Source organism: Brevibacterium luteolum (genome assembly GCF_013004595.1).
Lineage (GTDB): Bacteria > Actinomycetota > Actinomycetes > Actinomycetales > Brevibacteriaceae > Brevibacterium > Brevibacterium luteolum.
The window spans coordinates 1-114,651 of the sequence record NZ_JABEMC010000003.1 but is presented as its reverse complement, the minus strand read 5'-3'; the positions used below and the strand labels follow the sequence as shown (position 1 = coordinate 114,651).

Here is a 114,651-nt window from a genome sequence, read left to right as displayed (position 1 = left end):
CACGCCCAGGGGCAGGTCGCGTCGAACCAGAAATCGAGTGTCTCAGTGCTCATCAGAGTCCTTCCGTGTCGGTCTGCCGCAGGGCTGCGGCCGGATGTGCGATGACCGCGCCGGATGCGCCCGGCACGGCTTCCGATCATGCAACAATGAGCCTAGTCCGATCATTCCACCAGCTGATATTCCGGAGGCCCATCCGTGGCACAGCACAACCTGACCCGCGCCGAGGCGGCCGAGCGCGCAGCGCAGATCTCGGTCACGTCCTACGACGTCACACTCGTCCTCGACGGTCAGGGAGAGACGTTCCGCTCAGTCACCACGGTGCGCTTCGCTGCCGACAGCGATGATTCGACCTTCATCGACGCGGTCACCGCGAAGGTGCACAGCATCCGGCTCAACGGCGAGGAGCTGCCTGTCGACGAGCACGTCTCAGCCGCCCGCATCAGCCTGCCGGGCCTGGCCCCGGACAACGAGCTGCGCATCGACGCCGACTTCTTCTACATGAACACCGGTGAGGGTCTGCACCGGTTCGTCGATCCGGTCGACGACGAGACGTACCTGTACACGCAGTTCGAGGTGCCTGATGCCCGCCGCGTGTTCGCCGTGTTCGAGCAGCCCGATCTCAAGGCCTCGTTCTCCTTCACGATCATCGCCCCGGAGTCGTGGACGGTCGTGTCGAACTCCCCGACCCCGGTCGCCGGTGAACCGCATGAGGCGCTCGCCGAGCTCGGCATCGAATCGGGCGATATGGCGTTGTGGCAGTTTGCTCCCACTCCCCCGATCTCGTCCTACATCACTGCGATCATCGCCGGGCCGTACAAGTCCGCGCACTCCTCGCTGCTCAGCTGCGACGGCGAGGAGGTGCCGCTGGGCGTCTACGCCCGCGCATCGCTGTTCGAGCACGTCGATGCCGAGGAGATCTTCAAGCTCACCCGCGCCGGGTTCACCTTCTTCGAGGACCTCTTCGCCACCCCGTACCCGTTCGAGAAGTTCGATCAGCTCTTCGTCCCGGAGTTCAACGCCGGGGCGATGGAGAACGCCGGTGCCGTCACGATCGTCGAGGACTACGTCTTCCGTTCCCGGCCCAAGCGCAGCACCGTCGAGTCCCGCGCGGTGACGATCCTGCACGAACTGGCGCACATGTGGTTCGGCGATCTCGTCACGATGCGCTGGTGGAACGACCTGTGGCTCAACGAGTCGTTCGCCGAGTTCACCTCGACGCTGGCGACTGCCGAGGCCTCGGAGTTCTCCGATGTGTGGACGAGCTTCGCAACAGTCGAGAAGGCCTGGGCGTATCAGCAGGATCAGCTGCCGAGCACCCATCCGATCGTCGCCCCGATCGAGGACCTCTTCGACGTCGAGGTCAACTTCGACGGCATCACCTACGCCAAGGGCGCAGCCGTGCTCAAGCAGCTCGTCGCCTGGGTCGGCCGAGATGCGTTCTTCGCCGGCGTCAAGCGCTACTTCGACGCCCACGCCTGGGCGAACACGGAACTGGACGACCTGCTCACCGAACTCGAGGCCACCTCGGGCCGGGATCTGCGCACCTGGTCGCAGCTGTGGCTGGAGGAATCGGGCATCAACCTGCTGCGCCCGATCGTCGAGACCGACGAGTCCGGCCAGCTCACCCGCCTGGCGATCAGCCAGGAGGCCGTCGAGCTGCCCGGCCGCCCGGTCCCCTCACTGCGCCCGCACCGCGTGGCGATCGGCTGCTATGACATCACCGACTCCGGCCAGGTGGTGCGCACCCACATCCAGTCGATCGATCTCGACGGCCCCGTCGCCGAGGTGGAGGTCCCGGCCGGTGCCTCGTCTCGCCCGGACATCATCGTCGTCAACGACGGTGACCTCACCTATGCCAAGACCCGGTTCGATGAGGTGAGCCTGCGCAATGCGGTCGCCCACGCCTCGGGCTTCGAGGACTCGCTGACCCAGCTGCTCGTCTTCTCGACCGTGTGGGATATGGTCCGCGACGGGGAGATCCCCGCCCAGGACTACCTCGCCCTCGTCGGCGCACATGCCGGATCCATCACCCATTCGGCCGGGCTGCTCGCCCAGCTGCGGCAGGCGAAGGCCGCGATCACCCGGTTCCTGCCGCCGCACCTGCGCGCCGATGCGCGCGCCCAGTTCGCCGACGACTTGTGGACGCTGCTCAAGCGTGCCGCCCCGGGGTCGGACAGCCAGCTGCAGTTCCTCATCGGCTTCGCCGAAACCGCCGAGACCGACAGCCAGCTCGACCGTGTCGTCCAGATGCTGCAGACCGGCACTGCCCCGGTCGCAGGCGTGAGCATCGACACCGACCTGCGCTGGAGCCTCGTCATCGCACTGGCCGCCGCCGGCCGCCTCGACGAGGCCGGCATCAGTGCTGCGCTGGAAACCGACGACACCGCGATGGGCCGCAACAAGGCCCAGACGGCCAAGGCCTCCCCGCAGACCCCAGCAGCCAAGACCGCGGCGTTCCGCTCCCTGGCCGATGACCGCGAGCTGCCGAACTCGGTCGTCGCTGCGACCGCGCTGGGCTTCGCTGCCGGCCTGCAGCTGCCCGACGGGTCGCTCGTGGCTGCTGAGGAACCGGTCGGCAGCTTCGTCGCCGAGTACTTCGACCGGGTCGCCGGCTGGTGGGAGTCGCGCACCCTGGAGATCGCGCAGACGCTGACACTCAGGCTCTACCCGCCGGCCACGCCCGAGGCGGTGGCCCGGACCCGGCAGTGGCTTGAGGAGCATCCGGCTGCTCCGAAGGGCCTGCTGCGGCTCATGGCAGAGAACCTCGACAACGCCGAACGGGACCTGCGCGCCCAGCAGACCGCCGTGGAAGCGCTCAGCGCTGCCGGGGCGGAAGCGAGCAGCTGACCGGCAGCTGGATCGAACCTGAGACGCGGTGTGGCCAATGCCACACCGCGTCCTCATGCGATGCCCAGCGGAGGCGGGTCTGTTCTGACTGCCCTTTCAGATGCGGTCTCTACGATTGCACCCGTATGAGCACTTCAACGACACCTCCTGCTGAGCAGATCAAGGAAGCGGTGAACGAGACCGTGGACAAGACCGCCAACTTCGACTGGATGTGGCTGCTGGGCGCTCCCCTGCGCATCGCCTTCATCATCGTCGGCGCGGTCATCCTCAACCTCGTCGCCCGCAAGATCATCCGCAAGTTCGCCGGCAAGATCGCCGATGGCTCGAACACCGCGGAGAACCGGCGGCGCCAGAGGTCCGCTGAGACCCCGCGCATCAACGGCTCCGATGCGATCGCCAAGGCCCGCCGGGCGCAGCGCGCGCAGACAGTCGGGTCGATGCTGTCGTCGATCGCGACGATCATCATCGCCACCCTGGCGATCATGATGGTGCTGACCGAACTGGACTTCAATCTCGGCCCGCTGCTCGCCTCCGCCGGTATCGCCGGTGTGGCGATCGGCTTCGGCGCCCAGGAGCTCGTCAAGGACTACCTGTCGGGCTTCTTCCTCGTCGTCGAGGACCAGTACGGCATCGGAGACACCGTCGACCTCGGCGAGGCCGTCGGCACAGTCGAGGAGGTCGGACTGCGCACGACGAAGGTGCGCGGCATCGACGGCACCCTGTGGCATGTGCGCAACGGCGAGATCATGCGCGTGGGCAACCAGTCCCAGGGCTGGGCGCGCGCGGTGATGGACATCGCCGTGCCGTACGACTCCGACCCGAACGTGCTCAACGGCATCATCGAAGACGCTGTCGCTGAGCTGCGCGCCGACCCGGCGATGACCACCTCGATCCTCGAAGACCCCGAGATCCTCGGTGTGCAGGATCTGACCGGTGAGGCGATGACGATCCGCGCGTTCATCAAGACCAAACCCAACGAACAGTGGGCCGTCGCCCGTGCCTTCCGCGGCACCGTCAAGCGAATGATGGACGAGCAGGGCATCCGCATCCCGCTGGCCCAGCAGACCATCGTGCGCGCCCAGCCGGTCGACACCACCGCCTCGGCCTCGGACTTCGGCACGACCGGCACGCTGCCCTCCCGCCAGCAGACTGCCGGCAGCCCCGCTGACACCGGCCGCACCGCCACCGCCACGGCAGAGCGCGACGATGAGGAGCATGAGGACATCGCCGACGACCCGCTGCCGGCGCGGGCGAACCAGAAGAGCACCGCGACGAAGGATCCCTCCTACGGGATCACGCAGCAGAGTTCGCGGCGCGACCCGAGTGACTCATAGGATCGAAGCGTGACGACTCAGCGCCCAGACACCATGTTCACGATCATCGGCGGCCATGCGGCCTTCACCCAGCTCGTCGACGTCTTCTACCGGGAGGTCGCAGCCGATGAGTACCTCATCGCGATGTACCCCGAAGGCCAGGAGCTCGACGGCGCCAAGCACCGGCTGCAGACGTTCCTGGAGCAGTACTTCGGCGGGCCGACGACCTACTCGCAGGAGCGCGGCCATCCGCGGCTGCGGATGCGGCACAACCCGTACCCGGTCACCCCGAAGGCCCGGGAGCACTGGCTGCGGCACATGCGCACGGCACTCGACTCCCTGGAGCTGCCGCCGCTGCACGACACGATGGTGTGGGATTACTTCGAACGCGCCGCGACCGCGATGGTCAACCGCTTCGATGAGCCCGGGGAGGCTCCGCGCACCAGCCTGGGGCCACTGACCCCCAACAGCTGAGCTTGGACTGCCGGGACCGCCCGGCAGGAAGCTGCGACTCAGGCGGCGCGGTCGCCGCGGCTGCGGGTGAGCACATGACCGCGCGGTGAGCTCAGCCGCAGCCAGCCCGGCGCTTCGAACACACTCGTGACGCCACCGGGCTGCACGAATCCCAGCCCGAACATCGCGAAGGCCACTGCTGCCGGCAGCCGGTCCTCGAACTCGCCGGGCAGCGGCCGGCTCCACACCCGGCGGCGCAGACCGGTCACCGCGTGGATCCCAGCCACCTCCGGCGTCCCGGCTGCCACCTCGGCGATACCTGCTTCGGCGGCGGCGATGAGCTCAGCATCGGCCAGCTGGCCCACCGGCAGCCACGGCCCGCGCGGCGGGGCGATGCCGGCCCACGACACCTGGATCTCCTGCGGCGGGATCGGCATCGCCTCCTCACCGGTGCTGCGCAGCCGGGCGAAGCGGTCGCAGATCGCCGCTGTCGGCACGACGACGTCGAGGCCGTCGAGACCGGTGCCGACCAGCCGGAACATGCGCATCCCGACCGTCAGCGGCGTCGCGTCGCCGAACCCGTGCGGGAACAGGGGTGCTGCTGAGACGACGAGGACATCGCCGGTGACCGTCAGGCGCATCGCGCCCTCGGAGTCGATGCGCTGGGCGCGGGAGGCGAAGACCTCCCAGTCGGCCAGCGCCTCGGACGTGGTGAGGCGGATGTGTGCGGATGTGCGCATGCCGATCCTGCGCATCAGCGGCGGGCCCGCACCGGACGCAGCGGCACCGGGTCGGTGACGAACGGTTCGATCGCCGCCGTTTCGGCCTCGCTCAGCCGACGTGCCCGGCCTGTTGCGGCATCGACGAAGGCGATCACGGTCTCAGCCAGCGTGTAGACCTCGCTGCCGTCGGGTTCGGCGATGACGTAGCCGACCTCCATAGTCGCCGGGGTCACCCCGGAGATGACGGTGTCGACGGCGATCGGGCCGGTGCGGAAACCGATGGGGCGGCGGTATTCGATGCGGTGGGAGAAGACGAGCAGGTTCGTCTCCCCTGCCGCCTCGCCGAGCACCGGCGGGAAGGCACGGCCCTGCACCGGCTGCCCGGCGCCGGGGATGTCGGCTGGAGCGGCGGCGTCGCGGTCGGCGGTTGGGGAGCCGAAGGCGCGGACGCGGGCCTCTTCGAGCAGGCGCAGCTGGGAGACGTTGTTGACGTGCCCGTAGGCGTCCATATCACCCCAGCGCAGTTCGATGAGCACGCGGGCGAAGGGACCGGACAGCAGCGGGTTCGACAGGGATTCAGGCATGGCTCCATTCTGCCACCGGTGCCGGTGGGCAGGCACACCAGTCTGGCGGCTGGTCAGGGCGGATGGGCGTGCAGGCGCGTAGACTGCCAGCAGTTGCCATCACACAGCGAGGAGGGCACTGATGGGTGCCGAAGACAACGTAGCCCAGCTCATCGACCTGCTGCAGGTCACCCCGACCGACCCGATCCCCGGCACACGGGAGTCGGAGTTCTACCTCGGGCGCAGCCAGTACAAACCCGATGGCCGGGTGTTCGGCGGTCAGGTGCTGGCCCAATGTGTCATGGCAGCCGGGCAGACCGTTGATCCCGCCCGTCAGATCCACTCGCTGCACGGCTACTTCCTGCGCCCTGGCGATGTCAGCGAGCCGATCACCTTCGGCGTCGAGGTGCTGCGCGACGGCGGATCGTTCTCTGCCCGCCGGGTGCACGCCTATCAGCGCGATGAGCCGATCCTTTCGCTCATCTGCTCGTTCCAGGTCGAGCAGGACGGTCTGGAGCACGGAGATGAGTTCCCCTCCGATGTGCCGGCCCCGGAGGACTGCCCGGAGATCAACGAGCTGATGGCCGATGTCGACATCCCCTTCATGCGCGATTGGCTGCGCAAGCGGCCTTTCGAGGTGCGGCCGGTCGAGCCGCCGATCTACTTCGATCCCGACCCTCAGGCACGCGCCCAGGAGCGGATGTGGATCCGCGCCTCGGCGGCGTTTCCCGATGACCCGCTGCTCAATGCCGCCGCGCTGGCCTATGCCAGTGATTTCAGTCTGCTCGCCCCGGTGCTGCGTCGCCAGGGCCTGACGTGGATGACGCCGGGACTGCGGATGGCCAGTCTCGACCATGCGATGTGGTGGCACCGGCCGGTGAGGATCGGCGAGTGGATGCTGTACTCCGAGACCTCCCCGTCAGCGCGCGGGGGCCGCGGGCTGGGGCTCGGGCGGATCTTCTCGCAGTCCGGTCAGCTGCTGGCGACGGTCGCGCAGGAGGGCATGGTCCGCATCAAGTCCCAATTGTGACATGAATGCCGAAGGCCGGCTGCTCCCGATCGGAAGCAGCCGGCCTCGTGCTGTCGATGCGCGTGTGCGTCAGTCGCGGGTGAGGCGACGGTGGGTGACGCGGTGCGGGCGGGCGGCTTCTTCGCCCAGGCGCTCCACCTTGTTCTTCTCGTAGGCTTCGAAGTTTCCTTCGAACCAGTACCAGCTGGCCGGATTCTCTTCGGTGCCCTCCCACGCGAGGATGTGGGTGGCGACGCGGTCGAGGAACCAGCGGTCGTGGGAGACGACCACGGCACAGCCGGGGAATTCGAGCAGTGCGTTCTCCAGCGAACCGAGGGTTTCGACGTCGAGGTCGTTGGTCGGCTCATCGAGCAGAAGCAGATTTCCGCCCTGCTTGAGGGTCAGCGCGAGGTTCAGGCGGTTGCGCTCACCGCCGGAGAGCACGCCGGCCTTCTTCTGCTGGTCGGGTCCCTTGAAGCCGAACGCGGAGACGTAGGCACGCGAGGGCATCTCGACATTGCCGACCTGGATGAAGTCGAGTCCGTCGGAGACGACCTCCCACAGGCTCTTCTCCGGATCGATGCCGCCGCGGGACTGGTCGACGTAGGAGATTTCGACGGTGTCGCCGACCTTGAGGTCTCCCCCGTCGAGCTCTTCGAGTCCGACGATCGTCTTGAACAGCGTTGTCTTGCCGACGCCGTTGGGGCCGATGACGCCGACGATGCCGTTGCGCGGCAGCGAGAACGACAGGCCGTCGATGAGCGTACGGTCGCCGAAGCCCTTCTGCAGGTCCTTGGCTTCTATGACGATGTCGCCCAGGCGCGGGCCGGGCGGGATCTGGATCTCTTCGAAGTCGAGCTTGCGGGTCTTCTCCGCTTCAGCTGCCATCTCTTCGTAGCGAGCGAGGCGGGCCTTGGACTTCGTCTGGCGGGCCTTGGCGTTCGAGCGGACCCATTCGAGTTCGTCCTTCAGGCGCTTCTGCAGCTTGGCGTCCTTCTTGCCCTGGACCTTGAGGCGCTCCTGTTTCTTCTCCAGGTAGGTGGAGTAGTTGCCCTCGTAGGGGTACAGGTGGCCGCGGTCGACTTCGGCGATCCATTCGGCGACGTGGTCGAGGAAGTACCTATCGTGGGTGATGGCGATGACGGCGCCGGGGTAGGTCTTGAGGTGCTGTTCGAGCCACAGCACCGACTCGGCGTCGAGGTGGTTGGTCGGCTCGTCGAGCAGCAGCAGGTCGGGCTTCTCCAGCAGCAGCTTGCACAGTGCCACACGGCGGCGCTCACCGCCGGAGAGGACCTTGACGTCGGCGTCCGGCGGCGGGCAGCGCAGTGCGTCCATCGCCTGTTCGAGCTGGGAGTCGAGATCCCAGGCATCAGCTGCGTCGATGGCTTCCTGCAGCTTGCCCATCTCCTCCATCAGGGCATCGAAGTCGGCATCCGGGTTGGCCATCTCTTCGGAGATCTCGTTGTAGCGGTCCAGCTTCGCTTTGATCTCGCCGACACCTTCCTCGACATTGCCGAGGACGGTCTTGTCTTCGTTCAGCGGCGGCTCCTGGAGCAGGATGCCGACGGAGTATCCGGGGCTGAGGCGGGCTTCGCCGTTCGATGGCTGGTCGATGCCTGCCATGATCTTGAGGATGGTGGACTTACCGGCACCGTTCGGGCCGACCATGCCGATCTTCGCTCCGGGGTAGAACGACATCGACACGTCGTCGAGAATGACTTTGTCACCGTGCGCCTTGCGCGCCTTATGCATGGTGTAAATGAATTCGGCCATAGTGGTCTCAGACTATCGGTTCCCACATGGCTAGGCCATTCCTCCGCGCCTGCCCTACAGCCGGTGCGCGAGCGCATCTGGGGAGCGGGTCAGCCGCCGAGCTGCGGCGCTTCGGTGCTCTCTTCCTCTTCACCGCTGCCTTCACCGCCGCCGTCGCCGGTTCCCTCGTCGGAACCGCCGGTCTCGCTCGGCTCCTCGGTGTCCTCACCGTTCATGTCCTCACCTGGCATGTGCCCGGCGCCGTTGTCATCGGAATCCTCGTCGCGCTCATCGCCCGTGGGCGCGTCGACGCCCTCGGGCCGTTCGACGTATCCGAGCAGGCACGTGCCAGTCGATTCGGTGGGCTTGGCCAGATGGGCGGTGATATTGCCGGAGCGGATCTCACCGACGACGCAGCCGTCGTCGACCTTGACGCCAAACATCTTCGCCGGCACGTCATTTCCCAGGGGTGATGCGTCGATCGTCGCTTCGAGCTGCTCGGGCTTGTACCCGGCTTCGGTCATCGTGTCGAAGAACTCCTGGGTGCTCGGCACATCGTCACGGCCTTCAAGCGGTTTGAGTGCGGCGACGACTTCGTCCACAACAGCCGGAACCTCTTTGGTCTGCACCGGGTTCGGTTCGGCTGCCTGCTGGTTCAGCAGCGAACAGCCGCTGATGAGTGCTGCAGAACAGGCCAGCGTTCCGGCAGCGAGAAACCGTCGAAGCATTGTCGTCCTTCAGTCAGTGCCACACAACAGTCCTACTCTAACCGGACTGAGCAGACTCGTCTCACCGAAGCGACACAGATTCACCGGCATGTCGCCGGACAGGCCGTGCGCGCCGAAGTCACGCCCCGAACCTGCCCGATGACGTGCCTGTGCTCAGCTCTGCCCGGCCGGCTCCATGGCGTGATCGTCGTGGATCTCCCCTGTTGAGGTGTCAACCATGGTCTCGTCGATATCGTCGCTCGACGCTGAGGCTGCAAACGATGCCGGCGGCGGGCTGCCGAGGCTGTCGTAACCGCCGGAGCTGCCGCTTGCCGTGCTCTTGGCGCCGCTGCGGGTGTTGCGAGCCCAGTTCGCTGTGCCGAAGCGCAGATTGTGGCCAACGGCCTCAGCGATGATCTGCGGGTTCTTCCCGGACTTCGTGCCAGTCGTGTCGGTCCATTCGCGGATCCGCAGCCGGCCGGCGACGATGACGGCATCGCCCTTGTGCACCGATGAGTTCACGTGGAGGGCGAGGTCGCCGTAGCAGGAGACATCGAACCAGGAGGTGTCGATCTCCCGGTACTCCCCTTTCTCGTTGTCGTAGAACCCGAAGTTGACCGCCAGCCTGAAGGACGCCCACACGCGTCCATCGCTGAGGGTGCCGGTCTGACAGTCACCGCCTGCAGTGCCGACGAAGTAATTGACTTGTTTCATGAGCAGGTCCTTTCTCTTGCCTCTGCTGAGACCTGCCTGTCACTCTTCCCAACCTGGCCAGTGAGAGCCCAGATATGACTCAGCGCCTGTGGATGCACGTCTGGCATCCACAAGCGCCGGTCTCCAATGCTCAGCGCAGGCTGTCGTAGACCTCGCGATGCTCGCGTAGCACGCCGGTGATCGGTGCCAGATACGAGCTGGCCGCAGCCGAATGGACCGCCTGCGTCAGTCGTTCGGCAACGTCATCGGCGGCTTCCTTCGCGCCCTTGCGCCGAGCTGAGGCCGCAGCGAGGCTCGTGATGACCGAACCGGTGATGCCGATGAGCAGCAGCGCGCCGGGGATGATCCACAGCAGCGTCGACCCGGAGGTGACGTCGACACCGGTCAGCAGCAGGACGAGCTGGATGACCAGCCACAGGGCGCCGATGACAGTGGCGAGGAAGAACAGGTTCTGCAGCACACCGGCCAACGTCCACCAGCCGGGCTTACGCCGTTCGATGCGCACGGCCGTGACCGCCTCATCGAGGGTGTGGGTCAGTTCGGCAGTCGACTGCTTCTCCGCCTTGGCGACATCGGCCTGCCAGGCCATCGGCAGTGTGGACACGGCGTCGACGACGAGTTCGTGAGCGGCGAGGTTGACGCGTGCGCTCTGGGTGCGCGACGTCTCCGGCACGGCAGCGCGGATGAGATCCTCGCGGTCACCACCGTGGCGGGCGCCGAGCGGGTCGGCCTGACCGCGCTGAGCCATCGCCAGCGGCGGATATCCGGTCTTCTTGTAGGCCCGGCGCAGGTAGTCGTCTTCGACAGTCTGGGCAACCGCGTGCACGCCGGCGGCATCGACCATCGCGTCGATGAGCCGGTCCGCGCCCTGCAGCTGCTCAGGATGGTCGACCGGGGTGCCGAGCTCACCGCGGATCCGGCCGGCCATCTCCTTGAGGTCAGTCAGCAGCCGCTCGGAGGCAGCAGCCTGGGCGAGCACGGTCTCGGTCAGGATCTGGCGCAGCTCCGGCACGCCTTCGCGGGTTACAGCTGAGGCCAGGGCGACGCGGGCGTTGTCGAGCCCGTCGTGGGCGAGCAGCTGCTGCAGGTGCTCACTGCAGGCAACCCGCTCGTCTGCTGAGAGCGTGTCGACCTGGTTGAGTACGACGACCATCGACGAGGCGTGGGCTGCCAGTTCTGACAGATAGTGCGAGTGCAGGGAGAAGTCGGCGTACTTCTGCGGGTCGACGACCCAGAAGACGACATCGACGAGGTTGACGAGCCGGTCGGATTCGACGCGGTGCTCAGCTGAGGTCGAGTCATGGTCGGGCAGGTCGAGAAGCACGAGACCGTGCAGGCTCTCCTCGTCGTCTCCGTCGAGGGCGCTTTCGCGCCAGGTGCGGTTGGTCACCGGCACCTTGAGCCAGGACATGATCTCCTCGCCACCGGCGCCCCAGACGCAGGCGGTCGGCTTCGAGGTCGTCGGCCGGCGCACGCCCACCTCGGCGATCTCCAGACCGGCCACCGCGTTGAACAGGGAGGACTTCCCGGATCCGGTGGAGCCGGCAAAGGCGACGACGGTCGATTCCTCGCCGAGCTTCAGGCGCGCTTCGGCCTTGTCCAGCAGTTCGGTGGCTGCCGCGCGGGTCTCGTCGGAGATCTTGCGCGGTCCCAGGGTGAGAGCGCGGTTGATGCCCTCTGTCAGCGTCGCGATCTCGCTGCGCGTGGCATCGCTCACAGTGCTTCCTCCAATCGGTCGCCGGCGCCGCGCAGATTGCCTGCCTGGCGGGGCGGGACTTCGCTGTCATTCAGGGCCGCGTCGAACGGCGCCCGGTAGCGCTCGAGCAGTTCGGATGCGCTGTCGATGAGCCGGGTGCGCGCCATCTGCGCCAGGTCGCGGGTGGCCTGGTCGCCGAAGATCGTGTCGAGCAGCTTGCCGGCCACCAGCGCCGTGCCGCCGGCGACACCGGCCTCGGCTCCGGTCAGTCCGCCGGTGCCAGCGAACACGGCGAGCATGAGCACTGCGCCGACGCCGTTGACGCCGAAGGACAGGATGCGGGCCTTGGCGCGCTTGCTCTGCCCGACTTCGCGGACGAGTTCGTTGACGTCATCGGACCAGTGGGCGACCATCCGCCCGACATCGGCGTCGAACTCGGCTGGCACCCGCGTCATCTGCGGGTTCGCCTTCACAAGGGCATCGCCTTCGGGATTGGCCTGCCAGGCGTGGGCGGTGTTCGACACGGCGGTGACGACCTGCTCGCGGATGAGAAGCGCCACAGAGTCTTCGATCGCCTGGTTGAGCGGTTCGGCGGCGTCGCGCTTGCCGGTCACCGCAGAGGTGATGCGGTCGCGGATCCGGGCGACGGTGGGTTCGAGTCCGCGGAAGAACTGTCCGGTGCCCACGAAATCCTGCCAGCGGGCGAGCACCTCTCCGCGCAGCACCCGGCCGTCGACGAGTGATTCGGCGAGTTCCTCGCGGGCGCTGCCGAACTCACGGGTGACGGTCTCCTGCAGGCGCTGGTGGGCCGATTCCTGCTCTTCAACGTAGTCGGCCAGGGTGCGCGCGCGGGCCGGCACGGCCGCCAGCGCTCCGGTCAGCGTCTGGGCGATGACCCGGTCACGGGCCCGGGAGTTGCGACCGAGGTTCATGATCCACGACTGCACGGGGAACACTGCGGCCTCAGGGATCCGGCCATCGACGAGCACGAGCTCGGGCACGGTGAAGATCGGCGCTGAGCCCAGCCCCGCCTCGGCGAGCAGCCCAGAGAGGTGATGGCGGACTTCCCGGTTGGCCTTCGGCGGCACGCGGTCGAGCACGATCGAGACGGCGGTGCCGCGTTCGGCGGACTGCTTGAGCAGCTCCCACGGCACAGCGTCGGCGTAGCGGGAGGCGGTGGTGACGAACAGCCACAGGTCGGCGGCCGCGAGCAGCTGGCGGGCCAATGTGCGGTTCTCCTCGCGGACGGAGTCGATGTCCGGTGAGTCGAGCAGGGCCAGGCCCGGCGGCACGCTGGTGCTGGAGACGAGCCGCAGCTGCGGACGCTCCAGGTCAGTCGATTCGCCGATGACTCGCTCCAGGCTCGGCAGGATCCGGTCGGAGGCGAAGTGCTCCTGGTCATCAGGATGGTGGATGAGGACCGGCCAGCGGGTCGTCGGGCGCAGCACGCCGGTGGCGGAGATGTCAGCTTCGACGATCGAGTTCACCAGCGTGGACTTGCCAGCACCTGTCGAGCCGCCGACGACGACGAGCAGCGGGGCATCAGTTTGGCTGACCCGCGGCAGCAGGTAGTCGGTCAGCTGGTCATCGAGGCTGCGCTGCAGGCTGCGGCCGGTCTCGGCGCCGGGTGTGTGCAGCGGAAAGCGCGCATCGCGCACCCGTTTGATGAGGTCGCTGAGGGCGGGCGCGACGCCTGAGGACAGGCTGGTGTCGTTCGGTCCTTGAGTCACGTTCCTACTCTCTCGGTTTTCCCAGGCTGACACCACTCACCACGCCGCAGCTGCCGCAGTTGGCCGCCGGCCCCCGGCGGGCAGGGTGGGCGCGCAGGCGCTAAGATGTCCAGTGCCTCCATGGTCCAAAGGATCACGACGTCCGGTTTCTACCCGGAAGATGCGGGTTCGATTCCTGCTGGGGGCGCAGAGTCCGCAGGGGCCCGGCACCAGTGGTGAGCACTGGTGCCGGGCCCCTGCTGTGTCCGCTCCCGAGGCGGTGGCGCCTCACTCGGAGTCGAGGGCCTTTTCGAGGCGCTCGAGCTTGCCGGTCAGCTCACCGGTGTGCCCGGGCCGGATGTCGGCCTTGAGCACGAGTGAGACGCGCGGGCCGTAGGCGGCCACGGCGTCGGTGGCACGCTTGACGACGTCGAACACCTCATCCCACTCGCCTTCGATGGTGGTGAACATCGAGTCGGTGCGGTTGGGCAGGCCCGAGTCGCGCACGACCTTCACCGCAGCGGCGACGGCCTCGTGCATCGAACCGGTCTCGGCGTCTCCTGTCGGGGCGACGGAGAATGCGACAAGCATGTGGTCCTCCTTCAGATTTCAGCTGATCAGTTCTTCGGCACGGAGAGCACGAGGGCATCGCCCTGTCCCCCGCCACCGCACAGGGCTGCGACACCGGTGCCGCCGCCGCGGCGTTTGAGCTCAAGCGCCAGTGTGAGCGCCACGCGTGCACCGGAAGCGCCGATCGGGTGGCCGAGGGCGACGGCGCCGCCGTTGACGTTGACCTTGTCCTCGCTGATGCCCAGATCCTTGGCGCTGGCCAGGCCGACAGCGGCGAAGGCCTCGTTGATCTCGTAGAGGTCGAAGCCGTCAGCCGGGATGCCCTCGCGTTCGGCAGCGACCTTGATCGCCTGGCTGGGCTGGTGCTGCAGGGTCGAGTCGGGGCCCGCGGTCCAGGCGTGGGCGCGGATCTCGGCGAGGATCTCCAGGCCTTCGCGCTCGGCGCGCTCCTTGGACATGACGACGACAGCGCAGGCGCCGTCGGAGATCTGCGAGGCGTTGCCGGCGGTGATGGTGCCTTCCTTGCTGAAGGCCGGGCGCAGCTTGGCCATTGACTCAGCCGTCGAGTCCGGGCGCACGCCCTCATCGCGGTCGACCGTGGTCTCGCCCTTGCGCGTCTTGATCGTCACCGGGGTGACCTCGTCGTCGAAGCGACCAGCGTCCCAGGCAGCGGCTGCACGCTGGTGGGACTGGGCGGCGAAGGCGTCCTGCTGTTCGCGGCTGAACTCGCGCTCGCCCTTGTTCGCGGCCTCGGTCAGACCGCCCATGGCCTGGTCGGTGAAGGCGTCCCACAGTCCGTCGTAGTCCATGTGGTCGCGGACCTTGACGGTGCCGTACTTGTAGCCGGCACGGGACTTCTCCAGCATGTGCGGGGCGTTGGTCATCGACTCCTGGCCGCCGGCGACGACGACTTCGTACTCACCGGCGCGCACGAGCATGGCGGCCTGGGTGATGGCGTTGAGGCCGGAGAGGCACAGCTTGTTGATGGTGATGGCCGGCACCGACATCGGGATGCCGGCCTTGGCGGCGGCCTGGCGTGCCGGTCCCTGACCACAGCCGGCCTGCAGGACCTGACCCATGATGACGTACTCGACGGCCTCGGGCTTGACGCCGGCGCGGTCGAGCGCCCCGGAGATCGCCTCGGCGCCGAGATCCATTGCGCTCAGCGATCCGAGGGCTCCGCTCATGCGTCCCAACGGGGTGCGCGAACCGGCAACGATCACAGCTTCGGTCATGATTCCTCCTTCGACGGATGCGGCCGTCCTGGCAGTCCTGTGCACGGCTCCGCAGTCCACACGTAGTGATACAGATCCCAGCCTAGTCGAGGGCCCAACTGCTGAGAATTCCGGGTTGCCGGCTGTGAATTCCCTCAGTGGTGTGACCTGCACCGCTCAGATGGCGGCATCGGGCGGATGTTGGCGCGCGCGACGAGTAGAGTGGGATGGTGAGCCCCCGAAATTCCCACGCAATGAATGAAACGGAGTCGAAGACTGTGACGCCTCCCGAAGAGTTCCGGACCGCGATGCGCGGTTACGAGAAGAACGAAGTCGATGCGCGCATCGGCCAGCTGCGGACCGAGATCGAATCCCTGCGCAAGGCCCTGTCCGATGCGCGGTCTCAGGTCATCAGCGCTGACCGGGCGAAGCTGCAGATCGCCGGAGAGCTTTCCGAGGCGAAGCAGCAGCTCAAGGATGCCGCCAGCGACAAAGCAGAGGCGGCTGGCCCTCCCGGCTCCCGGATCGACCACCTGCTCAAGATCGCCGAGTCGCAGGCCCGCGAAACCCTCGCCCAGGCCACCGCCGATGCCGAGACGATCCGCAACAAGGCGCGTGCCGATGCCGCCAGCCAGCGCGCCCGCATGCACACCGAGAGCAACGACACCCTCAACAACGCCCGCTCCGAGGCCGAGGCGATCAGCTCGGCTGCCGAGCTGCGCGCCGAGGAGACGATCCAGGCTGCTGAGACCCGCGCCGAGGAGATCCAGACCGCGGCCGAGCGCGAAGCCGAGCAACTGGCCTCGACCGCCTCCACCGAAGCCGAGGAGTCGCGTGAGTCGCTCAAGCGCGAGATCGCTCAGTTGCGGGCCGACGCAGAGAAGGATGCCGCTGACATCCGGGCGAAGGCCAAGAAGGAAGCCGACGAGATCCTCGCTGCCGCCAAGGCTAAGGATGAGGAGATCCGCAAGGCTGCCGATGAGCTCGACGTGGAGCTGGCCGATAAGCGCCAGAAGGCCGAAACGGCTGAGAAGGAGCGCTTCGACACCGCTGCTGCCGAGCACAAGAAGCTGACCGAGGAAGCCCAGGCCCGGGCGAAGAAGGCCGACGACGATGCGAAGGCCGCTGCCGAGCGTGCCGAGCGCACCCGCAAGGAAGCGGTCGAGAAGGCCGACAAGATCATCGCTGATGGTCGCAAGCGCGCCCAGGATCTCATCTCCGAGGCGCGTTCGACTGCCGAGGCGACGATCGAGGAGTCGGCTGCTGAGGCCAAGCGCAACGTCTCCTCCGCTCAGGCGCAGGTCGATCTGCTGACCAAGCAGCGCCGGACGATCACCGCCCAGCTCGAGCAGCTGCGGTCGATGTTCGCAGCACCCGGCCTGTTCGACGATGTCGATTTCACCGAGGACAAGTCCGACCAGGAGGCCGCTGCCGCGCTGCCGACGGAGAAGATCGCCTCCGATGATGAGCTCGCCGAGCTCACTGCCGCTGAGGACGCCAAGGGCGATGCGTCGACCGCGTCTGCGAAGGATCAGAAGGCCTCTGATGGTGACAGCGCCTCCGCCGATGGCGATGGCGAGGACATCGAAGACGCCGAGGTCGTCGGCGAGGACGAGACGCAGGAGATGAAGACCCGTCCTGACGGTTCGTCCGGCGGATCACAGACCGGCGCCAAGAAGCCCGGTGCCAAGCCCGCTCAGGGCGGCGCGAAGGCGAATGCAGGCCAGCAGTCGAACGCCTCGAAGTCAGGCGGCCAGTCAGGTTCGACGGCTACCGGCAGCGGCAACCGCGGTTCGCTCAACCGCAAGTCGCAGAACTCGAACCGTCTGCGCTGAGCACACACCGACAACTGAAGGCGGGGGCTTCCGAATGGGAGTCCCCGCCTTTGTCTTGCGCTCAGGTGCCGAGTCGTTCAGCGCGGCGGGCGGCTGCGGAAGCAGGCCTTGTGCCAGTGGCGGCGGGCACCGACTCCGGTGTTGAAGCCGAACTCCTCTTCGGAGCGCCAGGCGACGATGTGATCAATGCGGGCCGGCAGGTCCTGCCGGCAGCCGGGGCACGTGTAGACCTTGCCGGAGCTGCTGCCGCGCACCTGCTGGACGACCCATGTGCCGTCAGGTCCCTCGGTGGCCCGGGGCACGGAATTCAGGCTCGCACCCAGCTCGCGGTGCGGCCGGGCCCACTTGTTTGCGCGGCGCGAAGACGACGAACGTGGCATGGCGTCATTGTCTCACGTACAGTAATGCCGTGCGTTTAGTGATCGCGAAGTGCAGTGTCGACTATGCCGGCCGGCTGACGGCTCACCTGCCGATGGCAGACCGGGTGCTCATGCTCAAGGCCGATGGCAGCGTCCTCGTCCATTCCGACGGCGGCTCCTACAAGCCTCTCAACTGGATGAGCCCGCCGTGCACGACGACGATCAGTGAGCCCAGCGACGAGCAGGCCGAGCACGGCATCACCGAGATCTGGACCGTCACCCACCAGAAGACCGGCGATCACCTCATCATCAGCATCGCAGAGATCCGCGATGAGATCTCAGCCGACCTCGGTGTCGATCCCGGGCTGGTCAAGGACGGCGTCGAGTCGCACCTGCAGGAGCTGCTTGCCGAGCACATCGAGACCCTTGGCTCGGGCTACTCGACCGTCCGCCGGGAGTACATGACCGCCATCGGTCCGGTCGACATCCTCGCCAAGGACGATGACGGTGCCTCCGTGGCTGTCGAGATCAAGCGCCGCGGGGAGATCGACGGTGTCGAGCAGCTCACCCGCTATCTGGAGCTCATGAATCGCGATCCGCTCCTCGCCCCGGTCACCGGCGTGTTCGCCGCCCAGGAGATCAAACCGCAGGCGCGCACGCTGGCCGAAGACCGCGGAATCCGCTGCGTGGTCCTTGATTACGATGCGCTGCGCGGGATGGATGACCCCGACTCACGGCTGTTCTGAGTCAGGCGCAGCACCGCTCCCCTGCAGCGCTGCTCTCCCCTGCCGGGGTGACGCTGACGGCGGACGCTCAGGCCAGGGAGTCGATGTCGAGGGGCTCGGGCTTGTCCACCCGCTGCACATCTGCACCCAGTGACTGGAGCTGCTCGACGAATCCCTCATAGCCGCGGTCGATGTGATCGACCTCGGAGACCTCGGTGCGGCCCTCGGCTGCCAGACCGGCGATGACGAGCGCGGCACCGGCGCGGATGTCAGAGGCCTCCACCTCGGCGCCGGAGAGCGAATCGACACCGGTGACGAGTGCATGGTTGCCGTCGATGGTGATCTCAGCGCCGAGACGTGCGAGCTCGTGGACGAAGCGCCAGCGGGCCTCGAAGAGGTTCTCGGTCAGCAGCCCGACTCCGTCGGCGATCGCGTTGAGGGCCACGGCGAAGGGCTGCAGGTCGGTCGGGAAGCCGGGGAACGGCAGGGTGGCAACGCGAATGCTGTGCGGACGCTGCGGCCCGATGACCCGAAAGCCCATGTCCTGGGCACCGTGCTCGTTGGCTGCTGCGATTCCGGCGACGAGTCCCTCTGTGTCCGCGCTGCCGGACAGGACCGACACCTCGGCGCCGGCGGCGCGCAGGTGCTCGAAGACGTGCGGCAGCAGCTGCGGGTCGATGCCGCGCACGGTGATGTCCCCACCGGTGATCGCTGCGGCAAACGCCCAGGAGCCGGCGACGATACGGTCGCCGACGACGCGGTGCTTCACCGGGTGCAGGCGATCAACGCCTTCGATTGTCAGCGTTTTGGTGCCGATGCCGGAGATCTGCGCACCCATCGCCTGGAGCATGAGGCAGATGTCGATGATCTCCGGTTCTTTGGCGGCGTTGTCGATGATCGTGGTGCCATCGGCCAGCGTGGCGGCCATGAGGAGGTTCTCGGTCGCACCCACCGACGGGAAGGGCAGGTGGATCTCGGCGCCGGTCAGCCCGTCTGGGGCCTCGGCGATGAAGTAGCCGTGGTCGAGGTGTGCGCTCGCGCCCATCGCCTCGAGCCCGGCCTGATGCATGTCGAGTCCGCGCGAGCCGATGGCGTCACCACCGGGCATCGCGACGTGGGCGGCGCGCATCCGCCCGGTCAGCGGGCCGAGCACGCAGATCGAGGCGCGCATGGCGCGCACGAGTTCGTAGTCGGCCTGGATGCCCGGCTCCTCCGGCACATCGATGTCGATGACCCCGGCCTCGGGGTCGTAGTCGATCTCGCAGCCGAGGCGGCGCAGCAGTTCGGTCATGATCGACACATCGAGGATGCGCGGCACGTTCGAGATCACCGAGCGGCCCGGGGCCAGGAGCGTGGCGGCCATGAGCTTGAGGATACTGTTCTTCGCCCCGCGCACGGTCACGTCACCGGTGAGCCGGTGCGGTCCGTTGACGGACAGGATCTCCATGGGCATGGTCCTCCTCGGGCGAATGATGCGCTGGCAGAAAAGTGTCCTGCGGAGCGCAGCCCCACAGGACATATCAGTCTAGGACGTCAAGGCCGCCTAGGTGAAACGGCCGACGGTGCGGTTGTAGCCCGGTGGCGCTGATTCGAGCCAGGAGGCCAAAGCGGCCAGCGCCTCGTAGTCGAGGGCCAGCCGGGTCTGATGGGATGAGCCGTCTGCGGTGCCGTAGGCAGCCGTGACGATGACAGCGCCGGGCATGACGGCATAGCGCTCAGCGGAATCCGGCTCTTCGCGCCGGACGATCTCCATGTCCTGCCGCGGCAGATTCATCGCCGGTGACCGGGTGAGGCTGAAGATCGGGTACCAGTCGAGCGAGCTGATCGTGAAGACCGCCACACCCAAACGCCAGCGTGGGCGAGGAGTATCCTCGCCCACGCTGATAGAACAGTCGAACGCGCCCTGAAGCTTCGTGATCGCCCGTCGTCGCACCAGGAACAGCACGACAAGGACCACGGCCAGCCCTACCAACGAGAGCAGAATGATCAGCAGGGTCGATGGGTTCACGTTGACCAGTGTATGCGATGTTTCAGACGAGCTCGGCCTGGTCGGCGACGATGTTCACCCTGTCGTTCTCGACGGACAGGAAGCCGCCGTCGGCCTGCGCCCGGACGGTCTGGTCGTCAGCCGTCACAATGCGCACCTCCCCGCCGGCCACGATCGCCAGAACGGGCTCGTGGCCGGTCAGGATGCCGATCTCACCTTCGGTCGTACGAGCGACGACGCGCTTGGCCTCACCGGACCAGATGCTCCGGTCGGCGGCCACGACGGTGACATTCAGGCTCATGAGGGATCAGTTCTCCTTCTGGAGCTTGTCGTAGTTGCGCAGCACATCGTCGATCGGGCCGACGTTGAAGAAGGCCTGCTCCGGGATGTGGTCGAAGTCGCCGTTGCAGATGCCGCGGAAGCCTTCGACAGTGTCCTGGATCGACACGGTCGAACCCTCGACACCGGTGAACTGGACAGCGGTGTAGGTATTCTGCGACAGGAACTGCTCGATGCGGCGTGCGCGGTGCACGGTGAGCTTGTCCTCTTCGGAGAGCTCGTCGACACCGAGGATCGCGATGATGTCCTGCAGCTCCTTGTTCTTCTGCAGGATCTGCTTGACCTGGGTGGCGACGTCGTAGTGATCCTGGCCCACGTACAGCGGGTCGAGGATGCGAGAGGACGAAGCCAGCGGGTCCACAGCCGGGTACAGACCGCGCGAGGCGATGTCACGGCTGAGCTCGGTGGTCGCGTCGAGGTGGGCGAAGGTCGTTGCCGGAGCCGGGTCGGTGTAGTCGTCGGCCGGAACGTAGATCGCCTGCATCGAGGTGATGGAGTGACCGCGGGTCGAGGTGATGCGCTCCTGCAGGACGCCCATCTCGTCGGCCAGGGTCGGCTGGTAGCCGACGGCCGAGGGCATGCGGCCGAGCAGGGTCGAGACCTCGGAGCCTGCCTGGGTGAAGCGGAAGATGTTGTCGATGAACAGCAGCACGTCCTGCTGCTGGACGTCGCGGAAGTACTCCGCCATCGTCAGGCCGGTCAGGGCGATGCGCAGACGGGTGCCTGGCGGCTCATCCATCTGGCCGAAGACCAGAGCGGTCTTGTCGAGCACGCCCGACTCGTCCATTTCCATGATGAGGTCGTTGCCCTCACGGGTGCGCTCACCGACACCGGCGAACACGGAGACACCGCCGTGGTCCTGGGCGACACGGGTGATCATCTCCTGGATGAGGACGGTCTTGCCGACACCGGCACCGCCGAACAGGCCGATCTTGCCGCCCTGGACGTACGGGGTCAGCAGGTCGATGACCTTGATGCCGGTCTCGAACATCTGGGTCTTGGACTCCAGCTGGTCGAAGTTCGGCGCCTCGCGGTGGATGGGCCACCGCTCGGTGATCTCGTAGGGCTCATCGATCATCGAGTCGTTGAGGACATCGCCGGTGACGTTGAAGACCTTGCCCTTGGTGACATCGCCGACGGGCACCGAGATCGGTGCACCGGTGTCGATGACCTCCTGGCCGCGAACGAGGCCGTCGGTCGGCTGCAGCGAGATGGCACGGACGATGCCGTTGCCGAGCTGGAGCTCAACTTCGAGGGTGATCTTGCGGGTGCCCTCGGAGAGGGACACCTCGGTGGTCAGAGCGTTGTAAATCGCTGGCACGGAGTCGAGCGGGAACTCGACGTCCACGACAGGGCCGATGACGCGGGAGATCCGGCCAGCGGTGCCCTGCGTCTGCGGGGTTTCCGTAACTGTGGCAGTCATGGTCTACTTTCTCTTCTGCTCTCTTCTGTGGCCGATCAGTCGTCGGCGCCGGATGCCGCGAGGGAATCCGCACCGCCGACGATCTCAGAGATTTCCTGGGTGATCTCGGCCTGGCGTGCCGTGTTGGCCAGCCGGGTGTAGGTCTTGATGAGTTCGTCCGCGTTGTCGGTCGCGGTCTTCATGGCCTGCTGACGTGCCGCCTGCTCGGAGGCAGCGGCGTTGAGCAGTGCCGCGAGGATGCGCGAGTCGATGTAGCGCGGCAGCAGTGCGTCGAGCACCTCTGCCGGGCCGGGTTCGAACTCGTACAGCGGGAAGACCTCGTCATGGGCCTTGGCCTTGTCCCGGTCGGGCAGGCCGCCGGACTGCGAAACCTGCTCGGTCTCGACAGCATCGTCGGCTTCGACGACCTCCAGCGGGATCAGGCGCCGGTACTCCGGCTCCTGGGTCACGCTGGACTTGAAGCGGGTGTAGACGAGGAAGATCTCGTCGACGCCGTCTTCTTCGAAGGCGGTGCCGAAGTCCTCGAGCAGGGCCTCGCCGATCTCGCGGGCGTGTTCGGCCTGCGGGGACTCGGAGAATCCGGTCCAGGACTTCTTCAGGTCGCGGTCGCGGAACGTGTAGTACGTCTCGGCCTTGCGGCCCACCGAGTAGAGGTGGACGTCCTTGCCGTTCTCGGTCAGCAGCCGGATGAGCTCTTCGGCCTCGCGGATGACGTTGGCCGAGTACGCACCGGCGAACCCGCGGTCCGGGCCGATCACCACGACGGCTGCGCGCCGGATCTCATCCGGCTCAGTCGTCAGGGTGTGATCGACGTTGGACTGGGTGGCGACTGCCGAGACCGCACGCGTGAGTGCGTTCGCGTACGGGCTGGCAGCCTTCACCCGGCCGATGGCCTTCTGAATCCGGGATGCCGCGATGAGCTCCATGGCCTTGAAGATCTTCCTCAAGGACTTGGTGGAGTTGATCTTCGCTTTGAAGACCCTCTGCTGGGCTCCCATCAGTACTTCCTTTCGCTAGCGATCGTCATGGGCAAAGCGCGCTCAGCGCTTCTGCTTGACGATCTGCTCCTGCTGGACCTCGTCCTCATCAGCGGAGTCGAACTCTTCGGAGCCGACATGCACGCCGCCGTCTTCGGAGGTCTGGAAGCCGTCAGAGAAGTCCTTGATGGCAGTGGTGAGCTCATCCTTAGTGTCGTCTTCGAGCTTCTGCGTCACGCGGATCGCATCGAGGACACCGGTCTTGCGCTCGAGGTAGTCGTGGAACTCCTTCTCGAAGCGCAGCACATCGTCAACCGGGACATCGTCGAGGTAGCCCTCGGAGCCGGCCCACACGGACACAGTCTGCTTCTCGAACGGCATCGGATCGAACTGGCCCTGCTTGAGCAGCTCCATCAGACGGGCACCACGGGCAAGCTGGCGCTTGGTGGCGGCGTCGAGGTCCGAGGCGAACATCGCGAAGGCCTCGAGCGAGCGGTACTGGGCCAGCGAGATCTTCAGGGTGCCGGAGACACCCTTGAGTGCCTTCGTCTGGGCGGCGCCACCCACACGGGAGACGGACACGCCGACGTCGACGGCCGGACGCTGGTTCGAGTTGAACAGGTCCGACTGCAGGAAGATCTGGCCGTCGGTGATCGAGATGACGTTGGTTGGGATGAACGCGCCGACGTCGTTGGCCTTCGTCTCGATGATCGGCAGACCGGTCATCGAACCGCCGCCGAGCTCATCGGAGAGCTTCGCGCAGCGCTCCAGCAGGCGGGAGTGGAGGTAGAAGACGTCACCCGGGTATGCCTCACGGCCCGGCGGACGGCGCAGCAGCAGCGAGATCGCACGGTAGGCCTCAGCCTGCTTCGACAGGTCGTCGAAGACGATGAGGACGTGCTTGCCCTCGTACATCCAGTGCTGACCGATGGCCGAACCGGAGTACGGAGCGAGGTACTTGAAGCCAGCCGGGTCCGAGGCGGGCGAAGCGACGATGGTCGTGTACTCCATCGCGCCGGCCTCTTCGAGCGAACGACGCACCGAGGCGATCGTCGAGCCCTTCTGACCACAGGCGACGTAGATGCAGCGGACCTGCTTCTTCGGGTCGCCGGACTCCCAGTTGGCCTTCTGGTTGATGATGGTGTCGAGCGCAAGAGCGGTCTTACCGGTCTTACGGTCACCGATGATGAGCTGGCGCTGACCGCGACCGATCGGGATCATCGCGTCGATGGCCTTCAGACCGGTCTGCAGCGGCTCGCGGACCTCCTGGCGAGCCATGACGCCGGCAGCCTGGAGCTCGAGCTCCCGGCGGGTGTCGGACTCGATGTCGCCGAGGCCGTCGATCGGCTGGCCGAGCGGGTCGACGACACGGCCGAGGAAGCCGTCGCCGACCGGGATCGAAAGGACCTCGCCGGTGCGGTAGACGGGCTGCTCTTCGGCAACGGTGGCGAACTCACCGAGGATGACGACGCCGATCTCGCGCTCGTCGAGGTTCTGGGCGAGGCCGAGGGTGCCGTCTTCGAAGCGCAGCAGCTCGTTGGCCATGGTGCCGGGGAGTCCGGACACGCTGGCGATGCCGTCGCCTGCGGTGACGACCTTTCCGACCTCAGTCTTGTCTCCGCCTTCGGGGTTGTACGACTCAACGAACTTCCCCAGGGCGTCCCGGATCTCATCCGGACGAATTGTCAGTTCCGCCATCTGGTTTCCCTGCTTCCTTAAATCTCTCTCGCAGCGACCCGGTTCTTCTCTGCAGACCGCTGTCTGAACGTGTGTATGTAGCCCGTGGCGCGGGCGGTTGATCAGCTTGCCAGGCGACGGCGAAGGTCGGACAGACGATTCGAGATCGTCGAGTTCATCACTTCGTCGCCGACCTGCACACGCACTCCACCGACGACGTCGGGGTCCACATGCACGTTGAGGACCAGCTCGCGGCCGTAGTGGGCCGACAGCGCTGCAGCCAGGCGCTCCTGCTGCTCATCGCTCATCGGCTTGGCGACCGTCACCTCGGCGACGGAGCGCGCCTGGCGGCGGGCCAGCACTTCCGAGTAGCGGTCGAGCGTCTCGGAGACGCGGGCGCCGCGCGGATGCGCAGCAGCCTGAGCTGCCAGCTTGACGGTCTCAGTCGCGGCCTTGCCGTCGAGCAGGTTGGCTGCGAGTGCGCGCTTCGTCTCGGCCGGGGCGGCGGACTCGAAGGCCCAACCCAGCTCGTGATCGGACTCGATGAGGCGGGTGAAGCGGAACAGCTCCTCCTCGACCTCGCCGAGGCGCCCCTCAGCCTGTGCCTGTGCCGCGATCGCGGTGACGCCGGCATCCTCCAGTGCGGTCACGCTGTCCTGGGGGCGAGCCCAGTGCAGCGTGGCTGCTTGCTTGGCGATGTCGAGTGCGGCCGCGTCGACCCGACCGGAGAACAGCGTGTCGAGCACGCCGTGCTTCCGCTCCTCAGCAATGGCGCCGTCTGCCATGAGGCGGCGCAGCTGAGCGCTGTCGGCCATTGCGGAGACGATCGACAGCAGCCCGTCACCGAGTTCGGTTGCGGCAGCACCGTCAGCGCTCTGGAGTCGGGAGTCGACTGCGTCCAGCACATCGTTGAGCGAGTTCCTGCTCGACTGCAGCATCACGACTCCTTAACCGACTGGGCCGGAGCGCTTGCTTCGAGATCTGCGATGAAGCGGTCGACCACCTGGGCCGAACGGGCGTCGTCGGTGAGGCTCTCACCGACGATGCGCGAGGCGAGGTCAGTGGCCAGGCCGCCGACGTCTCCGCGCAGTTCGACCATGGCCGCCTGCTTCTCGGCTTCGATCTGTGCTTTTGCCTGGGAGATGATGCGCTCGGCCTCTGCATTGGCCTGCTGCTTCATCTCGGCGATGATCTGAGCGCCGTCTTCCTGTGCTTCGGAGCGCATGCGCGCTGCCTCGGCACGGCCGTCGGCGAGCTGCTTCTGGTATTCAGCGAGCGCGGCATCGGCTTCGGCCTGAACGCGTTCGGCCTTTTCGATGCCTCCCTGAATCTTCTCAGCTCGTTCGTCGAGGACCCGGTTGAACGTCGGCAGAACAAACTTCCAGAACACCACAAGGATGATGAGGAAGATCACCGCACTCCAGACGATGTCATAGGTAGCGGGGAGGAGGGGGTTCGGTGTCCCCTCGGCCGCAAGAATCATCGGAGTCATTGAGTCAGTCCTCGATATCAAAGGAAGAAGGGCGTTGCGATGCCGATGAGAGCCAGGGCCTCGATCAGGGCGATGCCGAGGAACATGTTGCCGCGCAGAGCGTTGGCGAGCTCAGGCTGACGTGCGGTTCCCTCGATGGTCTTGCCGATGACGATGCCAAGGCCGATGCCCGGGCCGATCGCGGCGAGGCCGTAGCCGACAGTGGCGATGGAGCCGTTGACTTCAGCGAGAATATCCACTTTGGATGTTTCCTTTCGGTTGTGTACCGGGCGGTACGCGTAACGGTTTTTCGTTACAAGTCTTGCGGTCAGGTCAGGGAAGATCAGTGCTTGGAAGCGGCCTGGTCGATGTAGACCGCTGCGAGCAGCGCGAAGATGTAGGCCTGCAGGACGGAGACCAGCAGCTTGAGGGCGGTCATGAAGAATCCGCCGAAGAGGGTGAGGAATCCGAAGAATTTGAATCCCAAAGCTGCGTCGAAGAAGAAGAACCAGGTCGCCGAGAAGCACAGCACGAGCAGCAGGTGGCCGACGAGCATGTTGGCCAGCAGACGGAGGGTGAGCGTGAACGGCTGGATGACGAACTTGGTGAGGAACTCGATCGGGACGAGCAGTACGTGCATAACCGGCGGGACGTTCGGCAGCACGAGCGCATTCTTGAGATAGCCGCCGACACCGAGTGAGCGGATGCCCTCGATGTGGTACGTGAAGTAGACGATGACGGCCAACAGCAGCGGCACGCCCACCACCGAGGTGCCGGCCAGGTTGAGGAACGGGATGAGGCCGGTGAGGTTCATCGCAAGGACCATGAAGAAGATGGTGGCGATGAGCGGCAGGAACCTGCGGCCGCGCTCCTTGCCCATGGTCTGCTCGGCGATGCTGTTACGCACGAAGTCAAGGGAGAGTTCGGCCATCGACTGGCCGCGGGAGGGAACGAGCTTGGCGCGCTTGGCGGCCATGACCATGAGGATGCACAGTGCGGCGGCGGCGATGACCCGCACGAGCATGACGCGGTTGAACTCGAAAGGCGTGCCTTCGAAGAAGATCGCCGGCGGGAAGAACTCCTGCATCGTGGGCGGGTGGAACCCGCCGTCCCCTGCTGCCAGAATCACAGAATTCGCCGCGGTGAAGATAGACACGTTTCGGTTACTCTCCCAATTTCGGGCCCGGGCGGGTAAGAACCAGGCCGACCAGTCGCTCCGGCACACGAGTGTGGAGCGGCATTGTCACATCATGGAGACCGGTGAACTGGCACCTGGTCCTTGAGTACTCTACCAATCGCAGTAATAAACTCACAAATTGCTGGGCGATCCCTGCACCTGCTCCGATCCGCATGATCTCGGGCTTTCCACCGCGGCAACATGCCTGGTCACAGCCCTGGAATTGCGCGGTTTCACGCTGCGATCGGTGAGTCCGGAGGCATTTCAGCGCGCTTCGGGATCAACAGTCGGCACACGCGCACGTGTGACGGTGATCGCATCGATGAGCGAGGTGCCGAGCACAGCTGCGACGATGGTGAAGAACGCCGTCGTCCCGTCGAGCCAGGCGGCGTCCTTGATCCGCCAGATGACGATCATGAAGATGAAGGCCTTGAACAGGAAGCCCACGCCGAGCGCCCCGGCGATGACGGTGAGGTTCCAGCTGCGGCCGATGTACATGATGACCAGCGAGATGAGCAGGAAGATCGCGGCCAGTCCCCCGCCGACGAGCGCTCCGTTGAGGCCCTGCTGGCCGGCGAAGAGCATGCCGAGCAGCCCGCCGAGGATGGTGACGGTGACAACGAGGATCGCACCGCGGATGAGCAGCGCACGCCAGATGCTCTTCCACTGCCGGTCGACCTCGGTCTCGCGGCGCTCGTGCGGGGCGGGCTTCGGGTCGATCATCGGATGGCCTCCTTCGCGCGCAGGCGCGCATACAGCGGGTAGAACGTCAGGAACAGCGTGATCGCCACGCTGCCGAGGATGATGGGCACGTTGACGGCTGGGGTGGCGATGAGGAACGACACCGAGCCGAAAGCGAAGATCGCCGTCCACAGATACAGGATGAGCACGGCGCGGGCATGCGAATGCCCGAGCCGGAGCATACGGTGGTGCAGATGCTTGGCATCAGCGGAGAACGGCGACTTGCCAGCAGACATCCGCCGCAGGACTGCCAGCCCGAGGTCGAGCAGCGGCAGGAACATCACGGCCACCGGCAGGATGATCGGCAGATAGGTGGCGAGGACGCGCTGATCCGACAGCAGCGCTGGGTCGACCTGGCCGGTCACCCGGATCGTCGAAGCGGCCAGCAGCAGCCCGATGAGCATCGAGCCTGAGTCGCCCATGAAGATCCTGGCCGGATTGAAGTTGTGGGGCAGGAATCCCAGGCAGGCCCCGACGAGCAGCGAGATGATGAGCGAGGCGAGGTTGGCGTAGCTGTCGGAGCTCGTGTCGACAGCAAGGCTGTAGGAGTAGACGAAGAATGCGATGCCGCCGATCGTCACGATCCCGGCGGCCAGCCCGTCGAGACCATCGACGAAGTTGACGGCGTTGATGGTGATGAGCACGACGAGCACGGTGAGGATGATCGACATCCGCGGGGAGCCGATGATGACGGAGTTGAAGGGGATCGACAGCAGCGTCACACCGTTGAAGGCCATGAATCCGGCCGCCAGGGTCTGCCCGGCGAGCTTGGTGATCCAGTTGAGGTCCCAGATGTCGTCGACGACGCCGAGGGCGCACAGGATCGTCGCCGCCCCGACGATGCCGATGATCGCCCCGGGCTGGACGAACAGCTCCTCGAGGAACGGGGTCTGGGAGGCGAACAGCAGTCCGACGAGCAGGCCGGCGTAGATCGCCACCCCGCCTAAGCGCGGGGTGGGCACGGAGTGGACGTCGCGGGCGCGCAGCGGCGCGAAGATGAGTCCGCGTTCGGCGATGCGCCGCACCATCGGAGTGACGAGGTACGAGACGATCGCTGCGACGAGGAGGATGAAGAGGTAGGCGCGCACGCGGGATTACTCCTGCGTGGTTTCGTCAGCTGCTTCCGTGCCCGAGGCGGTGGTCTCCGGTTCCTCGGCTGCCGGGTCGGCGATGTCCACCAGATCGGGCAGCACTTCGCGCAGCTCGGCTGCGGAGATCGGGCCCTCGCGCAGGATGCGCGGCGGGGTGCGCGTGAGGTCGACGATCGTCGAGGCGCCGATCCCGGGCACCTCTCCCCCGTCGATGTAGATGTCGACGCTCTCGCCGAGCATCTCCTCGGCCTCGGCGGCGTTGCCGGCCGCCGGTGAGCCGTGGGTGTTGGCAGAGGAGACCGCGAGCGGTCCGGTCTTGCGCAGCAGTTCGAGGGCCGCCTCGTGATCGGGCATCCGCACAGCGACAGTGCCGTGGGTGTCGCCGAGGTCCCAGTCGAGCATCGCCTGGGCGCCGCAGATGATCGTCAGCGGTCCTGGCCAGAAGCGCTTGGTGAGTTCGAAGACGGAGGTGTTCGGCACCTCGGCAAGCGCCATGAGCACTTCGCGCTGGCCGACGAGCACCGGCGGCGGCATGTCGCGGCCGCGGCCCTTGGCTGCGAGCAGCTTCTCGACGCCGGTGGCGGAGAAGGCGTCGGCGGCGATGCCGTAGACGGTGTCGGTCGGCATGACGATGATCCCATCGGATTCGAGGACCCGGGCGCATTCGCTGAAGACCAGATCTCTCATCTCATCGTTGTCGATGCTGAACGTGCGCGACATTCACGGCCCTTCCAGGCGTTCGGCGGTGGTGAAACGGTCTCTGCCAGTGTAGTCGGTGTGCGTGGCGGCACCGGACAGACCAGCGGCAGCACAGGCCTGCTGGATCGCCGTGGCCTGCGTCTCATCGTGTTCGATGACGAGCAGCCCGCCGGAGCGCAGCGCCTCAGCAGCCAGCGCGATGATCTGTGCCGGTGTCTCCATCCCGTCTGCTCCCCCGCCGTAGAGGGCGATGGCCGGGTCGTAGCCGGTGACTTCGGGGATGTCGGGCTGGTTGGTCTCGGGCACGTACGGCGGGTTCGTCACGACGATGTCGAAGGGCCCGAGCCCAGGCACGACGTCGGTGACGTCACCTGAATGGAGGGTGACGGTCGAGCCGGCGGCAGCGACCGCCTCGGCGGTGGCGGCGATATTGCGCTCGGCCCACCGGCAGGCTTCGGCGGAGAGCTCGACGGCGTGGACCTCGCTTCCGGGGATCTCGGTGGCTGCGGCCAGAGCCAGTGCCCCAGTGCCGGTGCACATGTCGAGGATCCGGATGACGTGCGCCCGCCCGTTGCCGGTGTGTTCGTCGCCGGAGCGCAGGGCCGCGGCATGGGCGATGGCTGGGTCGATGAGGAGTTCGCTCTCAGGGCGCGGGATGAAGACGCCGGGCCCGAGGCGGAGGGCGAGATGGCGGAAGCCGGTGGAGCCGGTGATGTGCTGGAGGGGTTCGCGAGCGGCCCGGCGGGCCAGGCAGTCCTCGAAGTCGGTCACCTGGTCAGCGTGCACCTCAAAGCCGCGCAGCAGCTTCAGTGACAGCTCCTTATGGGTGATCCCGAGAACGTGGGCCAGCAGCAGGCGGGCGTCGGTGCCGGGGGTGTCGATGCCGGCGTCAGCCAGCCGGGCGCGGGCGGCGGCGATGAGCGCATCAGCCGGCTGCGCACCAGCCGTGTCGGCGGCCGGATTCACGCTTACTGCGCCTCCTCAAGCCGCTGGGCGCGGTCGAGTGCGCGGCAGGATTCGACGACGGCATCGAGGTCGCCGGCGAGCACCTGGTCGAGGTTGTGGGCCTTGTAGCCGGTGCGGTGGTCGGCGATCCGGTTCTCGGGGAAGTTGTAGGTGCGGATCCGCTCGGAGCGGTCGACGGTGCGCACCTGTGAGCGGCGCCGGTCGTCGGCCTCTGCGGCGGCTTCGGCGGCCTGGGCGGCCAGCAGCCGGGCGCGCAGGATGCGCAGGGCGGCGGCCTTGTTCTGCAGCTGGGACTTCTCGTTCTGGCAGCTGGCGACGATGCCGGTGGGCACGTGCGTGATGCGCACAGCCGAGTCAGTTGTGTTGACCGACTGGCCGCCGGGTCCGGATGAGCGGTAGACGTCGATGCGCAGATCGGCGTCGTTGATCCTGACCTCGTCGGGTTCGTCGACGTCGGGGAAGACGATGACTCCGGCGGCCGAGGTGTGGATGCGGCCCTGCGATTCGGTCACCGGCACGCGCTGGACGCGGTGGACGCCGCCTTCGAACTTCAGCCACCCGTAGGCGCCTTCCTCCTTGGCCTTGACGGCCAGGGTGACGTCTTTGCAGCCGCCGAGGTCTGAGGGTGTGGTGTCGATGACCTCGGTCGACCAGCCGCGCCTATCGGCCCACCGCTGGTACATCCGCAGCAAATCGGAGGCAAACAGCGCGGACTCCTCGCCGCCCTCCCCTGCTTTGATCTCAACGAGCGCATCACGGTCGTCGTCCGGGTCGCGGGGCACGAGCAGATCCCGCAGCACGCCCAGGAGCTCCGCGCGCTGCTCTTCGAGCGCGGGGATCTCCTGGGCGAAGCCGGGATCGTCGTCGGCGAGTTCGCGGCAGGCCTCCAGGTCCTCCTGGGCGGCGATGAGATCGCCCCAGCAGGACACGACCTTCTCGAGCTCGGCGTATCGGCGGGTCAGCCGGCGGGCTGTGCCCGGGTTGGCGTGCACCTCGGGATCGGCCAGCTCCTGCTCGATGCGCGCATGCTCATCACGGAGCATGTGCACCATCTGGCGCAGCGAGTCGATATCGGCTGCCGTGTCGGCGGTCTCACTCATGCAGGTGGGCCAGCCGGTCAGTTGTCGTCAGCCGCCGACTTCGGCAGCGGCGTGGTCTTCTGCACCTGGAAGAGGAACTCGGCGTTCGAGCCGGTCTCCTTCATCTTCGAGATGAGCAGCTCGAGCGCCTGCTGCTGTTCGAGGCCGGAGAGGACGCGGCGCAGCTTCCACATGACCTTGCGCTCTTCGGGGCTCATGAGGTTCTCTTCGCGGCGGGTGCCCGAGGAGTTGACGTCGACAGCCGGGAAGATGCGCTTGTCTGCCAGGTGGCGGCTCAGGCGCAGCTCCATGTTGCCGGTGCCCTTGAACTCTTCGAAGATCACTTCGTCCATCTTCGAGCCGGTCTCGACGAGAGCGGTGGCGAGGATGGTGAGCGAGCCGCCGCCTTCGATGTTGCGGGCGGCACCGAAGAACTTCTTCGGCGGGTAGAGCGCATTGGCGTCGACACCACCGGAGAGGATCCGGCCTGAGGCCGGCTGTGCGAGGTTGTAGGCACGGCCGAGGCGGGTGATGTTGTCCAGCAGCACGACGACGTCCTGGCCCATCTCGACGAGGCGCTTGGCGCGTTCGATGGCCAGTTCGGCGATCGTCGTGTGGTCGTCGGCCGGGCGGTCGAATGTCGAGGCGATGACCTCGCCCTTGACCGCGCGCTGCATGTCGGTGACTTCCTCAGGGCGTTCGTCGACGAGGACGACCATGAGGTGGACCTCGGGGTTGTTCTCGGCGATGGCGTTGGCGATCTGCTGCATGACTGTCGTCTTGCCGGCCTTGGGCGGGGCGACGATGAGGCCGCGCTGTCCCTTGCCGATCGGCGAGACGAGGTCGATGACGCGAGTGGAGATGAGCTTCGAGGTCGTCTCCAGGCGCAGGCGGTCCTGAGGGTACAGCGGGGTGAGCTTGGAGAAGTCGACGCGGCGCTTGGCGTCTTCGATGCTCAGGCCGTTGACGGAGTCGAGGCGGACGAGCGCATCGAACTTCTCGCGGCGCTTGGAGCGCTGATCGCCCTCGCGCGGCTGCTTGATCGCACCGACGACGGCGTCACCCTTGCGCAGACCGTTCTTCTTAACCATGCCAGCGGAGACGTAGACGTCGTTCTGACCGGGCAGGTAACCGGAGGTGCGCAGGAAGGCGTAGTTGTCGTGGACATCGAGGATGCCGCCGACCGGGATGAGCACGTCATCGGGACGCAGATCCTGATCGTCGCCGTCTCCGCGTCCGCGGCGCTTGCGGTCGCGGTTGCGTCCGCGGTTGCCGCGACGGTTGTTGTCGTCGCGTCCGCTGCGGTTGTCATCGCGGTTGCGGTTGTCGTCGCGACCACCGCGGTTGTCGTTGCTGCGGTTGTCGGAATTCTTGTCGCCACCGCGTCCGCGATCGTTGCGGTCGCCGCGATCCTGACGGTCGTTGCGGTTGTCGCCGCGATCGTTGCGATCCTGGCGGTCGTTGCGATCGCCGCGGTTGTCGTCGCGGTTGCGATCGCCGCGTCCGTCCTGGTCGCCGCGGTTCTGACGGTCACCGCGGTCACGGCGGCCGCCGCGACGGCGCGAGCCGCCCTCGCCGTCCTGGGACGACTCGGAGTCGCGGGACTCGCCCTGATCCTGCTGAGCGTCACCGCGCTGGTCGTCGCGCTGCTGCGCATCGGCCTGCTCGTCGTGACGGGGCTTCGCAGCCTGCTGCTGGGCGGGCTGTTCGGGCTGGGACTGGCGGGTCTGTGCCGCCTGGGCAGCAGAGTCCTGCTGCTGATCTGACTGGGGTGCGGACTGGGCCGCAGGCTGCTCCTGCGCAGCCGGAGCTGCGGCAGCGGGTGCCGAGCTGGCTGCTGCCTGGCTCGACGTCCTGCTCTCGATAGCGGCGATGAGATCCCCCTTGCGCAGGCGACGGTATCCCTTGATGTTGAGACCCGCGGCCATTTCCTGAAGCTGGGGCAAACGCAGAGCAGTGAGATTGCTTTCTGACACGAAGGTTCCTTCTCCCTCGTTCGGCTGCAGCTGCATGAACACAGAGCTGCAGCGACGGACCACACGCACGATTGCGTGCATTCACAAAATGAAGTACCTCGGACGCCAGAGACGGCGCGGTACGAAGAGCGTTCCCACCTGAGTCGCGGGGCACGATCACATGGAGGTGCCGGTGAAGCGAAGAATGCTGGGGAACGCCTCTAGCCTAGCGCGTTGACGCCCGTTGCGCTAATTTCCGCCCAGCTTGTCGCCGTCGCCGAGGCGGTTCGCCCCGGTCCCGGGTGTCTGGCTGCGTCTGCGGGCAGGTCAGGTGCGCAGCCGGCAGTCGGTCGTCATGACCTCGACGCCGGTTTCGGCGATGGCCGCCGGGACGATGCGGGCGGAGTCGCCGGTGAGCACCTCGCCCACCTGAGCGGCGAGATCGTCATCGGATCCGAGCACGAGCACGGTCGGCCCGGCACCGGAGACGACGGCGGCCAGCCCGGCGGCGCGCAGCGCATCGACGCGTTCGAGCGAGGCGGTCATTGCCGGGCGGCGGTAGTTCTGGTGCAGCCGGTCGACGGTGGCGTCGAACAGCAGCGAGGGGTCATGGCCGATGGCGTAGACGAACAGGCCGGCGATCGCGGCGTTGGCTGCGGCATCGGCGTGCGGGACGGTCTCGGGCAGCAGCGAACGCGCCACCGAGGTGTCGAGCCGCTCATCGGGGACGATGAGCACCGCTGAGATATCTTCGGCGACGGGCACGGAGACCGAGCGGGCCTGGCCGTGGCCGTCGGAGTAGGAAACGGTGACCCCGCCGAAGATCGCCGGGGCGGCGTTGTCGGGGTGGCCTTCGAAGTGCGTGGCCCAGGCGAGCTTCTCCTCGGGTGAGGGTGCCGGCAGCCCGGCGAAGGCGCTGGCCGCATCGGCGATCGCGATACCGGCGACGACGGCAGCGGCCGAGGAGCCCATCCCGCGGGAGTGGGCGATGACGTTGTCGCACTCCAGGCTGATCCGGTCAGCGGTCTCAACACCGCGGGCGGCGAGCACCTCGCGCATGACCCGCAGGATGAGGTGGTCCTGATCTGTCGGGACCACCCCGGCGCCCTCACCGGTGATGCGCACGCAGTCGCTGGGATCGACCGGCCCGTCGTGCAGGCGGGCGCGGACGGTGTCGCGGATGTCAAGCGCGATGCCGAAGCTGTCGTAGCCGGCCCCGAGGTTGGCCGAGGTGGCAGGCACGGTGACCTCGACCTCGGCGACGGCCTGCGGGGCGACCGGTGCGGTGCTCGTCATCACGCGTCCTCGAGTCCGAGCTCGCGGGCAGCCGAGACCGCATCGACCGGCACCCGGGTGGGAGTCAGATCGGAGCCGTCAGCGGTGTGCAGCGCCCACTGCGGATCCTTGAGCCCGTGTCCGGTCACGGTGCACACGATGCGCGCACCGGCCGGGATCTCACCGGCCTTAGCCTGCTGCAGGAGGCCTGCGATCGAGGCGGCGGAACCGGGTTCGACGAAGATGCCCTCGGTCGAGGACAGCAGCCGGTGGGCAGCGAGGATCTCCTCGTCGGTGACGGCCTTGATGACGCCGCCGGATTCCTCGCGCGCGGCGATCGCCTGATCCCACGAGGCGGGGTTGCCGATCCGGATGGCGGTCGCGACGGTCTCCGGGTCATCGACCGGATGGCCCTTGACGAGCGGGGCGGCGCCGGCGGCCTGGAAGCCCCACATGCGCGGGGTTGCAGTCGCCAGACCGGCGGCAGCGTATTCGCGGTAGCCCTTCCAGTAGGCGGTGATGTTGCCGGCGTTGCCGACGGGCAGCACATGGATGTCCGGGGCGTCGCCGAGAGCGTCGACGATCTCGAAAGAAGCGGTCTTCTGGCCCTCGATACGGTCGGGGTTGACCGAGTTGACGAGGTGGACCGGGTAGGCCTCTGAGAGCTTGCGGCACAGGGTCAGGCAGTCATCGAAGTTGCCGTCGACTTCGAGCAGCTCGGCACCGTGGGCGACGGCCTGGCTCATCTTGCCGACTGCGATCTTGCCGGCCGGCACGAGCACCGCACACGTCAGCCCGGCCTTCGTCGCATAGGCGGCCGCCGATGCCGAGGTGTTGCCGGTCGAGGCGCAGATGACGGCCTTGGCGCCGTAGGCGAGGGCCTTCGAGATCGCCATCGTCATGCCGCGGTCCTTGAACGACCCGGTCGGGTTCATGCCCTCGTACTTGACCCACACCTCGGCACCGGTGCGCTCGGAGAGCTTCTCGGCGTGGATGAGCGGAGTGCCGCCCTCGCCGAGGGTGACGGCGCGGGAGTCGGCGGCGATGTCGAGGAAGTCGCGGTACTCCTCGATGACGCCCTGCCACTGGTGGCGGTGGGCAGCGGTCATGGGGTCTCCTTCACGGGATGGTGGTGTGCCGGTGGGCCCGGCTCAGTGGCCTTCGATGCGCAGGACGGACTTGAGCTCGTTGACGGCGTCGAGGGCGACGGCGCGCTCGACCGTTTTGGCCAGCGCGGCATCGGTGCCCGCATGGGTGGCGATGACGAGCTTGGCGCGCTGCGGGGCGTCGTCGTCGGTGGGCTCGAGCTGGGTCTGCTGCATGAGCTCGATCGAGGTGCCCTCCTCGGCGAAGACCTGCGAGATCTGGGCGAGAACACCCGGGCGGTCGAAGACGTCGAAGGTGATCTGGTAGCGGGTGCGGATCGCGGAGATCGGCAGGACCGGCAGCCGGTTGCCGATCGAACGGCGGGCCTGGCCGGTGCCGCCGAGGACCTTGCGGCGTGCGGTCGAGACGATGTCGCCCAGGACTGCCGAGGCGGTCGGTGCGCCGCCAGCACCCTGGCCGTAGAACATCAGCGAGCCTGCGGCTTCGGCTTCAACGAAGACAGCGTTGAACGCCCCGCCGACGCTGGCCAGCGCGTGGTCCTTGGGCAGCAGTGCCGGGTAGACGCGGGCGGAGACGCCTGGGCCGGCCGGTGAGTCTTCGATGGTTTCGCAGATCGCCAGCAGCTTGATGGTGAAGCCCTGCGCGGAGGCGGTCTCGACCATGTCGGCGGTGACGCCGGTGATGCCCTCGACATGGACGTCGTCTATGCTCACGCGGGTGTGGAAGGCAAGAGAGGCTAGGATCGCGGCCTTGGCGGCTGCGTCGTGGCCGCCGATGTCGGCAGTCGGATCAGCTTCGGCGTACCCGAGTTCCTGGGCGGTGGCCAGGGCGTGGTCGAAGTCCCAGCCCTCCTTCTCCATTTGGTCGAGGATGTAGTTCGTCGTGCCGTTGACGATGCCGAGCACGCGGGTGATGCGGTCACCGGCGAGGGAGTTGACGACCGGGCGGATGATCGGGATCGCACCGGCGACAGCGGCCTCGTGCTCCAGGCGCACTTCAGCGTCTTCGGCGGCGGCGAGCAGCTCGGAGTAGTCGCTGGCCAGCAGCGCCTTGTTCGCCGTCACGACCGAGGCGCCGGAGCGCAGGGCTGTGAGGATGAGTTCGCGGGCCGGTTCGTGGCCGCCCATGAGCTCGACGACGATGTCGGCTCCTTCGATGGCGGCAGCGGTGTCGGTGGTGAGCAGCTCGGACGGGATGCCGGGGCGGTCCTTGCCGGCGTCGCGCACGGCGACAGCCGAGATCTCCAGCGGGGCGCCGATGCGGGCTTCGAGGTCGGCCGCGTTGCCGAGGATGCGGGTGGCGACTTCGGTGCCGACGACACCGCAGCCGAGCATGGCAACCTTGAGGGGTTTCATCGTGTGGTGCTCCTTCTTTCGTGGGGCGCGAGCTCGTCAGTAGACTCGGGTGCCTGGACGTCTGCGTCAGCGGCCGACGGGCTGAAGCCGGTGTCCCAGGCGAGGATGTCGGCGTGTGTTTCGGGTCGGACGACCCAGCCGAGCTGCTCACCGTCGACGGCAAGCACACCTGGGCGCGGGACGTGGTTGTAGTTCGATGACAGCGACCGGCAGTAGGCGCCGGTGTCCGGGACGGCGATAAGGTCGCCGCGGGTGACGTCATTGGGCAGGTATTCGTCGCGGACGATGATGTCGCCGCTTTCGCAGTGCTTGCCGACGACGCGCACGACTGCCGGTTCGCTGGCGGAGTCGCGGTTGGCCAGGGTGCAGGAGTAGTCGGCGTCGTAGAGGGCGGTCCGGATGTTGTCGCTCATGCCGCCGTCGACAGCGACGTAGAGCCGCTCCCCTGACCCGGTTTCGACGACCTTGGTGCTGCCGACGGTGTAGAGGGTGAAGATCGACGGCCCGGAGATCGCCCGGCCCGGCTCGAAGGACACCGCCGGCAGCGTCGAGCCGGTGGCCTCACAAGCGGAGGCGACGACGGAGGCGAGCCGGCCGGCCATCTCGGTGAAGGTCAGCGGGGTGTCCTGGGAGGTGTAGCGGATGCCGAAGCCGCCGCCGAGGTCGACCTCGGGCAGGTCGATGCCGAGTTCGGTCAGGATGCGGGCGCGCAGCTCGATGATCCGGGTGGCGGCGATGTCGAAGCCGGAGGATTCGAAGATCTGCGAGCCGATGTGGCTGTGCAGGCCGATGAACTCGAGGTCCTCGCTGGCAGCGATCCGCTGCGCGGCGTCGAAGGCGTCACCGCTGTGCAGGGACAGGCCGAACTTCTGGTCCTCGTGTGCGGTGGCGATGAAGTCATGGGTGTGGGCTTCGACGCCGACGGTGACGCGCAGCATGACCGGGGCGCGGACACCTCGGGCGCGGGCGGCAGCGGCGACCCGCGGGATCTCGTCGAAGGAGTCGAGCACGATGCGGCCGATCCCCCAGTCGAGGGCGAAGGCGATCTCCTCATCGGATTTGTTGTTGCCGTGCAGCCCGACGGTGCGCGGGTCGACGTCGGCGCGGTGGGCAACCATAAGCTCGCCGAGGGTGCAGGTGTCGATGCCCATTCCTTCGCCTGCGACCCAGTCGGCGACAGCGGTGCACAGGAAGGACTTGCCGGCGTAGTAGGCCTTCGCCTCGGTGCCGATCGCGGCGAACGCGGCGGAGAAGGCGGTGACGAAGTCAGCGGCCCGGTGCTTGAGGTCGGCGACGTCGAGGACGTACAGCGGTGAGCCGTACGTCTCGGCGAGCTCGGTGACGCGGTGACCGGCGATGGTGAGCTCGCCGCCTGGGGTCTTGTCAACGCTGCGCGACCACAGCGAGGGCATGAGCGCATTGACGTCATTGGGGTACGGCAGCCACACCGGTGGTGGGGTGGCATGCAGGATGCCGGCGATATGGGCTGGCATTACATCCGCTCCGGGGCGCTGACGCCGAGCAGGCGCAGGCCGTTGCGCAGCACGGTCGCGGTCGCGAGGTCGAGGACCAGGCGCGAGGAGTGAACCGGTTCGATGTCCTCACCGGCGCGCGGGGTGACACGGCAGCTGTCGTACCACTTGTGGAAGGTGCCGGCGAGGCTTTCGAGGTAGCGGGCCACCCGGTGGGGTTCGCGCAGCTCAGCGGCCTGGGCGACGACACGCGGGAAGTCGGCCAGGGCGGCCAACAGTGCTGCCTCGGTGGCATGCGTCAGTGTTGAGGCGTCGAAGGCCTCGGTGGTGATGCCGGCGGCCTCGGCGTTGCGGGCGACCGACTGCGAGCGGGCGTGGGCGTACTGGACGTAGTAGACCGGGTTGTCGTTGCTGGCGCTGCGCAGCACCTCGGGGTCCAGGGTCAGCGGCGAGTCGGCCGGCTGGCGGGCCAGTGAGTAGCGCACGGCATCGCGGCCGAGCCAGTTGATGATGTCGCGCAGCTCGATGATATTGCCGGCGCGCTTGGACAGCTTGGCGCCGTTGACCTTGATGAGCTGGCCGATGAGCACCTCGATGTTCTTCTCCGGGTCATCACCGGCAGCTGCTGCGATCGCCTTGAGCCGGCCGACGTAGCCGTGGTGGTCGGCGCCGAGGAGGTAGATCTTCTCGATGAAGCCGCGGTCCTTCTTATCCAGATAGTACGCGGCATCGGCGGCGAAGTAGGTGGGGTTGCCGTCGGCGCGGATGAGCACGCGGTCCTTGTCGTCGCCGAACTCGGTGGTGCGCAGCCACACGGCGCCGTCGTGGTCGTAGACGTGACCCTGTTCGCGCAGTCGGCCGACAGCCTCGGTCACGGCGTTGGAGTTGTGCAGGCTGGCTTCGGAGAACCACACGTCGAAGCTGACGTCGAAGTCGGCGAGTGTGTCGCGGATGTCGGCCATCTGCAGCTCGTAGGCACGTTCGCGCAGGCGGGCGCGCACGTCATCGGGGATGACGGCCGGTGCCGGAGCGTCGGCATCCGATTCGGGCACCTGCGCGGTCGCTTTGACCTCGGCGGCGAGCTCCGGGTCCGAGGCGGTGATCGTTTGGGCGATCTCGGTGACATATCCGCCGGGGTAGCCGCCGGCAGGCACCTCGCGGCCGAGCAGGCGGGCGACGACGGAGTCGGCGAAGACGTCCATCTGGGCGCCGGCGTCGTTGATGTAGTACTCGGCGGTGACGTTCGCGCCAGCAGCGGCGAGCACGCGGGCGATCGCATCGCCAAGGGCTGCCCAGCGGGTGTGGCCGAGGTGCAGAGGGCCGGTCGGGTTGGCGGAGACGAACTCCATGTTGATGATGTGACCGGCAAGCGTCTTGGTGCGGCCGTAGTCGTCACCGGCGGCGACGATGTCAGCAGCCAGCGCACCGGCGGCACCGGCTGCCAAGGTGATGTTGATGAATCCCGGGCCGGCCACCTCGGCGGTGTCGATGCCCTCATCGGCCGCCAGCACCTCGGCGATCTCGGTGGCGAGATCCCGCGGGTTGAGCCCGGCCTTCTTCGCCGTCTGCAGTGCCACGTTGGAAGACCAGTCGCCGTGGGCGCGGTTCTTCGGTCGCTCGACGACGAGTCGGGCGGGTGCTTCGATGGCGTAGCCGTGCTGCATGTTCAGCTGGCCGATGGCAGAGCGGATGGCTTCTTTAAGCTGTTCGGGAGTCACGTGCTTAGCGTATTACCTTGCCCGTGGCTAAGCGACTTGAGGCCCGCATATCGGTATCGATGTGAGCGGGGCGACACGTCCCGCCGGCGGCTGACCGACCTGGGACGAAGCAGGCCCGTCACCTGGATTTCCAGGTGACGGGCCTGATGTCGCGCCCGCGACAGGATTCGAACCTACGACCTTCTGCTCCGGAGGCAGACGCTCTATCCGCTGAGCTACGCGGGCTGGCAACTCGACAATACTAGCACTCATGTGCGCTGTCACGCGCACCGGTGACTGGTGAGCCGAGCCACGGTACCGCGGCGCTGTCGGGCAGCGACGCGGCGGTGGGTCAGTGCGTCACTGGCCCTTGATCTTGTCGCGGGCCGGGACGTACTCCCAGTGCCACGGCTCGTACTTCGAGGTCTTCGCCCAGGCGGGGTTCTCCCAGCCGTACTCCTTGCCGTGCTTGACGAGCCAGTTGTACTGCTCGCCCGAGGCGCTGGCGGCACCGCCGCCGAAGTCGAGGGCCACACCCCAGCCGTGCATCGAGGTGCCGGGGCGGGCGGCCAGGCCGGGCTTGCGGCCGGCGACCGAGACCTGGGACTCGAGCGTGCGGTAGGAGTCGGTGATGGCCATGTCCTTGCCGGTCTCGGCCTTGAACGCGGCGTTCATCTCAGCGAAGGCAACAGCGGCGTCTGCGCGCAGCTTGTGCTTGCCGATGCCGACGTCGCACAGGTAGTCATCGGGAACCTGGCCGTTGCTGTAGTCACCGGAGGGTGCTTCACCGGAGCAGCCGGGCAGCACGGTGCGGGTGACGGAGCGCGAGGCGGCCTCGGCGTCGCGATCCTTCTTGGCGCTCGGCACGCCGCCGGCGTAGTTCTGGGTGCCGGACTCGTTGCCGACGGAGCTGACGTTCGTCTGGACCGATTCGGCTCCGACGACGTTGGTCGCTGCGGCGTCGAGGGTGCTGCCGGCGGCGACCTGGTCCTGCGTGGAGGTGTTGCCGATGAGCAGCATCGCGGCGATAGCGCTGCCGGCGACGGAGACCGAGGCCATGGCCGAGACAGTTGCCAGGCGGCGGCGCTTGTAGGAGCGCACGAGCGAGCCATCGGATCCGCGGTAGGCCACGGCACCGGCTCCGACCTTGCGCGTGCGAGTGGCCGGTGAGGCCAGGGCGCTGTCAGCGGTGCTGGTGGTACGGTTCGGGTGGGTGCCTGGGATGCGGAAGGATGCACGTCGTGTGCGGTTCGCGTTCTCCTGCTCCCGGCGTTCGCGGCGAGTCATGGCGACCGATGGTGTCGGCTCCTGTGCCACTACTCATCTCCCAACTGTCTCTACTGCAAAATCTGTCGTGGTGCTGTCACACCTATGTGCCGCAGCCGTGTTGTCACGGCGACCGACCACATGTCACAGCACTATAACGACAATGTTACGAGTTGTCATGTCGCTCGCCGCCCGCGCATCACCCGTGCGGGCGATTCACCCGATTACAGCGCACATGCGCGTACACAGTCTCATATCAGGCGCACATACGCCGAAAATTCTTTCGTCGGCGCATCGCCACGCGTGTCGATATGTAACAGAACTGTTGTGTTGTCCCTCGTCTCAGTCACGCCCGGGCCATACGTCGGCGACTGGCGACTCCACTGTTGTTTCACTTCTGCTATTTCACTCGATTCCGGTGCAGGCGCCGCAGAATCAGTCGACCCTGCGCACCCGCGGAGCACGCTGCATGACATCGTGCACCTCGCCGACGAGTTCCTCGATGACGTCTTCGAGGAACAGGATGCCGACGGTGCGATGGTTCTCGTCGAGCACCCGGCCGACGTGGTGTCCTGCCTGCTGCATCGAATCGAGGGAGTCCTCGATCTCGTCGGCAGCGCGCAGCGTCACCAGCGAACGGAAGCGCTTATCAGGGATCTCGGAGGCATAGTCGTCCTCCGTGTCGGCGTAGAGCACATCCTTGACGTGGATGTAGCCGCCGGGCTCCCCGTCGCTGTCGAGGATGATGTAGCGCGAAAAGCCGGTGCGGGCGACCAGCTGCTCGATATGCGCAGGTGTGACATCCTCAGCCACGGTGACGACACGGTCCATCGGCACCATGACGTCCCCGATGGTCTTGTCGGAGAACTCCAGGGCGCCCTTGAGCAGCCCGGTGTCATCGCTCAGCAGTCCCTCGCGCTGGGACTCGGCGACAATCGACTGCACTTCCTCGATCGTGTAGGCGGCGTTGACGTCGTCGCGCGGTTCGACCCCCATGAGCTTGAGGATCCGGTTGGCGAAAGCGTTCATCGGGCGGATGACGAAGCCGAAGATGCGGGCCAGCACCACCAGCGGCGGGGCGAGCAGCATGGCCGCCTGCTGGGAGACGGCGAGCGCGATGTTCTTCGGGATCATCTCGCCGACGACGACGTGCAGGTACGTCACCACCGACAGCGCGATGATGAAGGCGATCAGCCCAGACAGCGCCGCGGGCACGCCGAGGAAGCTCATCGGGCCGACGAGCAGGTGGTGAATCGCCGGTTCTGCGACATTGCCCAGTAGCAGTGAGCACACAGTGATGCCCAGCTGGCAGATCGCCAGCATGAGCGAGACGTGCTCCATGGCGAACAGCGTCGTCTTCGCTGCCTTCGATCCCTCTTCGGCCTTCGGCTCGATCTGCGAGCGCTTGGCCGAGACGATGCCGAACTCCGCGGCCACGAAGAAGGCGTTGCCCAGCAGCAGGACGACGAGCCACACGAGACCCAGCCAATCGCTCATGGCTGACCTCCTGCGCTCGAGTCTCCGACCGGCCAGGAGCTCTCATCCCACTCGACGGTGGTGTAGTCCGGGCGCAGCCGCAGGCGTTCGATGCGCCGGCCGTGCAGGCGCTCGACAGTCAGGGTGGCGTCTTCGATGCGGACGGTGTCGCCGACTTCGGGGATCCGACCGAGCTCCTTGAGCACGAAGCCTGCCACCGTTTCGTAGTCGGGGTCTTCGGGGATCTCGACGCCGATGATGCCGGCGACCTCATCGGGGCGCAGCCGTCCGGGGATGATCCACGAACCGTCTCGGGCCGGCCGGACGGTCACCGAGAGCCGGTCGTGTTCGTCGACGACCTCGCCGACGAGCTCCTCGACGACGTCTTCCAAGGTCACGACACCGGCGGTGCCGCCGTATTCGTCGACGACGACGGCCATCTGGGTGCCGCGCGAGCGCAGCTCCATGAGCAGAGGATCGAGGGCAAGGGTCTCGGGGAACTCGGCGACCTCGGTCATAAGGCCTGCGGCGTAGGCATCGGCGCGGTTGGCCAGCGGTACGGCCACGGCCTGCTTGATGTGCACGACGCCTTCGATCTCGTCGCGGGACTCGCCGGTGACGGGGAACCGGGAGAATCCGGTCGAGCGGGCAAGTTCGACGATCTCAGCAGCAGTCGTCTCACGTTTGACGGTGACCATCCGTGTGCGCGGGGTCATGACGTCTTCGGCGGTGCGTTGGGAGAAGCTGAGTGTGCGCGTGAGCAGATCGGCGGTCTGCTCATTCATCGTGCCCTCCTGGGCCGAGTGCCGCACAAGCGCGGTGAGCTCATCGGCCGAGCGGCCGGCCGAGCCCTCCTCCTGCGGTTCGATGCCCATCGCCAGCAGCGCCTTATTCGCCGTGCCGTTGAGGACGGCGATGATCGGGCGGAAGGCAATGGAGAAGAAGTACTGCAGCGGGACGAAGATCTTGCCGGTCTTCAGCGGTGAAGAGATCGCCATGTTCTTCGGCACGAGCTCACCGACGACCATCGACAGCAGGGTCGATATGAGCAGCGCGATCGTCAGGGACATACTGCCGGAGGCGCCCTCGGACAACCCGAGGGCATGCAGGGGCCCGCGCAGCAGCGCACCGAGTGAGGGCTCCATGAGATAGCCGGTCAGCAGGGTCGTGATCGTGATGCCGACCTGGGCTGCAGAGAGCTGAGTTGAGAGGTGTGTGATGCCCTTGCGCAGGTACTTCGAGCCGCGATCGCCGCGCGCGACGGCTTCGTCGACGGTGTGCTTGTCAAGGGTGAGGAGAGAGAACTCGGCTGCGACGAACACGCCGGTGCCGAGGATGAGGAGCAGGGCGAGTGCGAGGAGTAGCCATTCCATCAGCGGCTGTCCCCTGCCGACAGGTGACCGTGAACGGCGCGCACGCGCCGGGTGGAGCTTCGCATCAGCAGGGCCGCGTCACGCGCGGCGGGGCTGATGCCAGGTATTCGGGGTTTATCGGGGCTGCCGGCTTCACGCCGGCTGGGACTGTCACTGGTCATGCGAGAAGTTTACCGTGCCCGAGGCGGTGGTCGCCACGCATGGTGGCCACCGCCTCGGGCACGGGGTGAGGAGATCAGATGGCGGCCGTCTCACCAGGAGTGATGGACCGGCATGCCCTCCTGGTAGCCGGCGGCGGACTGGACGCCGACCTGGGCGCGCTCGGCGAACTCCGTGAGCGTGCGCGCGCCCGCGTAGGTGCAGGAGGAGCGGACTCCGGAGGTGATCTCGTCGAGGAGGTCCTCGACGCCGGGGCGTGCCGGGTCGACGAACATCTTGCCTGAGGAGATGCCCTCTTCGAACAGGCCCTTGCGGGCGCGGTCGAAAGCCGAGTCGCTCTGCGTGCGGGCGGCGACCGCACGGGCTGAGGCCATCCCGAAGCTCTCCTTGTACTGGCGGCCGTCGGGGTCGACGAGCAGATCGCCGGGGCTCTCAAGGGTGCCGGCGAACCACGAGCCGATCATCACCTGGGAGGCACCGGCCACGAGTGCCAGGGCGACATCGCGCGGGTGCTTGACCCCGCCGTCAGCCCACGCGTGGGCGCCGAGCTCGCGGGCAGCGGCTGCACATTCGGCCACTGCGGAGAACTGCGGCCGGCCGACGGCGGTCATCATGCGGGTGGTGCACATCGCGCCCGGGCCCACACCGACCTTGACGATGGTGGCACCGGCCTCGACAAGGTCGCGGGTGCCGTCAGCGGTCACCGTGTTGCCGGCAACGATCGGCACGCCGAGCTCCAGGCCGCTGATGGTCTTGAGCACTTCGAGCATCTTCTCCTGGTGCCCGTGGGCGGTGTCGACGACGAGGACGTCGGCGCCGGCCGCGACGAGCGCCTGGGCGCGGGAGGCGACATCGCCGTTGACGCCGACGGCGGCGGCTACGCGCAGGCGGCCCTGGTCATCGAGGGCCGGGGTGTAGATCGAGCAGCGCAGAATCGACTGCGCGGTCACCGCGCCGACGAGGGTCTGCCCGTCGACGACGGGCACGAAGTCCCGCCGCTGGGAGGTGAGCTCTTCGTAGACGCCGGCGAGCACCTCGCGGGTGGGGTCGTCGAGGCGGGAGGCCTGCACCGGCTCCTCGATCGGCTCCATCACTCGGTGCACGGAGGTGAACTGGTCGACACCGGTGAGCGAGGAGCGGGAGACAGTGCCAAGCACGCGGCTGTCGTCGTCGACGACCACGGCGTGGCCGTGGGCGCGCTTGGGCAGCAGGTGCAGGGCTGAGAGCACCGTGTCGTCGACCGACACGCGCACCGGGGTCTCGTAGACGGTATGGCGCTCCTTGATCCACCCGATCGTGGCGGCGGCCACCGGCAGCGGGATGTCCTGCGGCAGGACGGCCATGCCGCCGCGCCGGGCGATCGTCTCAGCCATCCGGCGCCCGGACACCGCCGTCATATTGCTCGCGATCAAGGGGATCGTCGTGCCGGTGCCGTCCGAGGTGGAGAGATCGACTTCGAAACGCGATGCCACCGACGACCGGCGCGGGACGAGGAAGACATCGGAGTACGTCAGGTCATGTGGAGGATGTTCCGTGAGAAAACGCATAGCACCAGTGTCCCTTTCAGACGGGAGATTGTCGCGCGGAAGCGCTAATATTGTGCCAAACCGTCTAGTATCCAGATGAGGAAGAGGGCGATTCCCGCCGTGTCGGAACAGACCAGCACCCGCAGCGTCGAAGACTTCGGGTCAAACGAATGGCTTGTCGAAGAGCTGTATGAGCAGTACCAGGCGGACAAGAACTCAGTGGACAAGTCATGGTGGCCGTTTTTCGAGAAGTTCGAGAACGGCGACGGATCGGTCGGCTCCGGTTCCGGCGGTGGTTCGAAGCCCTCTGCGCAGAAGCCATCTGAGAAGAGGATCCAGAAGAGGTCCGGCGACGACGTCAGCGCCCACCAGGACACCGGCGCTGCGAAGGACGCCCCCGCCAAGGAGAAGCAGATCAGCTCCACCGAGCAGAAGGGTGTCACGCCCTCGGTGACGGAGTCGGAGACCCAGAAGGCGGAGTCGAAGTCCGCTGCGGCTGCCCGCAAGCGGTCGACCACCTCGGCAGCGAAGCCGGCGAACAACGAGACCAGCGAGGACGAGGTCGTCAAGCTGCGCGGACCGGCCAAGCTCATCGCCCAGAACATGGACGAGTCGCTGTCGGTTCCGACCGCCACCTCGGTGCGTTCGCTGCCGGCCAAGGCGCTCATCGACAACCGCATCGTCATCAACTCCCACCTCAAGCGCACCCGCGGCGGCAAGGTGTCGTTCACGCACCTCATCGGCTACGCCGTCATCCGTGCGCTCAAGGCCAACCCGAACCAGAACGTCTACTACGACATCCAGGACGACAAGCCGGTGATGGTCAAGCCCGGCCACATCAACTTCGGCCTGGCCATCGACGTGCCCAAGAAGGACGGCACCCGCTCGCTGCTGGTGCCCAACGTCAAGAAGGCCGAGACGCTGTCGTTCAAGGAGTTCGTCGACGCCTACGACGACCTCGTCGACCGTGCCCGCGAAGGCAAGCTCACCGCTGACGACTTCGCCGGCACCACCGTCTCGCTGACGAACCCCGGCGGCATCGGCACCGTGCACTCAGTCCCGCGCTTGACCAAGGGCCAGGGCTGCATCATCGGCGTCGGCGCGCTGACCTACCCGGCCGAGTACCAGGGCGCCAGCCAGGAGACCATCAACCGCCTGGCGATCTCGAAAATCCTCACCCTGACCTCGACCTATGACCACCGTGTCATCCAGGGTGCCGGCTCCGGTGAGTTCCTGCGCACCGTGCACGAGTACCTGCTCGGCAAGGACGGCTTCTACGACGACGTCTTCGCCTCGCTGCGCCTGCCCTACGAGCCGGTGCGCTGGGTGCCCGATGTCGACACCGGTGACCAGGACGACGTCAACAAGACCGCCCGCGTCATCGAACTCATCGACGCCTACCGCAACCGCGGCCACCTCATGGCCAACACCGATCCGCTCGTCTACCGGCAGCGCTCGCACCCGGATCTCGACATCAACCAGCACGGCCTGACGCTGTGGGATCTGGAGCGGATGTTCCCCACTGGCGGATTCGGCGGCAAGCCGATTATGCCGCTGCGCGACATCCTCGGGCTGCTGCGCGACTCGTACTGCCGCACCACCGGCATCGAGTACATGTACATCTCGGACCCGGCGCAGCGCCGCTGGTTCCAGGAGCGCCTGGAGGTTCCACACGAAGAGCTGACCCGCGCTGAGCAGGGCCACATCCTCGGCCGCCTCAACGCCGCTGAGGCCTTCGAGACCTTCCTGCAGACGAAGTACATCGGCCAGAAGCGCTTCTCGCTCGAAGGCGGCGAGTCAGCGATCGTGCTGCTCGACGAGGTCCTCAACCAGGCCGCTGATGTCGGCATGGACGAGGTCACCATCGGCATGGCCCACCGCGGCCGCCTCAACGTGCTGGCCAATATCGCCGGCAAGAGCTACACGCAGATCTTCCGCGAGTTCGACGGCGCCATGGCCCCGGACAGCTTCCAGGGCTCCGGCGACGTGAAGTACCACCTCGGCGCCGAAGGCTCCTTCACCTCCCCGTCGGGCAACTCGACGAAGGTGCAGGTCGCTGCCAACCCGAGCCACCTGGAGACCGTCAACCCGGTGCTCGAAGGCATCACGCGTGCTAAGCAGGACGTCATCGACCAAGGAGAGGGCGGCTTCACTGTCCTGCCGGTCCTCGTCCACGGCGATGCCGCCTTCGCCGGCCAGGGCGTCGTCGCAGAGACGCTGCACCTGTCCGAGCTGCGCGGCTACCGCACCGGCGGCACCATCCACGTTGTCATCAACAACCAGGTCGGCTTCACCACCCCGCCGGCCTCGGCCCGCTCGTCGTACTACTGCACCGACGTCGCCAAGATCATCAGCGCCCCGGTGCTGCACGTCAACGGCGATGACCCGGAGGCTGTCTACCGTGCCGCCCAGCTGGCGTTCGAGTACCGGCAGGAGTTCAACCGCGACGTCATCATCGACCTCGTGTGCTACCGCCGCCGCGGACACAACGAGGGCGACGACCCGTCGATGACCCAGCCGGTGATGTACTCGCTCATCGAGAAGAAGGGCTCGGTGCGCAAGCTCTACACCGAGTCGCTCGTCGGCCGTGGCTGCATCACCGAGGACGAGGCGAAGGAGGCGCTCAAGGACTACCAGTCCAAGCTGGAATCCGCCTTCGCCGAGACCAAGGAAGCCGAGAAGGACAGCTCCGAGAAGGACACCACCTTCACCAAGGGCTACCAGCGCCCCGACGACCTCGAGACCGACAACACCGTCAAGACGGCTGTGTCGAAGGAGATCGTCGAACGGATCGGCTCGGTCCACACCGAGGTTCCCGAGGACTTCGAGGTGCATAAGAAGCTCAAGAGCCTGCTGGAGAAGCGCGAGGAGATGTCGCGCTCCGGCGGCATCGACTGGGGCTTTGCCGAACTGCTGGCCTTCGGCTCGCTGCTCATGGAGGGTGTGCCGGTCCGGCTCGCCGGTCAGGACTCGCGCCGCGGCACCTTCACGCAGCGCCACTCGGTCATCATCGACCACCAGAACAGCAACGAATGGACGCCGCTGTCGAACCTCAGCGACGACCAGGCGAAGTTCTGGGTCTACGACTCGCTGCTGAGCGAGTACGCAGCGATGGGCTTCGAGTACGGCTACTCGGTCGAGCGCAAGGACGCCCTCGTGTGCTGGGAGGCACAGTTCGGCGACTTCGCCCAGGGTGCCCAGTCCGTCATCGACGAGTACATCTCGTCCTCAGAGCAGAAGTGGGCGCAGAACGGCGGCATCGTGCTGCTGCTCCCCCACGGCTTCGAAGGCCAGGGACCGGACCACTCATCGGCTCGCATCGAGCGCTACCTGCAGCTGTGCGCGGAGAACAACATGACGGTGGCGATGCCTTCGAACGGCGCCTCGTACTTCCACCTCCTGCGCCGCCACGCACACACGCCCAATAAGCGCCCGCTCATCGTCTTCACCCCGAAGTCGATGCTGCGCCTCAAGGCCGCCGCCACGCAGGTCGAGCAGTTCACTTCCGGCAAGTTCGAGCCGGTCATCGCCGATGACTCCGTCGATGCCAAGCAGGTCGACCGCGTCATCATGGTCTCGGGCAAGCTGTACTGGGATCTGGTGGCCAAGCGCAAGAAGGCCGGAGACGACAAGACCGCGATCGTGCGCGTCGAGCAGCTCTACCCGCTTGAGGCAGATTCCATCGCCGAGGTGCTCGAGCAGTACGGCGACGCCGAGCTCATCTGGGCGCAGGAGGAGCCGGAGAACCAGGGCGCCTGGCCGTTCATGGCGCTCAATCTCGTGCCGGTGCTCGGCCGGGACGTCCGCGTCGTCGCCCGGGCCTCCTCGGCATCGCCTGCGACCGGACTCAAGCTCGTCCACGATGCTGAGCAGGCTGAGCTCATCGAGCGCGTCTTCGAGCGCTGAAGCGTGAGCAACCCGAAGTCCACTTCGATCGTCGTGGCCGGCAGCGAACTCGTTGCCGGCCACGGCGATGGTCGTGGTCTCGGATGGGTCGGCCGTGTCGCCGTCCGCACGCATCCCGCGCTGCCGAGCGCGAACTTCTACACCCTGGCAGCGCCGGATGAGACCTCAGCCGACCTGCACGATCGCTGCATCGGAGAGGCGATGCGCCGGTTCTCCTCTGAGACCGACAACCGCCTCGTCATCGCCCCGGGCACCGCTGACATCGATGCCGGGCTCTCGACCGCCCGGTCACGGCTCAACCTCGCCAACATCCTCGATGCGGCCCTGGCTGCTGAGGTCTCGACGTTCGTCGTCGGCCCGCCGCCGGCGATCGGGGAGCTGACGAACCGGTCGATCGCCGATCTCAACGCAGGCTTCGCTGATGTCGCCCATCGCCGAGGTGTGCCCTACGTCGACACCTTCACTCCCCTGCGCGGTCATGCTGTGTGGCAGCGGGAGATCGCCTCGTCGTCAACCGGCCTGCCGAGCCAGGAGGGCTACGGGCTGCTGGCCTGGCTCGTCATCCACCGCGGCTGGTTCGACTGGCTCGGTGTGCCCGACGTGCTCGCCGGGCGCTGAGGAGTAACCGCTGACCCTATCGAAGTGTGACTCTGCCGCTTAGACTGCAAGAAGCAGGCGAATGCCATGCATTTGGAGCAGCAGAGGAGACGCTGACATGTCAGATAACGGAAGCCTCGTACTGGAAATCCACACCAAGCTCTTCCATGAGCACGACACGTCCGTGCTCGATTCCCACTTCACCGACGGTTTCGTCGAACACTCGCCATTGGTCGCCGGAGACCGGAACGGTCTGAAGGAGCTCGTTGACGAAGCGGGAGACGGGCTGAAGTACACGAACGTTCGTGTCATCGAAGACGGCGACTTGGTCGCTCTGCACGGGAAGTTCGAGGGCCTGGACGAGAACGACCTCGTCGGTTTCGATATCTACCGAGTCGAGAACGGCAAGCTCGCAGAGCACTGGGACAATCTCGTGCCAGCCGCAGCTTCGAACGAATCCGGTCATACCCAGCTTGACGGGACGACCGATGTTGACCTGAACGCAGACACCGAAGCGAACCGCGCGCTGGTCACGGAGTTCTTTACGAAGACGCTGATTGGCGGAGACTACCAGGGCTTCGAAGAGTACAGCCGTGACGGTAAGTTCACGCAGCACAGTCCTGACATCGGAGACGGCATCCCCGCTGTCATCGACTTTCTGGAGAAGCTAAGAGACTCCGGTGAAGGGCTGGTCTACGACCGCATCCATCGGACTGTAGCGCAAGGCGATTTCGTTCTGACTCACTCCGAAGGCAGCATTGCTGGCGCTCGACACTCGTATTGTGAGCTCTGGCGTGTCGAGGATGGAGCCATCGCCGAACTATGGGATGCGATCTCCGAAGTTCCCGCAGACGAAGACGCGGTTCACGACCACGGCGTATTCTGATTTCTTCTTGGTCACGTAGTCGGCCCCTGACAGAAGCTCTGTCAGGGGCCGATTTCGTAGCTCGCCAGAGTTGCCTCGCGAGTTGCCAGGTTTACGCTCCCTCGTCTCCAACCCAGTACAGACGCTTGTTGACGAACTCGTCCATACCCACAGGGCCTAGCTCTCGTCCATAGCCGGAGCGTTTCACGCCGCCGAACGGAATCCCCTCACCCTCAGCAGCGTGAGTGTTCACCTTTGACATTCCGACCTCCAGCTGCGATCCGACCTTCTCAGCCCGCTCGCGATCCTTGGAGAACACGGAGCCGCCAAGGCCAAACTGCGAATCGTTGGCAAGCTCAATCGCCTCTTCATCGCTGGAGACCTTGTAGACAACAGCAACCGGTCCGAAGAGCTCTTCATAGTAGACATCGGAACCGCGCGGGATATCGGTAACTACGGCCGGGCTGATATACGCGCCATCATCGGCTAGCTCTCCACCAACGCGAATGTTGGCACCAGCCTTCTTGACGCGGTCAAGCTGATCGGCGAGCCGCTCTGCAGCGCTGCGGGAGGACAACGGCTGATAGATCGTTTCATCCTCGGTGTCGTAATCACCGGGCTTCATCTTGGAAGCGAGTGACTCGAGCTCTGCCACGAACTCGTCGTACACATCCTCCATGACGATGAGTCGCTTGTTCGAGTCGCAAGCTTGGCCAGTGTTGTACATGCGTGTCGCCCACGCATTTGCAGCTGCGGACTTGACATCGTCCGTATCGAGGATGATGTACGGATCGGAACCACCGAGTTCGAGCACTGCCTTCTTCAGCGCCTTGCCAGCCTGCTGAGCAATGATTGCTCCGGCTCGCTCCGATCCGGTCAGGGATACGCCAGCCACTCGCGGATCGGCGATGACGGTCGAGATCTGATCGTGAGTCGCGTAGATGGTCTGGTAGACGCCCTTCGGTACGCCAGCTTCATCCATGATCGACTGGATCGCTCCAGCCGACTTAGGACAGATCTCAGCATGCTTCAGGAGGATGGTGTTACCGAGCACCAGGTTCGGCGCAGCGAACCGTGCCACCTGGTAGTAGGGGAAATTCCAGGGCATGATGCCAAGGATGGCACCGATCGGTCTGCGCTCAAGCACCGCTTTGGCACCGTCGACTTCAAGATCAAGGTCCTTAGTGAGCTTCTCTCCGTTGTCTGCGTAGTAACCAAAGATCGCTGAACAGAACTCGGCTTCTTCTATCCCTTCGGCCTTACGCTTGCCCATTTCGGTACCGATGATGTCTGCAAGCTCATCTTTCCTCTCCTCGAAGAGCGCAGCGACCTTCGAAACGATTGCTGCTCGCTCGCTCATGGGCCGCGCGGCCCAATCACTATAGGAGCTCTGTGCTGCCGACAGCGCATCCTCAATCTGCTGGTCTGTCGCAGTGCCGAAATCCTCAAGAATGTCACCAGTAGCGGGGTTCTGTACACGGTAGCTGTCACTCATCGCGCCCTCCTTGGTCTGAGATGGTGTGGTGCCTTCAGCCTAGTCTCGCCGTACCGGCACTTCTAGACTTCTCAGGGCATTCACGATCTCTGCCGACTGGTCCTGGCTGACACACGACGGAACCAGTAAGACGCCCCTCGACTTGTATCCCAATGAAACCCTCAGCGCGCTCGGCACTTTGCGAAACACCGCGCGACGAATCGAGTAGGAGCTTCCTGTCCACATTGCAGGACAGAGGGCAGCTCAAATAGTCACCGATCCGAGCAACGACCCGCCAGGCAACCCGCCTAGCAAGAACCCGCACACCCCATCCTGCAGCCTGGACTGTTTTGCCCCGCTGGCACGGGTGTGGAAAAATAGACTGGATTCAAAAGAAGGAGTGAACCGAGATGGCAAGCAAGCGCGCTCGCAAGCGTAAGGATCGCAAGAAGCGTGGGGCCAACCACGGCAAGCGTCCCAACACCTGATCTATTCAGACACTGACGAAGGCGGGGCGGAGATATGATCTCCGCCCCGCCTTTCGCATGCCGTCTCTCAGCCGAACGTGCGGCGCACGTAGGTGCGGCGCTCGACGACGATCCGCGCCCGGATCCGCTCGGCCAGCCCGGCCGGTGCCTGATCCTGGCAGCAGGAGCGGCGCACAAGCTCCTTGAGCAGCGCCTCGATGGTGTAGTCGTCCTGGCACTGTGAGCAGTTGGCCAGGTGATCCTTGATGACGTCGATCTCGTCGCGCGTCAGCTCGCCGTCGAGGTAGTTGTAGATCCGCATGAGGCTGTTCTGGCGATTCTGCTCGTCACAGCAGCCGGTGTGGCTGATGGGTTCTTCGCTCATGAGGACACCTCCTCGGTCGTCTTCTTCGCAGTCGTGTCCTTCTTCGCCGGCTTCTTCCCGGCAGCAGCCTTGTCGCCGTCCTTCTCAACGCCGAAGCCGCGCTCACGGGCGTAGTCGGACAGCATCTCGCGCAGCTGGCGCCGGCCGCGGTGCAGACGCGACATCACGGTGCCGATCGGCGTGTCCATGATCTCGGCGATCTCCTTGTACGGCAGACCTTCGACATCGGCGTAGTACACGACCATCCGGAAGTCGTCCGGCAGCTGTGACAGCGCTTCCTTGATGTCGGAATCCGGCAGGTGATCAAGGGCTTCGAGCTCAGCTGAGCGGCCGCCGGATGAGGTGTGGCTGGCCGCGCGTGCGATCTGCCAGTCCTCGATCCCCTCACCGCTGGACTCCTGCGGCTGGCGCTGCTTCTTGCGGTAGGAGTTGATGAAGGTGTTCGTCAGGATCCGGTACAGCCAGGCTTTGAGGTTCGTGCCCTTCTTGTACTGGTGGAAGGCCGCGTAGGCCTTGACATAGGTTTCCTGCACGAGGTCCTCGGCATCAGCCGGGTTGCGCGTCATGCGCAGGGCAGCCGCATACAGCTGGTTGACGTACTCGAGCGCATCGCGCTCAAACCGCGCATGCTGCTCTTCGGGCGTCTCAGTGATCTCGTCAGCCTGGGCGACATCGAGGTTCTCATCCGGCGGTGAGGACTCGGGTGCGTCTGGAGCAAGAGGTTTCGTCATCACCGTCCATAGTACGCGCTTATGCGTCTGCCCTTCTATGACTGGCATCGCATCGCCCCTTCCTGCCTGGTCGTGCCGACCGTGCACGGTTGATCGTTCATGAGCGACAACGCATCCGGCCCCTCGATCATTCCGTGCCCGAGACGGCGGCAGGGTTCCATTCGTCACGTCGCCTGAGCAGATCCCGGCACCGGTCCCGACCCTGGTGAGACGCCCATCATTCACTCTGATTTCACACCCTTCTCAACAAGCGAATTCGTGTGAGCCGGAATTGCTGATACAGTTGAACTTGTCCAAGGCGGTTCAAGCTCGATGAATTCGGGATATCCGCTTCGGCACATCCGATTTCGTCAAGGATTATGAATCGGTTTGCTGTTGTTCATCTCGGCACCTGCGATCAGCTCGCGGACGTGCCACTGACGATTCGGTTGGCTTATCTCAGTTTCCCCCATTCTCTGCGCCGCACCTTCGCCGCATTCTCATGCAGCACACCTGCGCCCGCTCGCATCTGTGATGACAGTTGAGAGTCTCTGACTCGCGGACGCCGGACACCATCATTCCCAGTTCATCTCATCGGCACGCATCCGGGCAGAACTCTGCCGTGTTGTGCAATCCACAGTTTTCCATGTCGCATCTATCGGCATGGAGCAAGAGGTCATGAATTTGGCCATATCTACACAAAAAGGAAAAACAATGGCTACAGGCAACGTCAAGTGGTTCAACGCTGAAAAGGGCTTCGGTTTCATCGAGCCCTCCGACGGCTCGGCTGACGTGTTCGCGCACTTCAGCGCCATCGAAGGCTCGGGTTACCGCAGCCTCGAGGAGAACCAGACGGTGGAGTACACCTCCGAGAGCACCCCGAAGGGCCCGCAGGCCACCTCGGTGCGCGTCCTCTGAGACTCCTGACATCAGCGGGGCGGCGGTCTGACGACCCTGCCCCGCTGATGCATTCCCGCCTCCCGCCACCGCGCTGATCGCATACTGCGGACAGCCCTCCCCTGCCTGCTGCCCTGGGCACTGACGGATCCCCGCATCCCCATCCCGAAAGAGCCTGCCGATGCCAGCCGCGCAGTGCTGCCTTCACCCCTGGCCACAAACCCGCGCCGGTCTTCACCGACGCCAAGCGCATCGACTTCTTCACCAAGCAGGTGCGCACCTCCCGCAACATCGCCGGAGGCTGGTGGGCCAGCGCGCTCATGGGCGGACCGACCTACCAGGTCGAACACCACCTCTTCCCCTCCATGCCGCGCCCGCACCTGGCCAAAGCCCGCCTCATCGTCCGCGACGCCTGCCAGCGCTTCGACGTCCCCTGCACCGAGACGAGCCTGTGGCGCTCCTACGGCATCGTCATCGCCTACCTCAACCGGGTCGGCCTGGCCGCCCGCGACCCGTTCGACTGCCCGCTCATGAGTCAGCTGCGGCGTAGCTGACCCCGGCCGGCCACATCGTCGACACAAGGCACCTTGTCTCACAATCGCCTGCCGGCACGCTCACAGTCCCAGCTGCCGGCAGCCAGCGGCTCATCTGCACGCCGGCGCATGGCATGGGCCTGATCTTCGACTATGCTTGAGCCAGGCTCGACTCATCGACGTCAATCGGAAGGAAGCCACCGTGTCCCTGGTTCGCCTCATCGCCCGTCCTATGCTCGCTTCGGCCTACATCGCCAACGGCGTCTCCCGGATCAAGCATCCGCAGGCCGCAACCGATTCAATCACCCCGGTCATCAACGCCGTGAAGAAGCAGGTCGACATCCCGATCGACGCTGAGCTCGCCGCTCGCGCCACCGGTGTCGCCCAGGTCGCCGCCGGTTCGCTGCTGGCGATCGGTAAGTTCCCGCGCTTCTCCGCCACGGTCCTCGTCGGCACCTACCTCATCGACGTCATCGGTGAGCAGCTGCTGACTCCGAAGGAGGAGCGTTCGCAGGTCTCGCTGTTGACGAAGACCTCGATGATCGGCGGCGCGCTCATCGCCAGCGTCGACACCGCCGGCAAGCCGGGCCTGGCCTGGCGCGTCCAGCACGCCGCTGAGGATCTGCGCAAGAACGTCGAGAAGACCTCCGCCAAGGCGATGGACGCCGTCAACCTCGGCTGAACTCGATGACCCAGCGCGACGTTTCGCTGTGGCCCGCCCCGCGTGCAACCGCACCGGTGCGGGCCACAGTCGCAGTACCCGGTTCCAAATCGCTCACCAACCGCTATATCGCCTTAGCCGCGGTCGCAGCCCAGCCCTCGACGATCATCAACCCGCTCATCAGCCGTGACACCGAGCTCATGCTCGCAGCGATCACCGCACTCGGCGCCGAGGTCGACGACTCGACCGACGGCCAGGTGACGATCACTCCGCTTCCGGCCACCGCCTCGGGCACGGATGCCGCTGCCACCGTCGACTGCGGGCTGGCCGGCACCGTCATGCGCTTCATCCCGCCGCTGGCCGCGGCCACCGGCCGCAGCGTGCGCATCGACGGCGACGCACAGGCCTATGTGCGGCCGATGGACACGATGATCGGCGCGCTGCGCGACCTCGGCGTCGAGATCACCGCCGGTGCGACTTCGCTGCCCTTCGACCTGCACTCCCCCGGCGGCGTGGCCGGCGGGCGGATCGAGATCGACGCCTCGGCCTCCAGCCAGTTCGTCTCCGGGCTGCTGCTGGCCGGCTGCCTGTTCGACGACGGGCTCACCCTCGTCCACACCGGCGACGCTGTCCCCTCGCGCCCGCACATCGAGATGACCCTGGAGACGATGCGTCTGGCCGGCATCGACGCCTCCGCCACCGGTGAGCACGAGTGGACGGTCGCTCCTGGCCGGCCGCGCGGGTTCACCGTCACGGTTGAGCCGGACCTGTCGAACGCCGCGACCTTCCTCGCCGCTGCGATCGTCACCGGCGGGCAGGTGTGCGTGCCGCACTGGCCTGCCGAGACGACGCAGGCCGGTGATGCCTTCCGCGGCCTGGCTGAGAGCTTCGGCGCCCAGGTCGAGTTGACTGACGCCACCCTGTGCGTCACCGGACCCGAGGCGGTGGCCCCGATCGACGTCGATCTCTCGGCTGTCGGCGAGCTCACCCCCGTCACCGCCGCTGTCGCTGCGTGTGCTGACGGTGAGAGCCGGCTGCGCGGCATCGGGCATCTGCGCGGACACGAAACCGACCGGCTGGCCGCTCTCGCCGCCGAACTCGGCAGGCTGGGTGCGAAGGTGACCGAACATGCTGATGCCCTCACGATCCACGCCCCGGCACGGTCCGGTGGGCAGTTCGAGACGTATCACGATCACCGGATGGTAATGGCCGCAGCGGTGCTCGGCCTGTGCGTCGACGGCGTCGAGGTCATCGACGCCGGCACGGTGGCCAAGACGATGCCTGACTTCACGCAGCTGTGGTCGGGCATGCTGGCAGGCGAGCGCTGAGCATGGGCAGACGGTACGACAACTTCACCGAAGACGACTACCGGCCCAGGCCCAACCGCAAAGGCTCCCGGCCGCGGACCAAGGAGCGCCCGGACTATTCGGATGCCCCGACGGCGATGGTCACGGCCGTCGACCGCGGCCGCTACCGCGTCGTCGTCCACGACGATGACGGGCAGGCGCCAGTCGACGGGCCGATCGTCACCTGCGTGCGCTCGTCGCGTCTGCGCCGCCGCTCCATCGTCCCCGGCGACCGGGTCCGGGTGGTCGGCGACACCTCGGGTGCGGATGGCACGATGGCCCGCATCGTCGAGATCCTCGACCGGCAGACGCTGCTGCGCCGCAGCGCTGATGACACCGACCCGACCGAGCGGGTGCTCGTGGCCAACGCCGACCAGCTCGTCATCGTCACCGCCGCAGCCGACCCCGAACCCTCGTGGGGGCTCATCGACCGGGCGCTCGTCGCCGCCTTCGACGCCGACATGGAACCGCTCATCGCGGTCACCAAGCTCGACCTGGCGCCGATCGATGCGATCCGCGACTACTATGCCGCTGCCGGCGTGCGGGTGGTGGCCTGCGGCTTCGACGCCACCGGCCGCCCACATATCAGCCAGCTGCTGCCGGAGCTGACCGGACGGTTGTCGGTGCTCGTCGGGCATTCCGGGGTGGGCAAGTCGACGCTCATGAACGAGATCATCCCGGCAGCCGACCGGGCGATCGGCGATGTCAACGCCGTCACCGGACGCGGCCGCCACACTTCGTCCTCGGCGCTGTGCCTGCCGCTGCCGGACGCCGGCTGGCTCATCGACACTCCCGGGGTGCGCAGCTTCGGTCTCGCCCATGTCGACATCGACAGCGTGCTCACCGCCTTCGACGAGCTCGTCGAGGCCACCGCCTACTGCCCGCGCGGATGCACACACCTCGATGACGCACCCGACTGCGCCCTCGATGCGTGGGTCGCCGAGGGCAAGGCCGGGGATGCCGGGCCGCAGCGGCTTGCCTCCCTGCGCCGGCTGCTCAGCGGGCTGCAGCAGCCGGCCTACTGAACCACTCCCCTGACGCCTGCCTTTTCCATATGCCGACCAGGCGGCAAGTGCTCTCAGCGGCACCGCTACAGTGTCACCATGGACGATCTCGAACTCGCGCTGCGCCTGGCCGATGCCGCCGATGCGATCAGCCTGCCGCGCTTCCGGACGCATGACTTCGCCGTCTCGACGAAACCGGATCTGACACCGGTCACCGATGCCGATCAAGCTGTCGAGCAGATGCTGCGCACCGAGATCGCCGAGCACCGGCCGGACGATTCGTTCTACGGGGAGGAGTTCGGCAGCCGCGGGCAGGCATCGCGGCGCTGGATCGTCGACCCGATCGACGGGACGAAGAACTTCGTGCGCGGAGTGCCCGTCTACGCCACCCTCATCGCCCTCTACGACGGCAAGACACCCCTCGTCGGCGTCGTCAGCGCCCCCGCGCTCGGGATGCGCTGGCATGCCGCCGCCGGTCACGGCGCCTACCGCACACTGGCTGCTGGTCTCGGCGGCGGCGAGCCTGAGCGCCTGCAGGTCTCGACGGTGAGCGATCTCGCCGATGCGTCTCTGTCGTACTCCTCGCTGACCGGATGGGCCTCCCACCGGGACCGCGAGAAGTTCATCGCGCTGACCGACCAGGTGTGGCGCACCCGGGCCTACGGCGACTTCTGGTCGTACATGATGGTCGCCGAAGGCACCGTCGACGTCGCCTGCGAACCGGAGCTCGAACTCTACGATATGGCCGCGCTCGTGCCGATCGTCACCGAAGCCGGCGGCTCCTTCACCGATCTCGGCGGCCAGCCTGGGCCCTTCGGCGCCAACGGCCTGGCCACCAACGGACTACTGCACACGGAGGTTCTCACCCATGTCTGATGGCACCCAGTCCGGCAGCCGCGGCGCTGCCCACCCCGACCTGTATGCGGCCCCGACGTGGCACCAGATGGCCACCGCGGCTGGGCTGGTGAATGCCGACGGGTCGATCGGCGAGACGATCTTCGGGCAGATGACCACCCTGGCCGGGCAGCACGATGCGGTCAACCTCGGGCAGGGATCACCGGGAGACCCGACGCCGGACTTCCTCATCGACGCCGCGACCGAGGCGATGCGCGCCGGAGTCAACCAGTACGCCCCAGGCCAGGGCCACCGTATGCTCATCGACGCCGTGGCCGAGCAGCGCCGCCGCTGCTACGGACAGGACGTCTCGGCTGACGAGGTGCTCATCACCATCGGCGCAACCGAGGGACTCAGCGCCGCGATCGTCGCCCTCGTCTCCCGCGGCGGCGAGGTCATCGTCTTCGAGCCCTTCTACGACTCCTACGCTGCCGCCACCGCACTGGCCGGCGGAAAGCTGCGCACCGTCGGGCTCATCGAGGACGGCGAGGGCGGCTTCACCCCTGACTGGGAGGCCTTCGAACGCACCATCGGCCCGCAGACGGCAGCGATCATCGTCAACACCCCGCACAACCCGACCGGGCTCGTGTTCACCGCTGAGATGCTCACCCGCATCTACGAGGCCGCAGTGGACAACGACGCGTGGATTCTCACCGACGAGGTCTACGAGTACCTCGTCTTCGGCGCTCGCACGCACGTGGCGCTGGCCAGCATCGTCGACGATCCCTACCGGGTGGTGTCGATCTCATCAGCTGGCAAGAGCTTCAACATCACCGGCTGGAAGATCGGCTGGACGGTCGCGGCACCTGAGGTGCGCGAAGCGATCCAGGCGGTCAAGCAGTACTTCTGCTTCACCGGCGGGGCACCCTTCCAGCCGGCGGTCGCTGCAGCCCTGAACGAACATGAGGACTTCGCCCACCGCTCAGCACAGAGTCTTGCTGCCCGTTCGGAGATCCTCGTGCCGGCATTCGAGCAGCTGCCCGGTGTGCGGGTCTCCCAGCCGCAGGGCGGTTACTTCACACTCGTCGACTTCGCCGGCACCACCGATGAGGACGCCTATGCCCTCAACGAACGGCTGACCCGCGAGTTCGGCTTCACCGGGATCCCTGGACCCTCGCTGTGCGCAGCCGGCACCCGGGCCCGTGAGACTTTCGCCCAGACGATCCGCTACTCCTTCTGCAAGAGCAAAGAGGAGACCGCTGAGGCCGCACGCCGTGTGCGGTCAGCAGCCGAGAAGCTCAGCTGATCGCCCCGGGCTGGCAGGCCCGGGCTGCGACGATTGCCTTGACCACGACCGAACCGAGGACGAGTGCGAAGGCCGGCCAGACGACGTTGGACTGGACGAGGAAGCCGAAGATGAGCGGACCGGTGGCTGCCAGGCAGTAGCCGAGCCCCTGGACGAAACCGGACAGGGCCGCGGCTGACTCGGCGCTTGAGGATCGCAGGCTGATGAGGGTCAGCGCCAGCGGGAAGGTCGAGATCCCCAGTCCCAGCAGCACCGTCCACAGCACTGGTGCGGCAGCCGGTGCCAGCCACAGCCCAAGATAGCCGGCGGCCAGGCAGGCGGAGAATCCCAGGACGGCAGCCACCGGGCTGCGCACGCGTTCGGCGAACATCGGCAGCACCAGTCCGAGGAGGAACGGGATCGCGGTGACCAGTGAGAGCATCGCCCCGCCGAAGCTCTCGGACAGACCGGCGCCGACGAACAGCATCGGCAGCCAGGTGAAGAGGATGAAGTTGTTGAATGAGGTGATGCCGGTCATGAGCATGAGCGCCCACGCCCGGCCGCTGCGGAAGAGCTCCAGGTAGCGGCCAGACGAAACCACAGCCGTGCTCGGCGTGGTTTCCGGGGTGACGCGCCGGATCCACAGCAGCAGCCAGATCGCGGCGGGGACGGCAGCGGCGAGCGACCACGCTGCTAGTGAACCCCGCCATCCCAGTCCCTGCGCCAGCGGAACCGCCAGCACCGGTGGAATGAACGTCCCGAACTGCAGGGCTGCGACGTGGATGGTCGAGAACAGACCGATCCGGGTGGGGAAGAATCCCTTCACCAGCGGTGGGATGACGACGTTGCCGATGCCCATGCCGATGAGCGCGAACGCTGAGAGCAGCAGGAAGACCACCGGTGAGCCGGTGGCGCTGCGGATCGCCAGGCCGGCAGAGATGATGATCATCGCCAGGCTGATGACGCTCACAGCACCCCAGCGGATCGTCAGGCGTGGGGTGAGGAATCCTGCGATGCCGAAGATGAGCGGAGGCAGCATGCCGATGACGGCGAGGAATGCGGCCGTGATGCCCAGCGGCTGCGCCATCGTGTCGAGCAGCGGCGAGAGCCCGGTGACTCCGGGCCGCAGGTTGAAACCGGCGGCGACGATGCCGATGACGACGAGTACGTAGGCGGCGGAGGATTTCACCACGTCATTCTTGCATCCAGCGGTCAGCGGCGTGCAATCGGCTCACCACGACCGCCGGTGCACACAGCACTCCACGTGATGTCCGTCTCCTGCCGGACGGTCGAGGCACGCCACCGCTGACCACCGCAGCCGATCACTTTCTGAGTGAGCAGAAGGCCCGCTGACCTGGCGTTTCTGCTGGTCAGCGGGCCTTTTCTCGTGGCGGGGGGAGGATTTGAACCTCCGACCTCCGGGTTATGAGCCCGGCGAGCTACCGAACTGCTCCACCCCGCGGCGCATGTTCTACTATACGGCAGTCCTGACGTGCGTCCAAATCCCTGATGGTGACCTTGTTAACACTGCCTGAATCGCCGAGGCGGCGGTCACCGCAGTGGTGACCGCCGCCTCGGGCGTGGGGCCGGCAGGTTCAGTTGCCGCCGTCGGTGGCAGCGTCACCGGGTTCGGTTTCGCTGTCAGCCGGCTTGGCCTCGTTCTCTACCTTCATCGCCTCATCGAGGGCCTCGCGCAGACGCTGCTGCGCTTCGCCGTAGGAGGCGAAGTCCCCGTCCTGCAGGGCCTTGTCCGAGTCCTCCATAGCCCGCTTGGCCTTGTCGAGGGCGTTGGCGAGAGCCTGGTCAGCAGTCTCCCCCGGCTGGGTGCCGCCAGTAGCGCCTTCCTCATCCTCCTCAGGCTCCTGACCGGCGTCACCGGCCTGGACACCGGAGTCACCGCCGAACACCTGGTCAAGGGCGGCATCGAGAGTCGGGGCGAAGCCGATCTGCTCACCGAAGGCCACAAGCACACGCTGCAGCACCGGGTAGGAGGTCTCACCGGCCGAGCGGACGTAGACCGGCTGGATGTACAGCAGACCGCCGGCCACCGGCAGGGTCAGCAGGTTGCCGTTCTGCACCTGCGACTCACCCTGGCGCAGCAGGTTGAGGCTCGACTGGATCTCAGGCTCGGTGTTGAAGTTGTTCTGCGCCTGACCCGGGCCGGGGAACGTCGTGTTGCGCGGCAGCTGCAGCAGACGCAGCCGGCCGTAGTCCTCACTCTTCGTTCCAGCCTCCTCACCGGCATCGGCGTTAGCCGCCAGGAAGCCGGTGAGGTTGTTGCGCGTCTGACCCTGCGCCTGGCGCGGGATGAACGACGAAGTCAGCGAGAACGACGGCTTCTCCTGGCCGGGCATGCGCAGCGTCAGGTAGAACGGCGGCTGCAGGAGGTTGCGCTCCTGGTTGACCGTCGGGTCCGTCGGCAGCGTCCAGAAGTCCTGGCCGGTGTAGAAGGAGTTCGCGTCGTCGACGTGGTAGCGGGTGAGCAGCTGGCGCTGCACCTTGAACAGGTCCTCGGGGTAGCGCACGTGCGCCATGAGGTCTGCGCTCATCTCATCGGTGGACTTGAACAGGCCCGGGAAGATCTTCATCCAGGTTTTGAGCACCGGATCGTCGTCTTCCCACTCGTAGAGGTCGACTTTGCCGTCATAGGCGTCGACGGTGACCTTGACCGAGTTGCGGATGTAGTTCACCTGCTGCGGCGGCAGCGCCTGCTGGCTGCCGCTGCGCTCAGTGTTCGAGTCCTGGGTGGCGTCCTGCAGCACCTGCGGGGTCGAGTACGGGTAGTGCGGGCTCGTCGTGTACGCATCGACGATCCACTTGATGCGCCCGTCGATGACCGCCGGGTAGGGGTCGCCGTCGACTTCGAGGAACGGGGCGACGCGCTTGATGCGCTCACGCGGGGTGCGCTCATACAGGATCTGGGATTCGTCGTTGACCGCATCGGAGAGCACGATCTGCTCGTCCTGGAACTTCACGGCGTAGACGAGACGGTTGAAGAAGTTGCCGACCGACGGCCCGCCCTCACCGGAGAACGTGTTGTACACCTGCGCCTCACCGTCGTCGCCATCGGCGGGATAGTCGATCTCGCGCGGGTCGGCGCCGTCAGGTGCGCCGACGATCGAGTACAGCGGTGAGCGCTCACCGAAGTAGATGCGCGGCTCGTACTCGCCGAGCTCACCAGTCGGCGGGATGTTTGCTTCGAGGAAGGACGGCTGACCGTCATTGCCCTGACGGTTGCCGTACGCGGCGACGACACCGAAACCATGGGTGTAGACGACGGCCTGGTTGAGCCAGGAGGAATCCGACTGCGAATCCGGGTTGAGCTCACGCAGCGCAATGACTGTGTCCTGCATCTCACCGTCGATGCGGTAGCGATCGACGTCGAGCTGCTCGGGGAAGCTGTAGAACGGACGCTGCTGCTGCAGCTGGCGGAACGTATCGGACACCAGGTTCGGGTCGAGCAGACGCACCGAGGCGGCGGTCTCGGCATCGGCGCGCAGCGCGCCGGGCTCACCTTCGGTGGTCGGCGAGTACGGGATCACATCGACGTCCTGGATGCCGTAGGCGTAGCGGGTGGCGTCGAGGTTGCGCTGGATGAACTCGCGCTCCAGGGACTGCTCAGAAGGCGAGACCTGGAACTGCTGCACGGCAGCCGGCAGGCCGATGACCGACACAGCACCGAGGACGAGCAGCATGATGACCGAGACGATCGAGAGCTTCCACATGCTGCGGAAGGCGTTGGCAAGGAACAGCAGCGCGACGACGAGCGCGGCCAGGGCGATGATGAGCATCGCCGGCAGCGTGATGTTGCTCGTCGTGTAGGTGGCACCGGTGACGATACCGCTGGTGTTGGTCAGCGACTCGTAGCGCAGCACGAACAGGCGGGCGGCCTGCAGCAGGATGAGCACGCCGGCGGTCACCGCGATCTGCACCTGAGCCGCGCGGGTCATGTCGAGACCGCGCTGCTCGCCGGGACGCAGTCCCCCGAAGAGGTAGTGGGCGACCAGCGAGCCGATGAAGGCCAGCAGCGCGACCATTCCGAGGTAGTCGACGAGGAGGCGGATGACCGGCAGCTGGAAGACGAAGAAGGACACGTCGTGGCCGAACTCCGGATCCTTGATCCCGAACGGGGTGGAGTGCAGGAACATCTGCACCTGCTGCCAGGAGGCCGACAGGGCGATGCCGCCAAGCACACCGACGACGAGCGAGGCGACGATGGTCACGACTGCGCGCAGCGGCTCGATGGCCTCGCGGTAGCGGTCGAGGTTCTCCTGCTGCGGTGTCGTCGGCGCATAGACCGGGCGCTTGCGGTGAGCCAGGTTCAGGCACAGCCACAGCGGTGCGGCCATGAGCAGCACACCGATGACGAACAGGATGATCTTCGTCACCCATTCGGTGGTGAACACCTGCAGGAAGCCAAGCTGATCGAACCACAGGATGTCGGTGTAGACCTGCGCGAACACGACGAACAAGCCCAGCACCACGGCCACGCCGATGAGCGTGAGGACCAGCGGCGAGACCTTCGTCGACCGCCCTTGCGGCCGACCGGGCGAACCGGGCTTACGGGGTTGACCGGCGGAAAACGTCACTCGATCCCTTTCGTCGAAGCGGTGTCATCGCGCGCCCTGCTGGGCGTCGCACTGCGGAAGGCTGTCGGTGTTTCCTGCGGCGATGTCCTCGACCGCAGCGTGGGCATCGGACAGCGTGTCGATGCGGACCACATGGAGATCTGTGGAGGCGGCGGCGTCGACCACCTCGGCGCAGTTCTTCGCCGGAGACAGGAAATACTCGGCACCCGCGTCCGAGGCAGCGCTGACCTTCTGCCGGGCCCCGCCGATCGGGGTGACGGTCCCGGCGGCATCGATGGCGCCAGTGCCGGCGATCGGCTTGCCGCCGGTGAGATTGCCCGGGGTGAGCTCGTCGATGATCGTCAGGGCGAAGATCATGCCGGCTGAGGGCCCGCCGATGTCCTTGACGTTGTAGGTGACCTCGAACGGGAAGTCGAAGCGCTGCTGCATCGAGATGCCGATCATCTTCTTGCCGTGCACCGGCTGGGGCTCCAGATCGACAGACAGCTCTCCGTCCCCGCGCTTGAGGCCCAGCTGCACGCTGCCCTCGGATTCGGTCACCGCCGAGGCGACGGCAGTCGCAGCGTCGGGATCGCCGCCGAGTCCGGTGCCGTTAATCGAGGTGATCTCGTCTCCAGGCTGGACCTGGCCGTCTGCTGGGGAGCCGGCGACCACCTCGGCGACGGTGGTGACAGAGGAGTAGTCGATGCCGAGCTCGCCGAGCGCAGCGGCGGTGGCGGTGTCCTGTGAGGAGGCCATCTGGGCGGTGTTCTGGCCGGTGACGTCCTCGCGGGTGGTCGTCAGCGGATAGTAGGACTCATTGGGCACGACGGTGTCGGTCCCCTTGATGACCGAGCGCAGTGCTTCGGAGGCGTAGACGTTGTTGCCCGGGCCGCCGGCGACGGCGACGGTGAGCATGTCGAGCTGGCCTTCGGCCTCATAGGTTTCGGTGCCGCTGATCGTGATGAGATCTTTACCGTCGACCGGTTCGAGGGTGTTGACCACTGGGCCGGGCATCTGCAGCAGGTAGGGCACGGGGATGAGCGCGCAGGCGAGGACGAGGCCGTAGGTGATGATCCCGGACAAGATCCCGCCGGAGCGGGCGCGGGGCTTGCGGGCCGGCTTCTCTGCCGGGGCCGCGGCGGCGTCAGCGCTGGTCGCGGGGGTCTGCGGCGCTCCGACGGGGGCGGGCTCAGGCGCGTGACCCGAACCGGCTCCGACGTTGTTCGTCACGTGGTTCAACCCTTTCGATACGCACCAGTGAACAGACCTGATCCAGTCTAGACGAGGCACCGGATGGGAACCACTCAGGAATCGGCTGTCCGCAGGCTGTGAGCAGGGCGGTCGGTGCGCATTTCGCCGAGGACGAAACCAACGCCTCGGGACCGGTGGTTCGGAACATTTGACCAGCTTCTCCGGTTAGCCTGACATGACTACCACCGCCCGCACCGAACCAGGGGGTCCGCATGACCGATAAGAACGACAACGAACAGCAGCCTGACGAGAACAATCCCTTCGGCAACATGTTCGGCATGTTCTTCGGACCCGGCGGCGGTGCAGGCTTCGGCGGCCCCGGCGGAGGATCCGGCGGCCAGCAGGGCTTGCCCGGCGGGTTCCCGTTCGATCCGGCGATGCTCGGCGGGATCATGCAGCAGCTGCAGGAGATGATGAGCGGTGCCGGCGCCCAGAAGGCTGCGCTCAAGGCAGCTGAGGACAAGGTGCCGACTCCCGACCCGGATGTCAGTGAGGAGACTGTCGCAGCCAGCCGGGATGCGTTCCGTGTCGCTGAGCTGTGGCTGGCGAAGGTCACCGATCAGCCGGCCGGGATCGGAGACGCGCAGACGCTGACCCGCAGGGAATGGGTGCACCAGTCGCTGCCGGGCTGGGAGAAGTTCCTCGCTCCGGTGCAGACGAATATGACGCAGGCGCTGACGAGCACGATCGCTGAGCAGGCGCCTGAGGAGCTCAAGCCGATGCTCGCCGGTGCCTCGCAGATGTTCGCTTCGATGAGCAGCTCGATGTTCGGCGTGCAGCTCGGTGAGGCGCTCGGCGGTCTCTCCGGTGAGGTGCTCACCTCGTCGGATATCGGCCTGCCGCTGGTCGCCGGTGACAAGCCGGCGCTGGTGAACGCGAACATCGTCGGAGCCGCAGCCGAGCTCGACATCGACCCGAAGGAGCTGCGCATCTACCTGGCAGTGCGTGAGCTTGCCCACCTGTGGCTGTTCAAGCGCGCCCCGTGGCTGGCTGGTCACGTCGAGACGGCGCTGGCGAAGTACGCCTCGGGCATCGAAGTCGATATGGGCCGCATCGAGGGGCTGGCCGGGCAGATCGACCCGAGCAACCTGGAGCAGGTCAGCCAGGAGGTCCGCGAGGGCCTCTTCAACCCGCAGCAGACCCCGCAGCAAGCTGAGGCGCTCGAGCAGGTGCAGAACCTGCTGTCGGTCATCGCCGGCTGGGCTGATGTCGTCACCTACTCCGCCTGCGAGGCGCTGAGCGGCCGCGATGCGATCCGCGAAGCACTGCATCGCCGGCTGGCCACCCAGAGCTCTGCCGATCGCCGGTTCGCTGAACTCGTCGGTCTCGAACTGGTGCCCACCCGGCTGCGCGATGCCGTGGCACTGTTCGGCTACCTGGAGCAGTCCGAAGGTGCTGAGGCCCGTGACCAGATCTTCACCCACCCGGATCTGCTGCCCACGGCCAAGGATCTCAATGATCCGCTCGGCTACCGGGAGCGCCGCCAGGAAGCCTGGTCGAGTGAGACCGAGATCGATGAAGCGCTCGAGAAGATCCTGAGCGAAGGCTCGGCTGAGAAGCCAGCCGCTGACGATGCTGACAGCAGTGACGACGCTGGCGATAACGGTGACAGCGGAACCGCCGGTGGCACCGATGCGGATGATGAGCGCTGATCGCACACTGAACGACTTCGCTGCCGAGCTGCGCAGCGCCGGACAGGCCCCGCAGGCCGAGTTTCTGCTCACTGCGGGGCCTGCCGCGTTGTCGAAGACTGCGGATCCGGATCACTTCACCGCCAGCTGCGTCGTCTTCGACCTCGCCGCCGATGATCGGCGGGTGCTTCTGCAGCGGCACCGCAAGACCGGCAAGTGGATGCAGTTCGGTGGTCACGTCGAGGCAGTCGATGCCTCGTTTGCTGCCGCAGCCGCACGCGAGCTGACCGAGGAGGCAGGTCTGCGCTCGTGGCGCTGGTTCTCCCCCGTGCCGGTATCGGTGACGTCGTATGCGCTCTCGGCCCAGCACGGCCGGTGTGCCCGTCACCGGGATGTGCTCTTCGCTGCAGATGTTTCCGAGCGCGAGGCTGTCAGCGTCTCGGTGGAGTCCCACGCGCTCGGCTGGTTCAGCCTCGATACGCTACCGGATCAGCTAATGCCCGACCTGACCGACCGGCTGCCGACGCTGTGGGATGCCGCTTGCCGGCTCGCAGAGCGCTGAGACACAGCCTGATCAGCTGGTGTACCGGGCGGCGCCTTCTCCGTAGCTGAATCCCGACAGGAAGATGTCGGCGTCCTTGGTGCGCTCATAGCGGTCAGCCAGCGCATGGAAGGCCGGTGAGTGGTTGGGTTCGCGCAGGTGCGCAAGTTCGTGGACGAGCACCGCGTCAAGAACCCAGGCGGGCACCTCGCGCAGGCGGTTGGAGATTCGGATCTGGCCGGTGGCCGACGTCGTCGATCCGAAGCGGGTGCGCTGATTGGACACCCAGCGCACCGAGGTCGGGGCGATCCCATCGTCGAACAGGCGCGCATTCAGCTCAGCCGCGCGGGCTTCCAAGTCCTCGTCCCCTGGCGCCGGCACGGCAGCCCTGCGCTCTAAGCGCTCGATGAGCCGGGCGATCGAGGAGATGTTGCGCTCCAGGTCGAATCGGGCAGGCACGGCCAGCTGATAGCCGACGGGAGTCTTCGTCGCCGAGATCGTTTTGCGGCGTCTGGCTGAGCGCTTGAGGGTGATGGTGCCGTCACCGATCCCTGCCCGCACATCTGAGGCGTCCACGTTCTCTCCCCTCTTCCTCACACGGCTCTGCTGCCACTGGAGACATCCTCGCATGCCGCGCGGACATCACCACGGTGGCCGGGGCTCATCGACGGCGGCACGAGGGTGACGAGCACCACCCAGACCATGACCAACTGCCACAGTCGGCAGAGAATTCCAAGCCGCAACGCCGCAGTCATGAGCGTGGGAAAAATTTCTTGAGATTTCTTTGTGTCCACACCTCACCCAGAGGGTGATTCCTCATGTCAATCGGGACTTCTCGGCGTTTTGCCACACCTGAATCCGATGCACAATGCACACCGTTATCCACACAATCGACGTCAGTTCCCCGGCGTTTTCCACACACCGTGCACAGGGGGTGCTCGGCAGTCTGTTGACGTAGGCGCGGCAGGCGACATAGTTTGAGGAGTCAGACCCTCGGAAAACCCGAGATTCGTGGGCTGGGGGAAGGTTCACGAAACTCGCGAGCGGCTGAGGGCTTCGACCGGGCGAACAGCTCTGACGGCGTGCATTCCACGCCCCATGTCACGAGTGCGTTCGCCCGGTCTCATTTCTGTCTGGGCCCGTTTCTGCACAGAGTTTTCCACAATTGGCTCATCACCCTGTCGCTCCGTGCGTGCGTGAGCCTACGATGCCGATGAACAAGGGGGTTCACGGCATGAGATATCAGCTTTACCGATCGGTACCGGTTGTCTGGCGCAGCTCACGGTGCATCCAATTCGGCGTCGACTCTCCCGTGCTCATCGACGGGCTCACCGCAGCCGACACCGAACTCATCAATGCGATCCGGATGGGCATCAGCGCCCGTGACTTCGACGCCCGTGCCGCGCATCTCGATGTCAGCCCGGCTCGTGCTGCCTCACTGCTGTCCCTCTTGACCGAAGCCGGTGTGCTCATGCCTGTCGAGCGCACCGCGTATCAGGCCAGCAGCACCACGCACGTCGATGCCTATGCCGCTCGGATCCGGGAGGAGCCCAGCTGCATCACCGGAAGGCTCACACGACCCAGCGTGCTCGTCCTCGGGCCGCTGCGACGTGGGCTGCAGGCCCTGCTCGTCGCCGCCGGGATGCGCGCTGACATCATCGACCGGGCAGAGGATGCGCTGACGGCTGCTCAACCGCTCGTCGTGCTGACCGGTGCCTGGGTCGACGACGCGGTCGGTGCGGGGTTCCTCCATGAGCACGGGATCGACCACTGCCACCTGACCGTCGGGCAGGATCAGGCCCGTCTGTCCCATGTGATCCGGGCCCAGGACACTCCCTGCACCCGCTGTGCGATCGGCTTCCGCTGCGATGACGACGCCGACTGGTTCGGCAGCTGGCAGGCGCTGTGGCAGCAGGCTCCCTCCGCGTCGCTGCTCGATCCGGTGCTGTGCGCACTGGCGTATGCGCATCAGGCTGAGCGCGTCCGCGAGCACATTCTCCATCCCGGTCGTGTCGCCTCTGATCTCGTCATCTCCCCCAGCGGCGAGGTCGTCATCGAGACACCGGAGTTCCATTCCAGCTGTTCCTGCCGGGCAACCGTCCCACAGGATCTGAGCCACGTGTGATCAGGAGCTGCTGTTGCCGCGCTGCTGGCGGACGATCTCGATGATCGCCTCACCGAACTGTTCCTGTTTGACCGGACCAATGCCCGGCACGCGGGCGAGCTCTTCCCGGTTCTGGGGTGCGACCTCGGCGACCATGTTGAGCGTTGCGTTCGTCAGCACCATGTAGGTAGGGATCTGGTTGTCCTCTGAGGCCTGTTTGCGCCAGTCCTTGAGCGCTTCGAGCAGCTGCGGGTCGATGACTCCTGGGCAGTCGCCGCAGCGCCCGATGCGGCGTTCGACGACGTTGACGAGGACCTTCTGGCACTTCTGGCAGTGCACTGTCTCTCCCCCGCGGGCCGTTCCGGCGGCCCGGCTGCGCCGCGCCTGCGGGACCTGGCGCGGCTGGTCTCCGCGCAGCTCGGCCAGGAAGCGTGATGGGCGCCGCGATCCAGCGCGGCCAGCGTGCCGGGCTTTCGACCAGCTGAGCCGCAGCTGCTTGCGTGCACGGGTGACCGCGACGTAGAGCAGGCGGCGCTCCTCGGCGATTTCGGCCGGCTCGCTGGCGTAGCTGATGGGCATGAGCCCTTCGCTTAAGCCCACGACGTGGACGCTGTCCCATTCCAGGCCCTTGGCCGCGTGCACAGAAGCCAATGTAACGCCGTTGATCGGCGGGGCGAACTGGTGCTCCTGCCGGTCGGCGAGCTCGGCGACGAACTTCTCCAAGGGCACCGGGACCTCGCTGTCGGCCTGCATCGCCTCGGCAAGGTCGACGATGGCAGCCAGCGATTCCCACTTCTCGCGCGCGGCGCCCACCCGCGATTCGCCGGCGGCAGTCCAGCCGGTGTTCTCTAGCACCTCGCGGACGACCTCGGGCAGCGGTTCCACGCCGTGGGTGCGGGTGGCGGCGGTGAGCATGACGAGGGCCTGCTTGACCTCGGGGCGGGCGAAGAACCGCTCCCCGCCGCGCAGCACGTAGGTGATGCCGCGGGCGGCGAGCGCCTCTTCGTATGCCTGGCTCTGGCCGTTGGTGCGGAACAGCACGGCGATGTCCTGGGCGGCGCGGCCGGCGGCGAGTTCTGCGGCGATGGCGTCTGCCACGGCTGCCGCTTCGGCCGGGTCGTCGCTGTATTCGAAGTACTGCACCGGGCCCATGTGCGGATGGGTGGCCTGGAGGACGAGTGCCCCGCGGCCGGTGTGGGCCAGCAGCCGGTTGGCGGTGTCGACGATGTCGGCACTCGAGCGGTAGTTGCGCACGAGTCGGACGGTCGAGGCGTTGGGCAGGTCCCGGCGCAGGCCGAGCAGGAATGAGTCGGTGGCGCCGGCGAAGGTGTAGATGGTCTGGGCGGGATCGCCGACGACGCACAGGCTCTCGCGCTTGCCCAGCCAGCGGCGCAGCAGGTCGTACTGCAGCGGGGAGACGTCTTGGAACTCGTCGACGACGAAGCTGCTGTACTGGGAGTGGACTTTCGCGGCGATGTCCTCCCGGGTGCCGAGGACGCCGTTGAGGACGAGGAGGACGTCTTCGAAGTCGATGAGCCGGCGCCGTGACTTCGTCTCCGAGTAGGCGAGCATGATCCGCTCCATGCTGGCGACGTCGATGCCGTCGGGCAGCTCGCGGCCGCCTGCGGCATGCAGGTACTCCTCGATGCCGAGCAGGGAGGCTGCGGCGTATTCGATCTCGGCTGCGACATCGCGGACGACTTCGCGTTCGGGTTCGAAGCCGAGGCTTGCCATCGTCTGCGAGAGGACGCCGGCTTTGTGCGTGAGCAGGTCTGGGAACGGCCCTTCGGCAAAGGAGGACCAGAAGAACCGCAGCTGCCGCAACGCAGCCGAGTGGAAGGTGCGGGCCTGCACACTGGGCACGCCGAGGCTGCGCAGCCGGGAGCGCATCTCACCGGCGGCCTTCGACGTGAACGTCAGAGCGAGCACCTCGGTGGGCCGGAACTGCCCGGTGTGCACCCCGTAGGCGATGCGGTGCGTCATCGCCCGCGTCTTTCCGGTGCCAGCACCGGCAAGGACGACGAGAGGGCCGTCGAAGTGCTCAGCGACCTGCCGCTGTTCGGGGTCGAGGGCAGCCAGCAGCTCGTCAGCTACCGGACCCGAGGTGCCGGGGGCTGATGGCATGCTCGTGCGGCTCTGCCCGCGGGGCTGGGTGGGTGGTGGGTTCATGCGTTGTGCATCCACGCGGAGATGAGCTGGCCTGCGATCGACACGCTGCCGGGCACCGAAACGGCGCCGGTGTCGACCTGCTCACGCAGCTCCTCGCGGGTGAACCAGCGCAGGCCTGAGATCTCGACGAGATCGGCCTGGAAGTCCAGCGTCTGGGCCTCGACGCTGAAGCCGAGCATGAGCGAGGCCGGGAACGGCCACGGCTGCGATCCCAAGTAGCGGGGATTGCGGCACGGCACGCGTGCTTCCTCCCAGACCTCGCGCAGCACGGCGTTCTCCAGGGTCTCTCCGGGTTCGACGAAGCCAGCCAGCACGGAGAAGCGGTCTTCGGGCCAGGCGGCGTTGCTGCCGAGCAGGAGGCGTTCAGTGCCATCGTCGTCGGTGTGCACGACGGCCATGATGACGGCTGGGTCGGTGCGTGGGAAGTGCTCGCTGCCGGCCTCAGGGTCCTTTCGCACCCAGCCGCCGCGCATCGGCACGGTCGGTGCGCCGTTGCGCGGAGAGTGCGTGTGCGTGCGGTGCCAGTTGCCCACTGCAACGAGCTCGCAGGCCAGTCCTGCGTCGCGGTCGCTGAGCGCTTCGGCGATCTCGCGCAGCGGCAGCCAGGTCGGTTCGGCCGCCTCGATGCCACTGGCCGGGGCGTCGAGGAAATCGACGGCGTCCCGGTCGCGCTGCGCGGCCAGTGAGGAGTCGATCGCGGCACGTCCCTCATCGGTGAGGTCGATGCCGATCCAGTGGGTTTCGGTGTCGTCGCCGCCCAGGTAGATCTGGGTGGAGTCTTCCGGCACGTCTGCTTCGGTCACTGGGACCAGGCCGCCGGAGGCGACGAGCAGGTAGCCGCGGTGGGCGAGGATCCCGTGGACGCGCGAGCGCTGCCACAGCTCGGAGAGATCGCCGTCGGAACCGCGTGCCACGTCGTTGCGGTCGACGGCGCTGCGGGCAAGGCTGGCCGGCTGGAGCATCGGGAGGGGCTTCATGCGTTCCACTGTAGCGAAGGGCAGGGACATCTATTCGTGCGGTGGCCGCGCCTGTGGAGGAGGCGAACTTCTGCCACCGGGCGGCGGCATCGGAGTGTAGATCCACCAACCTCCGGGTGAGGACAGGTAGATTGGGTGACGTGGACACCTTGGGACTCAGGCTTGCAGCAATCGCAGCCGGACAGATCGCCGGTTTCGAACCGTCGCTGTGGACGAAGCTGCCGGATTCGCGTGGCCCGCGGGTGCTGCTCAGCGCTGAGGATCGCTCGCTGGTCGTCAGCCTCATCCCCGACTCTGATGTGCCGGCCGCCCAGACCGAGGCGGTGGCCTGCGCTGTGCTGCGCAGCCTGCTGCCCGACACGCAGATCGGGTTCCCGCAGATCCTTGCCAGCGTTCAGGCCCCTGATGATCTGACCGAGGATGAGCGCACCTACGAGGTGCAGATCTCCGATCCGCTGGCCGGTACGCCTGCCACTCTTGAGGACTTCGCCGAATCGCAGCAGCTGGTCAGTTCCCTGGCCGACTTCCTCGCCGACCTGCACAACAGCGACACCGGTGCGGTCGCTGATGCTGGGCTCGTCGTCCATGATTCGGCCGAGCTGCGCGAACAGCTGCTGGCTGATCTCGATCGCGCCGCCGGCACCGGGCTTGTGCCTGCGGTGCTGCTGCAGCGCTGGGAGGACGCCCTGGAGAACGTCTCGACATGGCGATTCCTGCCCTGCCCGATCCACGCAGCGCTGGCCCCAGAGGCGATTCGCGTCGAGGATGGGCGCATCACCAGCGTCAGCGACTTCTTCCGCTTCCGGGTCGGTGACCCGGCTGCCGACTTGGCGGCGGTGTCGACGTTCGTCGAGGGATCCCACTACGAGCACTTCCTCGACCGCTACCGCCAGCAGCGTCACATCAAGGATGCCGGTCTGCAGGCGCGCGCCGAGCTGCTGGCCGAACTGGCTGTCCTCGACTGGCTGCTGCTGGCAGTCGACACCGAGGATGAGGCCGCGAAGTCCGATGCGGTCGCACTGTTGAACTCACTTGCCGAGGTGGCGACAGCTGATGCCGAACAGCCCCGGCACGCCCAGCCGTACGAGTTCACCGACCGCGGTGAGACCCGGGCAGATGATCCAGCCGCCCCCGAAGATGAGGCCCCTGCAGCTGAGCCTGCAGAGGATACCCCTGCAGACGATGAGCGCGGCGACACCTCACCTGCTCCGTCCGCGCCTGATCTGCAGCCGCGGGTCGAACCGCAGGTGCAGCGCAGCAGCGACGCCGATGCGTTCCGTCCGGCAGCTGCTCCCGCACCTTTTGACGAGGGCTCGTCAGCCGATGTGCCGACTGAGCGCATCATGGACTTCGACGAACAACCGCAGGCGTCCAAAGATCGCCCCGAGAAGTCCTGACCACCACCTCAGAGCTCAAGCCGGGCGACGAGCTCTGACTCGCTCATGATGTGCGGGACAGTGATCTCCTGGTCATCACCGAGGAAGTAGAACCCGCATTCGATCCGCTCCGCATCAGCGAATGCGGGCATCTTCTGCACGGCTATCCGATAGATCGCCAGCTGAATCGCCCGGTCTGCCAGCTCGTCGTCACTGCGCGGGGATCGGCCGGTCTTCCAGTCGATGACGTAGTAGCCGCCGTCGATGGCGAAGATCGCGTCGATCTTGCCCGGCACTGTCACCGTGTGGCCGTCAGCGCCGGTGAGAGTGAGTTCGAAGGACTGCTCCACCGCAACCGGTTCGAGTGCTGCGAAGCGTGAGCGCTCGAACCGCCGGCACAGCTCGTCGAGCTGCTCATGCAGGTATGCCGGCAGTGTCACAGTGTTCGGATCGTCGTCAAGGTCACTCAGCGCCGCCTGGCCATAGAAGTTCTCCACCCAGGCATGGAAGGCCGTGCCGAGCCCGGCGGCGTGGGATGGGCCCTGCGGCATGGGGCGCCTGAGTTCCCGGCGATAGGCCTGCGGGTCCTCTGCCAGCTGCACGAGCCCGGTGGCTGAGAGCCGGCTCGGTAGCGGGAACTCCTCTGCCTGCTTGGCCCGCTCTGCCTGCAGTGCCAGCGCCATCTGAGCGAGAGCGGCGATCTCGGCAGCTGCGCTGTCATCCTCGTCGGGGTGAGATTCAGCCAGTTGTTCGAGCTCGGGTTTCAATCGCAGGGCGGCGGCGAACATCCCGGTCAGTTCGGCTCGTCGCGCAGCTTCCGCCGCATCGGCTCGTTTCGGCCACTCGACGGAGATCGCCTCACCTTCTGGGCGTTCGGTGTCGTCGTCTCCGGGGTTGAGGACCTCGTCGGGATCAAGGTTGAGGACCTCGGCCGCCTCGTGCAGGAATGGGGAGAACTCATTCTTATTCTGCCGAGTGGTGAAGAGGCTGCCACCGAGCCACAGCTGCTGTTTCGCCCGTGTCACTGCGACATATCCGATGCGGCGTTCCTCGATGGCGTGGTGCAGGTTGAGCTGCTCTTTCAACTCGGACTTCTGGTACGCCTCAATGTCCTCTTCGGTGGCGAATCGGGAGTCGGTGAGGTCGAAGCGGGGAATGTGGTGCCGGTCTCCGCGCAGCGGGTACGGCAGCATGCCACCGGAGAGCCACGCCTTGGTGCTGCGCAGCGTGGTCGGCATGTCCCCCTCTGTCAGGTGCGGGATGGCGACAATGTCGAATCCCAGCCCTTTCGACCCGTGGACGGTCATGATGGTGATAGCACCCTCGGCCGCCGGTTCCTCGGGCATGCTCAGTGACTGCTCGGCGTCCATGATCGTCAGCCAGGTGAGGAACTCAGCGAGTGATCCCACCGGGTTCTGTGACACGAAGTCACTTGTCAGGGAGATGAAAGCATCGACGGACTTCTCATGGTTTGCCCGTGCTGCTTCCGGCAGCGATTCGATCTCTGTGTCGATGTCGAGTTCGACGATCGCAGTACGGACGAGACCGGGCACGGTGACGGCCAGGCGCCTGAGGTGGCGCAGGCTCTCCGCCAGGCGGATGAGCCGGCGGGTTGCCGTCTCACTGAGCTTGGATCTGCGCCAGTCAGCGACGACCGGGGAACCTTGGACGTTCTCGGAGCCGTCGAGGGCAGGGCTGACAGCGATGAGGTCATCAACGGCTTCGATGATCCCGACGGTGACAACGCCCGTGTCATCCGCGGTGGACACACCGGTCTCACCATCACCAGCCTCGGCACCGGCAGCACTCTGACTGGCCTCGAAGACCTGCTGGGCGCGCTCATTGCGGGACTTGGCGAACCGGTGCAGCGCGGCGATATCGGCAGCACCGAGTGCGCAGCTGCGCCCGCTGATGAGCCGCATGAGCTCAGTGCCGGCGTTCGGGTCGGCCACCGCGTGCAAAGCCGCATGAATATCGGCGACGTAGGTGTCTTCGAGCAGTCCGTCGGCACCTGCGATGTGCACCTCGAAGCCGGCACTTTCGAGCGCGTTGGCCGTTGCAGTCAGGAACGAGCGTTTACGGCACAAAACCGCGCGCTGAGGTGGGTCGGTCTTCCCGCTGGCGTACCAGGTCTCGGTGGCAGTGTGCATGAAGTCGACGAGTTCTGCCATGAGATCGGTGCCGTAGGTCTGGTCGACCTCTCCGATGGTCGAGACGACGTGTGTCTGGCCATCACCGGCACCGGGCCGAGGCCGCAGCACGTCCTTCTCGTCGTATTCGGGCAGATCCTCGGAGATCCGGTTGGCCACCGCGAGGATGCTCTTGTCGTTGCGCCAGCCGATGCTGAGCGTCCGCACGTGTGCATCGGCGACCGCTTGCTGCTCGCCTCCCTGGCCGGTTGCCGGCAGCTGGCGCTGGAACCGTTTCGGGAAGTCGCTGATGTTACGGGCGGAGGCTCCGCGCCAGGCGTAGATCGACTGCCGGGGGTCACCGACGGCCATGACGTTCTTGCCGTTGAACAGCAGCTGCAGCAGCTGGAACTGGGAGTCCGAGGTGTCCTGGTATTCGTCGAGCATGATGGCATCCCACCGGCTGCGCTCAATCGGCAGGATGCGCCCATCAGGTCGGCTCATAATGTCGTGGGCGTACTTCACCTGGTCGGAGAACTCCATGGCCGAGGTCTCCCGTTTGGCTGCTAGAAACCGTTCGGCCAGTACGGTGACTTTCCGCTTGTCCAACAGCTGTTCGAGAACAGTGTCTTTGCGCAGAGCGATGATCCGCTCGGCGAGCTCATTACGTGCCGCCAGGTTGGTGTGGCTTTTGCCTGCTCTGCCAACGCCAGCCTCGTCGGCTAGCGCCCACAGTTCGGCGATGACGCCGTCCTTCTCTTCCTTGCGTAGGGACCGTCCGCGCCGGATCTTCGTGAAGTACCACGTCAGCCCGGCTTCGCCGAGCAGGTGGTCGATGCAGGCGTCCAGGTATTCGAGCACGCTCTGCGGTGTCTGCAGGTGCTCGTTGATCTGCCCTGCCATCTCGCGGACCCGGGTGATGAGAGCCGTGCGAGGGACGTTGGCGGGGATCTCGTGCGGTTCGGCGGCGAGTACGATCTGCTCGGCCAGCCGGATCGATCCGGCCGCATCGAGGACTGAGGAGTCGGATTCGATGCCGATCGCCAGGCCGTAGTCGCTGACGAGCGAGGCGGCATAGGAGTTGTAGGTCGAGATCGTCGGCATCTCGAAATCAGCGATCCGGCCAGCACCGAGCCCGGGCCCGGTGCTAGCAGGCCGGGCGCGGCGGAAGGTGCGCACGAACGCCCAGATCCGCTCGGTCAGCTCACCGACGGCTTTGCGCGTGAATGTCAGGCCGAGGATGCGCTGCGGGTCGGCGTGGCCATTGGCGATGAGCCACAGCACGCGCAGCGCCAGCGTCTCGGTTTTACCGGAGCCGGCACCGGCGATGATGACGGTCGGTTCGAGTTCGGCTTCGATGATCTTCGCCTGCTCGTCGGTCGGCGGGTGCACTCCGACGATCTCGGCGAGTGCGGCGGCACTGTACTGCGCTTTCATGCGTGTGCCTCCTCGTTGTCGCTGTCCATCACGGCCGGGCATGAGCTGCGCACCGGGCAGAACCGGCAGGCATCCGGGGACGGGGTGGCTGGGAAGTACGCCGAGCGCATCTGCCGGGCGGTCTCGACGACCATCCGGCCGGCCCAGCTGTATCCGTCGGGGCTTTCGTCGTCAGTCTGGAGAGCGGGTTGTTCGCGGGTGGTGGGCTTCTGTTTGCGCAGAAACACCAGTTCAGCTCCAGCTGGCGTGCCGTGCACCTGACTGCCGTCGGTCAGTTCGACCGTCCCGCTCGGGTGTGCCAGAGCTGCCTGATAGGTGCCCAGCTGCGGATGCTCGGGCAGGTCCTTGTGCGGTGTCGGTTTCTTGCCGGTCTTGAAGTCGATGACATACAGGCCGCGTCCGTCGACGAGCTGCTCGATGCGGTCGATCCGGCCGCGGATCTGCCACGGTCCGCCCTGTTCGGGATCGTTCTCTACGGCGCTGACGCTGGCTTCGACTCCGACGAGGGTGCCTTCGCTGCGGCGCGCGCGCAGGTAGGTGCTGAGGTTGTCGACCATGCCGGCGATCGCGTCGTATTCGCGTTCGCGTTCCCACTCGGCGTCGAACTCGAGCTGGGCGAACTTCTCTTCGAACGCCTGCTGCATGCCCAGCAGGTCCCCGTCCGGGAATTCCTCGGCCAGCTCGTGGATGAGCGTGCCGGTCGTCTGTGCCTGTGTGGCTGCGGTGTCGCCTGCGTGCCGGGAGAGGAACCACTGCAGTGGGCAGGTCGCGAATGTCTCCATCGTCGACGGGCTGAGGGTGACGATCTCATCGGCTGCCCGGATCGGGTCCTGTGAGCTGCGCTCATACCAGCGCTGCCATGTCGCGGTGTCGGCCTCACTGATGTATGCGCGTGTGAGTGCTGCGAGCAGCTGCGCCCACTGCTGCTGGTCCTCAGCCGTTTCCGCTGTTTCGAAGCGGTGCCGGGCGTGGGCTGCGATCGAGCGGATGCTCAGCTGCTGGGTGGCAAGCTCAGCAGCAGGTTCGGCATCGGCAGCCGCGGCGGTCGACACCGCATCGGCGTGGTCTGCACCGTCTTCGGGGTCCGGGCGCAGGAGTGTGAAGAAGCCGCTGGGGCTCGACTCGCCGTCAGCGAGGGCGGTGATGAGCAGGTGGGTCTGTGCCCGGGACAGCGCGGCGAGCAGCAGCCGGGCCTCATCGCGGATGACCGCGCGTCGTCGCTGCGCGAAGCGGGCCGCGTGGGCGGTGGCGCTGTCGGTCTCCGGGGTTCCGGCTGGCAGGCGCCCGTCGAGGGCGTCGCAGAGGTCGGCGGTGTCGAAGATCGAACCGCGGATCTTCGGGTTGGGCCACTGGCCGTCGTTGACATCGGCGACGATGACGGCCGTGAAGTCGAGGTGGGCGACACCGGCCGGTGAGTCGACGACGACCATGTCGCCGTAGTGCTGGCGGGCCAGTGAGTCCTGTGCGAAGTCCTGGTCGAGGACCTTGAGCGCGAAGCTGTGCGCGGGCATCGCGTCGCGGCCGCTGTAGCGCTCGGCCAGCGTCATGAGGCGGATGACGGCGTCGAGCCGGTCATTGAGTGGGTGCGTCGGCTGGGATGCGGCGACCGGTTCCCAGCGACCGGCCGCGTCGGAGGTCTCCCACAGCTGCCACAATGCCGTGTGCGGGTCGGTGCCGCGCACCTCGTCAGCGGTGCTCAGCAGCCGGTGGACCATCGCCAGCTCCCCGGGCAGCTGCTCGGCAGGATAGGTGCGCAATGCAGTGAGCAGCGCGTTGTCGGCACTGCCGGTGAGGACGGCGAGTTCGCGTTCGAGACCGCGCACGGCCAGCGCGTCGACGCCGCCGTAGACGCCGGTGAGCAGCTCGCGGGCGACGGCTTCGACGGCGATGTCGTCATCACGGTCAAGGTCGAGCAGCCGCAGCAGCGGGGCGGTGGCTGGGTCGGCGGCCAGCGACATGCTGCTGCCGGCGACCGGGATGCCCAGGTGCTCGAGTTCCTGCCGCAGCGCCGTGGCGGTGCCTGCAGTGCGGCACAGCACCGCACAGTCCGACCAGTCCAGGCCTGCGTCATGGTGCCAGCGCCTGAGTGTCCGGGCGATTCCGCGGGTGCGTTCGGCGGCACTGGGGAACACCGTGAACTCCGCTGGTGCGCTTGCTCCCGGCTCACCGGGTTGTGCGACTGCTTCTGCCGTCCGGTCGGGAATCGGCAGATGCCCATAGGCCTGTTCGGCCGACATCGCTGAGGCGAAGCTATGCCACAGCGGTGCCAGTGCACCGGCACCGCGGCAGGCCGGGTCGAGTGGATCGAGGGTGAGCACGAGGCTGCCACCGGGCCCGGCGAGCGCCCCGCCGGTGGTCTCCTGGCGGGCGGCGTGGCGCAACAAAAGGCCGGTCGCCCCGCGGAACGCCTGGGTCGTCGTATCCGGTGAGGCGGTCAGCAGGATCCGGCAGCCTAAGGCGACCAGGCACTGCAGCACCGACAGTGCGCCGTCGGGCAGGTCCTGGGCGGCATCGACGAGGACGAAGCGCGGCACCGGCTGGCCGGGCTGTTCGCTGGCCGGGCGGCCGGGCACCGAGAAGTCCCAGTGGCTGCCGGCCCGCACCCCGCGGGTGTCCTGCTCGATGAGGATGCTCGTCGCCTCGGTGAGCACACTGGCGGTGTCGACGCCGCTGAAGCCGGGGAACGAGTTGAGCTCCAGGTACTCGCGCATCATGACAGCCAGCACCTCCCACTCCCCTCGCCCGTGGGCCGCAGCGGCTGCGAACACCTCACCGGGGTCGAGTGTGCGGGCCATGACTTCGTTGAGGGCTTCGCGCAGCTGGTCGCGGAAGCCGCGGGTGGCCCGCACCTCAGCGCTCAGGTGCTCCGTCCAGGCAGGCGCGGGAATGAGACCGGATTCGTATCCCTCGAGCATGTCGGCAAGGAAGGCGTCCTGTTCGGCCCCGGAGATGAACCGCGACTGCCGGCCCTCGGCGGCACCGCTGAGCGCGCTGACGAGCCCGAAGGCGAAGGAGTGGATGCTGCGTGCGGCAGGTGCTGAGCGGATTCCGTCGCGGCCGGGCCCGAGGCGGTCGCGCAGCAGAGTGGCGTGGTCGCGGTTGGGGGTGAGCACGAGGATGTCGTCGGCTCCGACGCCCGGTGTCGCAGCGAGCTGTTCGAACACTGTGCAGACAAGCGTCGTCTTCCCGGTTCCCGGCGCTCCGATGACTGTGATATTGCACCCAGAATGGGTGTCTCGCAGCTCACGTACGCACCGCTCGATGACGGCACCCAATTCAGACGTGGAACCGGCTCCGTCCCTGGTGGTGTGCGGCGTGTGCTCATCTCCCGTTGCGACCATGGCTTCATTGAAGCACAGCCCACTGACATCGCCGGGTTCACGCCGGAGGCGTCTTCGCCTGCCCCTGCCGCATAACTGTACGATTGATTGTTATATAAATGGGAGGGCATACTCACCAACCCGACGCCACCACTGCGGATAGGATGTGGCCATGGTTCCGACACAGCGCATGCCGCGTGAGCAGCGCCGCGAACAGCTCATCGGCGTTGCAACCGCCATGTTCGCAGACTCCGGTTACCACACGACGTCGATGGACGATGTCGCCGAGGCCGCTGGGGTGTCCAAGCCGGTCCTCTATCAGCACTTCACATCCAAGAAGGACCTGTACCTGGCCGCCATCGACGCGGCTGCGGCCACCTTCGACGCCTCCGTCCGCAGTGCGCTGCAAGCCACGGAGAACAATGAGGAGCGCGTCTACAGCACGTTCGACGCCTTCTTCACCTTCGTCAGCGAGAACCGCAACGAGTTCATCGTGCTCTTCTGCGCTGACAGCTACGAGCCCGAGGCGGTGCGCCGGGCCGACGCGGTCCGGCGCCGGATCGCCAGCCAGATCGCCGAGCTCATCACCCGCTACACCTACGCGACTCTCGACGAGGCGCTGCTGCTGGCGCAGGGCGTCGTCGGGATCGCGGAGAAGGCCGCCAGCCAGGTGGTCGAATCCGAGTCGATGGACCCGCGCTCGAATGCCCGGCTCATGGCATTCATGACCTACCGGGGGCTGACGTCGATGCCGCGCGTCGACGAGGTCGCCCCACCGGGTCCGGACGGTTCGGCCGAAGCGCGTCCGTGGGACGTAGACTAACGAGGGTTGCCCCACCCGAACCCAGATCACAAGGAGTGAGTATGGAAGTCAAGATCGGCGTCCGCCAGGCCCCGCGCGAACTCGTCATCGAAACGGAGGCCACCGCTGAGGAGATCACCCAGCAGGTCGACGAGGCGCTGTCCTCGGGTTCGACCTTCGTCCTCGCCGACGACAAGGGCCGCAAAGTCATCGTCCCGGCAGCAGCGCTTGCCTATGTCGAGACCGGCAGCGCCCAGCAGCACCCGGTCGGCTTCGGGCTCTCCTGAGTCCGCACGCCACCTGACAGCCTCGCCGGCGGCACCTGCCGGCACCGCGGATGAGCGCGCTCAGGCCACCAGGCCGAGCGCGCTCATCCGCTTCGAGTGGGCCGTCATCGCCTGCTGCACCATCTGCGCTTCGGCGTCCTGGGTCTCAGCGGCGTGATAGCGGCGGATGAGCCGCCTGCCGCGGCCCATCGAATCGGCCACCAGCTTGCGTCCCCACAGCGCCAGACGCGACGACAGCGAGGGATCCTCCTCGATCGCTGCGGCCAGCCGAGTGCGGAGATATTCGGCCTGGCGTGTATCATCGAGGACAGCGGTGGCAACCTGCCGGCTCTCCTCGTCGAGGCCGGTGAGCACCGCACGATAGAAGTCGTGCATGATCCCGTCGAGCACATAGCCCTTCATCAGGCTTTCGTGCCAGTCATGGGGTGCGGTGCGGTCCCGCAGCTCGCTGTAGGCCTGCTGCACATGCTGCATCTGCGCCGTCGTGTCTTCGCCGAGCTCGCCGATGCGAGCGGCCAGACGCGAGAAATTGTCCAGGGAATGCCCGGCGACAGTCGCAAGATCCACTCTGTCCTGCATGGTGGGCGCGTACTGCGCATCGGTGGCTGACCGTTCGAAAGCGGTGAGCTGACCGTGGGCGATGACGGCAAGGGTTGTCACCGGAGTCGAGGCAGCTGACGAGGATTGGGGCATGCCCCATAGCCTACCGCCTCACTCAGACGTGAACGCGTGCTCCTCGAAGGAGCACTGTGAGGAGAAGAACGTGACCACAACTGAACAGACTTTCGCTGACCTTGGTGTGTCAGCCCCGATCGCCGATGCGCTTGCCGACAAGGGCATCGTGCACCCCTTCCCCATCCAGGCGATGACCCTGCCGGTCGCCCTGACCGGCGCCGACATCATCGGCCAGGCCAAGACCGGCACCGGCAAGACCCTCGGCTTCGGCATCCCGCTGCTCGAGCGCGTCGTCGGCCCCGATGAGGACGGCGCCCCGGCCGACCGAATCCCGCAGGCGCTCGTCGTCGTGCCGACCCGTGAGCTGGCCCAGCAGGTCGCAGGCGACCTCGAAGCCGCCTCGACCCGCCGCAACATCTCCGTTGTCACCATCTACGGCGGCAAGGACTTCGAACCCCAGATCAAGGCGCTCGAATCCGGCGCCGAGGTGGTCGTCGGCACCCCCGGACGGCTCCTCGACCTCGTCGGCCGGCGCATCCTGCGCCTGGGCGGCGTGCGCACCGCTGTGCTCGATGAGGCTGACGAGATGCTCGACCTCGGCTTCCTGCCCGACGTCGAGAAGATCATCTCCCACCTGCCCGCCCAGCGGCAGACGATGCTGTTCTCGGCAACGATGCCCGGCGCGGTCATCTCGATGGCCCGCCGCTACATGATCCAGCCGACCCACATCCGCTCCCAGGACCCGGATGACACGACCCAGACGGCGAAGAACACCACCCAGTACATCTACCGCGCCCACGCGATGGACAAGACTGAGATGGTCGCCCGCATGCTGCAGGCCGAGGGCCGGGGACGGACGATCATCTTCGCCCGCACCAAGCGCACCGCCGACCGCCTGGCCGAGGAGCTCGGCGACCGCGGCATGAACGCCAAGCCGATGCACGGCGACCTGCCGCAGCAGATGCGCGAGCGCTACCTCAAGGCCTTCCGCGACGGCACCGTCGACGTGCTCGTGGCCACCGACGTCGCCGCCCGCGGCATCGACATCTCCAACGTCACCCACGTCATCAACTACCAGTGCCCCGATGATGAGAAGACCTACGTCCACCGCATCGGGCGCACCGGCCGTGCCGGCGAGTCCGGTATCGCGGTGACCTTCGTCGACTGGGATGACGTGCCGCGCTGGAAGCTCATCAACCGCCAGCTCGGCCTCGACTTCGACGAGCCGGTCGAGACCTACTCGACCTCCCCGCACTTCTTCGAGGACCTCAACATCCCGAAGGGCACGAAGGGCCGGATCAAGGGCGCCAAGCCTGCCGATGAGAGTCGTGACCGCCGCCGAGGTGGTGGCCGCGGTGGCCGTGACAACGGCCGCTCAGGTGACCGGAACCGGCAGGAGGGCCGCAATGGCGAGCGCCGTCAGCGCCGCCGCACCCGCGGCGGACGCTCGGGTGAGAACTCCAGCGATGCCGGTGCGAACACGAACACTTCGAAGCCGGAGCAGACTTCAGGTGACTCGGCTCCGCGCCGGCGCCGTCGCCGCCGCCGCTCGAATGCCGAGCAGCCGGCTGCGCAGAACTGATGCCTAGAGGCTGAGACCGACAGGGCTGGCCCCGGAGGCCGCCCGCACAATGCGGGCGAGCATCTCCGGGGCCGTCGTGTTCTCTGCCAGCAGGTTCGGTTTGCCGGCTCCGTGGTAGTCCGAGGAGCCGGTGACGATGAGGGCGTGGGCTGCTGCGATGCGGCGCAGCTCGGCGCGCTCGGCCACCGGGTTGTCGCGGTGATCGACTTCGATGCCGTCAAGGCCAGCGGCGATCATCTCGCGCATCCCGGCGTCGGGCACGACCCGTCCGCGCATCCGTGCCCGGGGGTGGGCGTAGACCGACACTCCGCCGGCCTCGCGGACCATGCGGATCGCATCGATCGGGCTGACCGTCGGCAGGGTGACGTAGTACTTCGAGCGGGTTGAGAGCAGCTCGGAGAAGGCTGCGGTGCGGTCGGTGACGATGCCGGCGCGCACGAGCGCATCGGCGATGTGCGGCCGGCCGATTGTCGCTCCTGGTTCGCACACAGCCTCGATGTCGGCCCAGCTGAGCGGGTAGTCCTCGGACAGGCGGGCGACGATCTCCCGGGCCCGGCCCTCCCGGTCAGTGCGGGCAGCCCCGACGGTGGCGGCCAGCTCGGTGCTGCCGGGATCGTGGAGGTAGCTGAGCAGGTGGACGCTGATGCCCTCATACCGGCACGAGATCTCCATGCCCGGCACCAGACCGATGCCCAGCCGCGTGACCGCCTCGGTCGCCTCGGCCCACCCGCCGGTGGTGTCGTGGTCGGTCAGGCCGATGACATCGACGCCGCAGGCCGCCGCCTCGGCCATGAGCTCTGCCGGGCTCTGGGTGCCGTCTGAGACGGTCGAATGGGTGTGCAGGTCGATGATCATGAGTCGATCATAGGACGATCCCCACGATTCCTCCCCCGCCGGTGGGCCGTGACTAGAATGGCCGCATGATGACTCAGGACTCTGACTACAACGCGCAGACCACCAGCCCCTCAGCCGCTGAATCCGGTGCCGCCACCGGCACCGACTCCCCCGACCAGCCCCTGTCAGACCGAGTGAACAACCGCTCCCGCCGCCCCCAGTCGCAGGCCTTCCGCGACTTCGTCGCCTCCGGCTGGGACCGCACGAGCGAGGACAATGTCGAGCCCTTCGCCTCGGCCGCCTACACCGGCGCTCGCCGTCAGGCGCTGTCCGAGGCCTTCCCCGGCGAACGCCTCGTCATCCCCGCCGGCGGGCTCAAGGTCCGCTCGAACGACACCGACTACCGCTTCCGCGCTCACTCGGCGTTCATCCACCTCACCGGCCTGCACTCGGACCTCGAACCCGATTCGGTGCTCGTCATGGAGCCCACCGACGACGGCCACGAGTCGACCTTCTACTTCCGCCCGCGTGCCGGAGCCGACACCGAGGAGTTCTTCTCCGATGCCCGCTACGGCGAGTACTGGGTCGGCCCGCGTGAGGACCTGGAGACGATGGCGATCAAGACTAGCATCCGCTGTGCTGACATCACCCACGCGGAAGAGGCCATCTGCCGGGACCTGAACGCCACCTCGCTGCGCCTGGTCCGCGGTGCCGATGAGGCACTCGACGCGCGGGTCGATGCCGCCCGCGCCGAGGTCGAAGCCGACCTGGAGATCTCGCAGGCAGGCGATGCCGAGATGGCTCAGTTCCTCTCCGAGCTGCGCCTCATCAAGGACGACTACGAGATCAGCCAGATGCGCCACGCTGTTGAGATCACCCGGTCTGGTTTCGACAATGTCGTCACCTCGCTCAAGCAGGCGATCGTCCACCACCGCGGCGAGCGCGTCATCGAGACGGCCTTCGAATCCGCTGCCCGCACCGACGGCAACGGCGTCGGCTACGACACGATCGCCGCTGCAGGCAACCACGCCTGCACCCTGCACTGGATCAAGAACACCGGTGAGGTCCGCGACGGCGATCTCATCCTCGTCGACGCCGGCGCAGAGGCCGACTCCCTCTACACCGCCGACATCACCCGCACGCTGCCGATCAACGGCACCTTCTCCGAGGTCCAGGGCAAGATCTACGACGCCGTCCTCGAAGCCGCTGATGCCGCCTTCGCCGTGGCCGCCGAGCACGCCAAGCGCCCGGTCATCTTCGCTGAGGTCCACGATGCGGCGATGAACGTCATCGCCCACCGCCTTGAGGAGTGGGGTCTGCTGCCGGTCAGCGCCGAGGAGTCGCTCTCGCCTGAGGGCCAGCAGCACCGCCGGTGGATGGTCCACGGCACCAGCCACCACCTCGGCCTCGACGTGCATGACTGCGCGCAGGCGCGCGCGGAGATGTACCTGGGTGCCGAACTCAAGCCGGGCATGGTCTTCACGATCGAACCGGGCCTGTACTTCAAGGCCGAGGACCAGCTCATCCCAGAGGAGTACCGCGGCATTGGTGTGCGCATCGAAGACGACGTGCTCGTGACCGAGGACGGCGTCGAGAACCTCTCGGCTGACTTCCCGCGCACCCGCGCCGAAGTCGAAGCCTGGGTCCAGCAGGGCCGCTGAGCATGCCGGTGCTGCGCCGCGGCGGCGGGGTCTGCGAGATCGACGGTGTCGAACTCGGCCACGCCGGCCTCATCGACTCCGCTGCCGGTGCGCTGACCGGCACGACTGCCCTCATCCTTCCTGCCGGCACCACCGGCGGGGTCGATGTGCGCGGCGGCGGGCCGGCCAGTCACGAGACCGAGCTGCTGGCTCCGGGCACGCTGACCGCCGGATGCGATGCGATCGTACTCACCGGCGGCAGCGCCTACGGGCTGGCCGCAGCCCACGGCGTGCAGGCCGGTCTGGCCGCTGACGGGCGCGGGTTCCCCGCCCCCGGGCTGGCTGGTGTGACCGTCCCGCTCGTGCCCGCGGCTGGGATCTTCGACCTCGGCCGCGGCGGCGCGCCCTGCCTGCCGCCGACGATCGAGACCGGGCAGGCCGCCTATGCCGACCGGGCGACCGGGCCCGAGGCGGTGGTGCGCGGGTCTGCCGGCGGTGGGATCGGTGCGTGGACCGGGCGCGGACTGCTGCGCGGAGGCCTCGGCTCGGCAGTCATCGACACCGACACCGGCCACCGGGTGGCAGCGATCGTCGTCGCCAATCCCATGGGCACCGTCATCGCACCGACCGGCCGGCTGCACGCCGCCGAGGTGCTCTCCGGCTACGGCATCGACCTGCCGGCAGACGACTGTGACGTGCTGCGTGAGAGGTTAGCAGCAGTGGCGCCACAGTCTGTCGAGGGCCCGCCTCCGACGCGGAACACGACGATCGCCGCCGTCGTCACCGACGCCCGGCTCGATACTGCTCAGGCGCACCGGCTGGCGCAGTCAGCCCATGCCGGGCTGGCGCGGGCGATCCATCCCTCGCATACGCTCTTCGATGGGGATACGGTCTTCGCCGCAGCCACCGGTGCCGTGGCCCTGACGCAGTCAGAGGGCGGGTCCGGTGAGGCCGATGAGACGATGGTGCTCGGGCAGCTGAATACCGCGGCCGCCGATGTGCTCTCGGCAGCGATCGTCGATGCGGTCATCTCCGCAGGCGACTATGCCGGGGGTGCGCCGCTGCCAGCTTCTCCTCCCCCGCTGCGCACGGTGTGCCCGCAGCTCGCAGCTGCGTGGCAGGCACTCGACTGACGAACCCTGCAGTTCTGTTCCGCTCCGTGTCTCAGCGGGCGGCGAGGATCGCCTGCGCCTCGTTCACGACGCCGGGCGGGCAGATGATGTCGTAGGTCGTCGCCAGCACCTGCGGGCTGGACATGACCGCACTCTGCTTTCGGTTGATCGCCTTGATCGCAATCCCCCAGATCATGCCCAGGCCCACGCCGATGACGATGCCCGGCAGCAGCGCCCCGGTCGTCAGCGATGCGTCGGTGCCGCCGCCGAGCAGCATGAACACCAGCCCGAAGAGCATCCCGATCCAGGCACCGGACAGCGCACCGCGGCCGGCTGCAGCAGCCCAGGTGAGCATGCCGGTGACCGGTTCGACGATCTTGAGATTGGAGCCGACGATCGTCAGCGAGGAGACGTCGAAGTCCTTCTCAGCAAGGAACCTGACCGCCTTCTGCGCATCCTCATGCGTGCGGTAGGAGCCGAGCACTTCGCCGTGCGGGATCTGGGTGACCGGTCGTCTGGAAGCCATACCTCCAGTATGGACTAGTCACCGGCTGCCAGATGTGTTGGGTTGCCGGGTGTGCACCATCAGACTGCGGGCAGATCGAGCTCGCCGGCTGATAGGACGACCTGTGCCCGCCACTCGTCGACAGCGCTGAGGTCGGTTGTCAGCAGACCGTGGACTCCCAGCCCGAGGAATGAGGCAGAGGGCACGAAGCGCTGCAGACAGTCACCTGCGGCGGTGATGGCGACCGGAGCGCCTGCACCGAGTCCTCCCCGTAGACCTCCATCGAGCCGGTGACCATCCCGGTCTCGTCGAGGAAGTCGTAGCCGAACGCCGAGAAGTCAGCTGAGCTGTCGCTGATGTCCAGGGTGAGACCGCCGGTGGCGGTCTCGACGATCCGGGTGGCGCCGATGCGGAGCTCAGCGGGCACGGGAGGGACTCCGTTCAGATGGGGACTGGATCACGGCAGCGGGATCGAGTCTGCTACGTCCACGCCGGGTGATGAACCGGTCACAGAGACGAGTCAGATATCGCACAGCTGCAGGCGGCAGCGAATGGAGTACGCTGGAATCGCCCGCGATCTCCGGCCTGCTGGAAGGACACTCAGAGCGCATATGACCGCCCCCACCATCGATGCTGTCCGCGCCGCCCTTGCCACTGTGCTCGATCCCGAGATCCGCCGCAGCATCGTCGAACTCGACATGGTCGACGACATCGCCGTTGCCGATGACGGGCATGTCGCCGTCACCGTGCTGCTGACCATCGCCGGCTGCCCGCTCAAGGACACCATCACACGCGACACCGAGGCGGCGGTTGCGAAGGTCGACGGCGTCACCGGCGTGACGGTGACACTGGGCACGATGACCCCTGAGCAGCGGCAGGCGATGCGAGAGAAGCTGCAGGGGCCCGGTGCCAACCGCGAGATCCCGTTCAACAAGTCGAACTCACTCACCCGCATCTACGCGGTCGCCTCCGGCAAGGGCGGGGTCGGGAAGTCCTCGATCACCGCCAACCTCGCCGTGGCGCTCGCTGCCGAAGGGCTGCGCGTCGGCGTCGTCGACGCCGACATCTACGGATTCTCGATCCCGGGCATGCTCGGCCTTTCCGGCAAGCCGACGAAGGTCGATGAGATGATCCTGCCGCAGGTCGCCCACGGGGTGAAGGTCATCTCGATCGGCATGTTCGTCCAGCCCGGTCAGGCCGTCGTGTGGCGGGGACCGATGCTGCACCGGGCTCTCCAGCAGTTCCTCACCGACGTGTTCTGGGGCGATCTCGATGTGCTGCTGCTCGATCTGCCGCCGGGCACCGGCGACATCGCGATCTCAGTCGCCCAGCTGCTGCCGCGCTCTGAGCTGCTCGTCGTCACCACCCCGCAGCAGGCAGCCGCACAGGTTGCTGAGCGTGCCGGGTCGGTCTCAACGCAAACCCAGCAGCAGGTCACCGGTGTCATTGAGAACATGTCGTGGATGGAGATGCCCGACGGCACCCGGATGGACGTCTTCGGCTCCGGCGGCGGAGAGTCAGTGGCGAAGAACCTGTCGGAGATCACCGGTGGTCAGGTGCCGCTGCTCGGCCAGATCCCGCTCGATCCGCCCGTGCGCACCGGCGGGGATGCGGGCACTCCTGCTGTGCTGGCAGCCCCGGACTCACCAGCTTCAACGGCTCTGCGGGCGGTGGCTCAGCAGCTGGCGACGCGCTCGCGCGGACTCGCCGGCCGATCACTCGGCCTCTCCCCTGCCTGATCGACCCCTCCCGCATCAGACATCGCCTGATCGACCCCTGTCGGACTGACCCCAACCTGGGTCTGGCTCAGGTGGCTTCCGGGTCGAAGGGCGGTGCCGCCTCGGCGTCGCGCAGAGCGACCTGGGCGCGGTAGCGCTGGACGGGACTCAGCTGCGCGGCTGCTGCCTCGTCTGAGCTGGAACCGGCAGCCGTACTGCCTGTGGATTTCCGCGAACCGGAAGACGCCTGTGCCTGGGACTCCTCCTGCAGCGCCTCGCGCACGATCCGGCGCGGGTCGTACTGACGCGGGTCGAGGGTCTTCCAGTCGACATCGGGCAGGTCCTCGGCGAAGTCGCGACGCAGGCTGCCCTTGGCTTCGTCAGCGCGGCGCTTGAGCAGCTTGACGAACTCCTTGAGCTGCTCGGCGTATTCGGGCAGCCGCTGCGGGCCGATGACAAGGAGGGCAACGATGACGATGATGAGCATCTCCGTGCCGTTGATCCCGAACATGGCCCTCATTCTAGCAGTGCGCTCAGGGGTCTCACGGCTGCTCCGGGCTACACTGAGGGCACGGATCGCCGGCGCTTTCCACGACTTCTGCCGGTCCGCGATCCGCTGTCAGCAGGAAGGAACGTATGAGCCGCGACTGGGCGATCAACGCGCAATACGCCGAACGCTACAACCCTGCCGACGCCGTCCTCGACGCTGCCCGCACCATCGCCTCTGACTATGCCGTCACCCCGCTGTCGGTCAACACTGCAGGCCTGCTGCGCCTGCTCACCCAGCTGGCGAAGCCGGCGAGCGCCCTGGAGGTCGGCACCGGCACCGGAACCGGCACGCTGGCGATCATGCGCGGCATGCCCGCAGGCGGAGTGCTCACGAGCATCGACGTCGACGCCGACAAACAGGCTGTGGCCCGCGAGCTGCTCGGTGCCGCACGGATCCGCCCGCACTGCGTGCGCATGATCCACGGCCGCGGTGAGGACGTGCTCGCCCGGTTGGCACCCGGTGGCTATGATCTTGTGTTCCTCGACTCCGAGCCGCTGACGTATCCGCGGCTCGTGCCGCTGGCGATTGAACGGCTCAGCGCCGACGGACTGCTCATCATCAACCAGGCGCTGCTCGGCGATGCGGTGGCCAAGCCGGCCAACCGTGCCCCGCGCACCCAGGTGATGCGCACCGTGCTCTCCGACATCGAAGCCCGCACCGACATCGAACGGCTCATGATCCCCATCGATGCCGGCCTGCTCGTGCTCCGGCGCCTGGGACAGTGAAGCTCGGGCGGGGCATGTGCTTCGAACCACGGGCAGGCGGCGATGGGGGCGCTGACGAGACCTCCGCGCTGGCTTTCGCCACTGAGCGGATGATCTGGCCCGGTGCGGCACCGATCGGCGACGCTGAGGAGATCGGACACGCGAAAGTTCTCCTGATGCGACAGCTGCCGGCTTCGAAATCGGCCGGAGCATCCGTCTTTCTGCAGCCGCTCACCAGCGACGACGACTGGCATCACTACACCGGTGAGCGGATCGCGGTCGAGTCATCCTTCGGTGTTACTGAGCAGCGCGCCCGAGCGATGGTGACAGAGTTACGTGACCGTGCGGGGCGCCTGGAGATGACGCTGTTCTTCGCCTGCATCGACGCCGAGAGGATTGGGGCGATAGGCTTCTTCCGCCTGCCTGCCCCGTGGCAGAGCTGGGCACGGCTGCAGGAGGTTGACGTGTTTCCGACATGGCGCGGCAGAGGTTACGGAACCGCGATGCTTATCGAGATGCTCCATCATCTGCACGATGCCGGCTGCACGGTCGCCGCCATCGGCGCAGACGAAGACGACTGGCCGCTCGACTGGTACCGGCGGCATGGGTTCACCGATGTCATGCGCGTGACTCCGAGCGGCGTGTCAGCGAGCTGATCTTCCCAGCCGGCAGGGCCTAATCCTCACCTGGCTGCGCATCGCGCCCATTTTCGAGCCGCTGCAGCTCGCGCAGCTTATCGGCGCAGGCGATCAGCTCTGTGCGGAGGTCAGCGACCGAACCGTCGGCCAGCGCCGTGAGCTTGCGCACGAACTTCGGCCCGAAGCTGGTGTCAGGAGTGCCGGCCTGAATCCCCTCCCCTGCAATGCGAGCACCCATCTCGGTGACCGCTTCGGCGGCAAACCGGAGGATCCGCTCGACGCTGCGTTCCTCCATGAGTATGGGCGCCGGTTGCGCGTATGCGCCTCCGGCGCCCAGATGAGGGTGGTGCTCTCCGGTTCCCGGTCAGCGGACCGGAACCGGCACTGCGTTACTTGCCCAGCGCCTCGGCGAGGGTGTCGTACAGGTTCGCAGCTTCCTCCGGGCTGATCTCGATGACCAGCCGCCCGCCGCCCTCGACAGGTAGACGCAGAACCATGCCGCGACCTTCTTTGGTCACTTCAAGAGGGCCGTCACCAGTGCGCGGTTTCTGTGCTGCCATGAACCTCTGTCCTTCCGGTTGAAAATTTCCAGCATCTCTGATTATCCACCATTTGAGCTGGATCACGTAACGGGCGCGTCAAGCGCGCATCCGTCTGTCTTGCATACTGATCACGGCGGCCAGTCCGATGGCGGGGTGAAATGCCACAGCTGACTGATCCACAGGTACTGGGTGACGATGAGCACGACGAGCAGCAGTCCGCGGTACGCCCACGAACGGGAATACGCCATCGCCAGGGCGAGCGGGAACAGCGGCAGCAGCAGTCGGAACGTCGAGGTCTGCGGATTGAAGAAGATGAACAGGTACACCGCATAGGCGACAGTGAAGTGCTGCAGGTCGCGGCCGAGCTGCCGGCCGGCAGCCGAGGCCATGAGAGCTGCGAACCCGATGATGAGCGCCACGAGCAGCACAGGTCCGATGATGTCGCCTGCCAGCCAGCGCGACATGTCGAACCACTGGATGACGAACCGGGAGTGCCCACCGCTCCACGCGTGCTCAGTCTCAAGATAGGCCAGCGGCTCACCGGTGCGCAGCCAGGCGTGGATGGGGTGGATTAGCGCAGCAACGCAGGACAGCACTCCGAGCGTCCAGCTGCGGATCGCCTCCCCTGCCGGGTAGGGGTCGCTGCCGCGGCGGGCGAAGCGGCTGATGAGGTGGATGAGCATGAAGAACGAGAACGCCACGCCGATCGGCCGGGAGAGGTCCATCGCCACGACGACCGGGATCGCCCACAGGTAGGCGCGGTCGATAACGAGCGTGAGCGTGTAGGCGAGCAGCAGCAGGTTGAGCGCCTCGGCGTATCCGGTGCTCAGGATCGGGGAGGCGGGGAAGACGAACACGACCGCCAGGCCCATGAGCGCCCGCCCGGCGGTGGTGTGGCGGCGGAACAGCGCAAGGATGACGATCGCAGCCCCGGCGGCGAACAGGTTCGACAGCAGCGGTGAGACGAACTGGTAGTCCAGCCCGGTGAGCACGGAGACGTCGCGGGCGATCCAGGGGTGCAGCGGGTAGAACGCCCACGCGTTCTGGCTGACATCTCCGGTCTCTGCGCGCGGGAGCACCTCGGGGTAGCCTTCGGTCGCGATGCGCTCGTACCAGCCGGCGTCCCAGAAGTTGAGGAAGTCCCGCAGCGTCGTGGCCTCCCCGCTCGTCCACGGCGAGCTGCCCTGCTCAGCGAGCACGTGGGAGAGGAACGCGAACGCGATGATCCGCGAGACGAGGAAGACGACAAGCGCCTGCGCCCAGACCGGCAGGCCCAGCAGCCAGTCCGCTGCCCGCCTGACGATCCGCGGGGTGGCCGGCTGCACAGCGATCAGCCCGGCTGAGGATGCTGGGGCGGGTGTGGGCGGTGCCATCAGGGCTGCGGGTCGCCCAGCGTGCCGTGCGGTGCGTCGATGCCCCGCTCGCTGTCACCGGGCTGGGGGTTGCCCAGGGTCTCCGGGTAGCCGTCGCCGAGGCGGTGGTGGCCTGGGTGCGGGCGGTCGCGTTCGGCGTGCAGGCGGGTGATCTCGGCCTCCTGTTCGCGCAGCCGCTGGGTCATCTGCTCGAGCACCAGGTCGACTGAGTCGGTGCGGTAGCCGCGGGCGGCGAGCTGGAAGCGCACGGTGCTGATGTCGTCTGCCGACCATTCCTCGCCCAGTCCGCGCGGGGGCTCCTGAGCCTGATCGCCTCCCATGGCGCTGTTGAAGCCGCCGGTGGCGCCGAAGATGGCGACGACAGCGAAGAACACGACAGCGCACACACCGAGGATGATGTAGATCGACATAGCGGTATCGTCTCACAGCCCTGTCGGCCACCGGCGCACCGTGACGGGCATGCTGGAACGCTCGGTCAGGCCTCGGAGACGGAGGTGAGGATCGAGACGGCCTCGGCCGGGTCGTCGGTGAGGCTGAGCCGGTCGGGGTCGTCGAGGCTGATGGTGCCGTATTCGACCGGCTTGGACTTCAGCCAGTCGACGAGCCCGCCCCAATAGCCGGTGCCCATGAGCACGATCGGGAACTTGCGCACTTTGTGCGTCTGCGCCAGCGTCAGCGCTTCGAAGAGCTCATCGAAGGTGCCGAATCCGCCGGGCAGCACGACGTAGCCCTGCGAGTATTTGAGGAACATCGTCTTGCGCACGAAGAAGTACCGGAAGTTCACACCCAGGTCCACATAGTCGTTCATGCCCTGTTCGAAGGGCAGCTCGATGCCCAGACCCACCGACAGTCCCCCGGCGTCATGCGCCCCGCGGTTGGCCGCCTCCATGATGCCCGGCCCTCCCCCGGTCATGACGCCGTACCCGGCCTCGGCGATCAGGCGGCCGAGGTCCCGGGCAGTCGCGTAGTCCGGTGAGGTCTCAGCGGTGCGCGCCGAACCGAAGACCGAGAAGCACGGCCCGAGTCCGGCCATCGCGCCGAACCCCTCAACGAACTCCGACTGGATACGCAGCACCCGCCACGGATCCTCGTGCTGCCAGGCGGCCTCGTCTGGGCTTTCGAGCAGCTGTTCGTCGGCGGTCTTCTCCGGTACCTGGGAGCGGCGCAGCCGCAGCGGCCCGCGGTTGTAGATTCCTGAGGTGAACATCGGCAGACTCCTGGCGTTCGACGGGCACAGATCACGTCCAGCCTAGTGTCTCCCCAGCACACTGACCGATAGGCTGGTGCCATGACTCAACGTTTTGTCTCAGCCAAGGGTGTCGCCACCTACCACGGCGACACGATCCTGTGCGTATGGTACCCCGCCCCCGTCCTGACCGGTGATGAGGCCTCGGCAGCCAAGCTCGCCGCCGACGCCGTCGACGATGACGTCCTCGCCCCGCTCGCGGTCGCCGATGAGGCCCGCGGCACCCGCGGTGAGCTCGTCTCGGTCACCATCGACCTCGATGCCGCACCCGACGGTGCCGCCGATGGTTACCTGCGCCTGCACGCCCTGTCCCACCGCCTCGTCAAGCCCAACGACCTCAACCTCGACGGCCTGTTCGGCCAGCTGAATAACGTCGTGTGGACCTCTGAAGGCCCATGCGCGGTCGAGGACTTCGAGATCACCCGCGCCAAGCTCAAGGCCCGCGGCCAGCTCTCGGTCTACGGCGTCGACAAGTTCCCGCGCATGACCGATTTCGTCGTCCCCGAGGGTGTGCGCATCGCTGATGCCGACCGAGTGCGGATGGGCGCCTACCTGTCGCCTGGCACCGTCGTCATGCACGAGGGCTTCGTCAACTTCAACGCCGGCACCCTCGGTCAGGCAATGGTCGAAGGGCGCATCTCCCAGGGCGTCGTCATCGGCAATGGAACCGACATCGGCGGCGGAGCCTCGATCATGGGCACCCTCTCCGGCGGCGGCGCACATCGCATCGAGATCGGTGAGGGCACGCTGCTCGGCGCCAATGCCGGCGTCGGCATCTCACTCGGCGACAACTGCATCGTCGAGGCTGGCCTCTACGTCACTGCCGGCACCCGCGTCGTCATGCCTGAAGAGGACGGCAAGGTCGTCAAGGCCGCTGAGCTGTCGGGCAGCGACAATGTGCTGCTGCGCCGCAATTCCGAGACCGGTGCCGTCGAGGCCCGCTCCCGCACCGCGCAGGGCATCGAACTCAACCCCGACCTGCACTGATCTGCCAGGCACAGCAAAGGGGACAGACCAGCTGGTCTGTCCCCTTTCGCGTGTCTGCTGTCAACGCACCGTGTGTCAGCGCTTGCTGATGTCGGTGTAGCTGCGCTTCGGCTCGCCGGTGTAGATCTGGCGCGGGCGGCCGATGCGGGTCTCCGGGTCGTTGATCATCTCACGCCACTGCGCGATCCAGCCCGGCAGGCGGCCGACGGCGAAGAGCACGGTGAACATCTCGGTCGGGAAGCCGAGGGCCTTGTAGATAAGGCCGGTGTAGAAGTCGACGTTCGGGTACAGGCTGCGCTCAACGAAGTAGTCGTCGGCCAGCGCGATCTCTTCGAGCTTGAGGGCGAGTTCGAGCATCTCGTCGTTGCCGCCGGTGCGCTCGAGGATCTCGTGGGCGGTCTTCTTGATGATCGCCGCACGCGGATCGTAGTTCTTGTACACGCGGTGGCCGAAGCCCATGAGGCGGACGCCCTGCTCCTTGTTCTTCACCCGCTCCATGTAGGACTTCGCGCCGTCGTCGGAGGCGAGGATCTCTTCGAGCATCTCCAGAACTGCCGAGTTCGCTCCGCCGTGCAGGGGGCCTGCCAGGGCGTTGACGCCTGCTGAGATCGACTGGAAGATGTTCGCCTGTGCCGAGCCGACCAGGCGCACCGTCGAGGTCGAGCAGTTCTGCTCGTGGTCGGCGTGCAGGATGAACAGCTGGTCCATCGCCTTGACCGCCAGCGGGTCGAGCTCGTACGGCTCGGACGGGTAGCCGAAGTTCACGCGCAGGAAGTTCTCGACGAGGTTGAGCGAGTTGTCCGGGTGGATCACCGGCAGGCCCTCGGACTTGCGGTGGGCCATCGCTGCGATCGTCGGCATCTTGGCGAGCATCCGGATCGAGGACAGGTCGATCTGCTCGTTGTCGAAGACGGAGAGGTTGTCCTGGTAGAAGGTCGACAGCGCCGAGATCGCCGAGGACACCATCGGCATCGGGTGGGCGTCGTAGGGGAAGGCGGTGAAGAAGCGGCGCAGGTCCTCGTGCACGAGGGTGTGGCGACGCAGACGGGCGTCGAATTCGTCGTACTGCTCCTGGGTGGGCAGCTCGCCGTAGATGAGCAGGTAGCAGACCTCGATGAAGTTCGACTTCTCGGTCAGCTCTTCGATCGGGTAGCCGCGATAGCGCAGGATGCCCTCGTCGCCATCGATGAAGGTGATGGCCGAGGAGGTGTTGGCCGTGTTGGCGAAACCGGGATCGTAGGTGACCTTCCCGGTGTCTTTGAGCAATGAGCCGATCCGCACAGCTTCCGTGCCTTCGGTGGCAGTCACCTCAGGGAGGGAGACCTCCTGGCCGTCGATGTGCAGTACTGCATCCTCTGCCATATGTACTCCTCGAAATGTCTGATCTCCGGCCGGGGATTCGAGCGTGGAGTGCTCACAGCGACCTGAGTGTTGTTTCACAGTCACATCAGAGACTACCGGCTTTGGTAGGCCAAGGGTAAATCGGGGTGGCCTGTCACCTGGGCTTGGTACCCTGCCCCGCGCCACCGTGCGGCAGGCGGGTGTGTTCGGCCTTTCCCGAGGCGGTGGCCACCTCGATCTCAGGCCTCCCGCAGGCGTGCGGCGGCTGCCGCGATCCGCTCATCGGGCGCTGTCAGCGCCAGGCGCACGTGCTGGCCGGCGGCAGCGCCGTAGAAGGCGCCAGGCCCGGCGATGATGCCCAGGTCAGCGAGCGCTGCGATGGTCTCCCAGCAGTCCTCGTCGCGGCTGGCCCACAGGTAGAGCCCTGCTGTCGAATGGTCGATGCGCAGCCCGAACGCCTCGGCTGCCGGCAGCAGCTCCGCGCGCCGGGCGGCGTAGCGGGCCTTCTGCTCCTGCACGTGGGCAGTGTCGCGCAGGCCCGCGATCATCGCCGCCTGGATGGGGGCAGGCATGATCATCCCGGCATGCTTGCGGGCGTTGGTGAGGTTGCCGATGAGCGTCGCATCGCCGGTGACGAATGCCGCTCGGTAGCCGGCGAGGTTCGACTGCTTCGACATCGAGTACACCGCCAGCAGCCCGGTGTGCTCTCCTCCGGTGACGGCCGGGTCGAGGATCGAGGGCGCCGCGGTGTCGGCGGCCCAGTTGAGCAGGGCGTAGCATTCGTCGCTGGCGACGATGACCCCGGCCTCGCGGGCGCGGGTGACGACGGCGGCAAGGGTGTCGGTGTCGAGGACCTCGCCGGTCGGGTTGCCCGGCGAGTTGAGCCACAACAGCCCAATCCCCTCCAAAGAGGCACCGGCGAGGATGTCAGCGGCATCGAGACGGACGCAGTCGACGCCGGCCAGCCGGGCACCCATCTCATAGGTCGGGTAGGCCTGCGCCGGGCAGGCGACAGACACAGGCTGCTCTAGACCGGACGCCCCCTGAGCCGACAACCCGAGCAGCGTCGGCAGCCAGGCGACGAGCTCCTTCGACCCGACCGTCGGCAGCACCTCTGAGGCGGGATCAACGGTCACGCCGCGCCACTGGGCAGACCACCAGGCGATCGCCTCGCGCAGCGCGTCGGTTCCGGCGGTCGTCGGGTACCCGTGGGCGTCGGCGGCCTCGCGCAGCGCCTGGCGGATCACCTCGGGGGTAGGGTCGACCGGCGTGCCGATCGACAGGTCGCAGACGCCATCAGGATGTGCGGCAGCGCGCTGTCGGTACGGAGTCAGGGTGTCCCATGGGTAGTCGGGCAGCTGGAGTCCGTACATGGGTTCTCACTCGTCGTGGTTCTGCGGCGGCAGCGCCTTGATGATCGGGTGGTCGAGACCGGTGTTGCCGAGCTTGGCGGCACCGCCGGGTGAGCCGATCTCGTCGAAGAACTCGACATTGGCGGTGTAGTAGTCGGCCCATTCCTCGGGGACGTCGTCCTCGTAGTAGATCGCCTCGACCGGACAGACGGGTTCGCAGGCGCCGCAGTCGACGCATTCGTCGGGGTGGATGTAGAGCGACCGTTCGCCTTCGTAGATGCAGTCGACGGGGCATTCGTCGATGCACGCCTTATCCTTGAGATCGACGCACGGTTGTGCGATGACATACGTCACTGTCAGTCTCCTCAGTCAGCTTCCATGCGAAAAGTCCTCTCACCAGACTACTCCCTTATAGGCTGGGAGCGTTGGCACACCACCGTCGAAAAGGTCACACATGTTCGAACCCCGTCCCGGCATGCGCGTCGTCCTGCGGTTCCGCGAGGGCTCCAGCGCCACCGATGCGCTCGGCCAGGTCAGCGCCGTCGACGGGAACTCCGTGACGGTCGAGACGAAGCGCGGCCCGGTCCGCGTGCCTCGGGAGGACATCATCCTCGCCCATGAGGTGCCCCCGGCCCCGCAGCGGGCTGGGAGGCTGCACGAGGTGGTCTCGGCGGCCGATGTCCGCCGGGTCGCCGCCCATGCGTGGCTGCCGCCGGAGGTGACGTGGCTGAACCGGGACAATCTGCACCGCGATGCCGCGCAAGCCACCGGCGATGACGCGGCCGGGCCCGAGGCGTTCGTCCAGTCCGGCTGGCTGCTGCGGGCTGCCGGCGGGGCTGGGAAGGAGGCGGCGAACTCCGCCCTGCCCCTCGACCCGCCCGGTGTCGAGACGGCTGAGGCGCTCGAGATGGTCTCCCAGTGGTACGGCCAGCACGGGCTGCCTGCTGCTGTGCAGATCTACTCCGATGCCGACTCCTCAGAGCTCGCCGCCGCCTGCCGGGAGGCCGCCGGGCTGTTCCGCGATGCCGGCTTCGTGCCCTCCGAACCGCAGCTGGCGCTCACCGCCGCCACCGCCGAGGCGGCCGCTGGGCTCGCCGATCCCGCCGCCGCGGCCCCGGCTGGGCTGTCGATCGTGCGCTCGGATGCCCCGCACGGACTGCAATATGAGGCCTGGGGGCACCCGGAGGGCAGCGAGAGCCATTCGGCCTTCGCCGCGCTCATGACCTCAGCTGAGCAGATGTTCATCCTCTCAGCGATCACCGGTCCGCTGCCCGGCACCGCCCAGTCCGGGACGGCTGGTTCCGCCCAGCCCGGCGGGCAGCCGCAGGCCAGCCGGCCGCAGCTCATCGGCACGATCCGCGTCGCGCTCACCCACCGCTGGGCGGTGATCTCCCATCTCATCGTCCACCCCAGCGCGCGCCGCCGCGGAGTCGGACGCGCACTCGTGCAGGCCGCGGCCGCGGCAGCCGGCCAGCAGGGCATCCGCTCGCTGCTGGCCGATGTGCCGGCTTCCAATGAAGCAGCGATCACGCTCATGCGCGGTCTCGGCGCCCGGGAGCATCACCGGCACTGGTTCGCCCTCCAGGCCGAATGAGCACCGGCCGTCTGCAGGCTCAGCGCGGCGGCGCGTGTGTGCCGTCGTCGCCGAGCGGATCGGACTTCTCGCTCATCGGCACATCGATGTCGAGGTGACCGCCGCGGGCCGGCTTGGGGCGCGTGAGGTTCATGATGACGGCCAGCGCGGCCGCCGGCACGATGCCGGAGGTCAGCAGCACGGCGATGGTGTTGGGGAACAGCGCCACCGAATCAGGTACGGCAGCGAAGCCCTGCCCGACGCCGATCGACACGGCGATGACGAGCATGTCGTGGCGGTCGAGGGCAGTCTCGGCCAGCAGTTTGATGCCAGCACCGATGAGCATTCCGAACATCACGACCGCCGCTCCTCCGATGACAGCCGAGGGCATGACGGCGATGACGGCGGCGAACTTCGGCAGCAGTCCGAGCAGGATGAGGAACCCGGCGCCGATCGAGACGACGTGCCGGCTCATGACGCCGGTGAAGGCGACGAGCCCGACGTTCTGGCCGAACGAGGTGTTGGGCAGGGCGGAGAACAGTGAGGCGAACGCGGTCGCTACGCCGTCGGCCATCACGCCGCCGGAGAGCTCCTTGTCGGTCACGTCTCGTCCAGCACCGCTCTTGGTGATCGCCGACAGGTCCCCGATCGTCTCCACGGAGGTGGCGATCGCCATCGCACCCATGCCGATGAGGGCAGCGGCGGGGAAGTCCAGACCGAACTTCAGCGGTGCGGGGAAGGCGAACCATGCGGCCTCGGCGACATCGCTGAAGTCGACCCGACCGGCCGGGATCGCTGCCAGGTAGCCGACGATGAGGGCGAGGAGCACTGAGGCCGCCCCGATGATGCCCCGGCCGAAGCGGTAGAACAGCAGCATCACGACGAGCACCAGGCTAGCCAGGCCGAGGTCTGTCCACGAACCGAATGTCGGTGAGCCGCTGCCGCCGGCGTAGAGCGCCATGCCGGTCGGCAGCAGGCCGATGCCGATGACGAGGACGACGATGCCGCTGACGAGCGGCGGGAACAGGGCCTTAAGCCAGCGCAGGCTCATCCCGAGGATCACCTGCACGACACCGGCGAAGATCGCACCACCGAACACGGCGGCGATCCCGTAGCTCTGCGCCAGCGGGATGGCGACGACGAGGAAGCCGAAGCTCGTGCCCTGTACGATCGGCAGCCGAGAGCCGATCGGCCCGATGCCGATCGTCTGTAGCAGCGTGGTGAGCCCGGCGACGAGCAACGCGACCTGGACGAGGAAGGCGGTCTCACCGGTGGTGGCGCCGATCGCAGTGGCGAGGATGACGGGAATGGTGACATTGCTCGCCATCATGACGAGCACATGCTGGATGCCCAGCAGCACCGCCTCGCCCAGCGGCGGCATCTCGTTGATCTGGTAGCGCGGGGTGATCTCTGGCTCAGCAGCGGGCATAGCTCTCCTTGGGCGCGGCGGCTGACGAGTCCGCCTGCCGTCGTGGCGTGTCGTGTGTCACATCACGCTAGGCGCATGTGACACAGGGCTGACACAGCACTTTCTGCCGAATGGGTGCGGTTCCGCTTGGCGCAATCTGACGTGTTCTGCCCCACAGTTCGCTCAGTACAGTGAGTGGCACTCAGGGACTGCGGTGACGGCGCCGCGCGCCGGTGCGCAGTCGATGACAGCCTCTCGGCATCACCCGCCGGGTGGGAACGACACTCTGTTGGGAGCAGCCTTATGCCACAGCCGATCGAAGTCCGGAAAGTCCCCCTGCACAGCGTCTCCGACGCCTCGGAGATGACGAAGCTCATCGACGCCGGTGTCCTCGACGCCTCGCGCGTCATCGCGATCATCGGCAAGACCGAGGGCAATGGCGGGGTCAACGACTACACCCGCATCATCGCCGACCGCGCCTTCCGTGAGGCGCTCATCGAGAAGGGCGCTCCGCCCGAGCAGGTCAAGGAGATCCCGATCGTCTGGTCCGGCGGCACCGATGGCGTCATCAGCCCCCATGCCACGATCTTCGCCACCACCGACGCGACCGACACCCCGAGCCACGGCGCTGCCGCCGGTGTCGATGACAAGCGGCTGTCGGTCGGCTTCGCGATGAGCGAGCCGATCCTGCCGGAGGAGATCGGCCGCACCGGCATGATCGACAAGGTCGCCGATGCCGTCACCGCGGCGATGGAGCGCGCCGGCATCACCGACACATCCGATGTCCACTATGTGCAGACGAAGACCCCGCTGCTGACAATCGACACGATCCGCGATGCCCGCTCCCGCGGTCACGACGTCTTCACCGAGGACACGCTGACGTCGATGGACGTCTCCAACGGCACCACCGCCCTCGGCATCGCCCAGGCGCTCGGCGAGGCCACCGACATCACCGATGACGATGTCATGCGCGACCGCAGGAAGTACTCCGCCGTCGCCTCGTGCTCCTCCGGTGTGGAGCTCGACCGCGCGCAGGTGGTCGTCGTCGGCAATGCGCCCGGCATCGGCGGCCGGTTCCGGATCGGCCACGGGGTGATGGATCATGCTCTCGATGCCGACGGAATCTGGGATGCGATCACCGATGCCGGCCTCGACCTGCCGGATCGGCCGCACCGCGACGACCTCGGCGGCCGTCTCGTCAATGTGTTCCTCAAGTGCGAGGCCAGCCAGGACGGCTCGGTGCTCGGCCGCCGCAATGCGATGCTCGACGACTCCGATGTCCACTGGCACCGGCAGATCAAGGCCGCCGTCGGCGGCGTCACCTCCGCGGTGACTGGTGATCCGGCCGTGTTCGTCTCGGTATCAGCCGCCCATCAGGGTCCTGACGGCGGCGGGCCGGTCGCTGCGATCATCGACCTGGGTGAGGAACCCAGCGGGTACACATTCACCGGCTGACCTGCTCACCATGCCTGTGCCCGGCACCGTGATTCCGGTGCCGGGCACGGCTGTGCTCAGGGTCGTTCAGCTGTCCGTCTTGCACTGCACACGGTTGACCGGACGGTAGACGGTGGTGAAGTCGTCCTTCTTCACGACCTTGCCGGTCGAGTGGTCCTTGATCGTGCGGTAGATCGTGATCGACCAGCCTTCCCGCGGTGACTGCGGTGAGCAGGAGGGGCCCGATTCGGTCACAGTGCTCGGCGAAGTGAACGCGAACCGGCTGGAGGCATCCGCTTCGACGTCGACGGTCTTGACGCCGAAGACGCGGGCGTGGACCTCGCCGCCCTTGAGGTACATGTCAAGCACCATCGGTTTGTCGGTGTTGTTCGTGAACTTCAAGTCGATCGACGTCCAGTCCAGGGTCGTCTCCCGACCCTCCGGGTAGCGGGAGATGTACCGGGAGTGCGCACGGTGCTCATCGAGATCGAGACCGGCGAAGAATGCGGCATTGAACAGGGTTGTCGACACCTGGGAGACACCGCCGCCGAAGTCGGTCTTCATCTGTCCTTCGGAGATGACGCCGGCAGGCTTGTAGCCGTTGGCGGCTGTGCGCTTGCCCAGGGTTTCGTTGAGGCTGAACTGCTCACCGGGCAGCAGTACGCTGCCCGAGACCTTCTTCGAGGCCACCCGCAGGTTGGTGTCGCGGTTGGGTTCGGAGTTGTACGGGGTGGCGAACTTCGCGATGACGGTGTCGATATCGGCCTTCTCGGCGTCCTCAGTCGAGAACTCCGGATCGGTCTCGGTGAGCGTCACCTCGGCGGTGCGGTCATCGGAGGTCAGCGCCGGCAGCACAGCGTCGGCGAATTCCTTCTCGTCAACGGAGATGCCCTTCTCACTCGGCACGACCTTCGGTTTGCCGTCGACGATCTCGTAGCTGGCGTTCTTCATCTCCTGGCCGACTTGCGGGCTCTCGGCCAGCGCGAGCCGCTTGAGCCGTTTGGCGTCGAAGACCGGTGTCAGGTCGCTGTCCTTGGGCTCGAACGCCAGGGTCTGCGACACGGTCTCCGGTGAGACGGTGAGCGTCCCGCCCTGGACATCCTCATGGTCGCCGGGGTCGGCGGTGACCGTGATGTCGTTGCTGATGGCCGGTTCGGCGATATCGGTCCGGGCCTTCTCCGCCTCGGCGGTGGTGATGTCGGCTTCCTTCTTCTGCGCAGTCACCGCCAGTGGCGGGTCTTCGCGCAGCCAGGACGCATCGATCGTCTCCCGCATCGCATCGGCGGTCACGATGGTGCCGTCGCTGCTGTCGGTGACCTTCGGCTTGCCGTCTTCGCCGTAGGCGAGCGTCGCATCGACCGGTTCGGTCGACATTTCCGCACCGACCTCCTCGATGACGGACTTCTTCGACTCGTCGACAGTGATGACCGGGTCGATGACGTTGGCGTCGAACAGGCGCTCGTAGATGCGCACCGGATTGAGGGTGAAGCCGGCGCCGCGATCGACAGTCGCCTGGGTGTCGAGGGCGATCCCGGCGTCTGCCGGGTCGATCTTCGCGGAATTGTCCTCTGCGGTGATCTCGATCGGCTCCTCGGCACGCGGGGCGAGCTGCTCCTCGAGGGTCTGCTTCGCCTCGGCCTTGGACAGCCCGCCGATATCGATCCCGGCGACCTGCGCGTGACGCGGCATGCCGTTGGAGGCGAAGAACGCCGTTGCCACATAGGCGGCGGCGAGGGCGAGGACGGCGGCGACGATGACGATGGTCGTCGTACGGCGGCCGCGCGCCGAAGTGGAGTCAGAGGCCATGAAGTCACTTCGCGAATGTCGGCCGGGCAGCAGCCCGGAGCGGGTGGGAGTTCGTTCCCAACTATAGCCAGTGGCACTGCGCTCACCTGCGACTGCCGGGTGACAATCCTGCTACAGTTCGGGCTCGGCTGCCGGCCGGGCCGCCGGTGTCACGACCGCTTGGGAGCCTTGAGCGAGGGCAGCGTGAACGCGAGCACAGCGGCGATGCCCATCGGTGCGACGAGCCAGACGATCGAGCGCAGATAGGCTGCGACGATGAGGTCGGCGCCGGGCAGCAGGCCCTGCTGTGTGAAGAGGAACGACACCATGCAGATGATCGCCGCGCACAGCACCATGAGCGATGTCGACCGGTACAGTGCGGCGATGTGCCACATGCCCGCTGTGCTCAGCGCAAGCGCAAGCGCCAAGCCCCACGGGGCGATGATCTGCTGGCCGCCGAGCTCCCAGGCGGTCGCGTTGAGGTGCTGGAAGGAGCCGAGCACGCCGATGAGCAGCCCGACGAGGATCGCGTGGATGATCGCTGCCGCGCTGGTCTTCGGACGCCCCGGAGACTCAGTGTCAGCTCTCGCCGCTCCGGCTCCGGCAGCTCTCGCCGGTCTGGCTCCGGCAGCTCTCGCCGCTCCGGTTCCGGCGGTGCTCGCCGCACCGGCTGCTCCACCCGCGCCCGAGGCGGCGGCTGCGTGCGCATCGTCAGTGCCGGTGCCGGCCGGGGTCGGGTAGGCGTGAGTCTCAACAGGCACGATGACGGCATCGAGGACATTGTCGACCGGTGCATACGGTGCCGGTCCGGGGCCCGGGTAGGCGGCGTCGGTGTAGCACTCGATATCCATGACCTTCTGGCCGATCCCGTTGGACAGTGCGAAGAACTGCCCGGCCACGGTGATCTGGGTGCGGTGGGCTGCCATCGCCAGGCTCTTGGCGCCGATGAAGGCGTCGACGTCCTGGGCGACGGCGATCGGCGCCTCGGCGGCGATCGTCGGGATCGATTCGGCCGGGGCGAAGCCGGTGAGCTCGAAGCCGGGAGCCTGCGGGTCGAAGGCGTCGGCGGCCGCGTCGGCAGGGGTGTCGAAGAACAGCAGTGCAGCCGCCTCGTCAGCGGTGCCCTCCAGCCGCTGGCAGGCGGCGACCGTCGCCTCGTGCATCCGCACATGGTCGGGGTGGCCGTAGCCGCCACCACTGGAGTAGGTGATGACGAGCTGCGGACGCACCCGGCGGATGACGTTGACGAGGTATCCGGCGGCTTCGCTCACCGGGGCGGCGCACAGCGCCTCGGGCACCATGTCATCCGGTGCCACAGCGTGACCGTCAGGACCCCAGGCCATCCCGGAGTCCTCGAACCGGCGGGAAGGCAGACGCTCATCTGCTCCCCCGCGCTCACCGTCGCCCAGGAAGGCATGGTCGCTGACCCCGAGGATCTCGAGTGCGCGGGCGAGCTCCTGCTCCCGGTGAGATGCTAGTTCGGCCCGGTTGCCCTCCAGCCGTTCCCGCAGCTCGCCGATCACCTCACCGCCCTCACCGCGGGTGGCGGTGACGAGGGCGACGTGGGCGCCGGAGGCGGCAAGTGCGGCCATCGTCCCACCGGTCATGATCGACTCGTCATCGGGGTGGGCGTGGACGAAGAGGACGCGCGCCTGTGCTGCGGGAAGGGTCTGGGTGGCACTCATGCAGTGATCAGTTCTTCTTGCGGCTGGTGATCTTGTGACGCTCCTTCTGGTCGAGCACGACCTTGCGGATGCGCACGTGGGTTGGCGTGACTTCGACGCACTCGTCGTCGTTGGCGAACTCGAGGCTCTCCTCCAGGGTCAGTGCCCGCGGCGGGGTGAGGTTCTCAAAGGTGTCCGCCGAAGCTGAGCGCATGTTCGTCAGCTTCTTCTCCTTGGTGACGTTGACGTCCATGTCCTCATTGCGGGAGTTCTCACCGACGACCTGGCCTTCGTAGACCTCGGAGGTCGGCTCGACGAAGAAGCTGCCGCGATCCTGCAGGTTGAGCATTGCGTACGGGGTCACCGAACCGGCCCGGTCGGCGACCAGCGAGCCGGTGGTGCGGAAGGTGATCTCCCCCGCCCACGGCATGAGGCCGGCTGACAGCGAGTTGGCGATGCCGGTGCCGCGGGTCTCGGTGAGGAACCGGGTGCGGAAGCCGATGAGGCCGCGGGCCGGGACCCGGAATTCCATGCGCACCCAGCCGGTGCCGTGGTTGCTGATCGATTCCATCTGGCCCTTGCGGGAGGCCATGAGCTGGGTGATCGCCCCCAGGTGCTCCTCGGGCGCGTCGATCGTCATCTGCTCGACCGGTTCGTGCAGGACGCCGTCGATCTCCTGAGTCACGACCTGCGGCTTGCCGACGGTGAGCTCGAAGCCCTCGCGGCGCATCTGCTCGACCAGAACGGCCAAGGCGAGTTCGCCTCGGCCCTGGACTTCCCAGGTGTCGGGGCGCTCGGTGGGCAGCACGCGCAGGGAGACGTTGCCGACGAGTTCGGAGTCGAGTCGGTCCTTGACCATACGGGCGGTGACTTTGGTGCCCTTCTCGCGGCCAGCCAGCGGCGAAGTGTTGATGCCGACGGTCATCGAGATCGCCGGTTCGTCGATCTCGATCGCCGGCATCGGGCGCGGATCCTCCAGATCGGTGATGGTGTCGCCGATCATGATGTCGGGAATGCCGGCAATGGCGACGATGTCACCCGCTGAGGCCTCCTCGGCCGGGACGCGCTGGAGACCCTTGGTCTCGAGCAGCTCGGTGATCTTGGCCTGGCCGATGTCGCCGCTGCCGCGGGCCCAGGCGACCTGCTGACCCTTCTTCAGGGTGCCGCCGTAGATGCGCAGCAGTGCCAGGCGGCCGAGGAACGGCGAGGCGTCGAGGTTGGTGACGTGTGCCTGCAGCACTCCGTCGTCGTTATAGGCGGGTGCCGGGATGTGCTCCAGGATGGTGGCGAACAGCGGTTCGAGATCGTCGTTGTCCGGCACATCGCCGTCGGCGGGCCGGCGCAGGGAGGCGCGGGCGACCTTGGCGGCTGCGTAGACGACGGGCACGTCGAGCACGGCGTCGACGTCGAGGTCAGGCTGTTCTTCTGCCAGGTCGCTGGCCAGGCCCAGCAGCAGGTCCTGGGCTTCGTCGACGACTTCGGCGATGCGGGCATCGGCGCGGTCGGTCTTGTTGATGACGATGATGACGGGCAGGTTCGCCGCCAGCGCCTTGCGCAGCACGAACCGGGTCTGCGGCAGCGGTCCTTCCGAGGCGTCGACTAGCAGCACGACACCGTCGACCATGGACAGGCCGCGTTCGACCTCACCGCCGAAGTCGGCGTGGCCGGGGGTGTCGATGACGTTGATGGTCAGCGGGCCGTCGGTGGCCGACGGTCCTGAATAGCGCACGGCGGTGTTCTTCGCCAGGATCGTGATGCCCTTCTCGCGCTCCAGGTCACCGGAGTCCATGACGCGGTCCTGCACTTCACCGTGGTCGCCGAACGCTCCGGTCTGTTTGAGCATCGCATCGACCAGGGTCGTCTTGCCGTGGTCAACGTGGGCGACGATCGCGATATTGCGGCGATCGAGGCGGCGTGCGGTGTGTTCTGTCATCAACATCCTCAAGAATTGTGTGCGGCCCGCGCCCCGGTGGGAGCACAGGCGGGCGAAGTCTCCGCGCACCTTTCACGGGCTCTGACCCAACACACCATTATAGGGGCCCGCAAGCCCGTGCCCTGCACTCGAAGAAGCTCAGTGCACCCCTTCGGGTGAGACGATTCCCGAGTTGAAAGCCTCGACGACGAGTTCGAGCCGGGACCGGACGTTGAACTTGCGCATGATCGAGGTGACGTGAACCTTCACGGTGCCTTCGCGGATGTCGAGTTTGCGTGCGATCTCGTGGTTCGACAGTCCCTGGCAGAGCAGGTAGAGCACGCCCTCCTCACGGTCGGTCAGGCCGAGCTGGGCCATCTCCTCTGCCGGGTTGGCAGAGGCTGCCGGCTCGTGGGTGATGGTGGCGCCGAAGCCTGCGGCGTCCGGGGAGATGACGGCGGTGCCGCTGAGCACGGCGTCGATCGCCGAGCGGATCTGCACGACATCGGCAGTCTTGATGAGGTAGCCGTTGGCACCTGCGGCAAGCGCCTGGATGAGGTTCTCTTCGCTGTCGAAGGACGTCAGCAGGATGATCGGCACGCGTACGCCGGCGGCACGCAGGCGGCGGGTCGCCTCGATGCCGCCGACCTCGGGCATCGAGATGTCGCAGAGGATGACATCGATGTTCTTGACAGCTTCGCGGCCGAGCGGTTCGACGGCGGCGAGCATCTCTGCTCCGTCAGAGAATGTGGAGTCAACGCTGATGGCGGCGTCGTTGCCGAGCAGTTCGGCGATGGCGTCTCGAGTGAAAGCATCGTCATCGGTGACGATGACCCTGATGCGGTCGTAGGGCTCAACGATTGTCACTCGGTACCTCCGTGTGGGGCGTGGGCTGCCCGGCTGGTGCTGCGGGGAGTTCGACGCAGAGCTGCCACTGCGATTCCGTGGCCTCAGCGCCTTCGACGACCGGCGGTGTCAACCGGCCAGTAGTCAGGATACCCCCTGCAGCCTCAATATCGCGGGCCAAATTTGCCAAGCCCAGACCCGAGCTGTCGGCAGGGTTCGGATTGCCCTCGGGAGATTCGGTGTTGCTGAGCACGACTTTGACGTGCGTTTCCGACCGCGTGAAGACCGCGTGCACCGGCTCATCCGGCGAGGCGTACTTGATCGTATTCAGGATGCTCTCGTCCAGCAGTCGGCCGAGCAGCCGCACGTACTGCTCCAGGGCTTCGGACGCCTGCGGTTCGACAGCGCTCTCGACAGCGAAGCCGTAGACCCGCAGCCGGTCGGAGTAGGACCGCAACAGCTGGCGAACCGTCATGGGGCCATGCGCGATGACAGGATCGCTGGCGCGTGCAGCTGCCGAAGGCTTCTTGGCCGGACGCGGGACGTCAGACCCAGGCTCGGCTGCGCCGTCGCCGCGGATCATGTCGTCGACGTCTCGGAGACGCCGAAGCAGCAGACGGACTTCACTGCTGGCGGCATGGGTTTCGGCGACGATGAGATCGAGATTCTCAGCCGCCTTGTCCCCACCACTCGCGCGCGCCTGCTGGGCTAGCAGAGAAACGCGCGTCAGCACTCCCCCGACCGAGTCATGGAGGTCACGCGAAAGCTGGTCGCTGAGCTCATCAAGCGCCTTCTGGTTCTGTTCGACGGCTGCTTCCTCGCGCCGAAGCAGGAACCGAATAAATCCACCAGCACCGAGAGCCAAAACGAGAATGATGGTCCAGAACACCAACGAGGACACAAAAACTGAGGCGTCGTAACTGCGGACTCCTGGGGCCATGACGGCCACAAGGAACACGATGCCGAGCGCGAATGCGTGTTTGACGAGACCGCGAGCGACGAAATAGGCAACGACGACCGGCAGAAGCAGGCTGGCGATTCCCAGGAACGTTGTGTCCGTGACGATGAGGTAGGCACCTGCAAAACCCACAGTGGCCACCATGATCCACGGTGAAAATGGGATCGTCAGCATGCCGATGCCAAGCAGGGAAAGCGGGATGAACGGGAACTCAGCGGCCTCAACCTGGGTCGCATCCATGATCCCCAGCCCCACGAGCAGGAGCGCCAGCAGAACAGGGACACCGAATTGCCCGAGTTGGGTGCGCGAACTCAAGCGACGAATCAAGGGCAGGTTCTCCCGTACGTCAGCCATTCGTTGATGGTACTACTTCGCTACGGCCATCTTCGGACACTCGGAAAGCCGCGCACCGGCCGTGTGACTAGCAGGCGCACGACGAAGAAGACTCTTCGGCGTTAACCGTTCGGCTTCACGTTCGAGCAGAGCATCTTGACTTTCCACACCAGGCAGATATTCGGGTAATCAGGTGAGGGCTTTGCCTGCACAGCCGCAGCAGGAGCAACAGTGCCGAACGACAGCATGACAGCTGCCGCGAGCGTCAGGCCGAGTGATTTCTTCATGACCCCTATCATGCCCGTTCGCGTGACCTGAGCCAATACGACTTTCGTCGTATCTCATAGACCGAACATGATGACCGCGCCCTGTGTGGAAACGGCGGATTCTGAGCAAAGCTGCAACATACGCTCCCTCTCAGCTGAACCCAAAAGGCATTCCGACCCGCGCATAGCTACCCCTTTCGGCTTAGCTCACGGCACCAAGGTCCAATAGCGCGGCACCTTGGGTGTTGCAAAGGTTAGACGCACCAAATTGGTCATCTCAGAGGAGAGAACAGTGAAACGACACTTGGTCCACGCTGTGCTGATTGGAGCACTCGCCTTCACCGGCGTGGGAACTGCACTGCCCGCGGCAGCCGGCCCGGCACCGCTCAAGACGGCAGACACCGCCATCCAGGAAAGCCCGGAGGCGCAGAAGGTCAACCCGGTCTTCAGCGACAAAGAGCTGAAGATCATGGCCGAGTCCTCAGGCCGCACTCTCAGCGAACAGCGCGAGTACGTCGAGGCCCAGGCCGAGCAGAACAACGAACTCTACGAGCTCTCGCAGAAGGGCAACGACTTCGACGGCGCATTCTTCAATGAGGACAATGGGCTCGTTGTCCAGGCAGCCGCCGGTTCGACAGAGGCCAAGGCCGCTGAGGCGAAGGGTCTGGAGGTCCGCGACCCGCAGCACGGCGAGAGCAAGCTCAACGAGATCGTTGATGCCCTCAACTCGGTCGATGGAGACCGTTCGGCCATCGCCTCGATCGCCCCGGAGATCATCGACGACCGCGTCGTCATTACCGTCTCCGACGCCGATGCGAAGTCCGCTGTGCTCGACAAGGCCGCCGAGTACGGTGACGCCGTCACCGTCGTCGAAGGCGAGCGCAATATCCTGCACACCACCGCCCGCGGCGGCGACAAGGTCTCCGTGCCCGGCAGCTACTGCTCGGCTGGTTTCCCGGCCTCGACCACCGCCGGCACCAAGGTCATGATCTGGGCCGGTCACTGCGTCGAAGGTCAGCAGAACTTCTCCGTCGGCGGCAGCACCTTCGGCACCTTCGCAGCCACCGCCTTCAAGTCCTACGACGGCAAGCCCGACCGCGACATCGGAGCGATCTACGTCAACGCCGGCAACTCGGTGAGCACGAGCGTCAACACCTACGGCTCGGACTTCGGCATCACCAACGCCGATCGCGGGGCCTGGCAGGCTCCGGTCGGCACCGACATGTGCCGCACCGGCGCAACCTCGGGTGTCACCTGCGGCAAAGTCACCGGCTACAACGCCTCGGTCAACTACTCCGACAACCAGGGCCGCTCGGTGGCCCAGGTCTCCGGTCTCGGCACCTCCTCGGTGTGCACCGCTCCCGGTGACTCCGGCGGCGCTTACACCGCCGGCGGATACGCAGTCGGAATGACCTCCGGCGGACCGTCGAACCAGCGCTGCGGCTTCAACGGCGGATACATGGGAGGCTCCTCCTACTTCCAGCCGGTGCAGGATGCGCTGAACTACTACGGTCTGCGCTACGGCCACCGCTGATCGATCCCCCTGGGCCTCCGCAGGGCTGAACCGGAGGCAGCTACTCACAAAGGTACGGGTGTGGTGACCCGGGGCGCTGGGACGAATCGCATGATTCGTCCCAG

General features: G+C 66.7%; 100 protein-coding genes, 3 tRNA genes and 1 pseudogene (1 of these 104 only partly in view). 34 read left to right on the top strand and 70 right to left on the bottom strand.

Annotated elements, in window-relative coordinates:
* Positions 1–53, bottom strand: the start of a protein-coding gene (locus HLA91_RS06015) for a mycothiol-dependent nitroreductase Rv2466c family protein (protein ID WP_170273964.1). It extends 556 nt beyond the left edge of the window; only the first 53 of its 609 coding nucleotides appear in the window; its start codon is at positions 51–53; the stop codon falls past the left edge of the window.
* Positions 54–195: 142 nt separating this feature from the next.
* Between HLA91_RS06015 and pepN the strand changes: the two genes are divergently transcribed.
* From pepN to HLA91_RS06000, 3 genes are all read left to right on the top strand, one after another.
* Positions 196–2,847: an aminopeptidase N gene (gene pepN, locus HLA91_RS06010; protein WP_170273963.1), complete on the top strand. Its 2,652-nt coding sequence runs from the start codon at positions 196–198 to the stop codon at positions 2,845–2,847.
* A 125-nt stretch (positions 2,848–2,972) separates the two neighbouring features.
* Positions 2,973–4,181 (top strand): mechanosensitive ion channel family protein, encoded by a 1,209-nt coding sequence (locus HLA91_RS06005; protein WP_170273962.1) that lies wholly within the window; start codon positions 2,973–2,975, stop codon positions 4,179–4,181.
* Positions 4,182–4,190: 9 nt separating this feature from the next.
* Entirely contained in the window at positions 4,191–4,634 is a 444-nt protein-coding gene (locus HLA91_RS06000) for a globin (RefSeq protein WP_420867890.1), read from the top strand.
* Positions 4,635–4,672: 38 nt separating this feature from the next.
* Here HLA91_RS06000 and HLA91_RS05995 read toward each other — a convergent pair whose 3' ends face one another.
* Both HLA91_RS05995 and HLA91_RS05990 read right to left on the bottom strand, forming a co-directional pair.
* On the bottom strand, positions 4,673–5,353 hold the full coding sequence (locus HLA91_RS05995) for a DUF8185 domain-containing protein (RefSeq protein ID WP_170273961.1): 681 nt from the start codon (positions 5,351–5,353) through the stop codon (positions 4,673–4,675).
* A gap of 14 nt (positions 5,354–5,367) precedes the next feature.
* Positions 5,368–5,919, bottom strand: coding sequence for an acyl-CoA thioesterase (locus HLA91_RS05990; RefSeq protein WP_170273960.1), 552 nt, complete (start codon positions 5,917–5,919; stop codon positions 5,368–5,370).
* 121 nt (positions 5,920–6,040) lie between these two features.
* Between HLA91_RS05990 and HLA91_RS05985 the strand changes: the two genes are divergently transcribed.
* Positions 6,041–6,928 (top strand): acyl-CoA thioesterase, encoded by an 888-nt coding sequence (locus HLA91_RS05985; protein WP_170273959.1) that lies wholly within the window; start codon positions 6,041–6,043, stop codon positions 6,926–6,928.
* Positions 6,929–6,997: 69 nt separating this feature from the next.
* Here HLA91_RS05985 and ettA read toward each other — a convergent pair whose 3' ends face one another.
* The 5 genes from ettA to HLA91_RS05960 form a co-directional block, all read right to left on the bottom strand.
* Positions 6,998–8,680: an energy-dependent translational throttle protein EttA gene (gene ettA / locus HLA91_RS05980; protein WP_102159733.1), complete on the bottom strand. Its 1,683-nt coding sequence runs from the start codon at positions 8,678–8,680 to the stop codon at positions 6,998–7,000.
* An 89-nt stretch (positions 8,681–8,769) separates the two neighbouring features.
* Entirely contained in the window at positions 8,770–9,387 is a 618-nt protein-coding gene (locus HLA91_RS05975; protein ID WP_165883118.1) for a DUF6993 domain-containing protein, read from the bottom strand.
* Between the two features lie 153 nt (positions 9,388–9,540).
* Complete coding sequence (locus HLA91_RS05970; RefSeq protein WP_102159729.1) at positions 9,541–10,080, bottom strand: single-stranded DNA-binding protein; 540 nt, start codon at positions 10,078–10,080, stop codon at positions 9,541–9,543.
* A gap of 130 nt (positions 10,081–10,210) precedes the next feature.
* The gene (locus HLA91_RS05965; protein ID WP_170273958.1) at positions 10,211–11,797 is read right to left on the bottom strand and encodes a YfjP family GTPase; all 1,587 of its coding nucleotides are present in this window, start codon (positions 11,795–11,797) and stop codon (positions 10,211–10,213) included.
* Positions 11,794–13,506: a dynamin family protein gene (locus tag HLA91_RS05960; RefSeq protein WP_170273957.1), complete on the bottom strand. Its 1,713-nt coding sequence runs from the start codon at positions 13,504–13,506 to the stop codon at positions 11,794–11,796. Before HLA91_RS05960 ends, HLA91_RS05965 begins: the two co-directional genes overlap by 4 nt.
* Positions 13,507–13,620: 114 nt before the next feature.
* Here HLA91_RS05960 and HLA91_RS05955 point away from each other — a divergent pair.
* Positions 13,621–13,693: transfer RNA gene (locus HLA91_RS05955), tRNA-Arg, on the top strand.
* A gap of 80 nt (positions 13,694–13,773) precedes the next feature.
* On the opposite strand, the gene HLA91_RS05950 is transcribed toward HLA91_RS05955, so the two are convergent.
* Both HLA91_RS05950 and HLA91_RS05945 read right to left on the bottom strand, forming a co-directional pair.
* Positions 13,774–14,076 (bottom strand): thiamine-binding protein, encoded by a 303-nt coding sequence (locus HLA91_RS05950; RefSeq protein WP_165883121.1) that lies wholly within the window; start codon positions 14,074–14,076, stop codon positions 13,774–13,776.
* Between the two features lie 26 nt (positions 14,077–14,102).
* Positions 14,103–15,290 (bottom strand): acetyl-CoA C-acetyltransferase, encoded by a 1,188-nt coding sequence (locus tag HLA91_RS05945; protein WP_170273956.1) that lies wholly within the window; start codon positions 15,288–15,290, stop codon positions 14,103–14,105.
* A gap of 257 nt (positions 15,291–15,547) precedes the next feature.
* Here HLA91_RS05945 and HLA91_RS05940 point away from each other — a divergent pair, with 257 nt between their 5' ends.
* Positions 15,548–17,104, top strand: coding sequence for a coiled-coil domain-containing protein (locus tag HLA91_RS05940; RefSeq protein WP_170273955.1), 1,557 nt, complete (start codon positions 15,548–15,550; stop codon positions 17,102–17,104).
* 77 nt (positions 17,105–17,181) lie between these two features.
* Here the strand turns inward: HLA91_RS05940 and HLA91_RS05935 are convergent, their stop codons facing one another.
* Complete coding sequence (locus tag HLA91_RS05935; RefSeq protein WP_239557048.1) at positions 17,182–17,484, bottom strand: Rossmann-fold NAD(P)-binding domain-containing protein; 303 nt, start codon at positions 17,482–17,484, stop codon at positions 17,182–17,184.
* 29 nt (positions 17,485–17,513) lie between these two features.
* Between HLA91_RS05935 and nucS the strand changes: the two genes are divergently transcribed.
* Positions 17,514–18,209 (top strand): endonuclease NucS, encoded by a 696-nt coding sequence (gene nucS, locus HLA91_RS05930; RefSeq protein ID WP_102159717.1) that lies wholly within the window; start codon positions 17,514–17,516, stop codon positions 18,207–18,209.
* Between the two features lie 67 nt (positions 18,210–18,276).
* On the opposite strand, the gene murA is transcribed toward nucS, so the two are convergent.
* From murA to guaB1, 26 genes are all read right to left on the bottom strand, one after another.
* A complete protein-coding gene (murA, locus tag HLA91_RS05925; protein ID WP_170274160.1) occupies positions 18,277–19,635 on the bottom strand; it encodes a UDP-N-acetylglucosamine 1-carboxyvinyltransferase in 1,359 nt (452 codons plus the stop codon).
* A gap of 96 nt (positions 19,636–19,731) precedes the next feature.
* Positions 19,732–20,145, bottom strand: coding sequence for a DUF2550 domain-containing protein (locus HLA91_RS05920; RefSeq protein ID WP_259845782.1), 414 nt, complete (start codon positions 20,143–20,145; stop codon positions 19,732–19,734).
* A 73-nt stretch (positions 20,146–20,218) separates the two neighbouring features.
* Positions 20,219–20,476, bottom strand: a complete 258-nt coding sequence (locus HLA91_RS05915; protein WP_165883127.1) for a F0F1 ATP synthase subunit epsilon — start codon at positions 20,474–20,476, stop codon at positions 20,219–20,221.
* Between the two features lie 6 nt (positions 20,477–20,482).
* Positions 20,483–21,937, bottom strand: a complete 1,455-nt coding sequence (atpD, locus tag HLA91_RS05910) for a F0F1 ATP synthase subunit beta (RefSeq protein WP_102159709.1) — start codon at positions 21,935–21,937, stop codon at positions 20,483–20,485.
* A gap of 35 nt (positions 21,938–21,972) precedes the next feature.
* Positions 21,973–22,935 (bottom strand): F0F1 ATP synthase subunit gamma, encoded by a 963-nt coding sequence (locus HLA91_RS05905; protein ID WP_170273953.1) that lies wholly within the window; start codon positions 22,933–22,935, stop codon positions 21,973–21,975.
* A 42-nt stretch (positions 22,936–22,977) separates the two neighbouring features.
* On the bottom strand, positions 22,978–24,612 hold the full coding sequence (atpA, locus tag HLA91_RS05900; RefSeq protein WP_170273952.1) for a F0F1 ATP synthase subunit alpha: 1,635 nt from the start codon (positions 24,610–24,612) through the stop codon (positions 22,978–22,980).
* Positions 24,613–24,713: 101 nt separating this feature from the next.
* Positions 24,714–25,529: a F0F1 ATP synthase subunit delta gene (locus HLA91_RS05895; RefSeq protein WP_102159703.1), complete on the bottom strand. Its 816-nt coding sequence runs from the start codon at positions 25,527–25,529 to the stop codon at positions 24,714–24,716.
* On the bottom strand, positions 25,529–26,083 hold the full coding sequence (locus HLA91_RS05890; protein ID WP_102159701.1) for a F0F1 ATP synthase subunit B: 555 nt from the start codon (positions 26,081–26,083) through the stop codon (positions 25,529–25,531). The genes HLA91_RS05895 and HLA91_RS05890 overlap by 1 nt, the downstream gene beginning before the upstream one ends.
* A 17-nt stretch (positions 26,084–26,100) precedes the next feature.
* Complete coding sequence (gene atpE / locus HLA91_RS13820; RefSeq protein WP_102159700.1) at positions 26,101–26,322, bottom strand: F0F1 ATP synthase subunit C; 222 nt, start codon at positions 26,320–26,322, stop codon at positions 26,101–26,103.
* Between the two features lie 83 nt (positions 26,323–26,405).
* Positions 26,406–27,218 carry a F0F1 ATP synthase subunit A gene (gene atpB / locus HLA91_RS05880; RefSeq protein ID WP_338076738.1) on the bottom strand — a complete coding sequence of 271 codons (813 nt, stop codon included), beginning with the start codon at positions 27,216–27,218 and terminating at the stop codon, positions 26,406–26,408.
* 285 nt (positions 27,219–27,503) lie between these two features.
* Positions 27,504–27,962 carry a Cg1360 family ATP-synthase-associated protein gene (locus tag HLA91_RS05875; RefSeq protein WP_212754063.1) on the bottom strand — a complete coding sequence of 153 codons (459 nt, stop codon included), beginning with the start codon at positions 27,960–27,962 and terminating at the stop codon, positions 27,504–27,506.
* Positions 27,959–29,068, bottom strand: coding sequence for an MraY family glycosyltransferase (locus tag HLA91_RS05870; RefSeq protein WP_165883134.1), 1,110 nt, complete (start codon positions 29,066–29,068; stop codon positions 27,959–27,961). Before HLA91_RS05870 ends, HLA91_RS05875 begins: the two co-directional genes overlap by 4 nt.
* Positions 29,069–29,074: 6 nt before the next feature.
* Positions 29,075–29,791: an L-threonylcarbamoyladenylate synthase gene (locus tag HLA91_RS05865; protein ID WP_170273951.1), complete on the bottom strand. Its 717-nt coding sequence runs from the start codon at positions 29,789–29,791 to the stop codon at positions 29,075–29,077.
* On the bottom strand, positions 29,792–30,736 hold the full coding sequence (prmC, locus tag HLA91_RS05860) for a peptide chain release factor N(5)-glutamine methyltransferase (RefSeq protein ID WP_170273950.1): 945 nt from the start codon (positions 30,734–30,736) through the stop codon (positions 29,792–29,794).
* Positions 30,737–30,738: 2 nt separating this feature from the next.
* Positions 30,739–31,836, bottom strand: a complete 1,098-nt coding sequence (gene prfA / locus HLA91_RS05855; protein WP_420867891.1) for a peptide chain release factor 1 — start codon at positions 31,834–31,836, stop codon at positions 30,739–30,741.
* 17 nt (positions 31,837–31,853) lie between these two features.
* Positions 31,854–33,827, bottom strand: coding sequence for a transcription termination factor Rho (gene rho, locus HLA91_RS05850; RefSeq protein ID WP_170274156.1), 1,974 nt, complete (start codon positions 33,825–33,827; stop codon positions 31,854–31,856).
* A gap of 270 nt (positions 33,828–34,097) precedes the next feature.
* Entirely contained in the window at positions 34,098–35,066 is a 969-nt protein-coding gene (thrB, locus tag HLA91_RS05845; RefSeq protein WP_170273949.1) for a homoserine kinase, read from the bottom strand.
* A complete protein-coding gene (thrC, locus tag HLA91_RS05840) occupies positions 35,066–36,154 on the bottom strand; it encodes a threonine synthase (RefSeq protein WP_170273948.1) in 1,089 nt (362 codons plus the stop codon). The genes thrB and thrC overlap by 1 nt, the downstream gene beginning before the upstream one ends.
* 42 nt (positions 36,155–36,196) lie before the next feature.
* Positions 36,197–37,507 (bottom strand): homoserine dehydrogenase, encoded by a 1,311-nt coding sequence (locus HLA91_RS05835; protein WP_170273947.1) that lies wholly within the window; start codon positions 37,505–37,507, stop codon positions 36,197–36,199.
* Complete coding sequence (lysA, locus tag HLA91_RS05830; protein ID WP_170273946.1) at positions 37,504–39,000, bottom strand: diaminopimelate decarboxylase; 1,497 nt, start codon at positions 38,998–39,000, stop codon at positions 37,504–37,506. Before lysA ends, HLA91_RS05835 begins: the two co-directional genes overlap by 4 nt.
* Positions 39,000–40,697, bottom strand: coding sequence for an arginine--tRNA ligase (argS, locus tag HLA91_RS05825; RefSeq protein ID WP_170273945.1), 1,698 nt, complete (start codon positions 40,695–40,697; stop codon positions 39,000–39,002). The genes lysA and argS overlap by 1 nt, the downstream gene beginning before the upstream one ends.
* Positions 40,698–40,849: 152 nt before the next feature.
* A tRNA-Arg gene (locus tag HLA91_RS05820) sits at positions 40,850–40,922 on the bottom strand.
* A 114-nt stretch (positions 40,923–41,036) separates the two neighbouring features.
* Positions 41,037–41,963, bottom strand: a complete 927-nt coding sequence (locus HLA91_RS05815; RefSeq protein ID WP_170273944.1) for a M15 family metallopeptidase — start codon at positions 41,961–41,963, stop codon at positions 41,037–41,039.
* Between the two features lie 414 nt (positions 41,964–42,377).
* Entirely contained in the window at positions 42,378–43,439 is a 1,062-nt protein-coding gene (locus tag HLA91_RS05810) for a hemolysin family protein (protein WP_102159664.1), read from the bottom strand.
* The gene (locus tag HLA91_RS05805; RefSeq protein WP_102159662.1) at positions 43,436–44,791 is read right to left on the bottom strand and encodes a hemolysin family protein; all 1,356 of its coding nucleotides are present in this window, start codon (positions 44,789–44,791) and stop codon (positions 43,436–43,438) included. The genes HLA91_RS05810 and HLA91_RS05805 overlap by 4 nt, the downstream gene beginning before the upstream one ends.
* Positions 44,792–45,042: 251 nt before the next feature.
* Positions 45,043–46,497 carry a GMP reductase gene (gene guaB1, locus HLA91_RS05800; protein WP_170273943.1) on the bottom strand — a complete coding sequence of 485 codons (1,455 nt, stop codon included), beginning with the start codon at positions 46,495–46,497 and terminating at the stop codon, positions 45,043–45,045.
* A gap of 75 nt (positions 46,498–46,572) precedes the next feature.
* On the opposite strand from guaB1, the gene HLA91_RS05795 reads away from it, so the two are divergent.
* The 3 genes from HLA91_RS05795 (at position 46,573) to HLA91_RS05785 (ending at position 51,865) form a co-directional block, all read left to right on the top strand.
* On the top strand, positions 46,573–50,382 hold the full coding sequence (locus HLA91_RS05795) for a multifunctional oxoglutarate decarboxylase/oxoglutarate dehydrogenase thiamine pyrophosphate-binding subunit/dihydrolipoyllysine-residue succinyltransferase subunit (protein ID WP_170273942.1): 3,810 nt from the start codon (positions 46,573–46,575) through the stop codon (positions 50,380–50,382).
* 3 nt (positions 50,383–50,385) lie between these two features.
* Positions 50,386–51,000: a GDSL-type esterase/lipase family protein gene (locus HLA91_RS05790; RefSeq protein ID WP_170273941.1), complete on the top strand. Its 615-nt coding sequence runs from the start codon at positions 50,386–50,388 to the stop codon at positions 50,998–51,000.
* Positions 51,001–51,097: 97 nt separating this feature from the next.
* Positions 51,098–51,865, top strand: a complete 768-nt coding sequence (locus tag HLA91_RS05785) for a nuclear transport factor 2 family protein (RefSeq protein ID WP_170273940.1) — start codon at positions 51,098–51,100, stop codon at positions 51,863–51,865.
* A gap of 91 nt (positions 51,866–51,956) precedes the next feature.
* On the opposite strand, the gene HLA91_RS05780 is transcribed toward HLA91_RS05785, so the two are convergent.
* Positions 51,957–53,339: an NAD-dependent succinate-semialdehyde dehydrogenase gene (locus HLA91_RS05780; RefSeq protein ID WP_170273939.1), complete on the bottom strand. Its 1,383-nt coding sequence runs from the start codon at positions 53,337–53,339 to the stop codon at positions 51,957–51,959.
* A 389-nt stretch (positions 53,340–53,728) separates the two neighbouring features.
* Between HLA91_RS05780 and HLA91_RS14270 the strand changes: the two genes are divergently transcribed.
* Positions 53,729–53,806 (top strand): 50S ribosomal protein bL37, encoded by a 78-nt coding sequence (locus tag HLA91_RS14270; protein WP_375544706.1) that lies wholly within the window; start codon positions 53,729–53,731, stop codon positions 53,804–53,806.
* A 67-nt stretch (positions 53,807–53,873) separates the two neighbouring features.
* Here the strand turns inward: HLA91_RS14270 and rsrA are convergent, their stop codons facing one another.
* Positions 53,874–54,170: a mycothiol system anti-sigma-R factor gene (gene rsrA / locus HLA91_RS05775; protein ID WP_102159654.1), complete on the bottom strand. Its 297-nt coding sequence runs from the start codon at positions 54,168–54,170 to the stop codon at positions 53,874–53,876.
* Positions 54,167–54,901: a sigma-70 family RNA polymerase sigma factor gene (locus tag HLA91_RS05770; RefSeq protein ID WP_170273938.1), complete on the bottom strand. Its 735-nt coding sequence runs from the start codon at positions 54,899–54,901 to the stop codon at positions 54,167–54,169. The genes rsrA and HLA91_RS05770 overlap by 4 nt, the downstream gene beginning before the upstream one ends.
* A 693-nt stretch (positions 54,902–55,594) precedes the next feature.
* On the opposite strand from HLA91_RS05770, the gene HLA91_RS05765 reads away from it, so the two are divergent.
* From HLA91_RS05765 to HLA91_RS05735, 7 genes and pseudogenes are all read left to right on the top strand, one after another.
* Positions 55,595–55,798: a cold-shock protein gene (locus HLA91_RS05765; protein ID WP_102159650.1), complete on the top strand. Its 204-nt coding sequence runs from the start codon at positions 55,595–55,597 to the stop codon at positions 55,796–55,798.
* A 176-nt stretch (positions 55,799–55,974) separates the two neighbouring features.
* Positions 55,975–56,331: pseudogene (locus HLA91_RS05760) on the top strand (fatty acid desaturase family protein); the annotation flags it as partial.
* Between the two features lie 181 nt (positions 56,332–56,512).
* Positions 56,513–56,992 carry a DoxX family protein gene (locus HLA91_RS05755; RefSeq protein ID WP_165883157.1) on the top strand — a complete coding sequence of 160 codons (480 nt, stop codon included), beginning with the start codon at positions 56,513–56,515 and terminating at the stop codon, positions 56,990–56,992.
* 5 nt (positions 56,993–56,997) lie between these two features.
* The gene (gene aroA, locus HLA91_RS05750) at positions 56,998–58,299 is read left to right on the top strand and encodes a 3-phosphoshikimate 1-carboxyvinyltransferase (RefSeq protein WP_170273937.1); all 1,302 of its coding nucleotides are present in this window, start codon (positions 56,998–57,000) and stop codon (positions 58,297–58,299) included.
* 2 nt (positions 58,300–58,301) lie between these two features.
* Positions 58,302–59,342, top strand: a complete 1,041-nt coding sequence (rsgA, locus tag HLA91_RS05745) for a ribosome small subunit-dependent GTPase A (protein WP_170273936.1) — start codon at positions 58,302–58,304, stop codon at positions 59,340–59,342.
* A gap of 78 nt (positions 59,343–59,420) precedes the next feature.
* A complete protein-coding gene (gene hisN / locus HLA91_RS05740) occupies positions 59,421–60,197 on the top strand; it encodes a histidinol-phosphatase (RefSeq protein WP_170273935.1) in 777 nt (258 codons plus the stop codon).
* On the top strand, positions 60,190–61,461 hold the full coding sequence (locus HLA91_RS05735; RefSeq protein ID WP_170273934.1) for an aminotransferase class I/II-fold pyridoxal phosphate-dependent enzyme: 1,272 nt from the start codon (positions 60,190–60,192) through the stop codon (positions 61,459–61,461). Before hisN ends, HLA91_RS05735 begins: the two co-directional genes overlap by 8 nt.
* On the opposite strand, the gene HLA91_RS05730 is transcribed toward HLA91_RS05735, so the two are convergent.
* From HLA91_RS05730 to HLA91_RS05715, 4 genes are all read right to left on the bottom strand, one after another.
* Positions 61,454–62,629, bottom strand: coding sequence for an MFS transporter (locus HLA91_RS05730; RefSeq protein ID WP_338076740.1), 1,176 nt, complete (start codon positions 62,627–62,629; stop codon positions 61,454–61,456). The two genes, HLA91_RS05735 and HLA91_RS05730, sit on opposite strands and share 8 nt — an antisense overlap.
* Positions 62,630–62,828: 199 nt before the next feature.
* Positions 62,829–62,902, bottom strand: a tRNA-Met gene (locus HLA91_RS05725).
* 133 nt (positions 62,903–63,035) lie between these two features.
* On the bottom strand, positions 63,036–66,029 hold the full coding sequence (locus HLA91_RS05720) for a UPF0182 family protein (protein ID WP_170273933.1): 2,994 nt from the start codon (positions 66,027–66,029) through the stop codon (positions 63,036–63,038).
* A gap of 24 nt (positions 66,030–66,053) precedes the next feature.
* Positions 66,054–67,241, bottom strand: a complete 1,188-nt coding sequence (locus HLA91_RS05715; RefSeq protein ID WP_338076741.1) for a YlbL family protein — start codon at positions 67,239–67,241, stop codon at positions 66,054–66,056.
* A gap of 233 nt (positions 67,242–67,474) precedes the next feature.
* Between HLA91_RS05715 and HLA91_RS05710 the strand changes: the two genes are divergently transcribed.
* A complete protein-coding gene (locus HLA91_RS05710; protein ID WP_170273932.1) occupies positions 67,475–68,914 on the top strand; it encodes a zinc-dependent metalloprotease in 1,440 nt (479 codons plus the stop codon).
* Complete coding sequence (locus tag HLA91_RS05705) at positions 68,904–69,455, top strand: NUDIX domain-containing protein (protein WP_170273931.1); 552 nt, start codon at positions 68,904–68,906, stop codon at positions 69,453–69,455. Before HLA91_RS05710 ends, HLA91_RS05705 begins: the two co-directional genes overlap by 11 nt.
* Before the next feature lie 12 nt (positions 69,456–69,467).
* On the opposite strand, the gene HLA91_RS05700 is transcribed toward HLA91_RS05705, so the two are convergent.
* Both HLA91_RS05700 and HLA91_RS05695 read right to left on the bottom strand, forming a co-directional pair.
* Positions 69,468–70,010 (bottom strand): M48 metallopeptidase family protein, encoded by a 543-nt coding sequence (locus HLA91_RS05700; protein WP_243743547.1) that lies wholly within the window; start codon positions 70,008–70,010, stop codon positions 69,468–69,470.
* Positions 70,011–70,027: 17 nt separating this feature from the next.
* Entirely contained in the window at positions 70,028–70,228 is a 201-nt protein-coding gene (locus HLA91_RS05695) for a hypothetical protein (protein ID WP_170273904.1), read from the bottom strand.
* A 440-nt stretch (positions 70,229–70,668) separates the two neighbouring features.
* Here HLA91_RS05695 and HLA91_RS05690 point away from each other — a divergent pair, with 440 nt between their 5' ends.
* A complete protein-coding gene (locus tag HLA91_RS05690; RefSeq protein ID WP_146004392.1) occupies positions 70,669–71,559 on the top strand; it encodes a hypothetical protein in 891 nt (296 codons plus the stop codon).
* Here the strand turns inward: HLA91_RS05690 and HLA91_RS05685 are convergent, their stop codons facing one another.
* Complete coding sequence (locus tag HLA91_RS05685) at positions 71,560–73,662, bottom strand: ATP-dependent DNA helicase UvrD2 (protein ID WP_170273930.1); 2,103 nt, start codon at positions 73,660–73,662, stop codon at positions 71,560–71,562.
* A gap of 41 nt (positions 73,663–73,703) precedes the next feature.
* On the bottom strand, positions 73,704–74,684 hold the full coding sequence (gene nudC / locus HLA91_RS05680; RefSeq protein ID WP_170273929.1) for an NAD(+) diphosphatase: 981 nt from the start codon (positions 74,682–74,684) through the stop codon (positions 73,704–73,706).
* Between the two features lie 140 nt (positions 74,685–74,824).
* On the opposite strand from nudC, the gene HLA91_RS05675 reads away from it, so the two are divergent.
* Positions 74,825–76,081, top strand: coding sequence for a phosphotransferase (locus HLA91_RS05675; protein WP_170273928.1), 1,257 nt, complete (start codon positions 74,825–74,827; stop codon positions 76,079–76,081).
* An 8-nt stretch (positions 76,082–76,089) separates the two neighbouring features.
* Here HLA91_RS05675 and HLA91_RS05670 read toward each other — a convergent pair whose 3' ends face one another.
* Together HLA91_RS05670 and HLA91_RS05665 are read right to left on the bottom strand one after the other, a co-directional pair.
* A complete protein-coding gene (locus HLA91_RS05670; RefSeq protein ID WP_170273927.1) occupies positions 76,090–79,626 on the bottom strand; it encodes an ATP-dependent helicase in 3,537 nt (1,178 codons plus the stop codon).
* A complete protein-coding gene (locus tag HLA91_RS05665; protein WP_170273926.1) occupies positions 79,623–82,967 on the bottom strand; it encodes a UrvD/REP family ATP-dependent DNA helicase in 3,345 nt (1,114 codons plus the stop codon). The genes HLA91_RS05670 and HLA91_RS05665 overlap by 4 nt, the downstream gene beginning before the upstream one ends.
* Positions 82,968–83,118: 151 nt before the next feature.
* Here HLA91_RS05665 and HLA91_RS05660 point away from each other — a divergent pair, with 151 nt between their 5' ends.
* Both HLA91_RS05660 and HLA91_RS05655 read left to right on the top strand, forming a co-directional pair.
* Positions 83,119–83,769 carry a TetR/AcrR family transcriptional regulator gene (locus HLA91_RS05660; protein WP_170273925.1) on the top strand — a complete coding sequence of 217 codons (651 nt, stop codon included), beginning with the start codon at positions 83,119–83,121 and terminating at the stop codon, positions 83,767–83,769.
* A gap of 41 nt (positions 83,770–83,810) precedes the next feature.
* Complete coding sequence (locus HLA91_RS05655; protein ID WP_102162702.1) at positions 83,811–84,035, top strand: DUF3107 domain-containing protein; 225 nt, start codon at positions 83,811–83,813, stop codon at positions 84,033–84,035.
* Between the two features lie 60 nt (positions 84,036–84,095).
* Here HLA91_RS05655 and HLA91_RS05650 read toward each other — a convergent pair whose 3' ends face one another.
* Positions 84,096–84,728, bottom strand: coding sequence for a ferritin-like fold-containing protein (locus tag HLA91_RS05650; RefSeq protein WP_170273924.1), 633 nt, complete (start codon positions 84,726–84,728; stop codon positions 84,096–84,098).
* On the opposite strand from HLA91_RS05650, the gene HLA91_RS05645 reads away from it, so the two are divergent.
* On the top strand, positions 84,727–86,292 hold the full coding sequence (locus HLA91_RS05645) for a DEAD/DEAH box helicase (protein WP_102162704.1): 1,566 nt from the start codon (positions 84,727–84,729) through the stop codon (positions 86,290–86,292). The genes HLA91_RS05650 and HLA91_RS05645 overlap by 2 nt on opposite strands.
* A 3-nt stretch (positions 86,293–86,295) precedes the next feature.
* On the opposite strand, the gene HLA91_RS05640 is transcribed toward HLA91_RS05645, so the two are convergent.
* A complete protein-coding gene (locus HLA91_RS05640) occupies positions 86,296–87,147 on the bottom strand; it encodes a PHP domain-containing protein (RefSeq protein ID WP_170273923.1) in 852 nt (283 codons plus the stop codon).
* Between the two features lie 68 nt (positions 87,148–87,215).
* Between HLA91_RS05640 and HLA91_RS05635 the strand changes: the two genes are divergently transcribed.
* A complete protein-coding gene (locus HLA91_RS05635) occupies positions 87,216–88,787 on the top strand; it encodes an aminopeptidase P family protein (protein WP_170274153.1) in 1,572 nt (523 codons plus the stop codon).
* A 2-nt stretch (positions 88,788–88,789) separates the two neighbouring features.
* On the top strand, positions 88,790–89,899 hold the full coding sequence (locus tag HLA91_RS05630) for a P1 family peptidase (protein WP_239557051.1): 1,110 nt from the start codon (positions 88,790–88,792) through the stop codon (positions 89,897–89,899).
* Positions 89,900–89,930: 31 nt separating this feature from the next.
* On the opposite strand, the gene HLA91_RS05625 is transcribed toward HLA91_RS05630, so the two are convergent.
* Positions 89,931–90,404 carry a general stress protein gene (locus HLA91_RS05625; protein ID WP_165883175.1) on the bottom strand — a complete coding sequence of 158 codons (474 nt, stop codon included), beginning with the start codon at positions 90,402–90,404 and terminating at the stop codon, positions 89,931–89,933.
* A 139-nt stretch (positions 90,405–90,543) separates the two neighbouring features.
* On the bottom strand, positions 90,544–90,810 hold the full coding sequence (locus tag HLA91_RS05620) for a hypothetical protein (RefSeq protein ID WP_170273922.1): 267 nt from the start codon (positions 90,808–90,810) through the stop codon (positions 90,544–90,546).
* Between the two features lie 184 nt (positions 90,811–90,994).
* On the opposite strand from HLA91_RS05620, the gene HLA91_RS05615 reads away from it, so the two are divergent.
* On the top strand, positions 90,995–92,122 hold the full coding sequence (locus tag HLA91_RS05615) for an Mrp/NBP35 family ATP-binding protein (RefSeq protein WP_170273921.1): 1,128 nt from the start codon (positions 90,995–90,997) through the stop codon (positions 92,120–92,122).
* Positions 92,123–92,189: 67 nt separating this feature from the next.
* On the opposite strand, the gene HLA91_RS05610 is transcribed toward HLA91_RS05615, so the two are convergent.
* Positions 92,190–92,612, bottom strand: coding sequence for a twin-arginine translocase TatA/TatE family subunit (locus HLA91_RS05610; RefSeq protein WP_225210650.1), 423 nt, complete (start codon positions 92,610–92,612; stop codon positions 92,190–92,192).
* A 125-nt stretch (positions 92,613–92,737) separates the two neighbouring features.
* Between HLA91_RS05610 and HLA91_RS05605 the strand changes: the two genes are divergently transcribed.
* Both HLA91_RS05605 and HLA91_RS05600 read left to right on the top strand, forming a co-directional pair.
* The gene (locus HLA91_RS05605) at positions 92,738–93,376 is read left to right on the top strand and encodes an O-methyltransferase (protein ID WP_170273920.1); all 639 of its coding nucleotides are present in this window, start codon (positions 92,738–92,740) and stop codon (positions 93,374–93,376) included.
* Between the two features lie 89 nt (positions 93,377–93,465).
* Positions 93,466–94,011 carry a GNAT family N-acetyltransferase gene (locus tag HLA91_RS05600; RefSeq protein WP_165883179.1) on the top strand — a complete coding sequence of 182 codons (546 nt, stop codon included), beginning with the start codon at positions 93,466–93,468 and terminating at the stop codon, positions 94,009–94,011.
* A gap of 19 nt (positions 94,012–94,030) precedes the next feature.
* On the opposite strand, the gene HLA91_RS05595 is transcribed toward HLA91_RS05600, so the two are convergent.
* The 5 genes from HLA91_RS05595 to HLA91_RS05575 form a co-directional block, all read right to left on the bottom strand.
* Positions 94,031–94,288, bottom strand: coding sequence for a hypothetical protein (locus HLA91_RS05595; RefSeq protein WP_165883180.1), 258 nt, complete (start codon positions 94,286–94,288; stop codon positions 94,031–94,033).
* Between the two features lie 94 nt (positions 94,289–94,382).
* Positions 94,383–94,553 carry a DUF3117 domain-containing protein gene (locus tag HLA91_RS05590; protein ID WP_102162712.1) on the bottom strand — a complete coding sequence of 57 codons (171 nt, stop codon included), beginning with the start codon at positions 94,551–94,553 and terminating at the stop codon, positions 94,383–94,385.
* Between the two features lie 110 nt (positions 94,554–94,663).
* Positions 94,664–95,908 (bottom strand): hypothetical protein, encoded by a 1,245-nt coding sequence (locus HLA91_RS05585; RefSeq protein ID WP_170273919.1) that lies wholly within the window; start codon positions 95,906–95,908, stop codon positions 94,664–94,666.
* On the bottom strand, positions 95,908–96,318 hold the full coding sequence (locus HLA91_RS05580) for a DivIVA domain-containing protein (protein WP_170273918.1): 411 nt from the start codon (positions 96,316–96,318) through the stop codon (positions 95,908–95,910). The genes HLA91_RS05585 and HLA91_RS05580 overlap by 1 nt, the downstream gene beginning before the upstream one ends.
* 65 nt (positions 96,319–96,383) lie before the next feature.
* Positions 96,384–97,115 carry an LOG family protein gene (locus HLA91_RS05575; RefSeq protein WP_170273917.1) on the bottom strand — a complete coding sequence of 244 codons (732 nt, stop codon included), beginning with the start codon at positions 97,113–97,115 and terminating at the stop codon, positions 96,384–96,386.
* Between the two features lie 81 nt (positions 97,116–97,196).
* On the opposite strand from HLA91_RS05575, the gene dapD reads away from it, so the two are divergent.
* Positions 97,197–98,141: a 2,3,4,5-tetrahydropyridine-2,6-dicarboxylate N-succinyltransferase gene (gene dapD / locus HLA91_RS05570; protein WP_170273916.1), complete on the top strand. Its 945-nt coding sequence runs from the start codon at positions 97,197–97,199 to the stop codon at positions 98,139–98,141.
* A gap of 75 nt (positions 98,142–98,216) precedes the next feature.
* On the opposite strand, the gene HLA91_RS05565 is transcribed toward dapD, so the two are convergent.
* From HLA91_RS05565 to fdxA, 3 genes are all read right to left on the bottom strand, one after another.
* The gene (locus tag HLA91_RS05565) at positions 98,217–99,503 is read right to left on the bottom strand and encodes a citrate synthase (RefSeq protein WP_102162717.1); all 1,287 of its coding nucleotides are present in this window, start codon (positions 99,501–99,503) and stop codon (positions 98,217–98,219) included.
* Between the two features lie 218 nt (positions 99,504–99,721).
* The gene (gene dapC, locus HLA91_RS05560; protein WP_170273915.1) at positions 99,722–100,855 is read right to left on the bottom strand and encodes a succinyldiaminopimelate transaminase; all 1,134 of its coding nucleotides are present in this window, start codon (positions 100,853–100,855) and stop codon (positions 99,722–99,724) included.
* A gap of 6 nt (positions 100,856–100,861) precedes the next feature.
* A complete protein-coding gene (gene fdxA / locus HLA91_RS05555) occupies positions 100,862–101,188 on the bottom strand; it encodes a ferredoxin (RefSeq protein ID WP_170273914.1) in 327 nt (108 codons plus the stop codon).
* A gap of 100 nt (positions 101,189–101,288) precedes the next feature.
* Between fdxA and HLA91_RS05550 the strand changes: the two genes are divergently transcribed.
* Positions 101,289–102,428: a GNAT family N-acetyltransferase gene (locus tag HLA91_RS05550; RefSeq protein WP_170273913.1), complete on the top strand. Its 1,140-nt coding sequence runs from the start codon at positions 101,289–101,291 to the stop codon at positions 102,426–102,428.
* 19 nt (positions 102,429–102,447) lie between these two features.
* Here HLA91_RS05550 and HLA91_RS05545 read toward each other — a convergent pair whose 3' ends face one another.
* Positions 102,448–103,836, bottom strand: a complete 1,389-nt coding sequence (locus HLA91_RS05545; RefSeq protein WP_170273912.1) for a uracil-xanthine permease family protein — start codon at positions 103,834–103,836, stop codon at positions 102,448–102,450.
* Between the two features lie 282 nt (positions 103,837–104,118).
* Between HLA91_RS05545 and bar the strand changes: the two genes are divergently transcribed.
* Positions 104,119–105,270, top strand: a complete 1,152-nt coding sequence (gene bar / locus HLA91_RS05540) for a barbiturase (RefSeq protein ID WP_170273911.1) — start codon at positions 104,119–104,121, stop codon at positions 105,268–105,270.
* A gap of 66 nt (positions 105,271–105,336) precedes the next feature.
* On the opposite strand, the gene HLA91_RS05535 is transcribed toward bar, so the two are convergent.
* From HLA91_RS05535 to HLA91_RS05510, 6 genes are all read right to left on the bottom strand, one after another.
* Entirely contained in the window at positions 105,337–107,055 is a 1,719-nt protein-coding gene (locus HLA91_RS05535; RefSeq protein ID WP_170273910.1) for a VanW family protein, read from the bottom strand.
* Between the two features lie 149 nt (positions 107,056–107,204).
* Complete coding sequence (locus HLA91_RS05530; protein WP_170273909.1) at positions 107,205–108,719, bottom strand: PIG-L family deacetylase; 1,515 nt, start codon at positions 108,717–108,719, stop codon at positions 107,205–107,207.
* Positions 108,720–108,726: 7 nt separating this feature from the next.
* On the bottom strand, positions 108,727–110,631 hold the full coding sequence (gene typA / locus HLA91_RS05525) for a translational GTPase TypA (protein WP_170273908.1): 1,905 nt from the start codon (positions 110,629–110,631) through the stop codon (positions 108,727–108,729).
* A gap of 138 nt (positions 110,632–110,769) precedes the next feature.
* Positions 110,770–111,477 carry a response regulator gene (locus HLA91_RS05520; RefSeq protein WP_102162726.1) on the bottom strand — a complete coding sequence of 236 codons (708 nt, stop codon included), beginning with the start codon at positions 111,475–111,477 and terminating at the stop codon, positions 110,770–110,772.
* Positions 111,464–112,768, bottom strand: coding sequence for a histidine kinase (locus tag HLA91_RS05515; RefSeq protein ID WP_170273907.1), 1,305 nt, complete (start codon positions 112,766–112,768; stop codon positions 111,464–111,466). The genes HLA91_RS05520 and HLA91_RS05515 overlap by 14 nt, the downstream gene beginning before the upstream one ends.
* A 101-nt stretch (positions 112,769–112,869) precedes the next feature.
* Positions 112,870–113,034, bottom strand: coding sequence for a hypothetical protein (locus tag HLA91_RS05510; RefSeq protein WP_165883195.1), 165 nt, complete (start codon positions 113,032–113,034; stop codon positions 112,870–112,872).
* Positions 113,035–113,305: 271 nt separating this feature from the next.
* On the opposite strand from HLA91_RS05510, the gene HLA91_RS05505 reads away from it, so the two are divergent.
* On the top strand, positions 113,306–114,547 hold the full coding sequence (locus HLA91_RS05505; RefSeq protein WP_170273906.1) for a S1 family peptidase: 1,242 nt from the start codon (positions 113,306–113,308) through the stop codon (positions 114,545–114,547).
* Positions 114,548–114,651 lie beyond the last annotated feature (104 nt).

What these genes read in the sequence shown, in the direction of transcription:
- HLA91_RS05670 (WP_170273927.1), bottom strand. Translation starts at nt 79,626, where the DNA reads ATGAAAGCGCAGTACAGTGCCGCCGCACTCGCCGAGATCGTCGGAGTG.
- HLA91_RS05610 (WP_225210650.1), bottom strand. Translation starts at nt 92,612, where the DNA reads ATGTTCGGGATCAACGGCACGGAGATGCTCATCATCGTCATCGTTGCC.
- aroA (WP_170273937.1), top strand. Translation starts at nt 56,998, where the DNA reads ATGACCCAGCGCGACGTTTCGCTGTGGCCCGCCCCGCGTGCAACCGCA.
- HLA91_RS05805 (WP_102159662.1), bottom strand. Translation starts at nt 44,791, where the DNA reads ATGGAATGGCTACTCCTCGCACTCGCCCTGCTCCTCATCCTCGGCACC.
- HLA91_RS05770 (WP_170273938.1), bottom strand. Translation starts at nt 54,901, where the DNA reads ATGACGAAACCTCTTGCTCCAGACGCACCCGAGTCCTCACCGCCGGAT.
- HLA91_RS05690 (WP_146004392.1), top strand. Translation starts at nt 70,669, where the DNA reads ATGAGATATCAGCTTTACCGATCGGTACCGGTTGTCTGGCGCAGCTCA.
- HLA91_RS05640 (WP_170273923.1), bottom strand. Translation starts at nt 87,147, where the DNA reads ATGATCATCGACCTGCACACCCATTCGACCGTCTCAGACGGCACCCAG.
- HLA91_RS05510 (WP_165883195.1), bottom strand. Translation starts at nt 113,034, where the DNA reads ATGAAGAAATCACTCGGCCTGACGCTCGCGGCAGCTGTCATGCTGTCG.
- HLA91_RS05895 (WP_102159703.1), bottom strand. Translation starts at nt 25,529, where the DNA reads ATGCTGCAGTCGAGCAGGAACTCGCTCAACGATGTGCTGGACGCAGTC.
- HLA91_RS05785 (WP_170273940.1), top strand. Translation starts at nt 51,098, where the DNA reads ATGTCAGATAACGGAAGCCTCGTACTGGAAATCCACACCAAGCTCTTC.
- lysA (WP_170273946.1), bottom strand. Translation starts at nt 39,000, where the DNA reads ATGCCAGCCCATATCGCCGGCATCCTGCATGCCACCCCACCACCGGTG.
- HLA91_RS05580 (WP_170273918.1), bottom strand. Translation starts at nt 96,318, where the DNA reads ATGTCGATCTACATCATCCTCGGTGTGTGCGCTGTCGTGTTCTTCGCT.
- HLA91_RS05575 (WP_170273917.1), bottom strand. Translation starts at nt 97,115, where the DNA reads ATGTTCACCTCAGGAATCTACAACCGCGGGCCGCTGCGGCTGCGCCGC.
- thrC (WP_170273948.1), bottom strand. Translation starts at nt 36,154, where the DNA reads ATGACCGCTGCCCACCGCCACCAGTGGCAGGGCGTCATCGAGGAGTAC.
- HLA91_RS05625 (WP_165883175.1), bottom strand. Translation starts at nt 90,404, where the DNA reads ATGGCTTCCAGACGACCGGTCACCCAGATCCCGCACGGCGAAGTGCTC.
- HLA91_RS05875 (WP_212754063.1), bottom strand. Translation starts at nt 27,962, where the DNA reads ATGATCGACCCGAAGCCCGCCCCGCACGAGCGCCGCGAGACCGAGGTC.
- HLA91_RS05710 (WP_170273932.1), top strand. Translation starts at nt 67,475, where the DNA reads ATGACCGATAAGAACGACAACGAACAGCAGCCTGACGAGAACAATCCC.
- guaB1 (WP_170273943.1), bottom strand. Translation starts at nt 46,497, where the DNA reads ATGCGTTTTCTCACGGAACATCCTCCACATGACCTGACGTACTCCGAT.
- HLA91_RS05660 (WP_170273925.1), top strand. Translation starts at nt 83,119, where the DNA reads ATGGTTCCGACACAGCGCATGCCGCGTGAGCAGCGCCGCGAACAGCTC.
- HLA91_RS05970 (WP_102159729.1), bottom strand. Translation starts at nt 10,080, where the DNA reads ATGAAACAAGTCAATTACTTCGTCGGCACTGCAGGCGGTGACTGTCAG.
- nudC (WP_170273929.1), bottom strand. Translation starts at nt 74,684, where the DNA reads ATGAAGCCCCTCCCGATGCTCCAGCCGGCCAGCCTTGCCCGCAGCGCC.
- HLA91_RS05890 (WP_102159701.1), bottom strand. Translation starts at nt 26,083, where the DNA reads ATGACTCCGATGATTCTTGCGGCCGAGGGGACACCGAACCCCCTCCTC.
- HLA91_RS05630 (WP_239557051.1), top strand. Translation starts at nt 88,790, where the DNA reads ATGCCGGTGCTGCGCCGCGGCGGCGGGGTCTGCGAGATCGACGGTGTC.
- HLA91_RS14270 (WP_375544706.1), top strand. Translation starts at nt 53,729, where the DNA reads ATGGCAAGCAAGCGCGCTCGCAAGCGTAAGGATCGCAAGAAGCGTGGG.
- prfA (WP_420867891.1), bottom strand. Translation starts at nt 31,836, where the DNA reads ATGAGTGAGACCGCCGACACGGCAGCCGATATCGACTCGCTGCGCCAG.
- HLA91_RS05865 (WP_170273951.1), bottom strand. Translation starts at nt 29,791, where the DNA reads ATGTCGCGCACGTTCAGCATCGACAACGATGAGATGAGAGATCTGGTC.
- HLA91_RS05935 (WP_239557048.1), bottom strand. Translation starts at nt 17,484, where the DNA reads ATGCCACGTTCGTCGTCTTCGCGCCGCGCAAACAAGTGGGCCCGGCCG.
- HLA91_RS05905 (WP_170273953.1), bottom strand. Translation starts at nt 22,935, where the DNA reads ATGGGAGCCCAGCAGAGGGTCTTCAAAGCGAAGATCAACTCCACCAAG.
- murA (WP_170274160.1), bottom strand. Translation starts at nt 19,635, where the DNA reads ATGGAGATCCTGTCCGTCAACGGACCGCACCGGCTCACCGGTGACGTG.
- HLA91_RS05950 (WP_165883121.1), bottom strand. Translation starts at nt 14,076, where the DNA reads ATGCTTGTCGCATTCTCCGTCGCCCCGACAGGAGACGCCGAGACCGGT.
- HLA91_RS05650 (WP_170273924.1), bottom strand. Translation starts at nt 84,728, where the DNA reads ATGCCCCAATCCTCGTCAGCTGCCTCGACTCCGGTGACAACCCTTGCC.
- HLA91_RS05615 (WP_170273921.1), top strand. Translation starts at nt 90,995, where the DNA reads ATGACCGCCCCCACCATCGATGCTGTCCGCGCCGCCCTTGCCACTGTG.
- ettA (WP_102159733.1), bottom strand. Translation starts at nt 8,680, where the DNA reads ATGGCCGAATTCATTTACACCATGCATAAGGCGCGCAAGGCGCACGGT.
- HLA91_RS05985 (WP_170273959.1), top strand. Translation starts at nt 6,041, where the DNA reads ATGGGTGCCGAAGACAACGTAGCCCAGCTCATCGACCTGCTGCAGGTC.
- HLA91_RS05645 (WP_102162704.1), top strand. Translation starts at nt 84,727, where the DNA reads ATGCCCCATAGCCTACCGCCTCACTCAGACGTGAACGCGTGCTCCTCG.
- HLA91_RS05605 (WP_170273920.1), top strand. Translation starts at nt 92,738, where the DNA reads ATGAGCCGCGACTGGGCGATCAACGCGCAATACGCCGAACGCTACAAC.
- HLA91_RS05765 (WP_102159650.1), top strand. Translation starts at nt 55,595, where the DNA reads ATGGCTACAGGCAACGTCAAGTGGTTCAACGCTGAAAAGGGCTTCGGT.
- dapC (WP_170273915.1), bottom strand. Translation starts at nt 100,855, where the DNA reads ATGTACGGACTCCAGCTGCCCGACTACCCATGGGACACCCTGACTCCG.
- dapD (WP_170273916.1), top strand. Translation starts at nt 97,197, where the DNA reads ATGACTCAACGTTTTGTCTCAGCCAAGGGTGTCGCCACCTACCACGGC.
- HLA91_RS05585 (WP_170273919.1), bottom strand. Translation starts at nt 95,908, where the DNA reads ATGGCACCGCCCACACCCGCCCCAGCATCCTCAGCCGGGCTGATCGCT.
- HLA91_RS05945 (WP_170273956.1), bottom strand. Translation starts at nt 15,290, where the DNA reads ATGACCGAAGCTGTGATCGTTGCCGGTTCGCGCACCCCGTTGGGACGC.
- atpD (WP_102159709.1), bottom strand. Translation starts at nt 21,937, where the DNA reads ATGACTGCCACAGTTACGGAAACCCCGCAGACGCAGGGCACCGCTGGC.
- HLA91_RS05705 (WP_170273931.1), top strand. Translation starts at nt 68,904, where the DNA reads ATGAGCGCTGATCGCACACTGAACGACTTCGCTGCCGAGCTGCGCAGC.
- thrB (WP_170273949.1), bottom strand. Translation starts at nt 35,066, where the DNA reads ATGACGAGCACCGCACCGGTCGCCCCGCAGGCCGTCGCCGAGGTCGAG.
- HLA91_RS05600 (WP_165883179.1), top strand. Translation starts at nt 93,466, where the DNA reads ATGATCTGGCCCGGTGCGGCACCGATCGGCGACGCTGAGGAGATCGGA.
- HLA91_RS05735 (WP_170273934.1), top strand. Translation starts at nt 60,190, where the DNA reads ATGTCTGATGGCACCCAGTCCGGCAGCCGCGGCGCTGCCCACCCCGAC.
- HLA91_RS05995 (WP_170273961.1), bottom strand. Translation starts at nt 5,353, where the DNA reads ATGCGCACATCCGCACACATCCGCCTCACCACGTCCGAGGCGCTGGCC.
- HLA91_RS05590 (WP_102162712.1), bottom strand. Translation starts at nt 94,553, where the DNA reads ATGGCAGCACAGAAACCGCGCACTGGTGACGGCCCTCTTGAAGTGACC.
- HLA91_RS05565 (WP_102162717.1), bottom strand. Translation starts at nt 99,503, where the DNA reads ATGGCAGAGGATGCAGTACTGCACATCGACGGCCAGGAGGTCTCCCTC.
- HLA91_RS06005 (WP_170273962.1), top strand. Translation starts at nt 2,973, where the DNA reads ATGAGCACTTCAACGACACCTCCTGCTGAGCAGATCAAGGAAGCGGTG.
- HLA91_RS05545 (WP_170273912.1), bottom strand. Translation starts at nt 103,836, where the DNA reads ATGCCCGCTGCTGAGCCAGAGATCACCCCGCGCTACCAGATCAACGAG.
- rsrA (WP_102159654.1), bottom strand. Translation starts at nt 54,170, where the DNA reads ATGAGCGAAGAACCCATCAGCCACACCGGCTGCTGTGACGAGCAGAAT.
- HLA91_RS05550 (WP_170273913.1), top strand. Translation starts at nt 101,289, where the DNA reads ATGTTCGAACCCCGTCCCGGCATGCGCGTCGTCCTGCGGTTCCGCGAG.
- hisN (WP_170273935.1), top strand. Translation starts at nt 59,421, where the DNA reads ATGGACGATCTCGAACTCGCGCTGCGCCTGGCCGATGCCGCCGATGCG.
- HLA91_RS05685 (WP_170273930.1), bottom strand. Translation starts at nt 73,662, where the DNA reads ATGCCATCAGCCCCCGGCACCTCGGGTCCGGTAGCTGACGAGCTGCTG.
- HLA91_RS05665 (WP_170273926.1), bottom strand. Translation starts at nt 82,967, where the DNA reads ATGGTCGCAACGGGAGATGAGCACACGCCGCACACCACCAGGGACGGA.
- rho (WP_170274156.1), bottom strand. Translation starts at nt 33,827, where the DNA reads ATGCAGCTGCAGCCGAACGAGGGAGAAGGAACCTTCGTGTCAGAAAGC.
- HLA91_RS05810 (WP_102159664.1), bottom strand. Translation starts at nt 43,439, where the DNA reads ATGAGCGATTGGCTGGGTCTCGTGTGGCTCGTCGTCCTGCTGCTGGGC.
- HLA91_RS05975 (WP_165883118.1), bottom strand. Translation starts at nt 9,387, where the DNA reads ATGCTTCGACGGTTTCTCGCTGCCGGAACGCTGGCCTGTTCTGCAGCA.
- HLA91_RS05915 (WP_165883127.1), bottom strand. Translation starts at nt 20,476, where the DNA reads ATGAGCCTGAATGTCACCGTCGTGGCCGCCGACCGGAGCATCTGGTCC.
- HLA91_RS05530 (WP_170273909.1), bottom strand. Translation starts at nt 108,719, where the DNA reads ATGAGTGCCACCCAGACCCTTCCCGCAGCACAGGCGCGCGTCCTCTTC.
- HLA91_RS05635 (WP_170274153.1), top strand. Translation starts at nt 87,216, where the DNA reads ATGACTCAGGACTCTGACTACAACGCGCAGACCACCAGCCCCTCAGCC.
- HLA91_RS05990 (WP_170273960.1), bottom strand. Translation starts at nt 5,919, where the DNA reads ATGCCTGAATCCCTGTCGAACCCGCTGCTGTCCGGTCCCTTCGCCCGC.
- HLA91_RS05795 (WP_170273942.1), top strand. Translation starts at nt 46,573, where the DNA reads ATGAGGAAGAGGGCGATTCCCGCCGTGTCGGAACAGACCAGCACCCGC.
- HLA91_RS05780 (WP_170273939.1), bottom strand. Translation starts at nt 53,339, where the DNA reads ATGAGTGACAGCTACCGTGTACAGAACCCCGCTACTGGTGACATTCTT.
- HLA91_RS05595 (WP_165883180.1), bottom strand. Translation starts at nt 94,288, where the DNA reads ATGGAGGAACGCAGCGTCGAGCGGATCCTCCGGTTTGCCGCCGAAGCG.
- bar (WP_170273911.1), top strand. Translation starts at nt 104,119, where the DNA reads ATGCCACAGCCGATCGAAGTCCGGAAAGTCCCCCTGCACAGCGTCTCC.
- HLA91_RS05815 (WP_170273944.1), bottom strand. Translation starts at nt 41,963, where the DNA reads ATGACTCGCCGCGAACGCCGGGAGCAGGAGAACGCGAACCGCACACGA.
- atpA (WP_170273952.1), bottom strand. Translation starts at nt 24,612, where the DNA reads ATGGCGGAACTGACAATTCGTCCGGATGAGATCCGGGACGCCCTGGGG.
- HLA91_RS05835 (WP_170273947.1), bottom strand. Translation starts at nt 37,507, where the DNA reads ATGAAACCCCTCAAGGTTGCCATGCTCGGCTGCGGTGTCGTCGGCACC.
- rsgA (WP_170273936.1), top strand. Translation starts at nt 58,302, where the DNA reads ATGGGCAGACGGTACGACAACTTCACCGAAGACGACTACCGGCCCAGG.
- HLA91_RS05655 (WP_102162702.1), top strand. Translation starts at nt 83,811, where the DNA reads ATGGAAGTCAAGATCGGCGTCCGCCAGGCCCCGCGCGAACTCGTCATC.
- HLA91_RS05515 (WP_170273907.1), bottom strand. Translation starts at nt 112,768, where the DNA reads ATGGCTGACGTACGGGAGAACCTGCCCTTGATTCGTCGCTTGAGTTCG.
- HLA91_RS05535 (WP_170273910.1), bottom strand. Translation starts at nt 107,055, where the DNA reads ATGGCCTCTGACTCCACTTCGGCGCGCGGCCGCCGTACGACGACCATC.
- typA (WP_170273908.1), bottom strand. Translation starts at nt 110,631, where the DNA reads ATGACAGAACACACCGCACGCCGCCTCGATCGCCGCAATATCGCGATC.